Here is a 115,343-nt window from a genome sequence, read left to right as displayed (position 1 = left end):
TAAATTACGGATTTGTGAAGGTGATAATTCATCATTAAAAATCACTAAATTCGCTTGTGCTTCATCATAAAAGTTTTTTATTTCTTCAATTTTACCAGTACCAACATAATGAGATGGCGTAATGCGCTCTAAGTTTTGCGTGATAATGCCAGCAACTTCAACATTTAAAGCTTCAGCTAAATTTTCTAGCTCTTCCATTGAATAATCAAAATGCTCATCATTCCGTAAATTTACGCCAACCAAAATGGCTTTTTCCAATAAAATATCTACTTCTTTAATTCTATCCATCCACAAACCTCCCACCAATACCTTAGTACTACTACGACAAATTTTCTCCATCTTACCATATAATGCACTAATCCGCGTCGTTTAAAAGCTAACTCTTGCTTTTACTAACGTTCATACCTAAAAATGCGCCCTCCTAAGCAAAAGGCGCATTCTCATTCATTTACTACCGTTCTTCTTTTAGTAATACTTCAGTACGATTGAATTCGTCTTCAATATCCTTATTCGGTTTATAAGTTACAATACTGACAACTACCGCAACGATTAAGCACACTAAGAAACCTGGAACAATCTCATATAAGGCATCTGATAAAACGTCAATTTTCCCCCAGATAAAAGCTGTTGCAGCCCCTGTCACCATCCCACTGAGTGCTCCGTAATTCGTTAATTTTCTCCAATATAGTGACAGCAATATTACAGGACCGAACGCCGCACCGAAGCCAGCCCAAGCGAAGCCCACTAAGTTTAAAATAGAACTGTCTGGGTTCCATGCTAAAAACGCTGCGACAATAGCTACAACTAAAACAGCGACACGACCAATAAAGACATAATGCTTATCGTCCGCTGTTTTATTAAACAACGCTTTGTAAATGTCTTCTACAAGCGCTGACGAAGTAACAATTAATTGTGATGAAATGGTACTCATTACTGCGGCTAATATAGCAGCTAGCATGATGCCTGCAATAAATGGATGGAATAATATTTGACCAAGCACAATAAATACTGTCTCAGCGTCCTTTAGCTCACCTGCATTTTGCTCAAAATATGCAACACCTACCAAAGCTGTTGCAAGTGCCCCTAATAGGCTTAACATCATCCAACCAATACCGATACGACGAGCCTGCTTTGTTTCTTTCACTGAGCTAATGGCCATAAAGCGTACGATAATATGTGGTTGTCCAAAATAACCTAGTCCCCATGCAAGTGATGAAATAACGACTGCTGCTGTTGCAGTGGAAGGTAATAAGCTCAAATGTTCAGGATCCACCATTTTAATGGAGTCTATTGTGTCTCCAATTCCACCTGTTAAAAATAATCCGAATAACGGTACAGTAATAAGCGCTAAAAACATAATTAAACCTTGTAAAAAGTCTGTATAACTAACCGCTAAAAATCCTCCAAATAATGTATATGCCACAACAACCCCAGATACAATTAATAAGCCCGTGTGATAGTCATATCCAAAGGAACTATCGAAAAACTTGCCTCCTGCTACCATTCCTGAAGAAACATAAAATGTAAAAAAGATTAAAATAATAATACCTGACGCAATTCTTATTAACTTTGTATTGTCACGTAAACGATTATCTAAATAACTCGGAATGGTAATTGAGTCATTAGAAACTTGTGTATATACACGCAACCTTGGTGCTACCAATAACCAATTCAAATAAGCGCCAATTGTTAAACCAATGGCAATCCAAGCCTCAACAAGTCCATTTAAATAGATTGCACCTGGCAAACCCATTAACAACCAGCCAGACATATCTGCCGCACCTGCGCTCAACGCTGTGACAGCAGGACCGAGCGAACGCCCACCAAGCATGTAATCCGTTAAATTCGATGTTTTAATAAATGCATACCAACCGATCCCTAGCATAGCGACCATATAAATAATAATTGCAAGTAATTGATACATGTTTGCTGACATATTTCTCCCCCTCTTTCCCAGTTAGTCTTCTTTAGTAAAAACCTTATAATAAAAATACCACAAATATGGCTCAATCATAACGTGTGGTTGATTTCCGTTCCGACTGGGCGCTTTCCTGGGGGCGTCCGATGAGCCGCTTCACTCGCGTTGCTCGCTGTAGGGTCTCATCTGTGACGCTGATCCCCAAGGAGTCGCCCAGTCTCCACTCCAATCAACTTATACACAATACATATATCTTAACAAATGTCATCCACAACTTTTGGTGAAGATCAACAAATAGACAATTCAACCTATAATCATTTAGAAAACTATTTCCGAAATGTAAAGTAACATTGTACTGCATAAAATGTGATAAACTAGTGCCATCTATTACACGATAAAGAAGGCGAAATGTATGACATTTGAAGAAATGAAAGCCCAGCTTATGGAGCTAATTTTACAACAGCAGCTCGTAACTGCTACAATCAGTCAACCTCGTATGAAATCAAACGAAGTAAAACGTATCAAACTAAAGCCTCTATTGCTTAAGGATGTTTATCATATACAAATTGAATACCAATTTGAACGTATTTTAAAACACGAAAACATTCTATTAGAAGATTTCCCTGCGAAGCTAGAAGCAATTTTTAACGATTACCGTCAAGCACATATTGATTTTATGGATGCGAAAGTACATGTACAACTGTCAAAAAAGAACAAAGTACTATGGAAATCTGATAAATCCTCGGCTCCAAAGCAAGTAAACTTAGGGCATAATCGCAAGAAAAACTATTTACTAGCTGAGGATAAGCCATACCCATTTTTAATTCGTCTTGGGGTGCAAACAGAGGAAGGAAAAGTAAAAAAACAAAAATACGATAAATTTAAACAAATTAACCGCTTCATCGAATTTATAGATGATGCATTAACATATTTACCAAAGGATCGTCAGGTTCGTATTTTAGATTTCGGCTCAGGCAAATCCTATTTAACATTCGCCCTATACCATTATTTAAAAGTTGAAAAAGGCTTAGATATTCGTGTCACTGGCTTAGATTTAAAGAAAGAAGTCATTGAAGAATGTTCACGAATTGCACAGGATTTAGGCTATGAGCAACTCGAATTTCTAGTAGGAGATATTAATGATTACAATGATGAGTCTGCTGTGGACATGGTAGTGACGCTTCACGCCTGCGATGTTGCTACAGATATGGCATTAGCTCGCGCTGTAAAATGGGGAGCGAGCGTTATTTTAAGTGTTCCTTGTTGCCAGCATGAGCTAAATCGCCAACTTAACACACCAGCACTTGATATCATGCTTCAGCACGGCCTAGTACGGGAACGTTTCGCAGCGCTCGCAACCGACGCAATCCGAGCAGAAATTTTATCACTAGTTGGCTATGAGGCTCAATTGCTGGAATTTATTGATATGGAAAATACACCGAAAAACATTCTAATCCGAGCATATCGTACAGGCAAAAAGCCAAGCGTGGAGCAACGTGCTAACTATGATGCATTTTTAAAAATACTAAATGCCTCACCATTTTTAGCAAATGAGTTACAAGAGTACTTGTAACCTATTCACGGATATTTGTGATCAAAGTGAGCGTATTTGACTCCTTGCTGCTCGTATCTCTAAATTTTGTTCAATCAAATTGAAAGGGCGGTCCAAAAACATCTGGACCGCCCTTTCAATTATAGTTCTTGTCGTAACGCTTGGATTACGTCAATTTTAGTGGCCTTACGTGCTGGGCGATAGCCTGAAATCATCGCTACACCAATACTAATCGCTGATGCAATAATAACAAGCTGCCACGGAATTAATGAAAATGTAATATCACTCTTACTAAAAGCATCTTCACCTGTTGCTGCTTCAAGAATTAAAGGCAATGCAGCATTTGCCACAAAACTAACCACATACGAAATTGCTACAGCTATCAAAGTACCCACAATACCGATGAAGGTGCTTTCCATTAAGAACAATCGTTGAATAAGCTTCGGACTTGCCCCGATTGCCTTTAAAACACCGATTTCACGAGTACGCTCTGTAACTGCCATAGTCATAGTATTGAAAATACCAATTGATGCGATTAATACAGCAATTGTTCCTACAAATATTAAACCGATTTTTAACACTAGGAAAAATACATTCATTTGCTCCAATTCTTCAGTAACCGAGTATACGCTATAACCTTTGTCTTTTAGTTTGTCTAATATCGGCTTAACATTTTCCATACTATCAGCAAAAATATTAAACTCCGAATAAAACATTTCATCCTCTTTAACATCACCCGCTACTAAATTTGCAGCTAACACAGGCTTTTGCTCTACATCCACATAAACTGAGTTATTAATCATCCAATCATTAGAAGGCTTCTCCATCACACCGACAATTGTATATTTCATCTTCTCTGTCTCTTCTACAGTATCCGTATTAGGAACTAAAGACATTTCAATCTCTTTACCAATTAAAGAATCCTTATAACCTTCTTCATTGCCATCATAATACGTGCCTTCCGCTTCAGCTTTTTTATTTTTTTCAACAATAATATTGCGCTCAGCATCATTTAATAATGTTTGAGCAAAATGATAACCTACAATGATTTCGTTCGACTTTGATGGATACTTCCCTTCCGCAAGCTTGCCATTCACTTGTTCAAAATTCTGCATATTAGTAACGTATAAATTAGAGTTTGTATCACGTCCCTCAAAAAATGAGTGTGCGGGTGCATTGACAGTAATCGTTTCGAGCACCGTTTCCACATGCTCTATACCTTTTATTTCATGTATTTCATCTTCAGTAAATTGTTTATCGCCAAACACTTGAATTTTCGTAACTTTTTCATTCGATAGTATTTCATTGCGTAATGAATCTTGAAGCCCAAATCCGACTGATGCAAGGACAATTAAAAATGCACAGCCCATTGTTGCTGCTAACACAGTCATAAAAACGCGTAATTTATTTTTCTTTATATGCTGTGTTACAAAATCTAATTGATCTTTAAATAACATGCTATGCTTCCTCCTTCACAAGCTCACCATCGTACATACGGAAATGTCGATGTGCTATTGTTGCTACTTCCTCGTCGTGAGTAATGATGACAAATGTTAAACCAAGCTCACGGTTTAAACTTTGAATAAGCAACAATATATCTTGCTCTGTTTCTGAATCAAGACTTCCTGTCGGCTCATCCGCCAACAAAATAGGTGGATTTGTAATCAGAGCTCTGGCAATACTAACACGCTGTTGCTGACCACCTGATAATTCATTTGGGTAATGGTCTGCCACCTCCGTTAGACCCACCTTGTCCATTATTCTTTTCACCTTTGCTTTACGCATAGCTTTCTTAGTACCCTGTAATTTTAATGGCAATTCTATATTTTCAAACGCCGTTAAGCCAGGCATCAGTTGAAAGTTTTGAAAGATAAATCCGAACTGTTGCAAGCGAAAAGCTGCACTCTCTGCTTCCGTGAGATTAGCTATTTCCTTTCCGTTTATCTTAATAGACCCTTGTTCAGACTTCATAAATCCAGCTAACGTTTGTAATAAAGTTGATTTTCCAGAGCCACTTTTACCAACAATTGCGACAATCTCCCCTTTTTTCACCTCGAAGTTGACACCTTTTAATACCGGAACCTGTTTTTCCTTGCCTTTTTTTCCTATTAAAAATGTATGTTGTAAGTTCTCGACTTGAATCATTGTCAAATAAACGCCCCTTTCTCATGCTTTCTCCATTGTAGTCAAGAATTCTTAATAAAGTTGAAGGATAAAAATGAAGATATTCTTAAGAAAAAGGGAAAACTATTAGCAAAGGGACACCTTTACATTTCCTTTACAATTCAACTGATATTTTTCCGAAATATTATGTCCAGATAGTATAATTTGTGTATTAAACAGCAAATATAAATCTTTAAAAACACTATTTTAAAGTGTTTATCTGTATTAATAAAAACAAACACAGGGATATTTTCATTATTTTGTGAACAATTTGTATATTACAGGAATGTAAAGTTTTATGTAGATTAGATGAATTTTATGTAGAAAAATTAAAGATTTTGTTATGATAGTAAAGTTTAGAGGCCAATTTATTTATATCCAGGAGGATTCGATTTACATGCTTAACTCAAAAAAACAAGACCCTTTCTTTATAGCTTTGCATAAAATTGCTGAGAATATGAGAGAGGCCGTACATTACGCAAATGATTTTCGTATTAACAGTGTAGCTGACCTAAAAGAGATTAGCATTACTATGAAAAATTACGAAACAGCTGGTGATAAACTTATTCATGAACTGATCGTGATGCTAAACAAATCATTTATGACACCTATCGAACGCGAAGATATTCTCGAATTTGCTATTCGTATGGACGATGTATTAGATGGTACAGAGCATTGCATCGCTCATTTTGAGATGTTTTCCCTAACAGAAGTTGATGAATCAATGCGTACTTTCTTAGGCTATATTTCAAAAAGTGCTGATGAAATTGTTAAAGCAACAGAAGAGTTAAAGAAAAAGAATCTTATTGGCATGCGCCCACACGCAATCCTTATTAAGGACTATGAACGTGAATGTGATGAAGTACAACGTTCGTCTATTAAACAACTATTTTTAAATGAAAAAGATCCAATTCGACTTATTAAATATAAAGATATATATGAGCAACTTGAAGATATCGCTGATCATTGCCAAAACGTTGCAAATACAATGGAAACAATTATCATGCGTAATGCGTAATTAGGAGATGGGCACTTACAATGAACACAATCATTATTCTAACCGTACTGGTCGTTATCTTTGCCCTAACATTTGACTTTATCAATGGCTTCCACGATACAGCAAATGCTATCGCAACTTCAGTTTCCACTAGAGCATTGAAACCTCGTGTAGCTATCTTGCTGGCTGCAACGATGAACTTTATCGGAGCGATTACCTTCGTCGGTGTTGCAAAGGCTCTAACAAAAGACATTGTGGATCCATTCGCTTTAAATGCCTTTCCAGGAGACACGACAGGCTCAGTCGTTATTTTAGCAGCATTAATTTCAGCTATTATTTGGAACTTAGTAACATGGTATTTCGGTATTCCATCAAGTTCTTCTCACACTCTGATTGGATCCATTGCTGGTGCAGCAGTTGCATCTTCCGGCTTCGGAGTTCTAAACTATAGCGGTTTTACTAAAATCATTATGGCACTAGTGCTATCTCCAATCCTTGCGATTTGCGCTGGCTTTATTATGATGACACTATTTAAAATATTGTTTAAAAACTTGAATTTATATCGTACGAATAAAGGTTTCCGTACAATGCAAATTTTCACTGCTGCCATTCAATCTTTTACACATGGTACAAACGATGCACAAAAAGCAATGGGGATTATGACAATGGCATTAATCGCGGCTGGTTTGCATACAGGAGATGAAATTCCTTTATGGGTACGAGCATCAGCAGCAACTGCAATGGGGCTTGGTACCTCTATCGGTGGCTATAAAATTATTAAAACAGTCGGCGGTAAAATCATGAAAATCCGTCCTGTAAATGGGGTTGCAGCCGATTTAGCTTCTGCTTCAGTTATCTTCGGTGCTACATTAATTCACCTGCCGGTATCCACAACACACGTTATTTCTTCCTCTATCATGGGTGTCGGCTCGGCACAACGTGTTCGTGGCGTAAACTGGGGAATGGCACGTAAAATCGTAACTACTTGGATTATTACAATGCCAATTTCAGCCGTTATGGCAGCTGTTATTTACTTTTTGTTATCTTTATTCTTTTAACTTCTTTCCTGAAAGAAGTTAAAGCCTCCGGCGGATGTCACGGAACTACGCCAAGGCACAATTGATTTTGATCGCATACTAAGACTCCTGTTCCTTATCGGACAGGAGTTTTTACATTATCACACGACAAAATGTGACACATCCTTTACACTATTTATAAGGAGGATCGTACACTACTATGAAAACTTTTTCAGCCTTTATTACAGCTCACGCAAAAGCTATCGTGGCAATATGGTTCGTCATTTTTATAGCGATGGCTATGTTTGCCATACAACTTCCAAGCAAGCTTCAAGGAGACGGCTTTTTTGTTGAAGGAGATCATACCTACGTCACAAATGAGCTGGCAGAAACATTTGATTTGCCTTCTGATACAATCTTAGTCGTATTTGATCCGGCCGAGGATAAGAAAATTCAAGATACTTTAAAAAAGTTAGAAAAAGTAAAGGAGATTCATTCAATCCAGTCACCGCTTGATGATCCTTCTTTACAAAAGAATGGTATAGCCTATGCCATGGTTCATATTAAAAATGATGTTGAAAATCTACCTGATGTAGTGAAGGACATCCGTTCTTTAATAGAGGATGATGGAGTGAGCATTACAGGTGGGCCTGTTATTTCAGAGGATATCAATACAGCCAGTCAAAAGGATTTGGCGTCAGCGGAAGCAATTGGCTTACCCATCGCCATCATAGTGCTATTACTAGCTTTTGGTACTGTCGTAGCCTCAATCTTACCGATCATTATTGGTGTTGTCACTGTTGTCACTGCGTTCGGAATTTTAACACTGCTTAGCGGTAATGTGAATTTATCGATTTTTGTGTTAAATATAGTACCAATGCTTGGACTAGCATTAAGCATTGATTTTGCCTTATTGTTTATTAACCGATATCGTGAAGAACGTGCCCATACATCCATTGTACAAGCTATTCAAACGGCTATACAGACAGCTGGTCGTTCTATCATCTTTTCTGCTGTTTGCGTCATGATCGGTTTAGGTGCCATGATTGTCATTGACGTCGAAATATTTCACAATATCGCTTTAGGAGGCACCATTGTTGTATTACTTGCCGTACTTTCTGGCTTAACCTTGCTTCCTGCTACTATGACACTACTAGGGGACCGCCTAAATAAATGGCGATTATTACGTGTAAAGCCTGGTGGTGCAAATCGTTGGCGTGGTTTTGCAGGTTTTGTTATGAAACATCCAGTTACCATCGTTATTGCAGCATTATTATTACTAGGTATTGGTATGATTCCATTGAAGGATATTAAACTTACAATTCCTCAGGTGGATTCATTACCGACAAAATATGAGGCACGTGCAGCTTATGATAAATTAGATGAAACGTTCGGTCTTGGTGATACCTCAACTTTATATTTACTAGCAGAACGTAAGGAAGGCTGGGAAGATAGTGAGGCCCGAGAGCTTATTTATACTATTCAAGAAAAGCTACTCGAAGACCCACTGGTAAATGATGTCTCAACCATTTATACGACTGCGAACATTAAGTCACCCGAGGAACTAACTGCTTCTTTGGAAATTCCACAAGTGGCAGAACAATTAAAACCAATTCAAGATACGTTTTCTAAGGGCAATCAACTCTTTATCCCAATTACATTGGATGCAGCTGGTTCATCAACTACCGCTCAAAAATTCGCTCGAACTTGGAAAGATCAAGATTTAGGTGTCAATTTTGCACTCGGCGGTCCTGCGAAATTCAACCAAGAAATTTTTGATGAAATCTCTAGTAAAATTTTCTTGGCCGTATCCATTATTATCATATCAACGTTCTTTATTTTAATGCTCGCTTTCCGTTCGATTTTAATCCCACTGAAAGCGATTATTATGAATATCATTGGACTTTCATCGGCCTTCGGTATTCTCGTCTATATTTTCCAATACGGACATTTGGGAATTGAAGCTGGTACGATTGTACTCATAATTCCAGTCATTGTATTTTGCCTTGTATTCGGCTTAAGTATGGACTATGAAGTCTTTTTAATATCACGTATTCAAGAGGAATATCAAAAAGATGCGGATAATACACGTGCTACGATTGATGGTCTAACCTCTACAAGTCGTATCATTACGTCAGCAGCGCTTATTATGATTGTCATAACAGGGGCATTCGCTTTCACAGATGTGATGCCAGTGAAGCAAATTGGTGTTGGTATAGCCATTGCAGTTGCCATCGATGCAACTATTATTCGTCTAATGCTCGTACCAAGTCTTATGAAGCTCCTCGGGGATTGGAATTGGTGGCTACCCTTTGTGAAGAAACAGAATAGATAGAGATCAATTATAGCTTGGCATCATTACGTCCGAAGTCGACTGAAAGAAGTAAAAAAATCCGCAACCTTCCGTGAGCTCTCCCTCACTCAAAGGTTGCGGATTTTTCTTATTATCAATTATGCCTCGGCATAATTGCGTCCAGAATCGGCTTTGTGCTTAGGCCTGCATGATGCAGGTCAGTTAGCCATTATCGCATGGATGCGATGATTTTAGGCTAACATCCTATATTGAACTCCCTTCCGATTCCGTGACATCCGCCGGAGGCTTTAGGCCAACACGACGTTGGTCACTCAGGCGTTTTCACAGGATGTGAAGCTCTTAGCCTGAGTTCCTCTATTTCAGCGGATGTTTGGACACCCGCTGAAAAGTGACTTAAAACAGCATTCATCTCACCACCTATAGGGGTGGGAGACTTCTGTAGCTGACGCTACAAAAATCATTTGCTGAAAGAAGTTGAATAAATACGGTCGTACCATTCTTTTGCTGCTTCTACCTCAGGCATCGTTAGCTGATGACCATAATGAAACCACTTCGTCGTTACCTCTGCCCCTGCTGACGTTAAAAGCGCCTGTAAGTCTTCCGATTCCTGTGCAGAACACATTGGATCATTCGTTCCAGCACCAATAAAAACAGGGATTGAAGAAAGTGCAGGCAATTCAATACCACGTCTAGGCACCATCGGATGATGCAGTATTGCGCCTGTTAGAGCATCCTCAAAATGGAATAATAGGCTAGCAGCAATATTTGCGCCATTTGAATAGCCAATAGCAACAACTCGATTACGATCAAAGCTATACTGCTGCGCTGCCTCTAATAGAAAGTCATTTAATTCCTTCGTACGGAAAATTAAATCCTCTAGATCAAAAACACCCTCCGCCAATCGACGGAAAAAGCGTGGCATGCCATTTTCAAGCACATTTCCACGCACACTTAAAATGCTTGCTGTATCATCAATTTCCTTTGCAAGACCAATTAAGCTTTGTTCATTTCCACCTGTACCATGTAACAGTAAAAAAATTGGTTTTGTTTCATCTGTTCCTTTATGAAAAACGTGCTGCATTGACAGTCCACCTCTCGATTATCTTGAATTCGAGATAATTGTAGCCTGCGGCAAAATTAAATTCAAGCTCTTGGACTTATTAATTTCTCGATTTTCACGATTTGGCTGTTCCACATTATTTTTATAAAAGTTTTTAATCGAAAATACTGAAATTAAACATACAGCTATAACAGAAACAATCACTATACCCACTATTTTTTTCCCATTCATTTGTTATGATCCCCCGGGTTACTTATTTCTTTTTACGAAAGCCCTCTTCTAGTAAATATTCTTTCGCAGCATCATGTGTACCAAAGGCTTCCTCTAAATTTTCGCCATGATAAACATTCCAAGAACGTTGCTCAAAAGCTAGCTTTAACTGAACACCTTCACGACTTTGCCATATCTCTTCAATTGGCTCTTGCTCTTCTTCTTCCGATAAATATTGAATGGAATCTTCAATAATTTCACGAAGCTGTTGTTCATTGTAGTCACGAATATTTACAAGGCCTTTATCATTTGCTTCTTCCTCATAGCTCAATAAATCTCCAACAAAGACAAAGCCGTTGCCATTTGGATGTAGCTTTTCTACAACAATGGTCTTTTCATAAAGGCTATCCATCAAGTGATAATTTAAGCGTTTTAATGAAATCTCCTTCTTTGTAAGTTCAGGGAATGACTCAATAATAGTTTGTTTTTGTTCAAATGTTAGCATATAAAAATGCTCCTTTTCTATTCAATCTACCTTACAGTATAACTTATTTTTCCTCTTATTTTGAAGTAAAATAGGACAAGCCTTATAAAAAGCTTGTCCTACATTTTTTCAATTACTCATGACATTTTATTAAACATTTTTTCTTTTACAAACTGAATTACATGCGCAACGTATAGTTCTCGATAAGGGACAAATTGTGCAGTACTAACTGGGCGCACAATTTTCACTCGTTGACCATCAGGGAAATATTCATAGCCTTCAATATTAAGAGTAGCTGTTTCGCCTAAAAAGAAGGCCTCTGCCTCATCAAGCTTTGCTCTAACGACCCCTGATACTTCTTCATATTGTAGTTCAAACGAATCCCAATCATGTTTGAATGGATATGTAAAAACATGACAAAATTCATTGTCGATCATATTTTCCGAAACAATACTACAAGACGTCATGCCCATTTTAACAACCTCGTGAACGTGAATATCAAGTCCTAGCTCTTCCTTCACTTCACGTATTCCTGATTCTACTGTCTCGGCGGCTAACAGATGCCCTGCCGCTGTAATATCAAGTAAACCAGGGTAGTCCTTTTTTTGTGCACTACGGATTTGGAAATAAATATAGTCCTCATTGACAAGCCAACAGTGGAATGTTTCATGCCACAGCCCTTTTTCATGTACTTCTGCTCTTGTTGCTGTCCCAATCTGTTCATGCTGCTCATTAAAAACTTTCACAATTTCCTGTTCCATTTTTTTCGACTCCTATACTGACTTCGTAGCCTTATTCTTAATCGCGTTACGCTGATCATAAATATTGGATACAATCACTTTTAATACGGCATAGAATGGTACAGCAATAAGAATGCCGATGAAGCCTGCAATATTACCCGCCGCTAAAATAATCGTAATAACTGTTAACGGATGTATATCGAGTGTTTTCCCCATAACATTAGGTGTTATAAAGTTACTATCAATTTGCTGTGCCACGAGTGTGACAACCGATACCCATATTACTAGAACGGGATCCTGAATAACTGCTACAACTACTGCTGGCGCAAAGGCAATCCAAGGTCCAATAAATGGAATCATATTCATAAAGAACGCGAATATGACAAGTAGTAACGAATACTCTAGACCCATCATTAAATACCCGACAAACATAATGAGCGCTAGTAAAAAACTAATTTGCAGCTGCCCTTGAATATAGCTACGTAATACACTATCAATTTCACTTAACGTCTTCTTCACCCATTCACGGCGCTCACCACTGAAATATTTATAAATTGATGGTGCAAATTTTTCATGATCCTTCAACATAAAGATAAAGAAGAATGGAATTAAAATAGCTAATAAAGAGGCAGATACAATTGATTGTAAAAACGAAACTAGCCCTTTACTTGCCACAATGGCAATATCTTGTACAGAATTCGCGATACTATCGATCATCTCTTTTAACTGTGGTGGGAAATTTTCCATGTTTCTCACCACGTAGTCAGTTGCATCTTGAATACTTTTACTAATCATTGGTGCATTTTTCACTAGCTTATTTAACTGTTCTGCAATCGGATTACCAACAACCCAACCAAAGCCAACAGCGATTGCTATAAGTCCAATAACTATTGCCAATATACTTGACCATCTCGGCCATCCATGTTTTTCTAAAAACCTTTGAATTGGCTCTGTTACATAGTACAAAACACCACCAAGTAACAAAGGGACAAAAATAGTTTTTAAAATAATGACAAGCGGTGAAAAGATCCAATGAATCTCTACAAAATATTTAATGATTAATAGAACAAGTAAAAACCCTACACCTACTTGAAACCAAACTTTCCTCGTCACTTTCATTCACTTCCTTTTATCACATATAATGAGAATACTACTTATATATTTACCATTTCGCAAGTATCCTATTATTTATTATCAAATAAAATGTGTTTTGAAACAAAAAAATCCGCTACCCTCCCACGGACGTTCCGCAAGCCTCTCTATGCAAAAGCATCTAAAAGGGTTTGCATAACTTGTTTTCCCGTAGAAGTATAGCGAATCTTCACTTCTGTTGCATAACTTAACTGATTATAATTTTGTATCGTCTACTGAATTTAAGTAATCTTCAATATCACCGATTACGGATTCAACACAGCCGTCCTCAAATGGCGAAATTAAGCCTGCTTCTTTTACAAGCTTTGTAAAGGACATAGAGCCCCCTAAACCACATAAATGGATATAATCCTTCCAAGCAGCTTCAAACTCTTCACGTGAACGTTTCCAGAATTGGAATGCACAAATTTGCGCTAACGTGTAATCAATGTAATAGAACGGACTCGCATAAATATGTCCCTGACGTTGCCATATACCACCAGCTTCTAGATAGCTGTTATGATCATAGTCACGGTGCGGTAAATATGTTTCCTCAATCTTTTTCCATGCAGCCTTACGTTCAGCTGGTGTCATATTCGGATTTTCGTAGATAACATGCTGGAACTCATCAACTGCAACACCGTAAGGAAGGAATAATAAGCCGCTACTTAAGTGTGTAAACTTATATTTTTCTGTATCTTCCTTAAAGAATAACTCCATCCATGGCCATGTGAAAAATTCCATACTCATCGAATGAATTTCACAAGATTCATATGTTGGCCATAGGTATTCTGGGATACCGATATTACGACTTGAATAAACTTGGAAAGCATGTCCAGCTTCATGTGTTAACACATCGATATCGCCTGAAGTACCATTAAAGTTCGAGAAGATAAATGGTGAGTGATAGTTTTCGATAAATGTACAATAACCGCCACTCTCTTTTCCTTTCTTCGCCACTAAGTCCATTAAATCATGGTCAATCATGAAGTTGAAGAATTCACCAGTTTCAGGTGATAGCTCTTCATACATTTTTTTACCGTTCGCAACAATCCACTCCGGATCGCCTTTTGGTGTAGCATTTCCTGATAAAAAGTTTAATGCTTCATCATAGAACTTAAAGTCAGAAATACCAATACGTTTTGCCTGACGTTCGTATAATTTAGTTGCAAGTGGTACGATCAAATCACGAACTTGGTCACGGAATTTCTGTACCATTTCTGCGTTATAATCAATGCGATTCATTCGAATATAGCCTAGCTCAACATAGTTTTTATATCCTAATTTAACAGCAATTTCATGACGAACCTTGACAAGTTCATCATACAATCGATCAAATTCCTCTTCATGGCCCGCAAAAAAGCCAAAGCGTGCATCTGTTGCCGCCTTACGCATTGCACGATCAGTAGACTCTGCATATGGTCCAAGTTGTGCAAGTGTTAATGTTTCACCATTAAAATCAATTTGCGCAGAGGCAACTAGTTTATTGTATTCTGAAACAAGCTTATTCTCCTTTTGCATTAAATCAATGACTGTTGGTGAAAAGCCTTTAATTTGATAAGTTGCTAAATCGAATAACTGCTGACCCCATTTTTCTTCTAACTGTTCACGGAATGGAGAAGCGATTAGTGCTTTATAATATTCTGTTGTTACCTCTTCTAGCTCAGGGCCAACCTCGTCGAAATAATCGCGTTCTGCATGATAAAATTCATCATTTGTATCAATTGAAGCACGAATATACACTAAGTTCGCCATTGTAGCATAATCATTACTTAATGCGTTTAACTTTCCGATTATCCCACTTTGTTCGTCCATCGTTTGAGCATTTTTAAATTGCTCAATTAAAGATAATTGTTGCTCTTTCATTACCTCAATATTTGGACGGCTGTATTCATAGTCTTTAAACGTTTCCATTGAAATCCCCTCTTTCTGTCATATACCCCGTTATCTTTCTATTATATGACAAATCTATCATATTAAGAAACAATTTAGTAACCAATTATATATGTTTTTAATAATGCTGCCCTTTCACGTAGTTTTAGCTTTGCTTCCACTGATTTTGGTGTTTTTGCCGCAACGACATCTACATCAAAATCTAAAGTCTCAGCTAAATATTTTGCACGTTTTAAATGAAAATCATTAGAGACAATCGTGATTCGCTTTGTTCCTGTAGGCAATAGTTCTTTAGAAAACAATAAATTCTCATAAGTGGATGTAGATTGGTCTTCCACTAATATTCTGTTCGTATCAATACCATTATCCTGTAAGTACTTAAGCATGACAGAAGCCTCTGTCCGATCTTCATCCGCTCCTTGCCCGCCTGAAACAATCACTTTCACATGAGGATACTTATTTAAATACTTAACAGCCTCCTCTAATCTATTTTTCAAAGAAAGCGATGGAACTCCCCCCGGTTTTACCTTCGCCCCTAGTACAATCACGTATTCAGCTGTGCCGTTTGCAACCGGCTGGACCCCTTGTTTCATCTCCTCGCCGAGCCAAATATAAACAACACCACCCACAGCGAGTAGCAAAATACCAACTCTCAACACCCATTTTTTTCACAATTCTCCCCTCCTTTACCTTTTATTAACGATAAGTGAAGAAAAAGGATGCTTGTACAAGTAATTTTGTACAAACATCCTGATTGATTATCTTAATATAAAGCGCTTAATCGAGTCCTGTAATGCCGTTATTTCATCTGTTAAATCATTGGACGATTCACTAACAATTTGAATGGCATGCTGTTGTTCATCAACGGATGCCGTTACTTCCTCTGAAGCAGCAGCATTTTTCTCACTAATCATCGCAATACTTTCGATAGATTGTATAATGTTATCCTTTGAGCTATTCAAATATTCTACGCCCGCAGTCATGTCCCCAATGACAGCAATAATTTTCTCTACAGCTAATTCGATTTCCTTAAAGGATGATTCTGTTATGGCAACCGAATCATTTTGCTGACGAACAATGACATTTGTTTTCTTCATCTCATCGTTCACTAAATTAGTTTCACTTTCAATCCCCTTTATGGTTGTACGCACTAGCTCAGTTGCTACAGATGTTTGATCCGCAAGCTTACGTACCTCCTCAGCAACAACTGCAAATCCTTTACCATGCTCACCGGCTCTAGCTGCTTCTATTGATGCATTTAATGCAAGTAGATTCGTCTGATTAGAAATTTCAGTAATGGTACCGACAATACCTTCAATTTCCCTAACTTTCACAATTAAGCTATTAAATACAGTCTGAACGTTATTAATCAATTCAGAAGACTCATGTGATTTCTCTTTTAAACCATTTACATTAACGAGACCTTTTTGATTTGATTGCTTCATATGTTGAGATGCATCAAGCATTACTTCATTTTTATCATGCAATATTTCAATCTGCTGAGCAAACTCAATGGCAGTTCTATTTGTATCCTCAGCATCTGAAGCTTGCTTTAATGCACCGCTTGAAACCTCGTTAATTGCTTTTACTATTTCATCTCCATAAGCGTTCGTTTCCTCTGCCACAGATGTTAAATTAGACGATGTCGATTGAATTTCTACAATAGTTTCCTCAACATCTGTAATTAGTGTTTTTAATTGATTTACCATGTCGTTAAAGCCTTCATTTAGCTGACCAATTTCATCTGTGCGTTGTAGATCTTCAATTTCTACAGTCAAATTCCCCTTGGCTACCTCACGTACGCGTTTAGATAATTTTTGAACTGGTAAAGCCAAATGTCTAGAGACCATTATGACAACTACTGTACCCATAATGATAGCTCCTACTAATGTAATACCGATAATGAGTAATAATGAGTTCGCTTCTTTATTAAAGTCCTGCATATATGTACCTGATGCTATGATCCATCCCCAGTGAGGATCTTTTGCAGAATAAATTATTTTATCAGCTATTACATCTTGACCCGGTAACTCAAATTCATATTGTGTATAACCCCCACCAGCAAGTGCCTTTTCGGTTACTTCCCGAATAAAATAGTTGCCGCTACTATCTTGATCTTTCCATAGGTTGTCCCCTTCTCGAGTCGGATGAGTTGTTAATGTCCCTTTATCATCTAAGACGTATATATAACCGTACTCTCCCAAATCTCCAGGATAATTGATTGGTCTCTTTCCTTCACTATCCTTCGGTCCGAGTATCGCCTCCCGCACTCGCTCCTGCGCAACTTCTAAAGGAATATCACCCTTTTCAACACTTTCATTTGCTAACTCGATTAATTGCAGAGTAGTTTCAACACTATTCTGAATAACTTGTTCCCCAATATCCTCCATACCATTTTTAGCCTTACTATAACTAACTAAGCCTATAATCAAGCTTGGTATGATTAATAATGCTAATGAAATAATAATTAATTTCCCCTGTATTGAACGTAAAAATCTCATGCTTTAGCCCCCTTTTCTTCTTCATTCACCAAGACTATTAATCTATATTATGTTATGGTTTGAATTTTTTCACAATGGGTAAATTGCAATGCAAGGACGAATTATTTGCTTTTATAGCCCAATATGCTACTACAAACATTTTTATTGTTAAGAAAAAAACTATCTTTCTACAGGGGTATACCCTATGGAAAAATAGTTTTTGATTTTCATCCTAGTTTAAGATTCAATCCATGATTTCGGAGGTCCTATCCATCACTTTGACGTTTCTATCCACGATTTCAGAGGTCCTATCCATCACTTTGACGTTTCTATCCACGATTTCAGAGGTCCTATCCATCACTTTGACGTTTCTATCCACGAGTGTCCTCTCTAACATGAAGATGATTTCCGTTCCAGGTACTTACTTACGGAATTCACCCCCTCGTTTTGCCGAAGAGTCATATTTTATCTAATATGGTATCTTAATTTCATTGACGTAATAGTTTTTCATAATAAAAAAACCAGTAGCTTTAAACACTACTGGTTTGATTAATTATTTATTATTATTCGCCTAGATCTGCATTATGGTAAACATTTTGTACATCTTCTAAATCTTCTAATGCATCAATTAGTTTTTCAAATTTCGCGATATCGTCACCAGTTAATGTTACTTCTGTTTGCGGCAGCATTGAAAGCTCTGCTACTGTAAATTCTTGAACACCAGCCTCTTTTAATGCTTCTTGTGTAGCAAAGAATTGTTCTGGCTCTGCATAAATAATTACAGTTTCATCTTCTTCTAGAATATCACGAGCATCAAGATCTGCTTCCATTAATATTTCAAGAACTTCATCTGCAGATTTACCTTCTAAACCGATAACTGCTGTTGAATCAAACATGTAGGCAACAGATCCACTGACACCCATATTCCCATTGTTTTTACCAAATGCTGCACGTACATCAGAAGCTGTTCTATTTACATTATTTGTTAAAGCATCAACGATTAACATAGTTCCAGCTGGTCCGAAACCTTCATAGCGTAATTCATCGAAGTTTTCATCGCCGCCACCTTTTGCTTTATCGATTGCTTTTTCAATAATATGTTTAGGAACACTGTATGTTTTTGCTCGCTCAAGAACAACTTTAAGGGCGCGGTTTGACTCAGGATCTGGCTCGCCTGATTTAGCTGCCACATAAATTTCGCGTCCGAATTTTGCATTAATACGGCTTGTACTTTGGTCTTTAGACGCTTTCTTTTCTTTAATATTGTTCCACTTACGACCCATTGTTTCCACTCTCTTTCAACATTTTAGTTTATCAAAATCATAGATGCGCAGATGCACATCTGTAAATGGTAATTAAATACTCATCGTATCTTTACTCTGCAAATAATAACATAAATAATGATTACAAAGCTAGATATGCCAATGTTTAAGGTGATTTTCTTAAGGATTGATTGTCAAAAAAATAGAATTTTCAACATAACGTGTAGTTGATTTCCGTTCCGACCGGGCGCTTTGTAGCTGTCGCTTTGCTTTCGCTACAGATAAAACATTTGCCGCTGACGCTTTGCTTTCGCGCAGATAAAACATTTGTTGCTGCTACCGTTGCACTTTCGCACAGATAAAACATTGTTGCTGCCGCTTCGCTTTCGCACAGACAAAACCTAGTTGCTGACGCTACGTTAGCACTACGCTTTCGCACAAAGCAAAGCTACCTTGGGGCGTCCGATGAGCCGCTTGGGGCAACAGGATATTGGTCACGAAGGCGTTATCACAGGACGTGATGCTCTTAGCCTTCGTTCCTCTATCGCTAATCTCCAAGGAGTCGCCCAGTCTCCACTCCAATCAACTTATTTACATGACAAACGTTTTAACAAATGTCATAGCTAGCTTTCGGTGATGGATCAAAAAATGTGTCATTTATAGTCACTTTACAATTGGTTTTCTATTTTGATTTTTTCTAACAAGGCATGACAACCCTCTAAAACTAAATCATAGGTTTCTTGAAAATTTCCTGTATAGTACGGATCAGGTACGTCTTTTTGATGGTCAGTTAAATCTAAAAAGCGAAAAATCTTTGGTGAATCAGGATTGCCTACCATCGGTCGGATATTACGTATATTACTTTCATCCATGCCAATAATGTAATCAAAATTGTTAAAGTCAGCCTTTTGTAATTGTCGGCCCTGCATCCCTTCCGTTGAGATGTCATATTCTTTTAACTTATCTTGTGTTCCTCTGTGAGGAGGTTCTCCTATATGCCAAGAGCTTGTCGCAGCCGAATCTACTTCAATTCTATGACTCAAATGCCCCTTCTCTACCAAATCACGCATGACCGCTTCAGCCATTGGTGAGCGACAAATATTTCCCAAACATACAAAAAGTACTCGAATCATTTTTTGCTCCTCCTATAACAAGACACTCAAAATCAACTTGATTCTGAGTGTCTTCTAAGTTGTCCCACATTTCACTGGCATGAATGATGTTTCAAGTTATTTCTTTTCCGCTGTAACTCGCTTCTCTAATTCTTCAGTTAATGCTGCTAATTCATGCTCAAGGCGATGTGTAAATTCCTCGCGCCCTTCTTTACCTTTGCCTGTTACATAAAATGGCTCGCCATAAATTAGATAGCCTTTACCACGCTTAAAAAGATCACCAGCATTACGCGCACCAATATAAGCGGCTGGGACAATTTGCGCTTTTGCCAGCTGTGCTATTGTAATTGCACCTTGTTTTAAATCCGTACCTTCAGCATTTCGCGTACCAGATGGGAAAATCCCAACAATTTTACCCTCTTTCAATAACTGTGAAGGAATTTTAATAACGCTTGGTCCTGGATTGTCACGGTCAACCGGAAATGCATTTAAACGCTCTATAAGCCAGCCAAGACCCTTTATATCAAACAATTGCTTTTTAGCCATAAAGTGAATTTCCCGAGGGTATACTGCAACACCAAGATTTAAAATATCAACATAACCCGTATGTGTACATGCAATAATAAACCCACCTTCCTTCGGTAAGTTTTGCTCATCATATACACGCGCTTTTGAGCCCGATAATTTTAAAATCACTTTTACAACATTCGCTATAAATTTATACACTGTGTCATTCCTACCTTATTCAATAGTTACTCCCATTGTAATCGAAAATGCCCATGTACTGCAATTGCATGTGAAATAAATCAATTATGCCTCGGCATAATTGTGTCCGGATTCGGCTTTATGCTTAGGCCTGCAGATGTTTTTTGCGCGAAAGCGAAGCGGCAGCGGCAGATGTTTTTTGTGCGAAAGCGTAGTGCTAACGTAGCGACAGCAACACGATGTTGGTCGCTCAGGCGTTTTCACAGGATGTGAAGGTCTTAGCCTGAGTTCCTCTATTTCAGTAGGTGTTTAGGCACCTGCTGAAAAAAGTTAAACTCTTCCCACTAATACATCCACATCAATCGTAATTTCTTCTAAATGGATATTGGCTTCCTCTTTTTTATGCCAGCCCATTGGTGTCATTTCAAGCAATGCCGGTACAAGCTCTGTAGCAAGCGGTACCGTATAAGTAATACGCTCCACACTAACATCGGCAAAGCTGTCTTTAAAACGAGCAACTATTTGTTCATTCGAATACGACTCTTTGGTAGAATCCGCATACAATTGCGCTCGAAGCTCATGTAAGTACCCGCTTTGAGGCACAACCTTAACAACACAACCATTCTGAGTTAATAGACGTTTAAATTCTTCGTAATTGGCAGGAGATAGAATATTTAATATGGCATCGAAGCTTGATCTTGCAAATGGACTTTTCGCTAAATCACCAACACACCAAATTTGCTCTGGATAATGTCGAGCTGCAGCAAGTATGCCTTCTTTTGCTATATCAATACCAATGCCAATCCCTTGTTTCTTCGCCATAATCCGTGCTAAATGTGAACCTTCACCACACCCTGTATCAAGCACGGTTTCTGCATTAGCAATTAGCTCTCCAATTTTATCTTCTACTAAATCATAGATCCCACTATCAATCACCGCTTTTCGAGATTCAAAGAGTTCTTTACTGTACTTAGAAATAGCACCATGTGTCAGCATATTGACATAGCCCTGCTTGGCAATATCAAATGAATGATTTGAGGAACATACTAGTCTCCCCTGTTCAAAAACACCAATTGACTCCTGACATATCGGACAAGCGAAAAGCGTTATATTTTCATCCATTAAGGCTGCCCCTGCAGCTCTTTTTGAAAGTGCCCCCATTAATTTACCTCCTTCTGTTCTGTAGGTGAAACAAGTGCGAAACGCTCCCACTTACGACTTCTCCATCTAAAGTATACAATAATCGCTCGCATCCATTCATCTGCCGAAATCGCGAGCCAAATACCTACTAAGCCCCAATCTAAAACAAAAACGAACAAGTAACCGAGTGGAAGGCTCATACAAACCATCGATAAAAAGCCAATTTTCACTGGAAATCTCGCATCCCCTGAGGCACGCAAAGAGTTAATAACCACAATATTCATCGTACGGCCTGTCTCAAGCAGAATACTTAATGCTAGCACAGATGCTCCGATGGCTATTACCTCTGGATTATCAGTAAAAACGTGCATAAGCTGTTTCCGGAATATTGTCACAACTGCAACCATAATGATCGTAAAGATAAAAGCTGCACGCACACTTAACCAGATCTGATGATAAGCTTCATCCTTTTTACCAGCACCAACATAACGTCCAATAATAATAGCTGTTCCTGTACCGATTGCAATCGCAAACAAATACGTAAACATCGAAATATTCATGGCGTATTGTCTTGCTGCAAGCGTCTCTGGGCCTAAGTACGTTGCATAATATAGGAAGACAATCTGACAAAACTGATAAAGAACTTGTTCAAATGCAGACGGCAAACCTATATTTAATATTTTTCGAACATATTCCTTTGAATACTCGAAATAATAATCTAGCTTCAACCTAACTTCCATAACTTGATACAACAGCCAGAAAAACACAAGAACTGCTAATCCACGACTTATAACTGAGGAAATAGCTGCACCTTTTACACCTAGCTCCGGTAATCCTAAGTTACCAAAGATTAAACCGTAATTTAATACAACATGCAGCACATTCATACCTAGTGATACATACATCGTTTGCTTAGTCCTACCATGTACACGGATAATCGCTGCTAACGCATTTATAATTGCCTGTAAAAAAATAAAACTTCCGATAATCACTAAATAGCTTTGTGCGTATTGAAGCACTTCCCCCTGCAAGTTCATCATCGTCATTAAATGACTTGAAAAGAAGAAAAATAAAATACTCATCATTAGTCCAACAATCAAATTCATCGTTACTGCTAAAGCGGATATCTTCGCAGCTTCCAAAAAACGCCTTGAGCCTAAATATTGCGACACAACAATAGAAGCACCATTCCCAACTACTTCAAGTATTAAAATGGCAATATGAATATATTGATTGGCAGCACCAACCCCTGATACAGCATTATCTGATAGAGCACTGAGCATAAAAGTATCGGCTAGTCCCATCAACATAAATAAAAATACTTCTAAAAATATCGGCCACGTTAAATGAAACAAACTTAACTTGTTAGTCTCTTTTCTCACACTTTCTCTTATTGGATCTGCCAATACGTTTCACTTCTCCTGTACGCGTCATAAAATAATAGTATCTTATCATAGATTATTAGGCTGTAAAGAGTTTTAGTATTAATTATCAAAAAGATTAACACTTCACAAAAAATCCCTTTCACGACCGTGTGAAAGGGTTTCCTATCAAGTTAAGCAATGCGCCTGTAATTGCTCACGCTTTTCTTTTGTTAGACCAAATTCTTGTTCTAAAAATGCTGTCTTTGAGCCAAATCGGTTATCCATTGCATCAAATGCCGCCTGTAAATAATCCTCACGGGCAGACATTAATGCATAAAATTGCTGTAATTCTCGATCATTGTAATCCTGCTGAATTGCCTGAGCCATCTGTTCTACCAAGGACCGTAAATGTATATTTGTATCTAAATAGTCCTCCATGATTGTTTCCTCAGGTACATCTAAAGCGAGCAAAATAAGTGCACCACCGATACCTGTTCGATCCTTTCCTACCGCACAATGATGTACAAGCCCTAAATTTTCAGGGTTTTGAATCGTTACCATTAACTCCTTAAACGAAGCATTATTAAAAGGCATTTGTGCATAAAATTCTCGGAACATCTCTGGATTTACAACCTTATAAAAATCTTTTTTTCCAGCGTTTGTAGGCATCTCAAAAGCATGATTGCCCTTTGCTGGAATTTGAATATATTTAGCTTGCGGGAAAATCGGATTAGGATTATTTTGTGCCTCATGGTTGTCGCGATAATCAAAAATTGTTTTCACACCTAGCGTTCCAAATAGCTCCTTATCTGCTTTCGTCATTTTGCCAAGCGCCGCTGAACGATAAAACAAGCCATTCTTTACAGAACGCCCATCTCTCGTCTTATATCCACCCATATCACGAAAATTATGAACAGCCTCAAACGGAATAATCTTCATATCAAACTGTTTCATTCACTGCACCTCCCTCTGTTAATAAACATTCTTATTTATATTCTATATAACAATTCGCTATAATACCAATTTTCGCACTAGGAAATGTCATCAGCTAATCTCAAGCTGAGTGATGTAAGGCTATATCCGAGCACTTCTTCATCGAAGCGGAGCACTTTACCTCCCCAACCGAGCAACTATCATTAGATTCACCCAACATCAAAAAAGCTGCCCTTGATAAAGGACAGCTCTAAAATACTTTTCAATATAGATTATTTAAATAACTCAGGATATGCTGCTTTTGCTACCAGCTCAACAGCTTCACCAATACGTGGACCTGGACGGTTTGAAATATCAGTATCTATATAATAAACCGCTTTGTTTTGAATGGCTGTGATTGAATTCCATCCATCACGTGCAAGAATTTCTCCCACTGAGTTTTCTACATATCCTACTGTTGTTAAAATGACTTCTGGATTTTTCGCAATGACATCTTCCTCAGATACCTTTGCCCAGCTTTGAACGTCAGCAAATACATTTTTCACATTTGCAGCATTTAAAATCTCTTGTTGGAATGTACCAGAACCAGCTGTATAGATGTCTGGCTTTGGACCAATTTCTAAGTAAATATTTTTTGGTTCTTTTACATCTTTGACTTTTGCCTGGACTTCCGCAATTTTAGCTTTAATATCTTCATTTAACTTTTCGCCTTTATCTTCAATTCCCATGACAGATGCAATTTGTTGGATATCCCCGTAAACATCATCAAATGAAGCAGCCGATTGGATGGCAAAAACTTTAATTCCTGCATCTTCAAGAGTTTTTAGCGCATTTAAGTTTTCATCATCACCACCAGTTGTATAGGAAATAACAACATCTGGCTTTAACGCTAAAATACGCTCACTATTGAAAGTTGTAGCAGTAGAGACGCGCTCAATTTTTTGCGCTTCTTCTGGATACGTATCATACTCTGTTGCACCAACGATTTTATCGCCAACGCCTAGAGCAAATAAAATTTCTGTATTACTTGGTTGTAATGAAACAATAGTTTTAGGTACTGCATCAAACGCTACTTCTACACCACGATCATCCGTAACTTTATAGCTTGTGCTCTCAGTTTGTTGCTCGTCCTTAGAAACAGTGTCTTTGTTAGCATTCTCTTTTGTGCCGCAGCCTACTAATACGAGTGCTAACATTAATACAGAAAGCCATTGTAGATTAAACAATTTCTTCATTTCATTGATTCTCCTTTTTCTTTTTCATTGGGTATGACTTACTAATAAACGGTATTTCAGCAATACCAGCGCGCTGATTCATATAGACAGCCATAACAAAAAATATATTGGCTAGTAATCCTAAAAAATCAAATAGAATAGCTGGTACTTCCCGTTCCTCAGAAACTTTGTGTAAAATACGGAATGATTTTTTCGCCTCACTACGACATACATGTAATGCAGCAGCAGCCTCTGTTCCTTGCGGTAATACAAAATTCTGAATCTCATCTTTCACATGACTAACATAAAAATCATAACGATCACTAAGCCACGCTAAATCATCTTCAGTTACTGCTAATTTCCCTCGGACGGAGCCATTTACATGGTAAGCCATTGGCAAAAAAGTTAATAAATCATCTGCCACTACCCTTACTGTCTCTTTATTTACTGCTACTAAAGCGACACCCATATGTGTTGTAAGACTATCTGTTCGAATTTCAAAATCTACTGTTGATGCCTTTTCACGCATAAATGGATAGCAAGAATAACGTGCATCTTTTTTCAAATCTAGTCCCCGCTTTCCTTCGTGAAAAATTCTTACTAAAAGTGAGTATACATAAAAAAACGTCGACCCTACTCCTAAGGGACGACGAAAATAGCATAAATAGTGTCGCATAGACACGACAAAGCCTATGTATTTGCCGCATATCCTCCTAGCTTCCGAAGAGTATCTATACGTTCAAATAAAGGTTGGTCTCCTGGCTTGTACATCCAATCATGTCATGAGTCATAAAAACCTTCCCATCCGATATTTCGACAGTGGTATATCTTTTATGATTCCTGTACTTACAGTTGCGGAAACAGCTTCGGTCTTTCACCGAATTCCCAATTATGCTTGTTAACACCTTTATTTTGCAAGAATAATTCACTTGTAAAGCAGTTTAACACATATTGATAGGAAAAAATAGCTTTGAAATGCACGGAAAACACATGAATACGAACAATAGTAAACCTATTTCTACATAGCTATACAAAATGATTCTCTAATCTAAATTCAAGAGATTTAAAGTTATGGCTCTTCAACTTGACTGCACATTCTGCGGGGGAACGCTCTCTGCAAACGTATCCTCCCTCCACACTAGGTGCTTTCATCAGCATACATCTTTAATCAAGAACAGATTCTAGTATTGATTCAAAGTTTTATAAAATTTTTTCAATAGCTTGCTCAACATCTAGCTGTGAATCTGTCGGTTCAAAGCGGGCAACTGTCTTACCATTTATATCTATTAAAAATTTCGTAAAGTTCCAGCGAATATTACGACCGTCTAAAAAACTAGGCGCAATTTGAATAATTGCTTCCGCTAACATTTTTTCCTGCATACTTGCCTTGCCAAATTCGCGATAATCTATCTCGTGCTTTAAATAATTGAATAATGGGTGTGTCGCATCTCCATTTACCTGCACCAGTTCAAAAATTGGGAATGTTACACCATAGTTGATTTTACAAAGGTGTGTAGTTTGTTCGCCATCCTCAGGATTTTGATTATCGAATTGATCACAAGGAAAACCTAAAACGACAAAATTATCCTTCCCATATTTATCATACATTTTTTGCAAGTCTTCAAATTGATATGTAAAACGGCACTTGTTTGCTGTATTAACGATTAACAGCGTTTTTCCTCGATAAGTTTCCATTGATAATATCTCACCGTTTGGCTTCTTGACTAAATAATTATAAATGCTCATTGTTTAACTCCTTTTATTTTTTCCTATTTGTCAGGTGTGGTGATGGGCCTTAAAAATAGGCATACGTTAGCACAAAAAATCCTATGATCGGTCAATAATAAACCTATATTTTCCTACTCAGCACGCCTGATATATTATAAACTATTTCTCTATTAGCGAAAGAATTTTCACAAAACAAATAGCCATTCCACGTCTTTAATGGATGGCTTTCATATATTTCTTTTTGTATTTAACATCTTTTTCTTCCGCAATTAAACGCTCCGCAATTTTTAGTAGCTTCGGGTCTTTCGTTTCATCAAATAGCTTTTTAAAAGATACAATAATATCATAGCGCATTAATGCCGGTTGTTTTTCGTCTAAGCATGTTTGAAATCTTTTTGCCAAATATGAAACGACTAAATCTCTTTGTACTTTCCCCGCTAAACCTATTTTCCAAATTGCCTGCAAAGTATGTCTCGCCGTTTCTGTTTTTTCATCATAGGTCACTGCCCAAATCTTTAAGAAATCCTCTAATACTCTCTCTTCTGGATCACTTTTTGCTGCCAATGCGCATAAAATTTGTGCCGCGCTTGCACGAACATGCCCATTTTTGTATGTAAGAGCCTGAACAAGTTGTTCCCAAACTGCATATGTCCAATCAACTGGTTCCTGCATTATTTTCATCAATTCTTCGTAAGATTCATATTGAATATCGCTGTCACGTTCTGTTAAATTACTAAAAAGTTGCATAATCTTTTTTTCCATGATTCATCCCTACCTTTATTGTTTCAGACCGTAATAATATTTTTATGTTTTATGGTACACTAAACTTACTTTGCGCAAAGAAGGTGAGTTTATGAATAAAATTAATTCTAGGAAACTGATTTTTAGAATGATTATGATTATTACTTTAATTGTAGCTGCATATTTTATTATCCCAGTTTCCGTTCCCGTTATATTAGCTGGTGTTACTGCATTTTTTTTAGAGCCAATTGTTATGTTCTTTAAACGGAGATGGAAAATGTCTCGAAAAATTGCAGTTGCGTTTATTTATATAGTGAGCGTTATTTTCATTACCATTATTTGCTATTTTACTATTACACAACTTATGTCGCAAATAATTTCAATTTCAAAGCAAGCTCCCTATTATATTTCAAAACTATCAGAAATGTGGCTTAGTATGCAAGAAAACATTTCTAAATACACAGAAGACTTCCCTCCTGAAGTAAGTGCCTCGCTTCAAAATACAACAATGGATTTCATAAAGAAAATCGAAGAATCTTTTTTAAACTTTTTTAATTATACTAAAGTTACAGCCTTCTTTGCTGAAATCCCAAGCCTATTTATCAGTCTTCTCGTTTATACGATTGCTCTATTTTTATTTATGCTAGATTTACCCAAGTTAAAACAGATCACCTATAAATATTTAAAGCCTAGCACTGCAAATAAATTGAAAATCGTCGCGAATCGTTTAAAGGATGCTATTTTCGGCTATATGAAGGCACATTTACTCGTTAGCTTTATTATTGGGGGCGTCACACTTATTGGGCTATTACTAATCCAACCAAAATACGCAATAACGATGACAATTATTATATGGCTAATTGATATTATTCCTTTCCTCGGTTCTATTATTATTTTGGCACCATGGGGGCTTTATCACCTGTTAGTAGGAAATATATCTATAGCTGTAAAATTATTCATCCTAGCTGCTATTTTACTCATTATTCGTCGAGTAGTCGAGCCTAAATTAATGGGTCACCATATCGGTTTATCAACTTTACCTACATTAATTGCCATGTTTATTGGTCTTCAGTTATTTGGTGTGATCGGTTTACTCGCAGGACCTTTTGTCATTATTTTCTTTATTGCATTAAAAGAAACAGGTATTATCAAGCTGAATTTTAAAATATAGCATTTTATATAAACATCAATTCAATTATCCCCCAAACAAAAAAAGTCATCTTTGTATTTTTCTTTACAAAGATGACTTTTTTGTCATTTCAAACGTCTATATAATGTAAGGCTTATTGAACACGACCGAAGCCTACTAAATATTGGTTCCACCAGTCAAGTGACTCAACGACAACACCCTTATTTTGAGCGTCAATCATCGTGTTGTTACCTAAGTAAATACCAACATGCGCTACACCTGAACCATAGCTGAAGAATACTAAGTCACCTACACGGGCTTCACTTGCTGAAATACGTTGTGTTGCTGAATATTGTTGTGATGCTGTACGCGGTAAAGATACACCTGCTTGCTTGTAAGACCATTGTACAAGACCTGAGCAGTCAAATCCTGTCGATGGGTTATTGCCGCCCCAAACATAGCTAGTGCCTAGGAATTGCTTCGCAGTGGAAATAGCATCACCTGAAGATGCAGTCCCTGCGCCAGACCCAACAACGACTTTTTGTGAATTACCTTTTTTACCATCGCTATTATTGTTTTCATTGTTACTATTGCTATTATCGTTACCATTGCCGTTTGTTGCTTGTACAACTGGAGTAACTGCTTGAAGTGCACGTAAACGAGCTGCTTCTTCCTCTGCTTTTTTACGTTCTTCTTCTAAACGTTCTTCTTCTTGTTTCGTTGCAATTTCTGCCTTTAATGCAAGAGATTTCGCTTCGTTTTCAGCTTTTTTTACTTCCATTTCGCTTTCCTTTTGTTGAAGCTCTTGGAATTGCTTTTGAAGCTCTTTTTGTTTTTCATCTAATGTTGCTTTTTGTGTCTCTAAGTTAGCCTTATCTGCTTCTTGTTGATCTACTAATTCTTGGTCAGCATCCATTAATGTTTTTACCGCTACGACACGGTCCATTAAATCTGCAAAGCTTTTTGATTCAAGAACAACGTTTAAGTAAACACCCACAGTGTCATCTTGCGCTTGATACGCAGCCATACGCTCACTTAAAATTTTTGAACGTTGCTCAATACGCTTTTTAGTTTCTGTAATATCTGCATCAACGTCTTTAATATCTGTTTGTACTTTGTTAAATACTTTTACTTTTTCATCGATCTCTTTTTGTAAATTTGTTAATTCTTCTTGTAGCTTTTTAACTTCTGTATCTATTTTAGCTTTCTTATCAATCATTTGTTGAGATGTTTCTTCTGCGTGCACTTCTGTCGGTTGAACTGTGTTAAATAATAAGCCACCAGCTAGCGCTAATGCTAGCACCATCGACTTACGCCATTTATTGCGCTTACCCACGTTACTTCTTTCCCTTCATTAGTCAATTTCGCTCTTGGAGTTTTAATGTAATCAATTGAACGATTTATTTTGTCATTTCTTATATTTATATTAGCCTTTTAAAGTTTAGCATTATCAGCACAACTTTTATACTATTTCACACCTATTTAATCGTTTAGTAAAACTCGAAATATATTTGTAACATTCGTGTAAAATATAAAATATTCTACAAAATACCGTTTCTTTCTACAAAATATCACTTTCAGCTACTTTCCTATTAGATTCACTCACTAATTTGTAATGTTTTTGTAATATTTCTCGACAACGTTTTGAACATAAAAAAGGTAAGGGAACATCTCCCCTACCTATTGCTTCATAGAACGTAACGCTTGAATAGAAAGCCGAACTAACAGAATAGCACACAAAAATAAACCTATATATGCAGCTGTATTTAAGTAAACGGCGTATGAATCATGAATAAATTGTGAGATTGCTAAAAGTGCTACAGAAATAATGCCAAAGGTAATACCAACGAGAAGCAAGACCAAACGGGAAAACAGATTTGTAATAAAACGAGCATTATGCTCATCCGAAAAAACATCGTGATGTAAAATAATTTTTCCGCTCTCTACTCGTTGAATAAGCTGATCAACTCGTCTTGGCATTTTACGTAATGTCGGAATAAGCATTGATAGTTCTTCTTGCAAGCGTTCCTTTGTTGCCATCGGTTCTTTAAATGGCTTTAGGAGAGATGCCCGCATATACGTAGATGAAAAATCTTTCGCTTCCATAAAAATATCAAAACGCGAATCAATTACCCGTAACGTCCCATCTAATGTTACTAATGATCGTAGCGCTAAACCTACTGCGGGATAGAAAGCAAGACCGAAATCACGGACAACCGTAAATAACGCATGTATTAATTCTTCTGTTGGAATTCGATCCACGTAAGAAATTTTCAACAAAATTTGATCAATGGCTTGCTCCATCTTAGCACGCTCTGCATGATCAGCATTTTCAACCAATAGTGTTAGGCCATCATATAAAATATTTGAATCATTTAGCTGAATCCCCATTAAAAATAGCTTTAAGCCCTCTTGTTGTGTAGCCCCCAAACGACCAACAGCCCCAAAATCAAGGAGGATTGGTGTACCATCCTTCTCATCAATATGAATATTTCCCGGATGTGGATCTGCATGAAATATACCCGAAAAAAGCATCTGCTCAAAGAAGGAATATAAAACAGTACGCGCAAACTGCCTACGATCAATTTCTAAACTATTAAATACAGCCGCACCATCTGCAACACTTTTCCCCCGTACGTATTCCATGACAATAATATTTTCATTACAATATGCTGTATAGATTTTAGGAATACGCACCTTATAATCGCTTTTAGCAAGGGCATTAGTCACTTGCAATGTATTCCGAACCTCAATATCTAAATGAATTTCCTCGCGTAATCCATCTGCAAATCCTCTAGCAAGTTCTCGAAAGCCCAGCGATTCAGCCCATGTAGACTTGCTTGTTAGCCAATTAGAAAATTCCTCCAAAATCTCAAGGTCGTCTCGCATGATCCCCTTTATTTCTGGTCGCAGTAGCTTCACCACGACTTCATCATAATTCTTTAATCGCGCCTTATGTACTTGTCCAATAGACGCTGCCGCAATAGGCTCCATTTGAAAACTTGCAAATATCTCATTCACCGGCTTAGGAAGAGAACCTTCTAAAATTTGAGTTACCTGCTCTGACGGTAAAGGCTTCACACGATGCTGCAGCCTCTCCAATTCGTCAATAAAGATGGGTGAAAACAGTTCCTTACGTGTAGAAAGCACCTGACCAAATTTAATAAATATCCCACCGCATTGCTCCAAAGTAGCCCTTAAAGCAATCGCAAGCTCTTTTTCATTTTCTCGTTGTCTTGCGTATTTAATCGTTTGCACAACACCATTTGTCACAGCTATTTTTAACACCTGTCGTAAGCGCTTTTGTTGTCGCCAGTAGCTACGAAGGCGCAACAATAAATTTCTTTGGTCATTACGACGTTCTCCAGCTGTAATACCACTTGGGTCAAAAAGCTCAAAAACAAGGTAGAGCAGCATAGAAATTAGCAGCATGCTACCAAGCCAAATAAGTGTACTGACCTCTGTCACCGTTTGCATCACTGTTTCAGATAAAAAATCTGTATGGCGCAAATAAGAATACCAGTAGACAAAGGACGTCAGCGTCACACTAATAACTACAGAAAGAACCCTACGAACAAAATTGATATTTGAGCCAATTAATCGACCACTTACAAAATAAATAATCCCTGATACGGCAATGATTTGGATTAAAAATTTCAAAAAAATCAACAGCGTCACCTCCGATGCTACTTCCTAATACTGCTAGTATAACAAATTACGATCTGTACTTCTTTTAATATAAAACGAATCCATTTTGAAAAAAGATCTCTCAAAATGGATTCTGTATTTTAAATATCTGTTTTTACAAAAGATTAATCACTCTTGTTACTTACTGTGTCATTCATCAGTTTGCGGCTTTATAATTGCATCTTTTTTCGGCATTAAATCACCATCTATATCTTCAAAAAATAGAGGCAGTCCTTCTGCTAAGACAGGGTGAATAACTTTAGTCGGATCTTGTCTTTGATGATGGATATGTAAATGAGGTTCTGAGGATGAACCACTATTCCCAACACGTCCAATAACATCCCCTGGCTCTACAGTATCTCCCACTTCAACGGTGACGCTATCTTTTTTCAAATGATTAAGTAAAAGATAAGTGCCTGTTTCTTTTATCTTTATGTACACATAATTTCCTTCTATCGACGTAAAATCTTCTGTCCCTGGTGTAATGTCAGCTTCATCATTTGAAACAGCAACAACAATTCCAGAAACTGGCGCATTAATTTCTTTATTCCATATTCCGTAATCCTCATTGCTATCACTGTTAATGTTATAAGGCTCCATTACTAAATCATAGGCCCATCTCTCTGATGCCCATACTGCATGTGGTAAATTATCTTTAACATGATTACCGCCCCACCCAACAACAGTTTCTTCAGTTAAAGGCCAACCTACAGTTATAGATGGTTGAGTACGTTCAATAGTGTTCGGATAAGCACAAAGAATAATATTCATAGTCATTAAAATTGGAAAGATGAATATGATGTTTATCACTATATTCATAAACAACTTAACACTTCTTTGCTTTTTAACAATTAATATGATTAACATGACAAAATTAATCATCAATCCTATAGCTCCTACTACTGGTAAAATCAATTTAAGTATTGTCCATGAATATACACCGAATATATCACCAATAAAAAATGCACTGATCCATAATAATAAAATAAGCGCTATTAACACACCATTTGTATAACCATACTTCCGCAACAGTTTTTTTAAAATAAACTCGTTCCTCCCTATGTCAAAAATCCACAATCATCATTACTGAATATAGCAATTTAAGGATAAAGTGCCCATACGACCTGAGATGTAAATTTAGAAGGCTATAATAAAAAAATACCTTTAAACAAAAATTGTCTAAAGGTAAAAGGCATTGAACGTTTTATAATTTTCTCGAATTTGTTACGTAATTTATCTCATCGTTTACTAAATAGCTTGTAAGAAATTCTGTCAATTCACAGCATCCTTTAGTTTGTTGAAAGGACCTTCTCCCAATCTATTGTGCCATTTTTAACTTGTTCCCGTTTTTCTTTATTCATAATATCATTTGGACGTCCACCGTTTGGCCAATCTTTATCATGATTAGCCCATTCAGGTCGATCCTGCGATAAAATATAGGCTGCTAAATCAGCGGCATCTTGATCTGTCAAAGTTCCAGCTGCTCCGATTGGCATATTGGTTTTAATGTAGCCAGCCATTTTTGACATACGTGCCATACCCGCTCCATCATTAAATGAATTTTCACCCCATAATGCCGGACCTGTATTAGCACCAGTACCAGAACCATCAACTGCGTGGCAAGTAATACAAGACTGGGCATATAACTCTTCACCGTTCGTTACGTCCGGTATAGGAACGTTTTTCATAGTACTTGTACCTGCCCATTCACGCTCCGCTCCAATTGGTACACCTTCTGAAATATAGGTGAAGTATGAGACCATAGCTTCTAACTCTTCGCTGTTCATGTCAAATTTTTTACCGTTCATACTACGAACCATACAACCATTAATACGCTCTTCAATCGTTACAACATCTCCTGATCGTGCAATATATTGCGGATAATTCGCTGTAACCCCAACTAATGACGCAGCTTGCTCATCAATGCCTGCTCCTGCATGACAGCTTGTGCAAGACAATTGATTCCCAACATATTCATCTGCAGCAACATGTGTATTATTGACAAGCTCATAGCCATTTAATATCGTTTCTTTCATAGGTCCATCTGGTACTTCTTCAATACTCGGCGGTGCATAGACAGCTGACTGAGCAGCTGCTGTTGTTGGTATTTTTGTCTGTTCTGCGGCTTCTTTGCTTTCTCCGTTAGCATCACCTAAAATTTTATCACTAATGACTGCCCCGACAAAAAGTGTACCTGCTAATAATACTGTCCCCGCTACTCCTGCTACTATAGGTTTCATCTACAATACCCCCCTTTGTATAATCACCTATATTTTAGCAAAACAGCATATTTTTCGATGTGATTTTCCTCACACCTCGCGCAAATAGAACCATTCAGATGATAAAAATGGATAAATTTTGTAGTAATTATTGTTATATAACACAATAAACACAACTTAATACCTGTTGCAGTATGTATAATTTCCTCCAAAAATGCCGAGCACAGCATTGTACCCGGCATTTTAGAATTCCTTTATAATTTACATTCACCATCAGCACAAGTAGCTTCACCGCCGCCTACCATCTTTAATACCGGCCGAATACCCGCTATCTCTGCCGCTTGATGCAAAGTTCGTACGAAAACCTCATTCGGCTCCGCCCCTTTAATTCCGTAACGATTTTCAAAAACAAAGAACGGTACACTTTGTACACCTAGCTGTCGGGCATCATATCGATCCTTATCTAAATCTTCACTGAAGTCCTTTGATGAAAGAACACTCTTCGCTATTTCAACATCTAAGTCTAAATCTTTTATGACTGTTAATAAAAATGTATCCTCATTTAATTCTTTTCCTTCTGTAAAATAGCCACTCATAAGCGCTTCTGTATAAGCTCCCTCTTTGTCAAACCGCTTTGTCCACTTTGCCAATCGATGAGCTTTTTCAGTATGCGCTGTTTTCATATTTTGAAATTCGTAATGTAATCCAACCTCTTCAGCACGCTTTGCTATACCCTCAGTTAGTTCCTTTACTTCTTCTAAAGTTGAATCATATTTTACAGCCATACTCTCATATAAAGTTGGCGCATTTTGCTTAGGCGTATCTAAACCAATTTGATATGCTTTGTATTCAATTTCTACTTGCCCTGTATAACCTGCTATGTCAATAGCACGTTCTAATTCTCGTTTGCCAATGTAGCAAAACGGACATGTAAAATCCGAGAAAACCTCAATTTTCATCTACTACAACCCCCTACAATATATCCATCCAAATTTTAATGGCCGTTGCTAAAATAAGCACCGCTAAACTGCCTTGTAAAACTTTTGTATTTAATTTTTTCCCTGCTTTTGCACCTAATGGGGCTGCTATTAAGCTAGCTACAATCATAATCAATGCAGGATAGTAATCAACTTGACCCGTCATCAATTTTCCAATTGTCCCACCTATTGAGGATATAAAGGTAATAGCAAGGCTTGTAGCGATTGTCATACGTGTTGGTATCCCTAATATCACTAGCATTATAGGTACTAACAAGAAGCCACCAGCTGCCCCAACAATCCCCGACCCAATACCAACAATAAACGCTAATATGGCTGCTATTGGCTTATTGAACGTTACTTCATCCAACGGCTTGTCGTCAATTTGCTTCTTAGGAATAAACATCATCACCGCGGCAATCAATGCCAACACACCATAAACGACGTTAACCCCCGCTTCTGATAAAAATTTGGAGCCATAACTACCAACGAAGCTTCCTACTAATATGGCACTACCCATATAAATAATCAGTGATTTATTTAAATAGCCACCTTTTCTATATGCCCATACCCCAGCAATAGAAGCAAAAAATACTTCTACTGCACTAATACCTGATACCTCATGTGCCGAAAATGCGGCAAAACCAAATAAAGGCGGGATATATAATAACATTGGATATTTTATAATCGCCCCGCCAATCCCTAGCATTCCCGATACATATGAACTCACAAAGCCAATCAAAAATAGTGTAACGACCCATGCTAAATCCATCTTTTTTCCTTCTTTCTAGCCACTCATCCCTACCAATATCAAATGAAAGGAGGGTTGTTCTAAACTTCAAACCGAAGAGACAACCCTCACTAGCCTCAAGCTTTTTGAATAAAGAATGTAATGACACCAGCTTCTTCACATTTATCTAAAATTGCATGACCGCCGGCTTTTGCCCAAGCAGGGATATCCGCCAAAGATCCCTTATCCGTTACTTGAACCTCTAAAATTTCACCTGCGGCCAATGTATCGATAGCTTTTTTTGTTTTCACTATAGGCATTGGACAAGATAAGCCCTTTGCATCTAATTGTAAGTTTGATTTCATATTTTTCTCCTTTGGAACAGCAAAGGTTGTAAACCATTTTGCCGGTTCTAATTGTTTTCACACGACTTTACAAAAATAGGATATAACATACTATCGAACTGCACAGCGATTCGGACCAATTTCCATCTCTGTTTGCTCATCTTGCGCTGGGGTCAGCTTCCCCATATTTACTTGGCGAATTTCTTGATAGGCATTTGGCTGCGGAGGCAAATGATCTGTCACAATGCTACGGAAATTAACTGCATCTTCAATATTTAAACCGTGATTTTCTGCAAATAATTGCCCAAGACGTTTTGCAACAGTCCCATCCCCATTTAATTCATCAATAATCATAAAATGAGCTGGTAAAACAATCAGTTCATCCGATAATTCTCTATATCGCTTGTAAAGTGTTTCGCGCAAATCACCCACCCAATCTTCAGCAAGACCCGCTAAATCAGGGCGTCCAATTGAATCAATAAATAAAATATCTCCGGTTAATAAATACTTGTTGTCCACAACGAATGACGTTGAACCAATTGTATGACCAGGTGAATAAATCGCTCCTACATCAATTTGGGATGCGCCAATTTGGACAGTTGTTCCATTAATTAAAGGTGCATAGTCAAACACAACCTCTTCCGCATCTTTTGGCGGTAAATAATACGTTGCACCCGTTGCAGCTGCGATATGGCGTCCACCAGATATATGATCCGCATGCAAATGTGTATCAAATACATATTTAATTTTTACGTTTTTATCATCTGCAAAGCTTATAAATGCGTCTGTAAAACGCACAGCATCGATAATAGCCGCTTCGCCACCAGAGATGACCATATAAGAAAGACAGCCCTTCCCTAAACGAACAAATTGATAAAGCTCACCACCACCTGTTAAATCCCCCACTTTAATCGGTTCTAAATATTCACTCCACGTTTTCATTCCACCTGCTAAATAAGCAACTGTACGTCCTGCTTCTGATAGCATCTCAGCTACCATCATCGATGATCCTTCTTTCGCACAAACAACTAACACATCTTTATCCGCTGGAATCTTCGGTAAAATATCCTCGACACCATCTAAAAGCTCAAAATACGGAATATTAAGATACTCAAATTTACGCCCATCAATTTTCCAATCTTCGAATGCATCTGCATTTCGAACATCTATAATAAATAACTCTTCATTGTTAATTACTTTTTCCGCCACTTGGGCTGCACTCCATTTTAGAACCGACACTTCGCTTACCCCCTACAGTATTATTCTGTTGATTTTTTTAGCGGGTGTTTGGATACCCGCTAAAAGAAGTTAAATTAGAATGTTAATGATGGTGCTGCATCTTTAGCAAACTCTAAGAATGTCACTGCTCCCCCAACTTCGATACCATCAATAAAATCATCTGTCGTTAAACCCATTACATCTATCGTCATTTGACACGCAATAAATTTCACGCCTAATTCCTGTGCCATTTCCACTAATTGCGGAATTGCTGGTACATTGGCTTTCGCAAAGCCCTCTGCATAATGCTCCGCTCCCGCAGGCATCGGCAATGCATACATCCCTTGTTTATGAATTAAATTTAACCCTTCGAAAGTAAAGAAGATAGCTACTTCTTTCTCAGTAGCCGCCGCTGCCGTTGCGATATTGAACACCTTATACGCATCGAAAAGACCACCGTTACTTGCAATTATCGCCACTTTATTTGACATAATAAAATTCCTCCTACATGTTTTTTATTAAAATGCCCTTCCAGGATGTCATACCTGGCAGAACGTTATATACCTTCGCAAAGCCATGTGCCGAGAGCCTTTGTGCAGCTAAATCACTGCGCTTCCCAGTTCGACAAATAATATAAATCTCTCGCTCTTTATCTAGCTCAGAAAGGCGTGCCTCCAGCTCCCCCATCGGTATAGACTTTGCTCCCTCAATATGACCAAAAGCAAACTCTACCTCCTCACGCACATCAAGAATTAACCCTCCTCTTTTCGTGACTTGCTCTAAATCAATTGTGTGTTCAAACGTTTTTTCATCCAACATGTCATTTGAACATTTACGAATGTAATGCTTAAGCACATTTTCATCTTCCAATGTCCCAATATAATGGTGACCCACAGTTTCAGCCCATGCGGCAAGATCCGCCTTTGAACCTTTATCTGTTGCTAACACCTCTAGAATTTGACCATCCACTAACTCAGCCATCGCCTTCTTTGTTTTAACAATCGGCATCGGACAAGAAAAACCTTTAGCATCCAGCTGAAAATCTACCTTAATACTCATAACTTCGCCCCTTCATACCTACACGGGTATTGTTTTTGCTAAAAAAATATAGCAAACGCTACAGATTCCCTTACTTTACTTCACCTTCCCAAGCGAGCATACCACCTACCATATTAGATACATCAAAACCTTGGCTTTCTAAAAATCGAGTAGCATTACCACTACGACCACCAGATCGACAGACTATAACATATGGTTCATTTTTATTCAGCTCATGCATCCGAAATTCAAGTAAGCCTAGTGGAATATGAATGATACCCGGAATATGTTCTGACTCCACTTCGTCTAATTCACGTACGTCAATTAAATTTAATGCCTGACCTTGCTCTATATCTTGTTGTACTTCCTTTGCTGAAATCTCTTTCATACTATTCTCCTCCTAATATGCACTCATGCCACCACGGACATTTGTTACACGCTCAAAACCTTGTTTTTTCAATCGCTTACATGCCTGACTACTACGCATGCCACTTTGGCAGATAACAATGATCTCTTTATCCTTTGGTAATTTGTCAAAGCTAGAACCGAGCGGAATATTTTTGAATTGCGGGATATTTCGCCCCTTATATTCAGTTGGTGTACGTACATCGATAAAAACTTTATCCTTGTCATTCAGTATATTTTTCAATTGTGCCGCTGAAATTGTCTTTACCCCTTTCGTTGGCTTCATTCGCCACACGAAGAACGCTATTACAACAGCAAGTATCAACCATGTTTCCAAGTAGTATCGCCTCCTCCCCTATACTATTTAGGGTATATAAAATTTATCTACTTTTCACGACTAGATCCATTGCTTCCCGGATGACTTCATTCATTTTTTCAGCATCCCCTTCAGCTGTCGTTACACAATCCAATAAATTTTCACTAACAATAACTCCGATAGTCCGATCAACCGCAGAACGCACGGCAGATAGCTGTGTAATCACATCTTTACAGTTTTTTTCTTCTTCCATCATGCGTAAGACACCACGCAGTTGACCTTCTATACGCTTCACTCGATTAGCTGTTTTTGTACCGTAAGCCATACCGTTCACGCCCCCTTTCAAAACGATTGATTGCACTCGCTTACGAGATTTATAATATACCCCAATAGGTATATTGTCAACGTGAAAGCTTCGACTTTTTGAAGCGCACGATCTGAAGAGTTCTTGTTCTATCCGTCGCTCAACATCCCCAACAAAAAAAATCCCTGCCATGAGCCGTTACTCATAACAGGGAAATCCATCATTATTATTTTGCTAGTTGCATTGCCGGACCAAAGAATTCATAATGAATTTTTTCGTCTTTCACGCCAATTTCATGTAACTTTTTAATAACTGCTTCCATAAAACCAACAGGTCCACAAACGTAAACATCTGTATTATTGGCTACTTTTTCAGCTAATAATTCTGTTGTGATCAGTTTATCTTCATCTGAATATAACGCTGTATAAGTTGCATTTGGCAGTGCATTTACTTTCCCTTGAATATCATCACTAAATGCCACTACTTTTTCATTGCGTGCACATTGGATAAAGTTCACTTCATTAGCCGCATCATCTTTCAATGATTGCAACATACTGTTTAATGGTGTTACACCGATACCGCCGCTAACAAATGTAATTGGAGCAGCAGTTTCTTCTAAAACAAATAGCCCTGCTGGAGCACTTACATCTACTAAATCTCCAACTTGTAATACGTCGTGAATAAAGTTTGATACTTTACCATTTGGTGTATGATCGCTTTCACGCTTCACTGAAATGCGATAGCCCTCTTTTGCACTCGCTTGTGAAAGCGTATATTGACGATTCATTAAATATTCTTCGCCTGGTACTTTCACACGGATACTGATATATTGACCAGGCTCATAAGTTGGTAGAGGGGAACCATCTTCATTTTCAAAGTAAATAGATGTGACAAGATCACTTTCTACTACTTTTTTCGCCACTTTCAACGGTTTAAATAAGCGCCATCCGCCATTACCCTCAGCTTTTTGATAGAGCTCTTCTTCTACTTGAATGAAGATATCCGCAATGACACCATATGCTTCAGCCCAAGCATTAATAATGTCATCTGTTGCCGCATCACCTAGCACTTCTTTAATCGCTTTTAGTAAGTTTTCTCCTACTATTGGATAGTGCTCAGGTAAGATACCTAGACTACGGTGTTTATGGGCAATTAACATAACCGCTGGTAAAATAGCTTCTAAATTTTCAATATGAACTGCAGCAGCATAAACTGTGTTTGCTAACGCTGTTTGCTGACGACCTTGTTCTTGGTTTGTATGGTTAAAAATATTTAATAATTCTGGATGAGCTTGAAACATATTTTTGTAAAACGTCTTCGTAATCTCCACTCCGTGAACTTCTAATACAGGAACTGTCGCTTTAATAATTTGTACTGTTTCTTGTTTTAACATATCGCATACCATCCTTTCGTGATTACAATATAACGCTATCAATCCTTTAAAGCAATATATAAAATACATCTTTAACAAAATGGACATAATTAATGTATTTTAAATACATCTTTAAAAAAGTATTGAATTTATTATACTTCAATGTAAAAATGCTATAATTATTTTGAACTATAGAAAGTAGGGTGTTCTTATGCGCTTAACTTTATACACAGATTATTCTCTTCGAACACTCATATATTTGGGTGCGAAGGATGAAGGCCAATTATCAACGATCCAAGAAATTTCGGATGCTTATAATATATCGAAAAACCACTTAATGAAGGTGACACACCAACTTGGGTTATTAGGCTATATTGAAACGATTCGTGGGCGCGGTGGCGGTATACGTCTAGCAATTGATCCAACAACTATCACAATTGGTGAAATAGTACGTCATACAGAAGAGGATTTTCATCTTGTCGAATGCTTTGATAAAGAAAATAATTTATGTAAAATTGCTCCAGAATGTCAGCTGAAGGGCGTATTATACGAAGCACTACAGGCCTATTTAGCCGTCCTGGATCGCTATACACTTGATGATTTTTTACATTCGAAAGAAAAGTTGATGGCACTGTTGCTTGGCGAATAAAAATACCCGCACAACTCAAAGTTGGACGGGTATTTCTTTATGTCTATATTACTTTACAATGCCTTTGAAAAGAAAATCATATCTAGTGCACGAATTCCATTTTCATAGATTGGCTCTGGGTAATTACTGAAAAAATCTTTTTCAATTGCTTCCATACGAAAACCAGCTTTTTGATAGAAGGCAATATTATCAATACTAGAATTTGCAGTTCCAACTTTTATCGTTTTATATCCCTGAGATCGACAAACTGTTGTTATTTGTCGCAGTGCTTCCTTCCCAAGCCCTTTACCTTGATACTTCGGTACAATCGCAATATTTTTTAACTCAACTGTCGTATCAGACTGTTCAAGAAGTAACGCTACACCCGCTAACTGCTCGCCACATTTAATCTCATATAATTCACCATCATTTAAATATTCTCGAACAGCGACTTCACTTTCATCAGCTAATAATAATTGTGGTAAATAGTCTCCTCTTTCGCTTTCAACTTTCTCTATACTTGTGCGATATCGGACAAAATCTTTACGTTCAAAAACATTTAAAACACATGGCTGCTTTTCTTTAACCTCTAACCATGAATGCTCCTCAGGAAAATCATTTTCTACTCCTAATCGAATAAAAGGCAACTTCTCCTGTGCCTTTTGCGAGCGAATATTGACCATTCTAGCGCCTGCAAAAACACGCTCTAGCCCTAACTCAAAAAATGCTATATCTAAAATGGCCATTTTTGATTGAAGATTGTAGCCTTTTCCCCAAAATTCATAGCCAAGCCATGAACCAATATGACAGCTCTTTTTATTGTGATCAATAAACATTAACGCCGTCACACCAATAAGTTGTCCTTCTTCATCTAAAACAACACGAGGGACTGTCTTGCCATCCTCTTCGTCCACACATTCACGTTTAATAAAGTTAATCGTATCTTCAACTTTGCCAACAGGTAACCCTAGTGCATCTCGAACCTGTGGCATGGAAGACAACGCATGCATTGCTTCAGCATATTTTATATCGTGTCTTACTAAAGTTACTGTCATATTCTATTCTCCTTTTACCATAATTTTGCCTTATTGCATCGGATTTTTTGTATCATCCTCTACCGGCATATGAAGTTATTATTCAGTTCAATTATACGTTAGCTGCCAGGACACACCGAAGCGATCCTGCACCCAGGCAAATTGCTTAGAAAATCCATAATTATCAAGTGGCATTAACGCCTGTCCACCTTCTAAAATTTGAGCAACCAGACTGCCGATTTCCTTCGCAGACTCACATTCCACATAAATAGATGTTGACGGCGTAAATGTAAAGTTATGCTTTATCGCACTATCATTGACCATAATTTTCAAACCTTTTAAATGAAGAACAGCCATCGCAACCTGTTGTGAGTTTTCCATATAAGTTAAGCTTTCTACCTGTAAATCGGAAAACCACTGTTGATACTGCTGAATAGCTTCATCAGCTTGTCCCTGAAACATTAAAAATGTAGTGGCACTTTTCATTTATTAATCTCTCCCTCGTATTTTGAAATCCATTGTGCTGGTGTCATTTTTGAAACAAGCTCTCCGATTAATTCATACGGAATAGTTTTAGTGCTTGTAAAACGAATACAGCTTTTCCCCATATTGAGCTTTGTCGGTACTCGTTTCATATATTCCCCTTGGAACCAGGAGAGCAACGCTGGATCTGAATAAATGCCCATATGATATACTGCAATATGGCGTTTTTGTGCAGCTAGGCTTATAAAGGGGAGAGATGTATTTGGCGTGCAATGATAACCTTTCGGATACGTTGATAAAGGGACAACGTAGCTAATCATGTCATAATTCATACTTTCTTCAAAACCTTCTGGTAAGTTACTTTCGACCACATCCACAAGCTTGGCAAACCCCTCGCGCCATTTTTCATCCACTTGTTCAATATATGTGTTTTTCATATTCTGCCCTCTCTTCAACATAGTATTAGCGCTACCTGATCCTAAAGATCCATTCGTCATTTACGCCTTACCCTCGGCTTTTGCCTTACGATACAATTCCTTTGTTTTGTAGCCTAATCTTATAATTTCACGCATTTCTCCCAAGCGTGCTACCTGCGTTTCTTCCTTTTTCGCACTATAAATATAACGAGCCCAGTCCTTTTGATAGCCTGGTGTTAATCCATCGTAAAATACTAAATCATCTGGATGTTCTGCAAGTGAATTACGCAATGGAGGAATCATGCTTTCATAGTCACTTACGCACTGACTACTGGCTGTTTTTTTCTTACCTCGCCCCTTGCCATCTTTCTTGATGCTCAATATAGAGAACGTCTCATCTAACGACATAAGACTTGCAAATTTATAATCACTGCCTACAATATATTTTTCATCGTCCACTTGAATAGCCGGGAAAATCTCATCCCGATGGATAAACTGTTCATATTTCTTATTTCCCTTTTTCGGATAAACAAAAAATAAATATCCCTGTTCTGTGAGCGTGTTTAACTTTAATGCGTTTTGTAAATACGTTACCATTTCGTCAATATTAAACACAAAAGCAATAATACGATCATATGGCATTTCCCCTGATTGAGAAATCCCCTCTAGTATCAAATCCTGTGGCTGATGATGAATTGCAATGGATAATCCATCCTTAAGTTTAAATTTCTTTTGCATAGCTTTGGCCCTCTTCTAATTTTCCTCTTGGTTTTGATAGTATAGCTGATTTAGTGAAATTTTCGTACCAAAAAACGCTCGAACATTTTCTCGAGCGTTTGAGATTTACTTTATTTTTATAGTGGCCACTATCCCTTTAATAATCGGAATAGCTGTTCCAATCAGCACTATCGGTAGGAACCACCACCCTAGAGACTCTGCCTCTCCTAGAGAAATATGCACCATTTGGAATGATAAAGCTGCAAATAAAATTAGGCAGAAGTTTTTTACTTCGTTTAATATTTTTCGGCTATTCAAATAAAATGCCTCTACATTTCTTTCGTTTAAGCGTGCTGGGTAATTATGCATATGCGGGGCTTTTTCGAGTAAACCCAGGAAAATCCATAGAAAAATCCCGATAAACGGAAGTATGAATAATTCCATTTTTGAGCCCCAACGATCAACTTCTCCTGCACCATTAAAATGACCTGGAATCTCTTCGGGTAAATTGCCCCACATGACAAAAATATAAAAAATGGATAGCACAAATAACCCGCCACCAATACAGTCCCATATCTTTTCATATTTTGTTTTTGGTAATTTCAAAATAGGTCTATACATCTTCCCACACCCTCGCTTACTTCTTTATTCATTCTACGTTGCTATCGCTCATCAAGTTTCAAATTTACGAAAATTGTCATAATTAAGAATGTTACATCAGTAATTATCCGCTTCCTCTAACAGTAAAACAGCCATTTATTCTGCTTTTTTTATCATTCTAGCTACAACTTACTTCCTTTTTTGGTTCTATCGATTAATGTAAAAATACTCATAATACTTTGTAAAATTCATATAATCTGATATAAATGGTATATATACATATTTCACTTTTTTGTAACATTTCTACTAAATTACTGAGAAAGGGAACTACAACTATGCGATTTACAATCTATAAGAAATTAATACTCGCTTTTTTTATTGTTATTTTAGTGTTAGTCGGCACAATCGGATTAAATATCAAACAACTTAATTCCGTAAACGAGACGTATCGTGTGTTACTCGAAGAACAAACAACTAAATCTCTTAGTATTCAAGAGCTACAAGTGATTGCTAAACAAGAAATTGTAAGCATGAGAGGTTATCTATTACTTGGGGATAAACACAATCTTCAAAGTAATACAGAGTCACGTGAAGAATTTAAAAAGAAATATGATGAATTAATGGCATCGTTCGATTCTAAAAAATCTATTGAATTATTAGAGGCTATCAATAAAAGTGAGCAGGATGTCCAACGGTTCGCAGATCGCATGTTTTCATTAAGGGCTGCCGGAGAAACAGAGAAATACGAAAAACTGGATAGCACACAAGGCCGCCTGATTATTAAACAATTCGACGAACGCGTAGAAAACCTTGCCGACTATCAGGAGGAGTATATAGAAGGGAAAATCGCTGCTACATCAAAAGAGATAGAAGCTATTAAATTCCAAATGATTATTCTTGGCGTGTTTGCTGTTGTCCTTAGTCTGATCATTGCTATTGTCATAGGAAGATTTATTTCCCGCCCTATTAAAGGTATGGCAAAGACCGCTAAAAAGATTGCTGAGGGCGATTTATCAGCTGAACAAATTCACATAAAAAATCGAGATGAAGTGGGCGATTTAGCGCTTGCCTTTAATCAAATGGCGCTAAATTTAAAGGATCTTATTACAAATGTACGTCATAACACCGTGCAGGTAAGTGGCTCTGCTGCTGAGTTAACCGCAAGTGCCGAGCAAACAATCCAAGCAACAGAACAAATTACTTCCTCCATACAAGAAGTTGCAAGTGGCTCCGAAGCTCAAGGCAAAAATGCTACTGAGAGCTCAGAGGCTATGAGAAATATGACAAAAGGCATTCAACAATTAGCTACAACCACAGCTGCCGTTTCTGAACTGGCTATAGAAACAAATACAGAAGCTAACAAAGGGAATGAATCACTACACCGTGTAATTGCACAGATGGACACAATTAATTCAGCAGTTTTAGAATCTGCTAGCGTTGTGAAAAATTTAGGAAATCATTCCGTTGAAATCGGAAATATTATTGGCCTCATTACGGATATCGCGGAGCAAACAAATTTACTAGCACTGAATGCTGCAATTGAAGCGGCTCGCGCAGGGGAGCACGGTCGTGGCTTTGCTGTAGTTGCCGAAGAAGTAAAGAAATTAGCGGATCAATCCAAGCAATCTGCTGAACAAATTGCCGGTCTGATTTCAGAAATACAACGAGAGACAAATCGTGCAGTTACCGTAATGGATAATGGAACACAAGAGGTTCAAATAGGTATGCAAGTTGTAAACGTAGCTGAAGAAGGCTTTTCAAAAATCGTTGACCTGATCGCACAAGTATCCAATCAAATCCAAGAGGCAACGACAGTTTCTGAAGAAATGTCATCAAGTGCTGAGCAAATTTATGCATCCTTCGATGAAATTGCAATCATTGCACAAACGTCTTCTTCAAATCTACAAAATGTAGCTTCTGCTTCTGAAGAACAACTAGCAACTATTGAAGAAGTTGCCGCTTCTGCTGCTACATTATCAAACATGGCCGAAGAATTACAAACACAGGTTTCACGTTTTAAGGTGGAGTAAAAATGATAAGAGTAGGTGCAACTCCCCTTCAGCAATGATTAACATTAACGGCCTTAACTTAGATTTATTAACGAAATAATAGCATGAATTTCAAAACAGTTAAAATCAATTTTTTCAGGTATTCAAGCATAATTTGATAATTCAAATGAACCCTAAGAAACTTGATTAATCTATCTTTTTTTCTCTAAAAAGGGAGAGGTATTAAATATGATACCTCTCCCTTCTATTTTAACGTGACGCTTCATGTTAAAAACCGAGTACTCGGTATATAAACACTGCAAAATATGCGGGTGTTAAATCTTCCATTGGTCTAAAATTGCCATTCTCATCGCCTAAAGCAATGTTATGGTCCTCTAGAGTTGCAATATATCAACTCGCCCAGTGCGATGGATCGCCCTCCTTGAACGTACCACGTACCATTGCCCCCTGGCGTTAAATCAAATGTAAGCACCAACAACTCTTTGGACGGTATATCACTCTTCCTCCTTGGGTCCACCCGGAAGGAAGCCTACTTATTCTCCGTACTTACCAGCATAAAAACCTAAGACTTAAAATACTCATTATTATTGTGACAACTGAACATCTAAACATTCTCCTTCGACACTCAAGTAATGATGAGCATACAGGATTGGATGTTTATCGTGAATAAAATATAAGGATTAGCTAAAATCAAAATCTAACTTTAGGAGATGCATAATAATGAGATATAAAGCAGTAGAAAATTGCCCTACTCAATCACCTCATAATTGCTCTAATCAACCACAGCATCATTGCTCTAATCACCCACAGCATGGTTTTCATGTGCCCCAAGAATGTTTTGTTGACACCCATACAACTGCTGGTAATATTACTTTGCTCGTTGGTGATCCAGAACGAACTATATTTGAAGATCATACATGTAATCACAATAAAACGCTTTTAGAATTGGCTTCTTTAGGTACAGGGCCAGATGGTCAGTCTATTCCACCCATTCAAATAACAATTCGAACAAGAGGATGCGATCGACCTATTAGGGATGTCATACTTCCCGAAGGTACAAAGGTATTTCAAGTAGAAGATTTTGAAAGCCTAGTTGTGCAAAATATTGGTACTGAAGGACCAGCCTCATTTGCATTTAGCATAGATAAAACATTCTGTATTTGTTGTGTAGATGATAATAAAACGTTTTATTCTTATGACCAGAGATTGAATTCGGGTAGTAATCATAATCAAAAAGGCAAATGCTTTATTGCGAAACACAACTTTAATGTTAATTTTTTTGGTAGTAGTACTCAGACCATTTTTGAAGATTTTACTTGTAACCACAATAAAACATTATTAAGTTTTTTGGTGAATCAACCCGTTTCTGTAACAATTAGGAAAAGAGGATGCCATATCCCACTTATCCTTAAACTTGATCCCGGAGTGCGTAGCGTTCAAGTGGAAGATTTACAAAGTGTGAGTGTATCACGTACTGGTGATCTTCTTGGTGATCCTTCACCTGCACTAATTTTAAGAGGACAAAAAACGTTCTGCATTTGTTGCAGTGGTGAAGATAATGACCAGAAATATGACCTTTGTTGTGGTAAATGCAATTTTTGTGATAGTAAGGAAAAATGTGTTTGCTCTTGTAATTGTTCAAAATGTCGCCAAAAAAAATGCTGTTGTCCGAAGACTAACTTCATACCGGCACCTGGCCATCTGGATCTCCTGGAATACAATTAATTACTGAGAAAGTTACTAAATCTTTTTTCAGTAAACTTATAAGCAACTATTTCATAAAAAAACTCCCAAATTGTATTAACAAATACGGTTTGGGAGGAATTTTGAATATAGTATATTCAATTATTTATTAAAACTTTGCTTGCCTCAATTTCTCGGCACCTTCCGCTTCAATAAGATCCTTAAGATCCGTTAACACTACTTCAAATTCAGTATGTTTTCCTAGCAAAAATGTCATTTCATACTCGATCGGTAACCATATTTCACTGGTAGGTTCGTTGTGCTGAATTTGTACTTCAAGTGTATCTAAAGCATTTGCCACTTTAACCTCATATGTATCTTTTATGCTCAAATCAGCATGGCCAATAACTGCTCGGGTAGTACTAAAATATAATCAGGTAAAGCCTCTTATTTGTACTTTTCACTCAACGCATCTAGCATGTCAATTACTGCCGTCTCGTCACTTGATACTTGTAAGGACGCAAGCTCACGCACTTTATGCTCACCTACACAAACACTTTCTTTGGCCTTTACAAACATAGATGCATCATTCGCATCATTACCAAACGCGATAAAATCACCTTCAGCTATACCTAATTTCGTTAAACCATTCCATTTATCTATGCCATTTGGGCTCATATCTACAATATTTTCGGATGTATGTTCATACAACGAGATTGGTAGTTTTTTTAGTGCTACTAATATTTCATTCAGATGCTCTCCCGGAAATAATACAATTTTCACTATATCCTTAAGGTCCTGTAACGCTACTTTTTTTGCAAGCTTTAGTGGATCTAAATTTTGATAAATTGGATGTGCCTCACTACCTGTATACGCATAATCCCAATCACCGTCTACTAAATACGGCAGCTGAAATGCTGAAACAATGTTTTGAATCTCTTCTACTATTTCTGCCTCAAATGCTGTTACCTCAAGTGTTTTTCCATTTCGTGCTACAAATGCGCCATTTCCCCCTACCATTGAAAATTTTCGCATTGTTTCCGGTAATACAGGTAATAAATCACGAATTGGGCGAGCTGATGCAAAGATAATTTCATGCCCATTCTCTATACAAGCTTTTAGAGCATTAGTAATTCCCTTACTTAATGGTTGACCCTTAAAGCAAATCGTACCGTCTAAATCAAATACAAATTTCATAGTCTTCTCCACTTTCTAAACATATAATTATGCCTTTTATTATCGCATAGAAAATGCTATTCATGATAAAAATTGGTTCATTATTTATCTGCGCGAAAGCAAAGCGACAGCTATAAAGCGCCCAGTTGGAACGGAAATCAACCACACGTTATATTAACAAATTTCACTTTATTTCAAATGACTGTGCCCTTGAAACTAATTATCAAGCTTGTATAAGACAGAAAAGAAATAATTTTTAGAATATTATTGACAAAGGGACAATATCAAAGTATCATTGCTTTCAACAACACATTGTAGGCCAAGATTGGAAATAGTAGAAATGGTAAGTGTACTTCTAGAGAGTCGGTGGTTGGTGGAAACCGATAGGCACACATTTTGAACTCGTCCATGAGCTACTCCCTGAACCTTGAGTAAGGGATGTCGGTTTCCTCCGTTAACGGGATAGACAGTAATGGCTGTCGATAAGGGGACTTTCTCTGTAAAGAGAAGGTCAATTAGAGTGGTACCGCGAGCATAAACTCGTCTCTATATTTTTATAGAGACGGGTTTTTTTATTTACCCTGAATCGGATGTTTATTGGCCTAGGTGTAGATTTTGTCTCTCGCAATGCAAATTGTGCAAAGCAGAGACAGCATTCATATAATGACAACTACTACAAAAGGAGTGTTTGAAAATGGGAAGAAAAATTTGGGTGTTTGATACAACTTTACGTGATGGCGAGCAAGTGCCAGGTGCAAAACTGAATTTATACGAAAAGGTAGAGATAGCACAGCAACTCAAAAAATTAGGCGTCGATATTATCGAAGCCGGTTTCCCTGCTTCATCACAAGGTGATTTTGATGCAGTCAAAGCTGTAGCACAAAGAGTTGGTAATACAAGCGACATAATGATTACTGCTTTAGCACGTGCTGTAAAGGCAGATATTGATGCTGTTTATAACGCTGTAAAATACGCTGAAAACCCTATGATTCATATGGTACTTGGTACTTCTGATATTCATGTTGAGAAAAAATTTAGCAAGTCCAAAGATCAAATTCTACAAATTGGCGTGGATGCTGTAAAGTATGCAAAAACGCTTCTACCACAAGTCCAATATTCAACAGAAGACGCATCTCGTTCAGATTTCGAGTATCTTTGGAAAACGATTGAAGCCGTTATGAAGGCTGGTGCAACAATGATTAATGTACCTGACACAGTCGGCTTTGCAGAGCCAGAAGAATTTGGGGCTATGATTTATAAACTAAATGATCGCATGAAAAATTTAAACGATAGCGTTTTACTAAGTGTACATTGTCACAATGATCTTGGTATGGCAACTGCTAACACGCTTGCTGCAATTAAAAATGGCGCTGACAAAGTAGAATGTACAATTAACGGCATTGGCGAACGTGCAGGTAATGCGGCCTTAGAAGAAGTTGTAATGGCGCTGAAAACACGTAGCTCTGTGTACAATGCTGAGACACGTATCAACACAAGAGAGATTATGAATACATCACGTCTTGTTTCTAGCTTTATGGGTCTAGACGTGCAAGTAAACAAAGCCATTACTGGAGATAATGCTTTTGCCCATTCATCTGGTATCCATCAGGACGGTCTTCTTAAATCACGTGATGCTTATGAAATTGTTCATCCAGAAGATGTAGGTCTTGACGATATGGAGCTAGTTCTTACAGCTCGATCGGGGCGTCACGCAGTGAAAAATGCCCTTGAAAAACTTGGCTTCTCAAACCTGTCGACGGATGAATTTGAAGGAATCTTCGAAGGCTTCCTGAAGCTTGCGGATGCGAAGAAAGAAGTTTACGATCACGATTTATACGTTATTGTGGAAAGCTACTATGAAAAACATGACGCAAACAATGCGAATGCCACTCATTATAGTGATCAGTTCTTTAATTTCGATGATTTACAAGTCGTCAGCAACGCGAGCTTCCCTTCAGCTAGTGTAAAAGTTCGCAAAGGTGACGAGGTATATAAAGCAAGTGCAGTTGGCTCAGGTCCAATTGATGCCCTTTATTCAGCTATCGCAGAAATTACAAACATTGATGTAAAACTTGTGGAATATAATATCAATAGCGTTTCTCGTGGTAAAGAAGCGCTTGGTAAAGTAAAAATTACAATCGAGCACGAAGGCGAAAAGTATATCGCAAAAGCTGCAGATACAGATATTTTAAAAGCCAGTGCGCTAGCTTATATTAATGCCATCAATAGCATTGTGGTCGCTAAATTAACGCCCGTTATGAACTAAATGGATCAATTATGCCTCGGCATAATTGCGTCCGCTGAAAAGTGACTTAAAATCGCATTTATCTCACCACCTATAGAGGTGGAAGAATTTGTACCTGTCGCTACGCTTTCGGTGCAAAAGACATTTGCTGAAAGAAGTTAAAAGCAGTATGACAATATTGAGTCATACTGCTTTCGTATTTTCCCTATCGACTGCCTTCCACTAACTTTTGATATTCCTCTTCAATCAATTCAACATTAAGACGTTCAAACAGTGGTGTCACTTCACTAATGCTTTCTGGCAATTCGACTTGCTCACGCCACTTCACTTCATCTATGCCTAACATTTTTCTCACTTTCTCAGCTGAAAACGGTAAGAATGGATGGAGTAGCTGACCTAGATTAGCAATTATATAAACACATGTTGCAAGTGTCTGATTCCCAGCTTCCACATTGTCTTTCACCTGTAGCCATGGCTGTTGCTCGTCAAAATAGCGATTAGCTGCACGAATATATTCAAAAATAGCCTCTAAAGATTGTTTAAAATGACCCGCTTCAATATGAGCCCCAACATCATGAAACAGCTGAGTCGTATGCTTTTGAATAGTACCATCTACCTCTGCATGAGGAACTTTACTATCGAATGATTTCTCTAAAAACTTCAATGTACGATTAACAAAATTACCATAAGCGCCAAGTAACTCACCGTTATGACTATAAATAAATTCTCGCCAAGAAAAATCAGTATCACGGTTTTCAGGTGCGTTCATGGTTAAAAAATAACGAATAGAATCTGCATCATAACGACTTAAAATATACGGCACCCATACCGCCCAGTTTTGGCTTGTCGATAATTTTCGTTTTTCTAATGTTAAATATTCATTGGATACAATATGTGAAGGTAAAGCCTTTGCTCCAATTCCCATTAGAATGGCCGGCCAAATAACTGTATGGAAAGGGATATTATCCTTCCCATGCACATAATACGAAATCGTTTCTTCATTCCATAAATCTTCAATAGCCATTTGATGTTGCTTTGCCCATTCGATACTTGCTGTGAAGTAACCTGCTACCGCTTCAATCCACACATATATTTTTTTGCCTTCAAAGCCTGGTACTGGTACATCTATTCCATTTGGCAAATCCCTCGTTACAGCGCGGTCTGGAACCCCTTCTGCTAAGTAACGCTCCGTTAAACCTATAGCATTGTTGCGCCAGCGTTTCTCAGTCTTTGCCTCTGCTAAATAAGATTCTAGCCTCCCTTGAAACTGACTAAATGCAAAATAAAAATGCTCTGTCTCCTTGATTATTGGCTCATTCCCACAAATTTTGCAGCGTTTATCAATTAAATCGAGTGGATCTAAAATTGTAGCGCAATGATCACATTGGTCACCTCGTGCCTTTGCACCGCAATTTGGACATACCCCCTCTACAAATCGGTCCGGCAAAAACTGTTTATCCGTTTCACAATAGGCTTGTTCTATTTTCTTTTTATATAAAAAATTGTTTGCTAGTAGTTGTAAAAAAATTGTCTGAACAGATTCATGATGGTGCTTAGCGTCTGTTCTCGTATACAAATCATACGTAAATCCTAAATCATTGAAGCATTGCGTAAACTCCTCATGATAATGATTAGCAATAGCCTCCGTTGTCGTGTTTTCCTGTGCAGCCCGAATCGAAATCGGGGTACCATTACAGTCACTACCTGAAACATATAAAACCTTCTCGCCCTTTTGTCGGTAATATCTAGCCAAAATATCACCTGGTAATAATGCGGCAACATGCCCTAAATGCAATGAACCATTTGCATATGGCCATGCCCCTCCAATAACAATCGTCATCCTAACTTGCTCCCCTCGAAAAAATTATAAAAAAGTGTAAGGTGTGTTGATTAACCATTTTTATCTAATCAACATACCTAAAAAAGTGTATAAAAAAACGCCCTAATCAAAATTGATTAGGACGAGTATACCCGTGTTACCACCTATATTTACAAATAGCTCACACTATTTGCCTCCATCAGTGCGTCTCATTTTATTTAATCAATTATGCCTCGGCATAATTGCGTCCGGAATCGGCTTTGTGCTTAGGCCTGCACGATGCAGGTCAGTTAGCCGTTATCGCATGGATGCGATGATCTTAGGCTAACATCCCCTAAGAACTCCTTTCCGATTCCGTGACATCCGCCGGAGGCTTGAACTTCTTCCAGCGGGTGTTTAGACACCTGCTGGAAGAAGTGAGAGATACTGCCGCTGTTGTAACGAGTGCCCATCTCGTCGTAATCTACTCGCAAACTTGCTTTCGGTACGAAGCTCAAAGGTCATTTTCAAAAGGGGTCATTTACCTCATTTCCACCAACAGAGGCTCTCTATTTAACGCTTACCCAATTTACTTTTCCTTATCATCGCTTTTACTATAGATTGGCATCATTTTACTATTTTTCCTTATGAATTGCAATGAATGTCGATAAATGACTGAAAACTTTCGATAAACCATTCATAGTTCTCGATAAAATAGAAAATGTAGTCGATAAAATTTTATCCTAGCTTTAAATAGAGTAACTCATTTAAATTATTAATGACGATGTCTGCTTTTTGTAATTCCGTTTCTTGTGCGAAATCGAAACGTACTCCAACTGAGAGTAACTGATTGTCAATAGCTGCCTGAATATCAGAAGAACGGTCTCCAACAACCGATCCTTGTTGAATAGCATTTTCCTCGATGACCTTTTTCACTAAATCAGATTTATGACCACTCGAAATAGACTGAATGCTATATGTACCTTCGATAAAACGCTGTAATTGATAAGTTTCTACTATTGCTTGTAAATACTCAGTTTGTCCATTACTTGCTATGAATAAATGATAGTTTTCTGCCAAAGCCTCAAGTGTTTGCTCTGCATTTGGATACAATGCGCCCTGGCCATTACGTATTTGTTCAATAAGCTTAATATGGAATAATGCATTGCTCTCCTCACGTGTCTCGAGCGTATGCATAGGACATAACGTTTCCCAAACAACAAGTAATGGTACACCCATAATTTCTCGGTACTTCTCTATCGGTGTATCTCCCTGCCACAAGCCCTTTGCACGCAATACATCGAACGTTGCTGATAGTGCAGGCTCTAATATTAGATTTGTTTGAAATAAAGTGCCATCCATATCAAAAATAATCGCTTTTTTCATAAAAACACCCCTTCTATAGTATCGACGTATTTATTAGAAGGAGTGTTTCAAGTATTAGGCATCAAAAAATTCCATATGTGTTTTTTCCTTCTTATAGTAATCCAATCGATCCTGTAAAGTCCCTGTATGGAATTCGAATTTATGACCGTCTGGATCTGTGAAATAAATCGATTTTTTATCTCTTACATCTCTTTGTCTACCTTCCAGAATATTGACATTATGTTGGATTAGCTTTTCATACATTTTGTCAAAATCATCCTCATGGATAGAAAATGCGATATGAGTATAGGATTGATGTATTTCATTGCGTGGAATATCCTTTTCTACATTAAGAGCAAGCCACAGCCCATTTACATCAAAATAGGCTGTACTTCTCCCCTTCACCAATAACTTTGCGTCAAAAAATTTTTCATAGAATGCAATGGATTCCTCTAGATTAGACACAGAAAATAATAAGTGATTAATGTTCTGGATTGTCATGCGTATGCTCCTAACTTTGAAATCGCTGATAGAAGTGTGATTATCGCTGATAACTCGCTCACTCTTATCTCAGGATATATTTATTTTGATTTTTTACCTTTCTTTAAGCCTTTCGAGATTTGCTTCCATTTGCGTTGCTCAGTTAGTCTTGCTTGTGCATTTGTTTTTCGTTCGATAAAGGCAAGCTCTTTCTGTAGCTTAAAATAGCTTTGGAGACGTGATTGTTCTAGCACTCCATCTGTAATTGCTTGCTGTACCGCACAATGTGGCTCCTTTTGATGTGTGCAATCCCGATAATGACAGGCTGCCGAAAGTTCCTCGATATCCTTAAAGCTAGAGGATAAACTATCACCCTGATCCCATAATTGTAGCTCTCGCATTCCAGGTGTATCGATTAAACAGCCCCCACTCGGCAATACAACTAACTCACGATGTGTTGTTGTGTGGCGTCCCTTTGCATCATCATTACGAATACCTGCAACCTTCATAAAGTCCTCACCACTAAGAGCATTTGTCAATGTGGATTTCCCTGCACCAGAAGAGCCAAGCAATGCACCTGTCACACCTTCTGTAAATAGCGCGCGAATATCTGCTAAGCCTTCACCCGACAAAGCGCTAGTGACAAAAATATCCACACCGAACGCTACAGATTCAACCTCACGCATCATACTAGAAATATCTTCACATAGATCGGCCTTCGTCAATACAACAACCGGTTTTGCACCAGAATCCCAAGCAGCTACTAAATAGCGTTCTAAACGACGAATATTAAAGTCTGCATTTAAGCTCATAACGAGAAGCACGATATCAACATTTGACGCTACAATTTGCTCTTGTATTTCCTGTCCCGCGACCTTGCGGGAAAAGACTGATTTTCGTGTAAACAATTTATGAATAATCGCCTTTTCCTCACCAGGCATTTTCTCAACTAGCACCCAATCTCCAACTGCTGGGAAATCCTCGCGCGCTAATGATGTATACGCGTAATGTCCAGCAATCGTCGCTAGCCACTCTCCTTCCTCAGCCAGTACACGATAGGAATGCTTATGCTCTAAAGTTACCCTTGCCGGCACACAATTCGCTAACTTAGCCTCCTGTTTAAATCCAGTCATTTGCTCTTCAAAATATGTTAAAAATCCTAAAGTTGTTAAATTCAATTTGTTTTCCTCCTAAATGTGCAAATCATTTGTTATCAATTGATAAAAAACATAAAAAAACCTTGTCTCTGCGCAATTCGGCAGTTACAAGGTTCACAGGCACATTTAAGAGAATATACAAATCACCACCATTGTGATTTAAATACACTGCGTGGTCAATTTATATATTTTAGGCGTGTGAAATTGAACAAACCGAATTGCAGTTCGTTAAAAACGGATCTATTCATCATGTCACATCACCTACTTCCGATATTAGTTATCTCCAATATAACAAAATCTTCTGAAATTGTCAATGTAAGGTTCATCACCAAAACGTTGGTTGATTTCCGTTCCGACTGGGCGCTTTCCTGGGGGCGTCCGATGAGCCGCTTCACTCGCGTTGCTCGCTCCAGGGTCTCATCTGTGACGCTGATCCCCAAGGAGTCGCCCAGCCTCCACTCCAATCAACTTATTTACATAGTATATGTTTTAACAAATGTCATCCACAACTTTTGGTAATGAGCCCTATGAAATCTAACAAGCATTAATCTCCCACCTATCTGCATAGAATGAACAAGACCACTATTTGCAAAGGAGATGTTGAATTGTCAAAAATTATTTCTATCAGTACATACAAACCACCATACACATTACAACAAACAAACGCGGAAGAGCTAACGAAGGAGCTGTTCCATGCAAAAATCCCTAAATTAGAGCGTTACTTAAAAGTTTTTGAGAATGGTGGTATTGAAACACGTCATTTTTGTGTGCCGCCAGAATGGCATCGTACGGATCATTCCTTTGAGGAACGTAACAATTTATATATTGAGCTAGCTACACAATATAGTGTTGAGGTCATTCAAGCCTGTTTACAAAATGAAGCATTTTTAGAAACACCGATTTCTCCTAAAGATATTGATGCCATTATTTTCGTGAGTAGCACCGGCATTTCAACTCCAAGTATTGATGCACGAGTAATGAATAAACTTCCTTTTTCAGACAGACTTAAACGTATTCCACTCTGGGGACTTGGTTGCGCTGGTGGTGCGGCCGGCATTAGTAGAGCCTATGATTTTTGTCGTGCCCATCCAGAAGCAAAAGTTTTAGTCGTTTGTGTCGAGCTTTGTAGTCTAACCTTTCAGCCCAATGATTTTTCAAAAAGTAATTTAATCGGTGCCTCTCTTTTTGCAGATGGAGCCGCATGCATACTTGTCTGTGGAGATGAGGCGGAAATTACAGTAAAAAAATCAGTACCTGCTATTATCGGGACTGGATCTAAATGGATGCCTGATTCCGAAAATGTGATGGGGTGGAATATTAAAAATAATGGTCTACATGTCGTTTTTCAGAAAAGTATTCCTGGCATAATCACCAAATGGTTCGGGCCATTCATTGAACAATTTTTATTGGAACATGAGCTATACAGTGAACAGCTTAACCATTTCATTGCACATCCTGGCGGTAAAAAAGTGTTAAAGGCTTATGAGGATACTCTGTACCTAGCTTCCAAAAAAACTGATATTTCTCGGGAAATATTGAAATTTCACGGAAATATGTCATCTCCTACGGTGCTATATGTATTGGAGCAATTTATGTTAAATGAAGGACAAGTGGAAGATACTGGCCTGCTCGTCGCTCTCGGCCCTGGCTTCTGTGCTGAAGCTATATTACTTAAATGGAGGGAGTAGCATGATTTTCTACATTATTTTGTTTCTCGTCATTCTACAAAGATTGACAGAAGTCTCAATTGCAAAACGCAATGAAAAATGGATGCTTTCACAAGGTGCCTATGAAGTGGGTGCCTCTCATTATCCATATATGGTTACGATGCACATTAGTTTTTTCCTCTTTTTAATTGTTGAAGTAATTACTAATAACACTGGTTTATCGCCCTTATTTCCGTTATTGTTCTTTTTGTTTGTAATCGTGCAAGCATTGCGTATTTGGTGTATTCGATCACTAGGAACTTTTTGGAACACCAAAATATTGATTCTACCTAACGCAGAGGTGGTAAAGAAAGGGCCTTATACATTTATGCGCCACCCAAATTACGCCGTTGTTTGTTTGGAAATTCTTCTTCTACCTTTAATGTTTCAAGCATATTTTACGGCATTTTGCTTTACACTTTTAAATATGACAATATTATCAGTACGCATTCCAATTGAGGAAAAAGCTTTGCGTGATGCTACGAACTATAATCATGTATTTCAAAAGAAGATTTCGGAATCCTAGCCGAAATCTTCTTTGTTTTTTTCGTTAATGCCATTCCCAATTGAATGGATCTTGTAAACTCTCCCACGGTTTCTTAAACTCATCTTCCGTTAATAAACATCTGTCCAATTCTTTTATAATCGATTCTTTCTCTAGATTAATCCCAATGAGCACAAGCTGGGTCATCCGATCTCCGAATTTTTCATCCCAATCTTCTAGTACCTCAGGGCTCTGCAAGAAAACATCTTGCTGCTGTTCCTTTGGCAAAGCGGCTACCCAATAAGAAACGGGTTCTATTTTTGCCGATGAGCCTGCCTGTGATAGTAATAATGCAACATCTTGATGTTTCGCACTCCAAATAATACCCTTTGCTCTAACAATCGATTCTGGCATATGATCACACCATTCTACAAAACGCATTGGATGAAATGGTCTACTACGCTTATAGGTGAAAGAAGAAATACCGTACTCCTCTGTTTCTGGTGTATGATTTTCATGACCTAGCTCTAATTCCTTTAACCAACCAGCAGATTCTGATACCCTTTCAAAGTCAAAGCGCCCAGTATTTAAAACTTCAGTTGGCTCTATGACACCATTAACTGTACGAATGAGCCTGGCTTCAGGTTGTAAAACGCGCAAAATACGCTCTAATCTTTCAAGCTCGTCCACTGATACTAAATCACATTTGTTTAATATAAGGACATCACAAAACTCAATTTGGTCGATGAGTAAGTCAGCAACATCCCGCTCATCTAATTCACCGACTGCCTCCTTACGCTCTAAAAGACTTTCACCTGATTGGAAATCGTGCCAAAAACGATTCGCATCGACAACAGTCACCCTCGTATCAAGCTGGCAAAACTTTGTTAAATCAATACCAAGCTCCTCGTCTAAATAGCTAAACGTTTGGGCAACGGGTATTGGCTCACTAATCCCTGTCGATTCAATTAAAATGTAATCAATAGTACCAAGCTTGGCAAGACGCTCCACCTCCTGCAATAAATCTTCACGCAACGTGCAGCAAATACAACCATTCGATAACTCCACAAATTTTTCCTCTGTTCGTGAAATGCCACTTCCATTCGCGATTAGCTCTGCATCAATATTAATGTCACTCATATCATTGACGATTACAGCCACACGCATATCCTTTTCATTTTGTAGAACATGATTCATCATCGTTGTTTTACCAGAACCTAAATAACCACTTAAAACTGTAACAGGAATTTTCTTTACCATTTTTACTACTCCTTAAATCGTAATCATTACTATTTATAGTTTGTAACTAAAACACATATTCCTACATAATGCAACATCCGCCGGAGGCTTTAACTTCTTTCAGCGGGTGTTTGAACACCCGCTGAAGAAGTTAAAATTTTGTGAAATTACCTTATTGACATATTTCATTAAAAATAATAATGTATAAAACGTAATGATTACTATTTAAAAAGGAGGCTTTTTATGCGTGTACAAGTAACTCTAGCCTGTACCGAAACAGGTGATAAAAACTACATCACAACGAAAAACAAACGAAATAATCCTGAGAGACTGGAACTTAAAAAATATTCCCCACGTTTGAAAAGAGTTACACTGCACCGAGAAACGAAATAATTCCCTAATCACATAAAAATAGCTGTTTCAAAAGTGACTTCACTTACTTTTGAAACAGCTTATTTAAAATGGGATGATCCCCTTTCAACAACCTACTTTATACGGTTTTATTAGTGTTTATTTCTATAGCTAGCTCTTTTAATTTCTGCTCCATTTCATCAAGAAAACGTAATTTATGATCCAGCTGCCCTTCAAAGTCTACAGATTGAGCCAATACTCTATTTACCTGAGCATCCAATTGTGTAAGAACTTCCGGATGAATCATCGTTTTTCCATTCAAAGAAGAGATTTGGTTTTTTTCATTTGCTAATTGTTGCGATAATTTTTCTATCTCACTGCTTTTTTCCTCTATTTCTTTAGTTAAATACTTATTGAGATTATCTGAATTGGCTTGTTCTAAGCGCGATCTCTCCATTGCTTCAACTATTGCCTCCATTTGTTCGCTTATTTCTTTTGTAAAATCACTCACCTTGTTTTCAAGGCCAGCAATGTCCGCCTTATAATTAACATCTGTATTCACTGAAAGTAATTCAACCTTAGTGTCTTTTAATAGTTTATTTTCTGCACGCAGCTCTTCTATTTCTTTTAATAATGTCTCTATCGAAGAAATTTGTTTTTTTTTGTGAATTTCTCTTATTTGAATATCATCATTGTTGGCCTGTGTTTCTTTTTCATAGTCTCTCTTCAGCTTTAAAAGCTCCATCGAAAGCTCCTTCTTTTGATTGGTTAATTGGACGTTTTCTCGCTCTAGTCTTAGTACCAATGAATAATAATCACTATCTCTGAGCCTGTTAACTTCATTTTTATATTTCGCTAATTCAGCTCTTAAAAAAAGGATCAGCTGTTGTAGCTGCACAGGATCATTATTTTTGACAATATCATTATCCATACTTGCACCTCCTATCACGAAAACTTTTTAAGCAAATCAATCACTTCTTCAAATTGCTCCTTACTCTCCTCTAACATTTCATCAAGCTGCTTCATAATCTTCAATTCTAGTTCTTCGTTGTAAATTTCTTCATGACCAACTTCTTCAGATTTTCTCTTTTCTCCTGATAGTAAATAGGCAATTAGTAGATTCAATGTGCCTTTTTCAAGATAGGCAAAGCTATTATTTTCTTCATGATTATAGTCAGGGAGATTCGTGAGTTGTTTCTTTATAAGTTGATGGATAACATTATCTATTTTTTCATGCTTACTCATTTTCATCCTCCTGTGTATGACTAATTCCATTGAGATTAATAGGATTTAAGACAACGACACCATCTTTTAGCTGATCACAATATGTAAAACCCATGATACTTCCTGAATAAGAAAAATTATGACCCCATTTGATTTGAAAGTTAGGGAATGATAGTGTTTCGTTTGGCTCTAACGTTGTTTTTCCAATAGGTCTAAGCCAGAATTCCTCCTTGCTTGATTGATCATTGATTCGCTCCCAGCTACTATTTCCTTTTAATTTTGGTGCGAAATGTTCATAGACATACCTTCCAGAGAAAGAGAATGGAGAGTCTTCAGGCAGTTTTATACATAGATACGGATTTGTTATAGGCTGATTACCTATATTGCGAATATGATAAGAGCCCAAGCATAAGCTCTCCTCATCAGGATTATAAGAAATATTGAACGAGGATGTGAAATAACTAATGATGTTAACACTATCAGAAATAATAAGCTCCTCAACCGTTTTTTTTATTTCATGAACATAAAAATCCGTTTGTTTTTTTAGTTCATTTATCTTTTCTTCCACACGATCGATACGAGTAGTCATAATTAGTACCCCCTTGCCAATAGTATTAAATTAATCAACTCACTGTCTGAAATCCTTTCATAAAAAAAAGAGAGGATTATCCTCTCTTTACAATATGATTTTCTTCTATGTGTTAGTACCATTACTAGCCAAAATGTGGTGGAAATACAGCAGGGCATTGCGCTGGGCGAACTACACCCGGACACGCAAACGGTAATTCTGCTCTTGGCTCGCAGAAAGTTGCTAAGAATTCCACTGTAACTGGGAATGTAGATTGAATACTTTGGCAAACTGATATAGTAACATTTAAATCAGTAAATGTAATTTGGTTTGCGCTAGGTCCTGCTGTAGGATTTCCCATTGAACACACGAAACAATCTAAATCTGTGAATAAAATTTCTACATCTGTCCCTTTCGGCGCGCATAATGTAACTTGTTCACAACGCGAAACGTGAATAGGATCGCTTGTAAACCTAGTATGATCTGGTAAAGTAACGACTAACGTAAGAGTAAAGTTTTTTTGAATAGTAAGATTTTGGAGACATACCGTTGCACCATCAATGGTGAATTGACGATTTTCACGGTTCAAAATCTTAACAGGATGAATTGCTCTTGGAACTACATGGCATGTAACTACTGCATGGGCTAAGTTAGTCTGGTGTGTTACTCCGTTAAAAGTAAGTGGTCCAGTATGGGAAAACTCAAACGACGCTTCCTTTACAATCCAGTCAAATACCTTATCGACATTTATACAAATTGGTTCCCGCACTTGGGATGGCATACTATCTTGCATCCTTTTGGCACCTCCATAATTTTTTTACCTTTCGTTTGTATCTTATGTTTTCTGACTAAAAGTGCATGGGCTAAAAAGTAATGCGTTCTGATTTTTATTAATCAATTATGCCTCGGCATAATTGTAGCTGTCGCTACAGAAAACTTTGCCGCTGTCGCGCAGATAATTTGCCACAGGACGTGGCGCTCTAGACTGAGTTCCTCTATTTCAGCAGGTGTCTTTTGTGCCTACATCTCCTCTTCTTAAGGAGAAACTAAAATGTTTGAAAGGACCAGTATATTTGTAACAGAAAGTAAATATTTTTAATAAAATATTAGTGGACTGAAAGGGGTGAATTGCAATGGAAGATTCAAAATTGTACTCCACGCAAGACATTGAAAATTTGAAGCAAAGGATTGAAACCTATAGGGAAACGTTGACCTCATTAAAAATGGGGACTTCAATAGAAGATTACCTATTTATGAAAAAGGAATTTGATGCGATTAAAACACAAATCGCACATTTAGAAGGGCTAACGGAAACATTAGACGATAAGCAAAATTCACAAATTAGGGACTATGAGGGGCAGATAAGACTTCTTTCGACGCAAATCGAGTCTCTGAATCAAACCATCGAGGAAATGAATCAAGAAATATTAACGGTTTTAAATAAATTAGTGATTGAAGACCCTAAAGCTCCAACCACTACACCTAATACTGAAAACACTTCTACTTTTATGGCTAACGATGAACAAAGTCATCCAAGAATCAAAGAATCAGCAAATCAATCGGCTGTTACATCGGTACCACCATCTTATAAATTGCTACAAAGTTTGGCGGGGAAAGCAATAAGTATACAATCAAATCCCAACAATAGAATACCTTCTTCTCGCCAGGATAATTTGGAAGACGGAACCCAAAAACGCCATTTTAATCAACAATACTTTCAATCAGAAAATACACATCCAAGCCAAATTTATAATGGCTTATTTAGAAATACCACTACCGAATCCACCGTCCATTTTAAAAACGCTACCAATGCACAGGAAATTCCAATTAGTGTGTATGAATCTAATACATTACCGCATGCCGAAATCCATAATTCCACTGACAATGGCCTTAATGCGAGAGATTTAGTTAATTACGACGAACTCGAAAAAATTAATAACACTATCACTATAGATGAAATGAGCTCTGTAATAACAAATGAACCTGTCATTCCTGATGCTTCAGAAGTAATTAATGAACCTGCCTTCCCCGAAGCTTCTAAAGTGGTTAATGAGCCTGCCATTCCTGTACCTTCAAAAGCGGTTAATGAGCCTGCCATTCCTGCAGCTTCTGAAGTGGTTTATGAACCTGCCATTCCTGTACCTTCTGAAGTGGTTAATGAACAGGCCATTTCTGTAGCTTCTGAAGTGGTTAATGAACAGGCCATTCCCAAAGCTTCTGAAGTAGTTAATGAACAGGCCATTCCCAAAGCTTCTGAAGTAGTTAATGAACAGGCCATTCCCAAAGCTTCTGAAGTAGTTAATGAACAGGCCATTCCCAAAGCTTCTGAAGTAGTTAATGAACAGGCCATTCCCAAAGCTTCTGAAGTAGTTAATGAACAGGCCATTCCCAAAGCTTCTGAAGTAGTTAATGAACAGGCCATTCCTGAAGCTTCTGAAGTAGTTAAGCAAGACGACACAAATACATCCCCCACTTTAAAAAGTGACAAATTTGATTTCTTTGGAGCTACGATAGAGGAAGATGAAGCCATTATACAAAATGAAGAGGTCAACAAACAACCAGAGCTAAAGGAAGAAGCAACAGAAGAAGCGCATAAGAAAGAAAAGAGCTCTTTGTTTTTCAATTTCTTTCGAAAATGGAGTTAGTTTAAAATTGTGGTGTACAGAGTTTTACAAAACTAGTGAAGTATACGATGAATACGTCCAATAAGTATGAAAATACATATTGGACTGTTTTTATGTTCAATTGAAAAAATAAGTCCCATTAGTTAGTACCCGCAAAATGGAAAAGCCTCTCTAAAGAAGCTTCAAAAATTTCCACATGTTTTTAGATAACTGCCCCCACCCCCTAATCTTTGCTGAATAGAATAATGGAGAAAGGGGGTGTAAAAATGTGTAAAAAAGTTTCCATGAATCATGGTGGGTTTGGATGTGATGGTGGGTTTGCATGTGATGAATGCTCGAATCGGAATGCGTGCCATAATCTTGGACCATTCTTGGCTGTTGATGCTGCATGTATTACTCCACATCCACAGCCACGTCCTCATGTCAGCTCAATGATCCCATTCGCTTCTGGCGGACCAATTGCTTTAGCGAATATAGGTAGTGGCTTATTCACTGCAGTAAGCATTATCGGATTCGGTAGTAACTTCCCCAATGTTGCTATATCCGGAAATGATATCAATTTATTAAATCAAGCGTTTACCGAGGCCTTTGTGGTTCCTCGTGCAGGTAATGTTACGTCTATCGCTGCAAGCTTTAAAGTAACAGCAGCTATTGCAGCTCCGGGTCTGCCAGGATCAACAGTAGTCCATGCTCAAATTTATCGTTCACCTGCGGGAAGTTCAGTCTTCAGCCCTACAAATGTGGCTGTTAATTTGAATCCACCATTGGTAGGAGTAATAAATGTAGGTACAGTAGTGCATAATACATCTGATAGCTTTGCACCACTACCGGTAGTAGCTGGTGATAAATTATTAATGGTGTTCTCCATTACTTCAACAGTAACAGGAACAATAACTGATTTAGCCACTACAGTTACAGGTACTGCAAGCGCTGGTATTACTATTGATTAAGAGTGGTAAATCCTTTTAAAAAAACAACATGAAGTGTATTAAATTTAAGCCCTTTTCACATTGTAAAAGGGCTCTTGTTTCTTAAAATTGCGACTGGTGAAGCTTAACTTGATCGATGGTAACCCTCTATGATGTGCAATCATAAGCTGGTGATATCAGATCCCAGTTATTCACTTTTCAATATTTACAAAATAGACGACTTTCTTGATTTGAACAAGAAGTCGTCTATTTTTGTCTGTAGTGAATGCACTTAGTTATTTACAGTTTATCATTTCTCCAAAGCATTCTGAATATGAGCAAGATGATGCTTCCCGTGCCAAGCATATAAGGCTAAGGCTTTCTCAAGAGTCATTAACCCTGAATCAGGATGATGAAACGCTCGTTGTAATTGCTCTTCTGATAAGCTTTTCAGCAAATAAACCCAGCGTTCATGTAAACCCTCAATTATTTTATATGATGTTGAGACAGGCATTTCAGAATCGGGTTGCTTTGCCCATTCTTCCTCATCGTAAGGCTTAATTGTTGGAGTACTTTCTGTCAAAGCTAACTTAAAACGGATAAAGCTATTCATATGACTATCTGCAATATGATGGACAAGCTGCGTAACCGTCCAGCCATTTTCTCGGTAGGATTTTGTTAATGCTGGTTCACTTGCTCCTTTAATTGCCTCTCCTAGTTGTTTCGGTAATAGACGAATATCCTCCATCCATTCCTTTACTTGCTGCTCTGTAACGACTTCAGGAAATTGAAATTGTCCAATTGGATATCGTAAGTCGGTCATGTAGCTCTCCTCCATTTCTATTTTCTTACTTTTTATATTACCAATTTTATATTTTTGTCGCCATTCGCATTAATTCTTCTAAGCAAAACCCTCATTTTGTAAGAATTATACTTACAAAATGAGGGCCGTTGTGTAAAATATTCACTCTCTATTCATTTATATCGTAAATTAACGTATTACCAGACAGAACGAAACCGCATTATCAAATGATAATACGGTTATCAAAATTAATTTTTATTCACAAAACGGATTGCTCTACTCATAACCGTCGGAACAATTGAAGCATGATTTTCCTCCAACGCTTCATAAAAAGCAATATCCATAATTTTCTCTAAATCGCTGGCAATCTGTTGTGCATCATCTACCATAAAGGTTTCCAGTTCCCCAACACCGATAAATAATTTTTCATAAGCAAACGGGCGCTCTTTTATAAATGTTGAAGCATACTTTAATAGTTCATGCTCATTCCACCAAATAGAAGGGCTAATCGCAATATAACGTTGGAAGCTTGCTTGATGATGGAATAATTGCCAAAGTACAAAGTAACCCGCTAATGAATGTCCGAACAGCGCTTGTTGCTGTACATTTACAGAGAGTTGCGCCTGAATACTTGGCTTTAATTCCTCCTCTAAAAATCTACTAAAGTTCTCCGCTCCTCCATGTTTCTCATGGCCCTTCCCTTTAAATCTTGCGGGATACGTATACGTCTCAGCTTGTCCTGTAAAATCATAAAATCGTCGTTCGTGCATATCAGCTCCATGCCCAATGCCAACTACAATAGCTGGTAAAATACCTGTTTTAGGTGCATTACGACTTTGCAGGCGGACTGCTTCCTTCACAAGGTGAAAATATGATGAACCGTCCAGTACATATAAAACTGGAAAACCACCTTCTGGTACGTCTCCATTCGGTACATAAATGTTTACCGTATACGTATAATCCGTAAAATTCGATGTTAATTGCTGCGTTGTATAATCAGATGCTGCTGCAATTTTGTCTATCATCATTTGTCGGCCTCCTTCAAAACATCATAGCCATAGCATACGGGTGTTTTCGTAACAGGATCTTCCATAATACGTGCATTAATATTGAATACCTCTCGCATTACATCCGCACATAAAATTTCCTGTGGTGTTCCCGTTTTCATCACAACTCCCTGTCGCATCGCAATTAAATGATCGGAATATCGTGCCGCGTGATTAATGTCGTGCAATACCATAACAATCGTACAACTATGCTGCGCGTTCAGGTTTTTCACAATTTCTAGTACCTCTAACTGATGCGCCATATCTAAATAAGTTGTCGGTTCGTCTAATAACAAAATATTTGTTTCTTGCGCTAAGGCCATTGCAAGCCATACACGCTGGCGCTGACCCCCAGAAAGCTGTGCAAGCTCGCGATTGCGATAGTCATTTGTATTTGTAACAGTTAAGGCCCACTCAATCATTTCCTCGTCCTTCTTTGTTAAGCGATTCACATTATTTCGATGCGGATAACGACCATAAGCAATAAGTTCCTCAACCTTTAGCTGACCTGGCGCAATAGGCGTCTGAGATAAGATCGCTAGCTTTTTCGCAATTTCCTTTGTCGATAAATTTTGCATGTTTTGGTCCTGCAAATAAACCGTGCCCTGCTGCTTCTTTAATATCCGACCAATTGTTTTTAATAATGTTGATTTACCACATCCATTAGGTCCTATGATGGTCGTAATCTTCCCATCCTCTATCGTTAAATTTAAGCCTTCAAACACACGAACCTGCTCATAGCCAGAAGATAAATTTTCCATTCTAAATGCCGTTTGCACACCTATTTCCTCCTATGCCTTTGATTTCACTAGTAAATATAAGAAGTACGGAATCCCAATAATCGAGACAACGATTCCAACCGCCAGCTCAGACGGTGCAAATACTGTTTTTCCTATAAAATCAGCTATAATAAGCAATCCTGCGCCAATCAATGCACTTACTGGCATGACATAACGATGTTGTATACCGACAAGCTGTTTTGCAATATGTGGTGCCATCAATCCAATAAACCCGATACTACCTGATACTGATACACACGCACTGACTAAGCCAACGCTTGCCAATAACAGCTTCTTTTTCTCTTTTTCTACCGCTATCCCTAAACTTGTAATACTATCCTCTTCCAGTTGAAAATAATCGAGCAAATACGCTTTCCGATGGACATAAAAGCCCAATAGTATAAGCCAAGGTAGCATAGTCACAACAAAAATCCAGTTTGCATTATAAATAGAGCCTGCCATCCAAACTGCGGCAGATTCAAAATCTTGAGCACTCATTTTTAATGATAAAAACAGTGACAGTGCCCCAAAACCACTGTTTATAGCAATCCCGGTTAAAATAAGTCGCTGCATATCTAAATGACCATTTTTCTGGGCAAATGAAAAAATAAGTAGCGCAGCCAAAGCACCGCCTACAAACCCGAACATGGGCATCATTAAAATCGATAACCAGCTACTTATATCTGCAGATGTGAGACGTAATTGAAAGAAAAACATGAATATAACCACTGCTGCCCCAGCACCCGCATTAATCCCTAAAATACCTGGATCAGCTAAGCCATTTCGTGTTATGCCCTGTAGCACCACCCCTGCCATCCCTAGGCCAACACCAACAAGCGCTGCAATGACAATACGTGGTAAACGGAATTCAAAAATGACAAGATCAAATTTTGGATTTGGTTCAATACGTAGCAATGTTTTGACAACATCCATCACCGACATATCAAAGACCCCATTTGTCATATGGAGATAGCTGGCACCCAAAATAAATAAAATGAGTATTGAAACAGTCATAACGAATACACTCGAGGTTTTTTTACGCACCTTTTTCACCTCCGTGTTTACGAACTAAATATAAGAAGAACGGAACACCAACTAATGCCGTTAATACGCCAATTGGAGTTTCATATGGGTAATTAACAAAACGACTAAGCACATCACAAAGTGCTAAGAAGAACGCACCGATGACAGCTGCACATGGAATGATAAAGCGGTAATCTACTCCAACAAGAAAACGCGTAATATGAGGAATGACTAACCCTACAAAGGCTATCTTTCCTACAAGTGCAACTGCCGTACCTGTTAAACAGACAACAGCAAGCATGCTTATGATTCTCACCGCTTTTGTTTTTTGGCCAAGTCCAATTGCGATATCTTCGCCTAATGACGTGATCGTAATAGCTTTAGCTGAAACGAATGCAAGGATTAAACCAATCAATCCAAATGGAATCGATAGCATGAGCATATCCACATCCACCATATGTACCTTTGTGTTATACCAAGCACTTACTGTTTGTGATACTTGGAAATACATCGCAATGGCTGTGGCTATACTGCTTAAAAATGTACCAATGACTGTCCCAATAATGGCAAGTCGTACTGGTGATAAACCATTTCGAATTAAAGAGCCAAAACCAAATACAATTCCTGCCCCTAATGCAGAACCGAGCATAGAGAGTAGGATCATTTGGTAATTTGGAAGCCCTGGGAAAAATACGATCGCTAACGTAATCACAAATGCAGAACCATCATTAACGCCCATTAATGAAGGAGACGCTAGATAATTTCGTGTTATGCCCTGCATAACAGCGCCGGCTACTGCTAAAAATGCTCCCACTAATAAAACTGAGGCGATTCTGGGAATTCGTCCTGTTCGCACAATTTGGTGGTCCACATTTGAAGGGTCGAATGCAGAAATCGCCTGCCACACCGTTATTGCGCTAATGTCTTTTGTACCGTACATAACGGAGACTAATGCCACAATCGCAATGAGGAATGGAGAAGCTGCTAATATTGAAAATGCCGCAATGTTTGTTTTTTTCAACTTCCACACCTTTTTCTTTATCAATTTCTCTCTCAATCTTATAAAAGGCTGGTAATAGCCTGGTGATGCCACCAAATCTACTACCAGCCTATCTATGCCGAGGCATAATTGATACTATTTAAGTAATTTTTCAGCTGCGACATCTAAGAATTTTACCTTAGACCATGCAGTACCACCTTGCGCTAAAGGATCAATCGCATTGACGAAAATTTGATTATTTTGTGATGCCTTCAAGCTTGCAAAAATCGGATTCTTTTGTAGCTCTTCCAGCGCTTTCGGTGCATCGGCATTTTCTGATTCCTCGAACTGAAGGAAAATAGTATCAGGATTTACCTCTGCTAATGTTTCAAGAGATAGTTCAGCCTGAGCCTTTGTAGTTTTTAATATTTCTGGTATTGGAGCCCCTAAATCTTCATATAGCACAGGATTTAAGTAAACTCCTGCAGGATAAATATACATTACGCCACCGCGTACTCGAATAACTAGAATCTCCTTGTCCGCTAGTTGCTCTTTAGATTTGGCTTGCGCATCAACAACCTTCGCATCATAATCTGCAATGATTTTTTTAGCATCATCTTCTTTACCTGAAAGCTGTGCAAGTAATGTTAAGTTCTCTTTCCAATTTGTAGAGACATGTGAATACGGAATCATCGTTTGAATTTTATTTAGCTTTTCAGCAGTTTCCTCAGGGAACTTTGAAGTACCTAAAATAACATCTGGATCAAGACTTAGAATGGCCTCTGCATTCGGCTCCATTTTATTTCCTATAAGCTCAGCACCCTCTAATTCTGAAGCAAGATATGATGGAATTTTGCCACCAACTTCTAGTACACCGGCAGGCTTAATACCAAGCATCGCCGCATCTTCCATAGATTCTAAGCTTGCCGTTACAATGTTTTTCACATCTGCAGGAACTTCATATTTCTCTCCCAAATAGGTAATCGTTTGTGTTTTCGCTTGATCTGCTTGCGTTTCTGTTGCACTTGTTTCTGCCGCATTATTTGTGGATGTAGTAGACTCTTCTGCCTTATCCGTTCCACACGCAGCCAAGGATAGCGCTAATAGAGCAGGTGCACACATTTTAAAATATTTATTCATAATTATTCTCTCCTAACAAATCGCTATCTACCGATAATGATAATCGTTTTCAATTATAAGTCAATAGGAATTAGCGATTCAATTGATATTCATTATCATTTACGGATACTATCCTAACAAAGCGAAAAACAATTGTGAATGGATAATTTCATGAACAACATGGACTTTTGCCGATTTTCAACTTCTTTCAACAGATATTTTTGTACCGAAAGCGTAGCGGCAGGTACAGAAGTCTCCTACCTCTATAGGTTGTGAGATGAATGCGGGTCTAAGTTACATCTTGTTGGCCCAAAACCTCTGGCAGATGTCACAAAAAAAGCTGCTTCTTTTTCAAGAAACAACTTGTTTATACGTATTTTGCTTCCTCAAGCATTTTTTTTCGATACGCTGTCGGGGACACTCCCGTACACTTTTTAAATACCCGACTAAAATAAAAACAATCTGCATAGCCTACACATTCTGCTATTTCCGCTACAGTAGCATCGTCATATTGCAGTAAATCCTTCGCCCGTCGTAAGCGATACTCCGTTAAGTAGGCGCTAGGGTTCATACCCGTATGCTGTTCAAACAAATAGGCAAACCTACGACGCTCCACGCCAAATTCCTCAGCAATTTTTGAAACAGAAAGTTGTGTAGCATAGTTCTCATGTATGTATTGTAAAGCTTGCTCCATCTGGTCGCTTGCCGTATCAAGAACCTTCACTTTTGCCGACACAAGAATAGCTTCCAAAAGATTCATAAACAGAGTCTTTGCTTTGAATATGGACATATTACCTGGCAGTGAATGGCTTTCTATTATTTGCTGTACATAGTCAATAATTTTAGTATGATAGCCCGTATGAATTAAAAAGTGCTGAGCTGCTAATGGATATAAAGATACTTCTTTCTGAGGAATATTATAATGAACAACTGCATACTCCCATACTTTATCGCCAGAAACTTTAATTTCAATTGGCATTTGTGGTCCTGCGTGTACGACCATACCTGGCTCCATTACATAAGGGATACCATTAAAACTAAATATGGCACTACCAGCAAGTGGCACAACTAACCCGCACTTCCCAGGAGCTGTTGTGCGTCCTGTATCTACTTGACCTGGCTCCATTTTATTTGTAAAAACATCCGTAAAACTTACAGACGCATGTGCATAGTAATCAATTAAATGCTTGATATCCACTTTATAGCTCCTACATTCTTTAAAACTTTTTGGATTTGTGAAAAGTGATGCAAATCATGATCTACTAAACTAGCAAAATACCCGTAAAGCGTTAATTCAGATGTACCTATTTTAAAAGACTTTTGCCATTGCTGATCATCTATTGGATGAAGTGCGTTCATTAGCTGATGTCTCTGATTTATAAAATTGGCTATCGTTTCTTCTTTACTTTGTACACAGCTGTTATAGGATGCGCTTGCATTCATTTCTTCTACAGCTGGCCCTTTTGGTAGACTTTCTTTTATAAAAAGAAATGGAAGACGTTGTTTTAATACGAATTCATCCCATGGCGTAAGATGGCCAATAATTTCTGCAACCGTCCATTTTCCAACTTCAATAGGTGTACGCCATTGTTCTTCCGTAACATTTGCTAAACTCTCCACAAATGCTATAGATCTTTCATAATGCGAGAGGATCTCATTTTTATCGTGACACAAATTCTTCAGCTCCTTCAAGTCTTGTTAGTAGACAATTTGTAGTTTCGGCCAAATTGATTTCCACTGCTTGCTTTGAATCCTCTTCTCATAAACCTCATGCATTTGAGAGCCTTTTTGAAAATATGGTGTAGGTGCGACAATCCCAGAAGTTAAGTGCTGAATCCCATGAGGTGCAGCGATCTCAAGTTTTCCATTAGCAAGCCTCACACCTATAGCTGTCGATGTTTCTGGAAAATGCGCAATGCCATCAATAGATGATTGATAAGGTTCACTGTTATTTACTACATGCATTCTTGCTTGATTTTTCACAGACCAAGGCTCATTCGGTAAATACTTCGTCAATTCTTGTTCATACTGCTTCTCATATTTTTCTAAAGAGTTTACTTTATCAAAATATATCACATCAATATCGGCTAATGGTGTTCTGTATTCTTTATTATGTAGAAAATCCCACACCTTAGACCGAATAAATCCAGCACATATCCATGAATCAGGTAATTGTAGCTTTTCTACAGTCAATCAATTATGCCTTGGCATAATTGCGTCCGGAATCGGCTTTGTGCTTGCACAAAGAACTCCTTTCCGATTTCGTGACATCCGCCGGAGGCTTTAACTTTTTTCAGCAGGTGTACTCCTGCTGAAAAAAGTTAAAATACCCATCATCCAGTCATCTGCTGCAATTAAGCTTTTTAGCTCTTCTTTTGTTTTTATCAGTTTCATTCACCTCTGAATTTGTCATACCAATGTTTGCGCTGTTTCCTTATGAATGATTCTTAACCCATGTTCTTATTTTTTTGGCAACATTCTTAGGTGCTTCACGAAAAATATCATGACCTGCATCAGCGATTGGTTCAATATCCAAGCTCTTAATTCTAGTTTGCAAAAATTGAATACTCTTCTTTCTAATAGCTTCTAATTCGCTTGGTTTTGTTGCGTTGATTAAGAGAGTCGGGCAATGCACCTGTTCTACTATATCTTTGACTGGTTCCGTATAAATACCTTTTATGATGGATTGCCCTGTAAAAGTAGAAATCGTTAGTCTAATTTCCCCATCCTGCTCCTTAACTTGAGCCCTTGATGCTTCTTCAAGCTCTTCCGACCATCGTGAAAGCTCTTCTTTTTCCGATTCAAAAAATACGTCCCAAGATGGGAATCTTACTTCATCACAAAATTTCTCCATTTCTTGTAATTCGTTTTCTAACGTCATACCTAAATCTTGCGGTGACAAATAACCTCCATCTAACAAGATAATCCCCTTTATTCGTTTAGAGTATTTAGCAGCATAATTCAATGCTAAATCGGCTCCAAAAGAATGGCCAATTAAAAAATGCGATTTACGACCTAACTGCTGATTTATTATTTTTTCTATACCTACAATCAAATTGGAAGGAAAGTAAGCATTCTCTTCTTCCAAAGCTTTTGCATAACCATGTCCAGGTAAATCAAAGGATACAATATGATACTCGGGTAAGTGTTTTGCTAGTTCCCCAAAAGCCAAGCCCGTACTCCCTAGCCCATGTAAAAAGATTAATATTGGATTTTGTGAGTCGCCCCATTGATATATGTTTTGTTTCATTGCTATTATCCCCTTCGTTTAATAGTTACTTCCATTAATTACAATAATAACTATTTTTAGTTCTATTTCAAAGGGGCTGAGCGGATAAAAATAAGCATGACAAATTAGGAGAGATTGGAGCTTTAAGGGGACTGTATTTCGAGTAGTATTTATAGCAGAAGAGAAAAAATTTGCTGTACAATATACAGATTATATTTATAAATCTTATTTATACAAAACGAAAAATAATATATTAGAATTATAATTTATTTACCAGTACCCTTTAACTAATAACGTTAAAGGAGACGCATATGAAAAAATCTTTTATTTTGATTGTGTCCTTTGCCATTGTAATTGGACTTTTTTATACGAAGCTTTCAATGACGCTCGTTAGTATCGGAATTATTGCCGCTTTTATCGGTACCCTTGCTGGGGGTGGTGGGCTTATTACGATCCCTGCTATGATGCTTGTTGGCATACCTATTCAAACAAGCATTGCTACGAATAAGTTTTCATCAGGCATTGCAGCGTTGTCGAGCATCTTTTATCTTCTCTACCATCAGGAGCTTCGTCTAACATCTATTATAAAATACGTTGCAGTAGCTATTGCTGGAGGTATTTGTGGAGCACTTCTAACTGTATCTATGTCAGAGAAGACCATGAATATTATTGCATGTATTTTACTTATCTTCGCCCTATTTATAACGTTGAAAAATAGAGAATGGACTGTTAGCTCAGAAGAAAATGACACGAAACACAACAATAGATTTTGGCAGCCATTTTTAATTGCAGCTTATGATGGTGGCTTTGGACCTGGCTCTTCAACCTTCAGCATACTACATTATTTACGCTACCATTACCCCTACATAAAGGCAGTACAGCTCACACGTGTGCTTATATTCGGGAGCTGTTCTGGAGCATTTTTAGTATTTTACCAAACCGGCTTTATTCAATGGAAATATGCGATTGCGATGGCAGTAGGGTCTATTATCGGCTCTCAACTCGGACTTTTAGTTCTACCGAAAATTCCGATAAAAGCAGCTAAAATACTACTAATAGTTATTATTTCATTACTACTTATTCAAGTAGCCATAAAAATAATTTAACTACTCAAATGCTCATGAATTAACTTCCATTCCTTGTTTAAGACAGTAAAAATATTCGTTGCTCTGCCGCTACCAGATACAAATTTCCCGTTATGATAGCCTTCATAATGGTATGTATAAATACAGGTAGCAGATTTTTCATCAACCGTAAGCCATTGAACATCGGTAGCAGAATAAATTTCTTCCTTTATCAAATCCCAAGCATTATTAAAATAAGCGCCTACTTCTTCTATAGTCACGCATGTTTTATCCGAAAACCAATACACAGCTTGAGGATGCAAAATTTCCTTTACGTTATTAAAATCATGGGAATTTGTCGCTGTAATATAACGCTCTAAAGCTTGCTGATATGACATGATAATTCCTCCTTTTTTAACTAATATTAGACGAAACTCTACTACTTAGAAATATAAAAAAATCTTGCTGTTTATCGGATTATTTTAGGGTATAAACATTAAGGTAGAAGGCGTGACAAAAATATTTCAAGCAGTCTATGATGAATATAAGAAATAAAGTTATAAGGAGGATAATCATGCTCGCCACTATTCAGAAACAAGAAAATAGCTTTATCGTAAAATTTGATCGTCCACTGTCACATTCAGTTGATGCTGTTTGGGCAGTATTAACGGAGAATGGCAAGCTGAAAAAATGGATGAATAATTTAGAAATCATTGATCTTCGAAAAAACGGTAAAATCCATTTTAATATGAATGATGGAACAGATGCTTATATGGAAATAACGATTACAGACTATGTTGAGAAGGAAGTGCTCGAATTTGAATGGGGTAAAGATACAGTCAGATTTGAACTCTCCCACACTAGTAGTGGTTCCATATTAGTATTACTTGAACCGATTGGTAAGCTAACTGAGCATACACCAAAAGATTTAGCTGGCTGGCATATATGCTTAGACCTGCTTTCAGACTTATTAAATGGAACTGTACATGAAGAATTTCCAATGGAAGAATGGCAAAAATGGTTTGCAGAATATAAGCAACTTGTGGATGACGTAGAAAAGATTTAAGCCATCAAAAATAAAACTCCTAGGGTGTAAAGTGCCCTAGGAGTTTTTATGTTAAAAAACAAAATGGTCAAGGAAATCTTTGTGAATGTTGCGGCGATTTAAATGAGGTTGCTTTCGTTCCATGCTACTCGCTTTCAGACAGATAATAACATTGTCGCTGCCGCTACGTTTGCACTTCGCTTTCGCATTTTATCACTATAAATTAAAGTGACATGCGAGAAGATACACACCATGTGAAGTGGTTGATTGGAGTGGAGACTGGGCGACTCCTTGGGGATCAGCGATAGAGGAACGAAGGCTAAGAGCATCACGTCCTGTGATAACGCCTTCGTGACCAACATCCTGTTGCCCCGAGACCCTGGAGCGTAGCGAAGCGGCTCATCGGACGCCCCCAGGAAGCTTAGCTCTGTGCGAAAGCGTAGTGCTAACGTAGCGGCAGCAACAAAGCGCCCAGTCGGAACGGAAATCAACCCCTCGTTTTGCCGAAGAGTCGTACTTTATTAATATGGCACCTTACAATATTATTTAATGATAAAAAGCTGTAGCCATTTCAAGTGCTTTTAGCGGCTCCTTGATTGAATCAAGCGTATAGACAAGCTTGTCGTCCTGCCACACGATTAAATTTCCTGATTCATTTACATCTAAATGTGCAGATCCGTGTTGCTTTGGAATAGGAAGCATATGCGATTCTAAAAATTGTACTGCCTGCTTAGCAAGCTTTACACCAGCTTCCGAATTGTCTGTTCTTGTTTGAGTCGCTATTGCCCATCTTCCCTCATTCCAACCAGTCCATAAAGAGCCAGCACCTGCATCCTGATAGCCTTTAATATTGGAACCAAGATCAACTTCTTGACCGCCACTTTGACTAAAATTCTCAAAAGAAATTTGCTTACTTGCTTCGTCGGCACTTTCATATTGCTTCACTAAGAGACGAGCAATAACGGTCGCCCTATCTGGTTGTTTTAGTTTAATATCGTTGATTGGCAAATACTCTTTGCTTTCAAAAAATACTATTTCAACTTCGTTAGCTTCCGCCTTCGTTGTTGCCGTTAAAAATGTACCTTCTGTGATTGGTAGCCCTTTGGGTAAAGTTATAGGTAATTCCGTTTTAAGCTGGTCCTTAACATTTTTTAGTGCCTCAGCCTGTGTAATCGATGCTACTGTGTTTTCCTTATTCGGCTTAGAAGATTCCTGTTGATTTTCCTGCGATTGCTGCTCTTCTTGCGGCTTGTTTGGTACGTTAGGTTTTTCTTCTTTATCAGAGCATGCAGTGATTATACTGAAACTTAAAAGCATGAATGTAAAAACTACTTTTTTCATGGCGTTTGCCCCCCTTTATTAAGAGTGATCAAGTTGACCTCAGAAGTGATCTGATATGCCCCGAAAGTGATCAGGTTCATCTCAGAACAAATCGTGTAAGGTCACTTCTTTCTTCCCTACCTAAAAACTATTGTAGTTACTTAAGTTCATTAATTTGCTTCGTCAGTTCGTTAAACTTTTGATCAAGCATAGCGTAATCCTTATCCTTTGCCGTAAGAAAACTAAGCTTGCCAAGTATTTCTTGTCTTTCATTTTCAAGTTTTAAACGAAGAGCGGCTTTATCATCGGCTTGAGAAGGAGCACTATTTCTCCATTTTTTCTCAATACGTTTATTTTGAACTTCCCACACATTATCAGTTACCTTCTCAAGAAAATATCTATCATGTGAGACAACAAGTAATGTTCCCTTATATTGCGCAAGTGTTTTCTCTAACTGCTCCCGAGAAGGTAAATCAAGGTGATTCGTCGGTTCATCTAAAATAAGCACATTTTTATCCTCTAAAATATATGCCATTAATTTACACTTTACACGCTCTCCCATACTCATTTTGCCTATTGGAGCAGTCCAATGTGCTGGTGTAAAACCTAAATGCTTCATTAAATTTCGAACTTTCCCTTGCTCCTCAAAGGTTTCTTTATAAAAGTATTGCCCCGGTGTCTGATCCAGTGGTAAATCAAATACTTCCTGTGTTAAATAGCCGATGTTTGCAGCAGGAGATAGCCAAACTTCCCCTTCAGCCTCTACCTGCCCTAAGAGTATCTTTAATAATGTTGTTTTGCCACTACCATTTGTCCCAATAATGGCAATTTTCTCACCAAATTTTGCAATCAAATTTACATTCTTCAATAAAACTCGTTGCTCAAAGCACTTCGTTAAACTCTTTGTCTCTAAAAAACGCTTGCCCACTCGTTGATTTGTGTCTAAAGAAAAACGAATCTCTTCCTCAGGTTCTACAGCTTCAATTTTAACCTTCGCAAGCTCCTTCTCTAATCGTTTTTTCTTAGATTTAACTTGCGAGTCCATACGCTTTGCTTTTACACGATAAAATTCCTTAAAGCCCTCCTGCTTTGTAGACTGCGCATGTGCCTTCTGTGACCAGGATGTTAACTCCTTCATCTGTGCCTCTATACGTTCAATATTTTTTTGCTGTTTATCATAGGCACGTTGTTGTGTTAGTCTTTGGTGTTCTCTAGCGGCCATATAACTACTATAATTGCCACTATGCTCCATGAGCTTCCCTTCTTCTAGCGACCAAATTTTAGTCGCAATCTCGTCTAAAAAATAGCGATCATGAGAGACAACAATGATGGTACCATCATAATTTTTTACTTGCTCAATTAACAGTGCAGTACTTCGCTCGTCTAAATGATTCGTTGGCTCATCTAGTAAAAGTAATTGAGCATTTTGTGCAAAACCATCAGCAAGACGCATTTTTAGCTTCTCTCCACCACTTAATGCTGAAAATAACACATCTGGAACCTGCCATTTAGCAAGCAAATCAGCCTCGTTTGCAGTTACCTCCAGCGTATCAAAATGCGCACTCTCCTGTTCTACATAAGCAACTTTAGCAGACTGCAACCAACGTAACTGCCCCGAAGTCGGCACTATCGAGCCTGCAATCAACTGCAATAATGTGGATTTACCCGCCCCATTTCTACCAATAATGCCGATGACCTCGCCCATCTTCGCCGTTGCTGTTATATGCTCAAAAATCTTTGTATCCTGTATTTCATAACGTACATCTTGTAATTTTAAAAGTTCCTTCATAACATCCATCCTTTTCCGTTCGAAGGGACAAAAAAATCCCTCCAAGTATTTTGGAAGGATTAGTCTTAAAAATATCATACACAAAAAAAGCTTATGAACAAAGCTTTGTTTGTGTTCCATTACTAAGTAAGCCACTTCTCCTATCTGCCTCTAAAAAAAGAGGTTCAGATGGAAAATGAAGCACTTGTAAGTATCGTACAACCTCGTATCGACAAAGCTTCGTCGATACGAGATGCGCGTTTTGGAAAATGGGCAGACTAATCCTATTTTTGATTGAAATATAAAATTCCATACGCAAAAAATAAGATTAGTTAATCATTGGCCACCCATCGTCCCTTCATCAGTAATTACAATAATTGTAACATCATTGTCTCTAAAACAACAACGGTAAAGTTGTAAAATAATTCTTCACAAGTAACATCATACTAATCAGGGAATTCTTATTGGTTCATAGTGTCCTACTCTTCATTACCATCTCGAGCAATCATACGAGCGAATCTCTCTTCTTGCAATGGTTTGGAAGCGCCAACCCCTTCTGCTACTCCATCGGAACCCAGCAATAGACTCTCTCCCTACAGCAGTTAGGAAGAACCAAAAGCTTGATCCATTAAACATCCATATATACGTATTTCTAAATAAGCATGATTGAATACCACTTGTACCTATTCCCCACGGTGGAGTCGATGGCACAAAACTAGGTGGTGGTCCAAGAGGCATTTGACCTGCTGGTGGTGGGCCAAAATTAGGCGGTCCAAATGATGGTGGGCCAAATCCAGGTGGGCCAAATGATGGTGGTGGGCCAAATCCTGGCGGTCCAAATGATGGTTCGAAATTAGGTTCATTCCCGCTTGGAGGTCTGAAATCCTCTCCATATGGATTGTTAAACATTAAAAACTCCTCCTTTTACATATTTCAATATATGTAAAAAGGCAAATAACCGTTGAGCAATTGCCTATCTTTAGGGAGCTTTGTAGACTACACTCAACCAATTATTCCATTGGCTAATATTGTATAATGGGAGAGTATTTCCAAGAAAAGGAGCACTTATGCGTAAATTACTTTTCACCATTACTACTATAATTGTGTTACTAAGCATTTGGTTACTAATTTCTTCGAAGCAAGCCACTGAATCTACAACAAGGATCCAAGCGAAGCTAGCTAACGTAAAGGAGTACAAATATTATTTAGATCAAGGAAACGATAAGATTGGCAAGGAAATGGCTAACTTGGATTTGGTCATTGTGGAGCCAATCGAAATGCAGCAGAAGTATATCGACCTTGCTCAAAAAAATGGAGCACTAATATACGGCTATATAAACGCTATGGAAGCAGACAAATGGAATTCAGCGCTTTATAGTCAATTAAATGAAGCAGATTTTTATAAAGATGCGCATGGAGAAAAGATGTATTTCGCTGAGTGGGATTCGTATTTAATGGATATGACCTCTCAACATTATCAAAAGCTTTTACTAGAAGAAATTCAGAAGCAAATTGTTCAAAAAGGGTTAGATGGTGTGTTTTTAGACACTGTGGGCAACATTAATTCTTATTTACCTGAAAAAGAGCAGGAAGCACAAAATGAAGCAATGTTATCCTTCATCCAAAAAATAAAACAGCAATATAACGGCTTGTCTGTTGCGCAAAATTGGGGCTTTCAAACATTAGCTGATTACACAGCGCCATATATCGACTTTATAATGTGGGAAAACTTCTCGTATGATGTAGTTGGAGAAGATGACTGGGCATTGGAGAAGATGAAGCAATTAGTTCACATACGAGATAAATTCGGTACTCAGGTGATGGCGATTGGATTTGAGGATGAAGAAAAAAGTCGTGCTTTAGCAGAGAAATATCAATTTAAATTTTTCTATAGCCCCGCTGGATCTCACTACAATACTTGGCAGTAATGTCTTTAATAGCACTATAATACCCTCTGTAACACTCATCAGAGGGTATTTTTTAGTAGTGAAATTATATAGATAAATAAGATTGCATCACTCGCCAATCCTCAAGCTTTTCCTCAAAAGATTTAATATTTTTACCTGGTATCGGACTAGTTGAGGGCATTTTTTGATAGGCCTGACCAACTAAAACCTCAAAGCCAATATGTTTTTTAAAAACTTCGAATGCCTTTCCACCATTAAAAAGCACCAACTCAATATTTGGATACTGTTCAAAAAGCGTTTTAAAATCATTCGGTTTTTCATTACGAATAGCTGCATCTAAGCTTCCTTTACGCTCGCACGATTCTATCGTATCCCAAAGGCCAATATGATTGCTCTTTAACAATTTTAATCTTCGTTCATAGTCATCTGGTATATTTACCTCTAATATTTCTCCTAAAATCGGCCAAAAGTGATTGCGTGGATTGCCATAATACTGCTGTTTCTCTAATGATTGCTTTCCAGGCATTGAACCGACAATTAGCACCTTTGTTGACGAATCAATAACTGGTCGCAAGACATTTTTTAGTTCATTTGACACTACAATCACTCCTTCCCTTTATTGTAGCGGAAAATCAGAGCCGACAAGTATTTCCTTCGAACTTTTTACATGAAGTTTTTTTGAAGAATGATTTTTTATATAGGTCCTTACGATTTCATAACCAATACAGTACCCTATCCATTTAGGAAGCTTTCCACCATATAAAAATTCAATATGATTGTCTAATCCTTGAATATTAATTTGAGGTAAAAAACGCTTCTTCCATATCTTCAACATTTTATCCAAAGAGTAGTAACTCAACCAAGGGGCTAACCATTTATCTCCGTAAATTTCTTCAACTGCACATTCTGCTAAGCCTTCTAAAATTAAAGAATCCAACAAGGATACTTCGTCTAGCGTCTTATTTAAATATTGTAAACGACAAACATGATTGTACTCATGTGCAAATAACGCTTTAAGTTCCTCTTTTTCAAGCTCTCCTATAAATAAAAACAAAGCATTTGGATAGGCGACACCATTTTTATTTGTCATTGTTTGTTCCTGTGTTATCGGAAAAATATAGATTGGTATATTTGGACCGCTCCATCTCTTTTTTAAATAAATAAATTCCTTTTGGACAACTTCCCACACATTTTGTTCCTTTAACTTTTTTATATCAATTTTTTCATGTGGCTGAAAAAGACCCTGTTGCTGTAGTTCAAATTGTAGTTCTTCCGGATATCCACCATGAAAGATTTCAACTAAACGACTACAAAGAATGTAACACTGTATTTCATTAAAATTCCGACTGTGATTTTGCCTTTGAGTCTCTATTAATTCATTAAGCCACTCATCGGTAGGTATTACTGACATCCCCTCACCTCCTGCTATAGCTTATGTCTCAAATAGACAATCGGCTAGTGAGGAATGTATGGAACAGCATATATTAACTTGTAAGGAAGTCGAAAGGAGGGATATTTTATGAATCCAGCTGATACTTACAATCTTTGCTGTAAATATCATGGTAAACGTGTAAGAATTACAGATGCATCTGGCAGAGTACATGTTGGAGAGATAACGATGGTAGATAGAAAACATGTGTGGATTCTACCTGATAGACGATATGGAGGATATGGTTTAGGTTTTTTTGGTCGTCGGAATTTTAGAAGACCAGGTTTTGGCGTTGGGATTGTACTCGGAACTATTATCGGAATTGCACTCGCACCTCTATTATTTTTCTAAAATGAGATGTCCAATGATCAATATCCGCTGCGATATGGCAGACTCATTTTTTTATTTGAGGGAAAAATAAGCCATTTCAATGTTGAGATGGCTTATTTCCCCTTATTGTACTTGCTCTTGTTGTTGTTTGCTTTCAATCAACTCGGATATTGTGACAAATGTATAACCTTGTTTTTTAAGTTCTGGTACTATTTCTTCCAGTGCCTTAATGGTTTGCGTGCGATCGCCGCCTCCATCATGGAATAAAACAACATCTCCAGGCTTCGATCCCTTCAATACCTTTTGTGTAATTTTTTTCACACCTGGTTGTTTCCAATCTTGAGTATCCTGATGCCAAGACCACATAACTACTTTGTATCCATCCTTTACTGCAGCATTAATCATTTGATCGTTATAATTACCACCTACAGGACGGAATAAAACTGGGGAAAATCCAGTAATACTATTAATGATTCCTTTTGTCTGACGCAGTTCCTTCTGCAATTCAGCTACGGAAACATTAAACGGATGTGAATACGTATGATTGGCCAACTCATGACCTTCAGAATAAGACCTTAAAACAAGCTCCGGATATTTTTCTGCATTTTTTCCAATAATAAAAAAGGTAGCTTTTGCATCATACTTTGCCAGTACATCTAAAATAGCTGCCGTATACTTAGGATCGGGTCCATCGTCAAAGGTTAGGGCAATTATTTTGTCTTCTGTGTTAATGTCCCACACAACTTCGCCTGTCTCCTCATAATAAGGTCGACCTTTATCCGCATAGATGGTCAGCTCTGTAAAAAATACCGATATGATTAAAAAACAAAGGGTTAAACGAAATACATATTTACGTGTCATAGCATCACCTCCCAAGTTCAAATTCACATAACTCCGTCAACTTACTATTTACGATTTACAGTGAAATATACGTGAAGGATTGGCGGTTTTCATTACCTTGTATCACCGATAAATTGCTGTTAAATTTTGAACGAATTGTGAAAACACCCACAAACCACTTTATTTTTTTACAAATTGATGTAAAATAAAAAACACAAACTGATATATAACAACAACGAGTTTAATTAATTTTTCCTCCGGTTGTTATAGTACAAAAAAACAACAAAGGGGATTTCATTATGTGGATTATTACAGTTTTTGAACAAAATACTTATCGTATGTTCGAGTACGACACTAAAAACGAGGCAACGATTGCATTAAAAACATTCAATCATACAGCAATGCTTTCTTATACGAAATAAATAAAAAGAATCAACTCATTCTTACAAAAGGGAAATCGAGTTGATTCTTTTAGTTTTTTACGAACAACTTATCTTATTTTAGGTGGCAGAATTATTCTTATAATAATTTTTTTACGGAAAATGTCGAACACCTTTTTACCTATTGCCATATGTATATAGAGAAAAGGAGTGATATTAATGGTGACAATTGAGCCTATTATGATTAAGGGTCATTTTTTCACTGCAGTGATTGTTCAATTACCTAAAACAACACTACTAACAATTTCAAATGAAACAGGCTACATCATGTGTGGGGCTTTAGATATCGGTTTATTAAATGATCGCTTAGCTGACCGTAAAATTATTGCAGGTCGTGCAGTGGGTGTGAAAACAATCGATGAACTACTGACAGCCCCATTAGAATCCGTGACGTATGAAGCGCAGCAGCTCGGTATTACAGAAGGAATGCCTGGTGTAGAGGCATTACTAAAAATGATATAACCGAAAGTTTTTATGTATAAACAAAGCGTCAGTTCAATTTCGACTAGACGCTTTTTTTGTTGATGTATTATGTACAGTTTGAATAAGCTAGACACTCTTTCCCTATACTTTAGGCAAAGGAGTGTTCGTTTTGGATAAAGATAAACATTGGAAAATACATGTAATCTTATTATTAATAGTCGTTATTATTTTTGTCTGGTCTGTCATAAAACCAGCTACCTATTTGGATTGGTTCGCAGAAGTTAGCCCTGCTGTGGTTGCTATTATTATTGTAGTCGCTATTTACAACAAATTCCGCTTCACAACTTTCTCTTATGTGATCATCGCCCTTTTATCCATCTTAACATTTATTGGCGGGCACTATACTTATGCAGAGGTCCCGCTTTTTAATTGGATAAAAGAAGAATTTCACTTACAGCGGAATAATTACGACCGTTTTGGACATTTCCTAAAAGGTTTGATGGCCATTGTCATTAGAGAAATATTAATACGAAAAACACCACTAACGAAAGGCGCTTGGTTAACAGGTATTACAATAAGTATAATGCTGGCAATTGCTGCTCTCTACGAAATCATTGAGTGGCTCAGTACAAAAGTTTCAAAAGGCGGCAAGGGTGCTAAAGATTTTTTAGGGATGCAAGGAGATCGCTGGGATGCTCAGTGGGACATGTTTTTAGCCCTCATTGGAACCATTTTAACTTTACTGTTATTTACAAAATTCCATGATAAATTATTGAAAAGGAAGGCAAAGTAAATCAATCTCGCCTTGGCGTATACAAAAAATATCTCTGAATGATGATAAACAATTTTCCTCTGCCGCAAGCATAGCATTACTAATATGAACCATTCGAAAGGTGGTATTCTATGTACTATGCAAATGTAAGTCAGCACTCGCCCCATCCATCTCGTGTGATTGACGTCACTGGAAACGGAAAAGTAATGGCTACTCCAAGTTATGTTCAACTTCAAATTGAAGTCCAGACAAGAGGAAAAAATGTACAAGAAGCACAGCAGGAAAATGCAGTCATTATGAATCGTGTTATCCAAGCTCTTTTAGATCTCCATATCCCAAGGGAAAATATTCAAACAGCTGTCTATACGATTTCACCACTTTATGATTATGAGGACGGCAAACAGATTTTTAAAGGCTATGAAGTCACAAATGGTATTACCGTTAAAGTAACAGATATGAATCAGATTGGTGTAATTATTGATACAGCTGTGGAAAATGGTGCAAATCGAATCTCCTCTATCCAATTCAATATTGACAATGCCGATGCCTATTATCAACAAGCTCTTAGTTTAGCCCTTCATAATGCGCAAATGAAGGCTAAAACGATTGCCGAGACAATGCATTTGCCTTTACAACCACAGCCTATCGAAATTGTTGAGGAACTAGAACGCGCCCCAGTTCTGTATAGATCAATGGCGATGGCCGATTCCAATATTTCTACGCCTATTGAACAAGGTCAAATAGCCGTTAATGCGACTGTTCGAGTGAAATTTCAGTATTGAATTATTTCATTACAAGAGCCTTCTGACTATTGAATAGCAGAAGGCTTTTGTAGTTATTTAGCTAGTAGTTACTTACAAATGTATTTTTTTCTAAACACACTACTTCATCAGACGTTTTAAAAATAATATCAAATGGCTGACTATACGAATGCATAAACAATTCATATTGAATCCGACGTTCTTCATGGGACTGCTTTAAATAATTGATATCGGTTCCTCTTTCAAGTACATCACGACCCGACCTTCTTATTAATTCCGTCTCACTATCTGTATAAAAATAAATTTTCAAATCAAATAATTTGGGATTAATAAATGCTACACTCATTCCCTCTACAATCGTTACTTTAGTTTTTGAAGAAATTAACGCACTTTTCATATAATGCGTATCTATTGTCAATAAATCTAGACCTTCTCGAACCATCTGAATATCTCTTTCTAAAGAAGGCAAATGATGAGCTGCTGGATGACAAGCCGTCATTTTAAAACAATGGTTTTCATTTTGATATGTATAGGCGATAATTGTTTGCTTACGTATATCTGAACTAACAATATACGGATCTGTATTCATATAATTCACTTCATTTTGATTTAGACAATTAACAAGTTTATTGGCAAACGTTGTTTTTCCTGCTGCTCCATGCCCTGAGATACCAATAATAATCCTTTTATCATTTAATTTTATCCAATTCAGTATTTCTTGTAGTATCTTCTCCATCTTCCTTCTCCTTTTACCAACAATCACAAAATAGGTGGTATGAAATTCGATTCATACCACCTCATTAATTCGCAATTTTTTATAAGCTCCTGCTGCCGCCCTACCGAACGCAGGAAAACGTAGCTACAGAAGCGATCTTCTTCCTATATCGGGAGGGGATTTTAAGCAAAACAAACTTTTATCATTTCCATACACGTTCTATTGTTATTTCATTATGCTTAGTGCTAAATTGAAAAATATCTGGATTACTTAAATTTCCCCAAACTTGAAAATCGACCTCATTATTATAATACTTTAATAGTAAAGCAATTATATTTCCATGACTAACAATAATGGAATGCTCGGCATCACTTTGAAAAGTTTCCTCAACTACGTGAACGATCCGTTTCATTGCTTCGCTACTTGACTCTCCACCTTCAAACTTTAACTCCATATTGGTAAAAGTTTCTTGAAGTTTTTCATACCAATCGGGTAAATCTCTAGTGCTTAAAATGCGTTCTGAAAGCCGTTCATCGATTTCAATATTTATATTTTTCCTATTACTTAGCGGTTCTATAGTTTGAATTGCACGTGAAAAGGGACTGGCAATGATTCGATCAATTTTTATGTCAGCGAAAAAATCAGCTAAATCTTCTGCTTGATGCAAGCCATCTTCTGTTAAAGAAGCAGCCGACGATTGTCCTTGAGCTTCGCAATGTCTAATTACATAAATATGCTTAACCATATAAACCCCCTAGAGTATTGGCTACTTCTGAAATCAGTTCTCGTCTTAACATCTCTCATTGACCTCATAGATTTTTAGATTTTAATTTACAATTATTATACCTTCTTTACTAATTAGTTCCAATTTATTTAACGCGTCACCAATCTTACCTTTCTTTAATTGCTCCGTATGTTCTTCTTTCTGATAACCTTCTAAATCAACGCTTATGTCGGATGATTCACTATTCGCCATAAGCTCTAATGATTTGGGTGTCTCTTTGTAGGATATTGTAATATCTCCCGAAGCAGTCTCTACAAATAATGCTTTTCCTTCGATGATTTCTTTCATAAAAACTTCACCGCTAGTCGAAGTAATTTTCGTTTTCGGACTGTTGATTCTAGTCATATAGCAATCACCATTTGTAGAGGCAATCGTTAATTCATTCACGGTACTATCCACCATTTTCAATTCTCCATCCTTCGATGTAATCTCACCTTTATCAGCAGATAGTCCCTTAATGATTTTAGAGCCAGAATCCGTTGAAATCGACAGTTCTTCTGTTTCAATGTTGTTCATTTTAACATCACCATAGCTGTTTTTTATTGCAATCTTATTCACAGCATTTTTAGGAACAGCAATGTGAATAGTACCCTTTTTTCCAAAGCTAAAGTTATTCATAACCCCTCCTTCAGTGTCTTGTTGATATACTACAACTTTATTTCCGTCTTTCTTAATTTCAACAGGGTTGTTTTCCTGCTTTTCTTGTAGCTTACCTTCAATTTCAATTGTTATTTTTTCAGAATCTGTATTTTCTAATGCTATATCCCAAGACTCACCGTTTATTTCAAGTTCTTCAATTTGCTGAACATCAAAGGACTGTTCTTCGTTAATACCCTTTTCACCATTTGTTTTAAGGGTGAATATAATTCCTCCTATTGCAATAACAAATATCAAAGCTATGATCGCTTTTTTCACTTTACATCCTCATTTCTCATATCAATTACGCCTCGGTACAAACAATATTTGCTGAAAAAATTTACGTTAAATCTACTTTGTCGACTTTATAATAAGAGAGATAACCAATAATAAGCCCTAATAGACACATGCTGATTGGGACACCGACAAATTGGAATAAGCTAGCGGATGAATCCCCATTTGAAACTGTTGCATTAATAACAAATCCAATTAAGACCGCTGATGTAATTGTCGAAGCTGTTGATTTTCTTCGCATACCAAAGTACAAAGGAATTAAGCTTACCCCGGCCATCATAAAAGCATTAACAAAAGTAGACGGAATTGTAGCTACCATCTCCTGAATCTCTACAGGCGTATCAAACAGGTTCATCATTGGATTTAAGAAATAAACAGCAATATTAATCATAAAAGTTGCAACAATAATACTAAAGAAACAAAATCCGAAAACTAGCGACAGCTTAGCAAGAATTATTTTTTTCCTTTTTAATGGATACGTAAATAATAATTGGACCGTTTTATTTTTGTATTCGTCAATGACTAAACGCGATAAAATCACACTCGAAAAAATAATAAAAACAATTCGAATTAAAATATTTGTTAAAGACATAAAATCTGTATAATCCCGAAACACCTGTTCATCTCCGGAACCTAAGGCCATAAGCACAACCGCCGCCAAAATTCCAACAATACAACTGATTAATCCTTTAAAATAGCCAGCTATACAATTCTTTTTCCATTCAAGCCTTAATAGTTTAAGCAATTCGATTCCCTCCATTAATAAGATTTAAGAAATACTCTTCTAAATGCTGTTGCTGTTTTTCAATTCCATTGACAACAATGTCATTTAAAATAAGCTCTTTATTAATTTGAGATTGAGAAATATCATGTTCAAAAATTCGAATACAATGCTGATTCACAATTTCATATTTCCGAATTCCTAACTTGTTCTCTAGCACACGAATCGCTTTTTTCAAATCGTCTATTTTGATTTCCAGGTACTCCATGTTTTCTTTTCGAATATCCTCCATTTTTACTTCCTTTAATAATTTTCCATGGTGAAGGATGCCAATAGTATCTGCTATTGATTCAACTTCTGACACGATATGACTTGATATTAAAATAGTGATTCCATGCTCTTCTTTTAACAGCATTAAAAGCTCGCGTATATCTTTAATACCTATAGGATCAAGACCATTTATCGGCTCATCCAGAATTAAAATCTCTGGTTTCGTAACAATTGCCCGTGCGATGCCTAATCTTTGCTTCATCCCTAGCGAAAATTCATGTATTTTTTTATGTTCCACTCCATCCAGACCTACAATAGCTAGTGCCTCTTGTATAGCCCCTTTTTCATAAACACCAACATACTCACAGTGAAGCTCTAAATTCTCCTTTGCTGTTAGCCTTTCATAAAATTCCGGATACTCAATAATGCTGCCTATTTTGTTTAAATATTGATAGGAGGACGTTGTGATTAGATTATTAAAAATTTTTATTTCACCTGAAGTTGGTTTTACTAAATTTAATATCATCTTCATAATCGTCGTTTTCCCCGCTCCATTCGGACCTAAAAACCCATAAATCTCTCCCTTCTTAACATTCATATTGACATTCGAGACAGTTTCGACTCCTTTAAAGCTCTTACTTAATTGCTGTATTTGAATAACAGTTTCCATGTTGTTTACTCCTTACCATTTTGAATTCGTTACATTTATCTTAATAAGTGAAAGTAAAAACAAAGTAAACTCGATGGAAAATGACAGTAATTTTTGCAAGAGAGTAAGGATATAACAATCAGAAGCTGTTATGATGAAATTGAAATGAGGGATAAAAATGGAATCTACAGAAAAAATCTTAATCGTAGATGATGAGATTGGTATATTAATATTATTAGAAATTACACTTCGAAAAGAAAACTTTACAAATATTGATACTGCATCGACGGGCAAAGACACATTACAGCTTGTCAAAACCAATATATACGATATTATTTTGCTCGATATCATGTTGCCAGATATAAGTGGCTTTGAGCTCTGTACGGAAATACGGAAACATACAAATACACCGATCATTTTTGTCAGTGCTCGCTCTACAGATTTTGATAAATTAACAGGACTAGGAATCGGTGGAGATGATTATATTACAAAACCTTTCAATCCTTTAGAGGTCATTGCTCGGATAAAGGTCATCCTTCGACGTCAAAAAATGTATGAGAATTCACAGCAACAGCAAAGTGTGAAGTTCGATTTCGGTTATTTTGCTCTTAATCCTGAATCTGCAACATTAATCGTTAATAATCAGATCGTCGAATGTACAGCTAAGGAGTTAGAGCTACTGCAGTTCTTTTGTAAAAATCCTAACCGTATTTTCACTACTACACAGCTCTATGAATTTGTTTGGGGAAATGACGTTTATGGTGAGGAGAAAACCGTTACGATCCATATTTCGAAGCTAAGGAAAAAGCTTCGAGATGATACGCGTAACCCTAAAATCATTGTAAACTTACGTGGAATCGGTTATAAATTTATTCCACCAAAAGAGGATTCACGATGCGAATAAGTACGCGATTTATGTTTCACCTCGCATTGGGGATAATTTTGTGGATATTTGCATCAGGTATTTGTATTTTGATTAGTGTAGAAGGAATCCTTCCACTTATCAATAAATCTGTAAATGAAGATTCTGAGAATATGATTGTACTATGGACTTTCGGGTTCAGCACTATAGCTTGTATCGGAGCATTTGGATGGTATTTTGGGGGTCCTCTTGGATTTATCATGACATGGATTCATCAGCTTTCACAAGAAAATTACGAAAAGCCGGAGGGATTCTCTAAAATCTATACTCGAAAAGGAAAGCTTCGTATGCGCTATCTTTTATATCAAGAGGTACTTCAACATTTACAAAGCTTATCTTTCAAATTACAAGCAGCGGAGATAGAACGAGAAAAAGTAGAGCAAGCTAAACAAGAATGGATTGCCGGTATTTCGCACGATTTAAAAACACCATTAACTTATGTTACAGGCTACTCTACTCTGTTATTAAACGAGCAATACGAATGGTCTCAAGGGGAAGCCCAATCCTTTATTCAAGAGATTGCAGATAAAGGCAAGCATATGGAGGAACTTATTCAAGATTTAAGTCTCGTTATTCAGTTAAATAGTGCGAATGGCTACTTACCTTTGCATAAAGAAAATCTGGATATAGTTGAATTTACTAAACGAATTGTTGCCAATATGAGCAATAATCCACAAGCTAATGACTATAGGCTTCATTTTGAGACGGATATTTCAATACTTAACGTTGAATTTGATGCTAAATTCATGCAACGGATATTGCAAAACATTCTTATGAATTCAATTATCCACAATCCACACAACACAGATATCTATACACAGATTTTTAATAGGTCAGAGCATGTAGAAATTCACATTGTGGATAACGGTGTGGGGATATCCAGGCACATGTTAGATAATATTTTTCAGCAGTATTATCGCGGAACTACGACAGATGCTTCTTCTGAAGGTACTGGACTGGGCATGGCGATCGTTTATAAGCTTGTTCAAGCTCATAATGGTACTATTTCTATTGAAAGTGAGATTTCAAAAGGAACTACATTTAAAATTACATTCCCTAAAAATAGAAGATCCACCTCTTAGAATTTTCAGAGGTGGGTTTGTTTAGTTCACACTAAAGATCCAGCTTCCTTGCCATTTGCCTAGTCGCTTTTGATAGTCTGTTTATTAGATAACAAAAGTGCACAAAGAACAATAAATATCCCTGTTATATGTTGCAATGATAATGATTCGTTTAAAATAAAATAACCCAACAGTACACCTACTACAGGAACAATGTAATTACTAAAGGAAGCAAATAATGCACCCTCTTTTTGAATTAAAAGATTATATAGCATGTATACAATCCCTGCGTGAAAAATTCCTAAAATAACAATCGAAGCTGTTTGTAGGCCATTTATATCCAAAAGTAATGGCCTTTCAAAGATAAAGGCTAATGGTAACAATATGATAGTAGCAATCCATAATACATTTCGCATATGAACAACTGGCGAACCATCATCTAATTTTTCCATTAAAATTAATGATAGTGCAAAGCTAATTGCAGCCAATAGCAGGAGCACATTCCCTAACAATGTTCCTGAGCCGTTCATTGCTTGTGTCGGCCATGATAGAATGATCAATCCTAAAAAACCCAATAAAATGCCGACAAATTGAAACTGACTTACGTTCTTTTTAAAGAAAATAACGTAAAGGACTAAAGTGATGATTGGTACCGTCGCTATAAGCATAGATGCAATACTGCTCGATACATACTTTTGACCTTGGGCAATAAGGATAAAGGGTAACACTACTTCAAAAAAAGCAATTCCAACATACAATTTAATGTCGGTCGAGCTATTTTCCCTTTTTAAAAATAGGCTAATAAAGGTTAAACATAGAGCACCGATAATGGCTTTTAGCAAGGATAGAGTAACTGCTCCAACCTCACTCGTTACTAACGCTACGAAAAAAAATTGAGAACCCCAAATACAGCTTATTAAAAGTAAAAGAATATATTTTCTCATTGTGCTCCCCTCTTATGTCCAAAATAGTTAGTTCCAATCACGCCTATAATAATGACTATTCCACCAATCAAATGGTAGACATGAAATGTTTCCTGTAAGAAAATGACGCCCGCAAGTATTGTAATAAGCGTGGCAAAATTACTAAAAACACTCATTTTAGAAGCTTCCAATATCGATAAAGTATAATTTGATAAGTAGGAAGTAATAAGGGAAGATAGAATACCTAAATATAAAATAGCTATAACAAAATCGACATGCTCAAAAGGTTTGAAAAATTGAAGAAGCGTACCATTTATTAAGTGATTTCCAATTGCTAGTCCATTAAAAATGACAAAACCGCATAATGTCATCACATATGTTAATGTCACTAATGAATATTGTTTTGTAAGCTTTCTTGCTAAAACGTTATATAGAGATGCCGCGCATGCTGAAAGTAATATAAACCCACTCCCGATTAAATTTTCTGAGCTAGCATTTCCATTGTTCATAAAAAGCATATAGATAACGCCAAATACTGATAAACTAATGAATGTAAGCTGTTCACGTGTAGCTTTTTCCTTTAAAATCACACTTGCAAGTACTAACGTAAAAATAGGAATTGCCGCTTGAATAATTCCAGCCTCTGTAGAGGAAATTCTTGCGAGTCCAAGCACTTGAAAAGTGAAAAAAGCTATTGGATATAACAGTGCCAAAGGTAGAATTCGTGCTACATCCTGTTTATTAATTTTCAACTTATTCTGTGTAAAGACTATTAAAATAACGATACCAATTAGTGCGATAGTAAATCGATGTGCAAGTGTATCTATTGGGCTTGCTACTGTCAATGTAACTTTAACAAACATAAATGAAAGCCCAATAACGAAAGCATAAATAATCGCTGCCACATATGCCTTTCTTTTTGCTGCCATATGATGTACTCCTTCTCTTCATTCCGGCCGGTAAAGATATCGTAATAAAAATTAAAGACTCGCACGATACAAAAAACACACATCTGTACCGATACAGATGTGTAGGAGGATGTATATGCTTAAGTATGAATTAATTTATTCTAAACTAATGAACCAAATACAAACGGGTGCCCTACAGGCTGGTGCAAAGCTTCCCTCTATCCGTACTTTATCTCAAGAATTTTTTTGTAGTAAAAGCACCATTTTGAAGGCCTTAGAAAAGCTAGTAGGTCAGCATCTTATATATGCCTTACCCAAAAGTGGTTACTATGTTGTGGACAATCAACTTCCGTATAAGCCACAAGTGTACAATTGTATAGATTTTGCAACATCATCACCCAGTTGGCATTCGTTCCCATATAAGGATTTCCAGCATTGTATCAATAAAGCCATTGATACATATCAAGCAGACTTATTTCGATATGGTACACCAAAAGGTTTGCCTTCACTAATTATAGAAGTAAAAAAATTGTTAGAAACGTATCAAATATTCACAAAGGAAGATAATATCTTTATCACTTCTGGTGTCCAGCAATCTCTCTCATTGTTAAGTGTTATGCCCTTTCCTAATAATCGGACAACCATTCTAGTAGAACAGCCTAGCTACCATCTATATATGGATTATTTAAAAACATATAAAATACCAGTAATGGGCATCAAGAGAACTTTAGATGGCATAGATTTAGAAGAATTAGAGATTATGTTTAAAAAGCATGACATTAAGTTTTTTTATACAATGCCACGACTGCATAATCCTCTAGGTACTGCCTTTAGTAAAAAAGAGAAGGATGATATTCGTAAGCTCGCCTATAAGTACAATGTTTATATCGTTGAAGATGATTATTTAGCAGATTTCGATCTAAACAAAAAAAACGATCCACTATTTACAGATGATGCTGAAGAGCAGGTTATATATTTAAAAAGCTTCTCTAAAATTATGTTTCCTGGCTTGCGCATTGGGATTGCTATTTTACCAAATACACTCATCGATATTTTTCAGAAGCATAAAAATACAACTGATATCGATAGTTCTATGATTTCACAGGCTGCGCTAGAGCTATATTTAAAAAGCGGTATGTTTGAGCGTTACCAAAAGAAAGTTAGCGAAGCATATACAATACGTGCCAAAATACTTCAGCAATCCATCAAAACTTATTTGCCCCAATATAAAGCTTCTACAGAAATTTGTATGCACAGTCATATCGTATTGCCTAGGGAAGTCAATACCAATATGCTCATACAGCATTTGGCACAGCAGGACATTTATTTAGATACAATTGATCGTAATTATTTAGATGGATTCTATCGTGAACGAATTTTAAAGCTAAATGTTTCGAATGTTGATGACAAAAAAATCGAGCTAGGTATAAAGAAAATTGCTCACTCCCTCAGCAGTCCTAACAACTACTTTTAATGGATCCGGATTCATTAAAAATCATTCATGAAAATAATTCACAAGACATATATTTAGACATTATAACTCGGTTCAATAAGGAGGGTTCCATGCAATCTGAAAAATTGCGACTAAGAAAGATTCAACATCTAGCCTATGAAATTACGGATGAAATGAACGGAGGGAAAGAACTTACTCAGTTAGACACATTGATTCCTGTTATTGATAATTTATCGCGTGCAATTGGTGATCTAACAGATTCATTTGGAAAGTATTCTTTAGACAATGTAGAGGAAAGAGTAAAAAATGCTCATTCATTATTGTTTAACAAGGACAGCGTAAATATGTACTAATCGAACGTTGGAAAAAGGGTAATCATAAAAATGATTACCCTTCCTACAATTAATGCGTATCAGGTTCAAATGTTTTGCAGTCGGTTTCTTCACTATTAGATGCCTGCTGTCCCTTTTGACTTACAACATAAATTTTTTCTGCAGTACATTTGTTTCCAGAATCCCAAAATGTACAGTTATTGACTTCACAAAGAATTTCTTGTGCCATCGTTTTCACACCTCCTCTTTTGTTATCATTAACAAAATCGAGGTGTTCAATACTTATTAATAGTAGGTTAATCCGCAAATCGGTTCTATTGTAATTTACGAAAGAACACCAATTCTGGCTATTTTCTAGTATCAAAGCCGCGAAGACCTAACCCCTTAACCATTTGTGGACACTTTTTCCTTACGCTCTTTTAATGAATACTTGTAGAAGAAAAATAAAAGTCAACTACCATTTACAGGTTATTGGACTTACGGTCAACATTATTTAACTTTTCAGATATTTCTTTCAACAACATATTACTTTCACGTTGAAGTTTAATCAAAGTCATCGCAAACCATATAACAAAAATGATAGGTAGAATAGTAAAAGTTATAGGTATTATTGAAAAGAACCCGCTCATATGTCCTGTTCCTCCTGTACTTTTCTAGTTATGTTAGTACCATATCATTAGCTATAAAAGTTGCAAAATCACTTTTTTCTGTGAATTCCACAATTTTTGATAAAAATTATATTTATCTTCAAAAAGCTTCATTCTAATTATGCTATGATTACTTTATCCACAAGTGATGACATTTGGGTTCATATACAAAAATACTATTACCTATTTGGAGGTAATAGCATTTTTATGTTGCATGATGACGTTGTTATTCAATAACTTCTGTTGGAGTTGCCTCTTGAACAAGAATAATGCCATCATAAGCTTCTTGAGGTGTCATTTTAATTGTATAAAGCATCTGTGTGAACTTGTACCAAAAGCTAAAGTCATCACCGATATTCCCCATTCTCTGCTTCTTAGCAAGAATTTCTGCTAACTCGTCAGATTCACTCGCTTTTTCAAAATCTACATAGAAAATATTTTCCTTAACTTCGCTGAAAGCATCGATTAATGCATTATGATGCTTAACTGTATAAGTTTTTCTTTCACCAGATCCATTTTGTGCCTGAAACGTATTGTTAACAAAGTCAGTTCCAATGGCAAAGTACGCATCTTTATACTCTTCGTCTAAGTATTGACCCATAGATGTGTATCCTGCCATATTTGCAGAAGTTTTCTCTATATGTCCATTATGAGCAGACATTAATACTTTATCATGACCTTGAGCCGCTTCAAAATCGACAATCCATTGTAAGTTGTTAGCTAAATATTTATCACGAAGATTCATATAATCACTGTCATTTAAAAATAATTGCGTGCGTTGTTTCATGATTTGTGCATATTGGGCAGCAAATAAATAGGCTTCTTTCGATGATTGCTTTATATAAGCTTCTTTATTTGTTTGCAAATCCTTTATAATTGCATCAATATTTCTGTCTAGTTCTTTTAGTTGATCATTCTTTAAATCGCGCATTGTCTTATTTGAAACGTGTTGTAACTGGGCTGCATATTCCTTTGCTTTGTCCTGATCAACTGCTTCATAATAATCCAATAACCCTTTTTTACTAAAATCATAGCGTTGCATATCGTTACCGTAAAAATAAATTTTATCTTTCTCATCGGCAGTCATGTTATAATCATGCATCCATTGAACAAAATCAATCATTTGCTCCGTTTTATAGATACCATAATCCAAAGCTTTTACCGCTTCCTCAGCTGTGCCAGTACCATTTAAAATAAACTGATTGATTTGCTGAGCGCCACCAAAATCGCCTTCTAATACAAAAACACGGACATTTTCATTTTTTATTAAAGCCTGAAATACATCCTTCTTTAATGTTTGGAATTCAACATTTCCGTGTGTCGCTTCTCCGAAACCAATTACTTTCACATCATTCGGAATATCTATATCTTCAACTGCAGATGTATACTTTGGAGCATCATTAACGGCTTCTCCCTTTCCACACCCCGCTAAAGATAATAAAAGAAATAATGCTGAAATTAATAAAAAGCTCCTTTTAACAAATACCATTTTAAAAAATCTCCCTTACTCTATTAAATTCCTGTACTCGCCCAATTGGTGAAGGCTGATAAACAGTGGAGAAGAAGAAGACCCCCACCGTTTAAAATCCACTTTATACAGCTTTTCGTTGGAAGTATAAATATCCACCAAGGAAAAACAGTAAGAACCCTCCGCCTACAACTGTTAATAATTGATCCCAAGGCACAAAGAATACCTCACCTGTATCGCCACCAACATTCATCATCAAGAAGGGCTGACCCCATGGATAGTAAGGTCCAAAACGTTCGGAATTGACTGCTAAGATAGAAGGTAAAGTAAAAATGACGTTTACTGCAAATGGAGCAGCAAAGCTTTTAAACATAACGGACGTCCACAGCTGCAACGCGACTAATGGCCATGTTGCTACCCATCCTCCAACAATACTTTTCCATACAATCTCCATTGGGAAAGGATCTGTGTAGCCTTTTATCAAACCTACTGCATATATAGAGCATAAATATAGTATCTGCATCGCCAACACAAGCAGCATAATTAATACATACTTTGCAACAAATACTTTCCCTCTTGTAACAGGTAATGCTAAAAGTTGTTTCCAGCCACCAGATTGATGTTCATATCTACAAATAACACTCGCAAATACGCCTGAAATTAAAGGCAGGAATAATAATGCATATGTTAAATTCATGGAAATTAAAGAGACGTACCATTCATTAATTTCAGAACCTATTAAACCATTCATAGTGTTTGATGCTAATCCTATAAAAAGTCCGATTATAGGTCCTGCCAAAATTAATGGCACCATTTTAGATTTTCGCAATTTAAACCATTCAGCGCTCAGTATAGATCCCATTACTTTACATCCCTTCTAGCAAAATCGATCGTTCCGATAATATACAGTACAATACCAATGCCTATTCCAAGCATGACATTAATAATCGGCTCATCCCATTGATTCATTAACGATGGCCATTTCCAAATCATCCAATCAGGTAAAAAATATGATGAGTAGGCAAAAATCACGCCAAAAATACCTACTGTTATTGGTATCCCCTGATTATGACAAACGCTTGCAATCCAAAGCTGAAGTGCTAATATTGGTAGCGCTGCAAAATATGGATAATAACTAAATTTAGCAAGTTCCCCAAATGGTATGCTATCACCTAAATCTAAAAACACGCCATAAGCCATCGTAACTAACATTAACAACGTGGAAGACAAAAACAATAAAATGGCTAGCACTGTGAATTTCGATAAATACACCGTTAATTTTGAAACAGGTAATGCAATTAATTGCTTCCAAGCATTTGTTTCGTTTTCAATGCTCGCCATAAATGAAGTTAAAATAGCAATCCCTAAAACAATAGCAAGTGGTGTAAATGAATGAACATTTAATAAATAGTAGCCCCAATCGTCCTCACTTTGTTGTAGCAAATAGTCCTTCCTTATGCCGTAATTCACCATTTGCAGTGCAACAACACCTATGGGTCCTAAAGCTGTTAAAAACCATAATCCTTTGCGTTTAATTTTCAAAAAGTCAGAAGTTAACAGTTTTCCTATCATAGCGCTGACTCTCCTGATGTCATTTGAAGGAAAATCTCTTCTAATGATCGTTTCTCTTCCTCTACTCGGTAAACCGAAATGCCTTCTTGTACGAGGATTTGTACAATATGTGCTACTTTTTCATCTGAGCATTCATCGAATAAAATCAGGTCATCCTTATGTTCTGCCTTAATGCCATTTGCTACTAGTGAACGCCAGCCCTTTTCACCATTGCTCACCTTAATTAATACCTTTGGCTGAGCAAATCTACGCATTGCTTCAATTGAATCTTGGAAAATCATTTTTCCCTTCGTAACGATCCCCACTTGTGTAGCCATTTGATCGATTTCTGATAGTAAATGACTTGAAATAATAACCGTCATCCCATATTCTGAAGGCAATCGTTTAATCAAATTACGGATTTCGATAATACCTGATGGATCAAGACCATTCGTTGGTTCATCTAAAATAAGTAATTCAGGATTGTGTAGCAAGGACGCTGCAATACCTAAACGTTGCTTCATCCCAAGTGAAAAGCCCTTTACTTTTTTATTGGCAACATCCTTCAAACGAACAATTTCTAATACTTCATCGATGCGTGATTTCGGTACACCCAAAATTTTTCTTAACGCTTCTAAATTTTCATAGGCCGTTAAATGTGGATAATAGGAAGGGTTCTCTACCAATGAACCGACCTTTGCTAAAATATTTATTCGTTCCTTCGTTAAATCTTTTTGGAAGATTTTAATTGTCCCAGAAGATGGCTTCATCAGCCCAAGAAGCATACGAATAGTCGTCGTTTTTCCCGCTCCATTCGGTCCTAAAAATCCATATATTTCTCCTTTACGTATTTTTAAATTTATATTTGATACAGCTTGCTCTTTACCAAAGCTTTTTGATAAATTTTCTGTTTGTACGATATATTCCATTGTCCTCACCTCTGTCATTATCATAGTCAATGAAGGTTAAAAGCAGGTAAGGGTCAAGTTTAAATTTTGTTTAAAAAAGACACTTTATCATAACGTGGGTTGATTTCCGTTCTGGCTGGGCGCTTTGCCGCTGACGCTTCGCTTTCGCGCAGAGCAGAGCTTCCTGGGGGCGTCCGATGAGCCGCTAATCCCCAAGGAGTCTGCATGGATTAGGAATCCAAAAAACAGCATGCCATAAGCTTTGCTGGCATACTGTTTGGACAATTACTGAAATGAAGCATGCCGTAACATGCTTCACGAATTATTCTATTTATAATGTTTAATTTTAATCTTTGTGCCGGATTCGCTTGACTCAATATCCCAGTCTAAATCCATGCCCTTTACCATGATATCAACGATAGATAAGCCGATGCCCGCACCTTTAGCATTGGATTCATTTTTCATACCGTTTCCGTGATCTTTAATGATAAATGCATCATAGTGCTCCGTCGATTCGGTTTCCACGCCAATATATTTCCCGCTATTTGCATGGCGTAATACATTTTGAAATAAATTATCAAAAATACGTCCAAGCCAAATCGGATCAACTTGCCATTCATTTTTCTCAAATGGATGTAGCTCAATATCGATTTCAAAGCCTTCTTTTTCGAATACCGGATACCATGTTGTCATTTGCTCACGTACAAATCGTATAACGTTGATTTCTTTTTGTTCAAATTTATATTTACTAGCCATTAGTAAAGTATAGGACATTAAATTTTCTATTAAAGCATCGATATTTACAATCGATATTTCCATTGCTTTAATAGCCTGTTGCCCCTCTTCTGATAGTTCCTCTTTGCTGAGAGAATAAGATTGCGCTCTAATTTTCGTTAAAGGGGTACGTAGGTCATGTGATAGATTAGCAATCAGCTCTCTTCGTAGCTGTTCTTCCCGCTGCTCACGATTTTTACTCTCCCTAAGCTCACATACCATTCGGTTAAAGCTTTGTTCTAGCTGACCAATCTCATCCATCTTCTGGACCTTCGTTTCAATAGGTAAGCCGTCTACATCGCGAACTTCCATCGCTTCTTGTAAATATAATAGTCGTTTCCGAATACCTCTGAAAAACAAGAACGAGACTACAATAAAAAACAAAATAAAGAAAATTATACCGATCAATACAATGGCACTATATTGTTCATAAACATTCATAATTGGTGGCTTAAATAATGCTTTTGGAATTTCAAAAACAATAAAACCATTAGATTCATCATCACCTAAAAAGGAAATGACTGTAAATGGATCACCGCCATAACGCTGTTTAATAAATTTTGTAGTATACGCTGGTGTCCATTTGGATGGAAGCTGTTCTTCCACGTTAACTGTTGTCAGCAATGTTCCATCCTCGCTTACCCAAAACATAGAAGCTTCTGGGTATTGCTTTTGCCAATTTTTAAAATGCTGAGTAATTGCTTCATCTGTAAAGTTTTTGATACTTTTAGCTTCTGTATGCCATTTCTCCTCTATTTCACTTTCAAGGAGAACCTCATCCGAAGGTCCACTTCTTGTAATACCTAGCACAGAAATAGGGATGACGAGAAAAGCTATTTGAACAATCGAAATGGCTAGTAAAATGATGAGCATATACTTAGCTAATAATGATCGTAGAAAGAAAAATGATCGGAAAAATTTCATTGCTTCACCCTGTATCCAATACCACGGATCGTTTCAATAATTGTCGGCTTCGCTGGATCTATTTCTATTTTTTCTCTTAAGTATCGAATATGCACCATTAATGTTTTATCGCCTTCTATGTAACTTTCACCCCAGACACCTTCATAAAGCTGTTCCTTTGTTAGGATTTGATTTAAATGGCGAATAAAATATTGAAATAAATAGAACTGCTTGCCTGTTAATTGAACCTCTTCATCTGTCTGCGTATTCATGATTCGCATTTCTTTCGTAAAAATTTTAAGATGCTGAAGATCCAGTACATCGTCGTTCTTTTGATATCTTCTTAACAATACTTCCACACGCGCTACTAGTTCATCAGGATGGAATGGCTTCGTTAAATAGTCATCAGCGAAGTTAAGCCCCTCTATTTTATCCTCCACAGCCGTACGTGCTGACAACATCAAAATAGGGATTTCTTTATTTTCTCGCTTAATTCTTTTACCAATTGAAAAGCCATCTAATCCAGGCAGCATCACATCCAATATCGCGATATCCTTAAAAGCTATGTGTTGGTCGACCTCTTCACCAGATTCAAGCCATGTCACCTCATAGCCTCTTTCCGTTAAATCCTTCATCACCCATTGGCCAATCTCTTTTTCGTCTTCTATGTACAATATGCGAAACAATGTTCATCCTCCTAATCTATGTATTCATATAGCCTTAAAAATAACGTTATACTAAAAAACCATATTTTGCATTATATAATTTCAAATAGGCTCTTCACCATAACGTGTAGTTAATTTCCGTTCCGGCTGGGCGCTTTCCTCGGGGCAACAGGATGTTGGTCACGAAGGCGTTATCACAGGACGTGATGGTTTTAGCCTTCTTTCCTCTATCGCTGATCCCCAAGGAGTCACCCAGCCTCCACTCCAATCAACTTATATACAAGGCATATTTAACAAATGTCATCCACAACTTTTGGTGAAGAGCCTTCAACTATTTATTCTATTTGAAATTTATGTAACAGCTCTTCCCACTATCTCTCCCATCTCCATTGCCAAAAAGATTGCGTTTTTTACTCATGTGCCCTTTCGGATTGAATAATAAACTTGTCGTATTGATGGACTGAAAGGAGCAAAAAGATGAATACATTAGTTTCTGCAAAAAACGTGACAAAAATTTATAACAAAAATCAAGTGCCTGGACTCAATAAAGTATCTTTTGACATTCAATCTGGTGAATTTGTTGGAATTATGGGGGCATCTGGATCAGGAAAAACAACTTTATTAAATATTCTATCAACAATTGATACGCCTACAGATGGTGAAATTTTAATTGATGGTGTTGATATAAAAACACTCAATGATAACCAATCTGCTGATTTTAGAAAGGATCATTTAGGCTTTATTTTTCAGGAGTATTTTTTACTTGATAGCTTATCCGTAAAGGAAAATATTGCAGTACCCCTTACTTTACTGCACAAATCTCCAGAAGAAATAGATTCAACGATCAACTATTTAGCAAAGCGTTTTGGGATATTCGAACAATTATCAAAGTACCCTAGTCAGCTTTCTGGCGGGCAAAAGCAAAGAGTTGCCGCAGCCAGAGCAATTGCGAAACAGCCAAGTATTTTATTTGCTGATGAACCAACAGGCGCACTAGATTCACACTCTGCAACTGAGTTACTTCAAAAGTTAAGAGAAGTAAATGAGGAACTCCATACTACTATTTTAATGGTAACTCATGATGCTTATGCAGCAAGTTTTTCAAGTAGAATTCTGCTATTTAAAGATGGAAATATCATAAAGGAATTAAAAAGAAACCATCAAACTAGAAAACAATTCTTTGAAGAAATATTAAAGGAAATCTCTAAATAAAGACTAAAGGGTGAAAGGAATGCATCATGGTGGGATTATTAACAATTGCAAAAAAGAATTTGAAGAATAATTTTTCCTTCTATTCATTCTATTTCGTTTCTGTAGCCTTTGTACTGACGGTATTCTTCTCCTTTATTTCATTTTCCATGAACAGTATTGTTTTGGAGAAAATTTCGTCAGATGGCAGAGTAGAAACAATGTCAAAAGTAGTAGCGATGTTTGTTATGGCATTTGTATTATTCTATATGTCTTATTCTAATACCTTCTTTATGAAAAAAAGAACGAAAGAACTTGGGATTTATTCGCTCTTAGGGTATCGGAAGTCGACTATGGTAAAACTATTAACGCTCGAAAATATTTTAATTTGTTTCGCTGCTTTAATTGTTGGAATCAATCTTGGTGCTGTTGCTCATAAAGGAATTGTTGGAGCGATCGTCAAATTATTAAAATTACAAATTGAAACTTCCGAAATTCCATTTATTAATATAAACGCTGTTGTATTTACATTTATTTTTATATTCGCTATTTTAGCTGTCTTATTATTATCAAACTGGATAATCCTTCGGAAAAGTTCGTTACTGATGTTAGTACGATTGGATAAGAAGGAAGAAAAACAAATAAAAATTAATACAGCCTTGTCGTTCATTGGGCTACTTTTTATTTTGTTCGGTTATTTTTTAGCTCTTGATATTACAAGAGGAACTCAATCGTTGTGGAAAACAATAGGTTTTTCACCTATTGCACTTGTAACAATGGTAAGTGTTGTTCTAGGTACTATTTTCTTTATTCATTCTTTTTTACCATTCGCTATTCTAAAGTTAAAAAAGAAGAAAAGCTGGTTTTATAACGAATCCAATATTATTATCATTCCAAACTTTATTTTTAAAATCCGTTCGATGGCAAAGACTTTAATTTTATTAACTTTATTAGTATCAGGAACTTTAGCTTTATTAGGCTCTACTGTCCTGACTCTTTACCATCCAGTTGTTGCCACAGAACGTATTATTCCGTCAGCTATAGAATTCCCGGTGGAGGACAAACAACTGGCTGCTGAGGCAATCAAAATTGCAGAGGGTACTGCTGGCAAAGAAAATGCGAAACACAAAGAAACAACTATTATCTATATAACATCGCCTTCTCATAATTTACCGCAAGAATACAGTATTAAGGAAGAGCCAGGATTTGATCTCATCTCCGAATCAGATTATAAGAAACTAATACGTAATCAAGGAAAAAATGTAGAATTCGAAAATTTAAATGACAATGAAAGTATTTTAGTTAAATATCGACCTGACAAAAAGAAGCTAGATAAAGGGAATATTTATACCTTAAACTTAACACCTACAAATAGTGTAGATATAAAAGTCAAAGACACGACATTACTTAACCCAATAGGATTTGCCAATAGTGTCGGAACGCTAATTATCTCAGACAAACTTTACAAGGAAGTAAAATCCTTCGGGCTACCAGAAAAGACGATGATCAGCATTAATGGGACGAATATGAGGGAAAGTAAAGAAGTTTACGAAAACTTAGCTCCGCTATTTAAAAATAACAACTATTTTTCAAGTAGCTACCAAAAAGTAGACTTCCTTATCCAACAAAATAGTTCAACATTCTTACTTATTAGCTTCGTTACAATTATCTTTTTTATTGCAACAGGTAGCATTCTATATTTCCAAAATCTATCAAATACTATGTCAAAAAAAGATGAATTTGCTATTCTACAAAGAATGGGCTATAACAAGAAAAAAGTAAAAAAAATAATTAGTAAAGAAGTTTTTGCAATCTTTAGCATCCCCTATGCATTAGGGTTAGCACACAGTATTTTTGCAGTAATCACATACAAAACCGCTTTAATGGACGACTTATTAGGAAAAAACAGCGCCTTTATATTACCTATTCTATTCGCAGTCATAGTTTTCACTCTTGTATATATCATTTATTATTTGTTAACGAAACGAGCATGTAATAAAATTATTTTTGATAGTAAATAGTAAAAAATTACAGATAGAGCTGATGTACATGCATCAGCTTTATCTGTATGTAATCTAGTAAAGGTATGTGAACGGATGAAAAAGTACTATGAACACAAACAACTTTTTATTTTATTACATCAACTTTTTTTAATTATTTTTTTATGCTATGAGTTTTTGCAGGAAAGTATTATAGGAACAACAAAATTACTACCATTAGTACTTATAACGATTATGGTTTTCTACGGAGCATATATCCATTTTATAAATATTAAAGAAAATACAACACTATCGCAATTTTCTAATTTGTTATTCCTTACAGCATGGCAATTTTTACTTACCCTTAATGGAAACCCCTTTTTTTATACACTAAGCATAGTACTTAGTGTAGTCATTCTATATATGACCGTACAATTTTTGCTCTTGTTCTTTTTCCAAGATTCCATCTATATTTATAAAAAGGAAAAAGATTCGGTTTTAAAAATGATATGCCTATTAACACTCGTTTCAAAATTGATTAATGATACACTTTTTGCCTTTCTATTTTCATTTCAAATAATTGTAAGTTTCACTTGCATGGTCTTTCTATTTTTGAAGCATCGAAAACGAATTATATTTGTCTTAAAAAATGAAAAAAAGCATTTACTTCAATCTGTTACGATTCTTATAGTTCCCCTTTTTGGATATGCTGTGTTGTTTGCAAATAGCCCTGAACACTTAAATAATTTAGGATGGTATACAGTCATTTTTTTACCTTTATTTAGTATCCACGCAATTGCTTTTAAAAATCATAAATTTATGAGGAAATATTTTCTTTTAAAAGAATATAAAATGGGGCTAATATTGTTATGTTTTCTTGTTTTCATTAGTTCACTTGGCATGTTGTTTCAATTCAATATGATTACCTATTTTATTATCCTACATACAATTTTTTGGTTTGTGTTGCTTTATTTCACCTTGTTATTTCATGACATTAAAACTAAATTGCTATATTTTGATACAGAACAACCAAAAACATTCCCTGAAAGTTCTTACGTACAGCATCTTGTACAAATAGTTAAAGAAGAGAAGTTAAAAATTTCTTTTTCAAATTATTTACATGATGAAATATTACAGGATATATTAGCCGTTAAAAATATGATGAATAAATCTAATAAACAAGAGGTTCGTGAAATAATCGTGAATACGCTGGATGATTTAAACTTGTCTATACGTGAACAGATGCAGGAATATCACCCGACCATATTAAAAACGCTCACATTAAAAGAAAATTATAGTAATTTAATTAATATGATTCAGCAGAAATTTGGAAATAAAAATATAGACATCACATTTAACTGCAATGATGATTTCTTTTTAGTTGAACCTTATCATTTAGTTATATATCGAATAGTAAAAGAACTAGTAACAAATGCGTTCAAACATTCTAAATGTACTAATCTGGTAGTAAAACTTGCACTGAATAATGACGAAATAGAGCTTATAGTAAAGGATAATGGGATTGGTCAAGTAGATCATGAAAATTATGAACCTAATGACCATAGAGGTTGGGCTTCTATCAAAGAGCAGTTATTTTTATTGAATGGCAACATGTTAATTTCAAAATGCTCTCCTTCTGGCTTATGTATTACTATTGTTATTCCCATGAAAGGAGATGAATCCTATCAATATTTTATTAATAGATGATCACGCTCTGTTTGCTAAAAGTCTTGAGATTGTCTTAGCAGATTCCCCTGAAATAGAACAATTTCATTCATTACAAAATATTGAAAATGTCATTTCAGTTATCAATGAATTTAAACCTACAATTACGTTAATAGATATAAATTTAAGTAACATCAGTAGTGAGGACGGACTAGGATTAGCAAAGAACATTTTAGCTAATAAATGTTCTACAAAAATAGTCATATTAACAGGGTATGATTTGCCTGTTTATCGGTATGAAGCTCAAAAAATTGGCGTCAGCGGGTTTATTAATAAAAACATTATGCCAGATAAGTTACTACAAACTTTAGTAGAAATTAATGAGGGTACCTACTATTTTCCGTTACCCGCGGATTATATCGAAGAATTGACCGACAGTGAAAAACAAATATTACAATTGCTATGCGATGGATATAAGCGTAAAGAAATTGCATCTATGTTATTTGCAAGTGAACGTACAATTTCAAACCATATTCAGCATATATTTAATAAGCTAGATGTGTCCTCCTCGCTAGAGGCAGTGACAAAAGGAATAAAATTAGGCTATATTCAGCCAAATTATTAACAAATGTAAAAACAGAGCATGACAATCACAATGATGAAGACATGCTCTGAAATGTCACATATATGGTTTTACGTAATAATCAACATATCATTATCATCAAACTGCCACATGTCTCCGTAGGCCACTTCCCAATAATAGCCGTTTGGATCTTGGAAATAGCCACTATAGCCTCCCCAGAATACTGTTTCGGGTTCCTTCACGATTGTTGCTCCTGCTTCTTTAGCCAAATCAAATACTTGATCAACTTCTTCTTTAGACTTTCCGTTATAAGCAAGTGTCATTCCGTTAAAGCCGTTGCCGATCGCTGGTGGATTTGCTTCGTTAATATCTTTTGCTAAACGGTCAATCGGAAACAAGGAAATTTTTGTTCCTCCATTATTAAAGAAAATAACATCAGGATTTGTTTCTTCCCCATAAACAATCACTTCAAATCCTAGACCTTCTCGATAAAATCTAAGTGACTCGACCATATCTTTTACACCCAATGTGATTAAATTTAAACGGTTCATCTCACTATCTCCTTTATAAAAGTCTCAATTACTTATTCTCTTTTTAGCATTGAATTCCCTTTTCGCCTTTGTAAACCACTCATTTTGCTACAGACTAAATACTTTATTAAAGCTGAACCATGTGGACAAAGAAAAATTTCTAACGATGAACCTTTGATATCTCACAAAAGTAACCTCCACGTTTCTATGAAACCAAAAAGTGCGTACTTTTTTTTGCATTGGCATGAAAGCATAATAAGAAAGCAACAAAGCACAAACGAAAATTGGAGGACAGAAAAATGATTAATCATTTACAAGATAGAATTACATTAAATAACGGCTTACAAATGCCTAGTATGGGTCTAGGCGTATTCCAAGTACCGAATGATGTAACAGCAGCAATGGTAAAAAATGCAATTGAGGTTGGTTACCGTAGTATTGATACTGCAGCTATTTATGGCAATGAAGCAGGTGTCGGTGAAGGAATTAGACAAGCATTAGCATCTACAGGTCTAAAACGTGAGGATTTATTTATTACGTCTAAAGTCTGGAACGATGGCTTGAGCTATGAAGAGACAATTGCAGCATACGAAGACAGCTTAGAAAAATTAGGGCTAGATTATTTAGACCTATATCTCATTCATTGGCCAGGTAAAAATAAATTTGCAGAAGCTTGGAGAGCACTCGAAGATTTATACGAGCAAGGGAAAATTAAAGCTATTGGGGTATGTAACTTCCAAGTTTCACACTTACAGGATCTTCTTAAAATAGCTCGGATCAAACCAGTTATTAACCAAGTGGAACTTCATCCACGATTACAACAAACTGAAGTACGTTCATTCTGCGAAGAGCACAATATCCAAGTGGAAGCTTGGGCACCATTAATGCAAGGTGGACTTCTTGATAATGAAACTATTTCAAAAATAGCTGAAAAATACGGGAAATCAAATCCTCAAGTTATCTTGCGCTGGGATATTCAAAATGGTATCGTCACAATTCCAAAATCTGTGCGCAAAGAACGTATGATTCAAAACGCTGATATTTTTGATTTCACACTAACTGATGAAGAGATGGCAATCATTAACGCCATGAATCTAGATCAACGTGTTGGACCAAACCCAGATGAGTTTGATTTTGTCATGTAAACGATAGCTATGTAAACGTGAAAGAGACTGTCTTATTTTCTTCTCTTAGACAGTCTCTTTCCAATCTATTTAAGATGTATGCTTAATCGCGATATCTTCATCACGTTGCATTAACAGTACATCTTCACCTTTATCTTGTAGCATTTCAATATGTTTTTCACCCCAAGTGCAAAGCATGTTCAGCACGGGGTCCATCTCTTGACCATAAGGTGTTAGCGAATATTCAACTTTTGGCGGTACCTGATTGAAAACCTTGCGATTAATTAACCCAGACTGCTCTAATTCACGTAATTGGCTCGTTAGCATTTTTTGCGAAATGCCTGGAATCAATCGGCGAAATTCATTCGTACGAATCTTACCATGGTGGTTAAGATGACAAAGAATAATAGGTTTCCATTTGCCCCCTATGACTTCAAGAGTGGCTTCAACACCAATATTATAAACTTTTTTCATTGTAAACCCCCTGTAATATTCAAAAGTAACTAAAAGTACCCTATATAACTTTTAGGTGTATATGAATATTACTATATACTATAAAAAAAATCAAAGGAGATATTATTAGAATGAAAGATACAAAAGTGCCGAATGCCAAACTAACATTACTCGCACTTGCAATCAGTGCATTTGGTATCGGCTCTACAGAATTTATAAGTGTCGGACTGCTTCCATTAATTACAAAAGATTTTGATATAACTTTAAGTACTGCGGGTTTAACCGTATCCATATATGCACTAGGTGTAACTATTGGTGCACCACTTTTAACAGCATTAACATCGCGCCTTAGTCGCAAAAATGTGTTACTGCTCGTTATGGTGCTGTTTATTATCGGTAACTTACTTGCAGCCTTAGCACCCTCATTCTCATTACTACTAACTGGGCGTGTTATTGCAGCATTGGCACATGGTGTGTTTATGTCCATTGCCTCTGTTATAGCTGCAGATGTTGTGGCACCTAATAAACGAGCAAGTGCAATAGCTTTTATGTTTACAGGACTAACATTAGCAACTGTGACTGGTGTACCACTAGGAACTTTTATTGGACAAGTAACCGATTGGCGAATGTCGTTTATTTTCATAGTTATCATAGGTATTATTGGATTAATTAGTAATGCCCTGCTTGTACCTAGTCAATTATCTAAAGGGAATCCAATATCTTTTCGAGATATCGGGAAAGTATTAGGGAATATAAGAATGCTCTTAATTCTCTTTATTACTGCAATTGGATATGGTGGCGCATTCGTTGTATACACCTATGTTTCTCCTATTTTAGAGCAGTATATGGGCTACTCACCAAAGGCAATTGTCGTGATCTTGGTTATATATGGTATTTGTGTTGCCATCGGTAATACATTAGGTGGTCGTTTTGCGAATAATAACCCTTTACGTTCTATCTTTATTATCTTTATAGGCTTAGCATTAGCACTACTCGGCATCAACTTCTTTTTAGAATCATCAATCGTTGGATTAATAATGGTCTTTATGATGGGGCTATTTATGTTTATGAATGTACCGGGATTACAGCTTTATGCCGTTCAGCTTTCAGAAAAATATATACCATCAGCTATTTCAATGGCTTCAGCATTAAATATTTCAGCCTTTAACATTGGTATTTTTCTAGGATCGTACATTGGAGGAATCATTGTTCGCCACCAATCATTAGCTCATACTCCTATATACGGATTCGGTATGGTGATGATTGCCGCGGTTACTACGTTCCTATGGTTAATCTTTGATAGAAAGAAGCAATAGATCCCTTACTTTGTATGTATTAGAATAAAAATGATGAAAGGAAGCCTTAACAATAGCCAGGGCTTCCTTTTGTTATTCACCATATTTAAGGAACGTAGCATCAAAGTACGCCTTAAAATTTGGATATAGATAGTCTAATGACGCTTGAATATCGGCATTATCATCAAATAAAATTTCATGATCAATTTCATATATTGCACAAGTCTCTTCATCTGCATTGTCATTTAAATCAATGCAAATTATTTTTCCATACTCTTCATCCCATGAAAACGGAAGATATCCTAAACTACATAACGATGGATTATACATATCTCTAACGTTATTTAAAGGTTCATCAACACTTTGTTCCGGTATGACATCAAAATAATGGTGATACGTTGAAATAAAGGCTTTATACCATTCAGGAAATGGAAGTCCGAACTCTTTTTCTAAAGCTTGAATATCATCTTCCGTTACTACAGAAGGGACCATCTTCCATCTTGACCATTCTTCATCAATATCTGCTAATTTCATCTCAACAGGAACATCTGGACGCATCCATCTGCAAAATCCATCTTCTGAAACCTGATTATAGTGCTCGTAGTAAACTTCAAAACCTTTTTTTATATACTCACGAATATTCATCTTTAAACCCCTTTTTATCTCAGAGTAAAATCTTTTCTCCCTACTCCCCTACAGTACTAGGTTTTTCACATCAGTCACTAACACCGAAAACATTTTTATACATAAGATAAGGTATCAACTATAGGATAGGAGGAATTTAGTTGTATTACAATCCTTATCCGTATTTTGTCTACCCTAACTATTATCCAACATGGGCAATGGCCACTCAACAACCTTCAAGATATCTAGCAATGCCGACGAACCCAGCAAACAGCAATCCATTCCCACCCGTCAATATAAATAAATTGAAGACTTCTGCGAAACGGATTAAGGTTATTATGCAGCAAGCACAATTACTGACGGATAAAATTGATGAATCCGAGCAATTTGCCCATGATCTTATGAACGCAGCACAACTGTCAAATAAAACAGAAGTTGAAAAATTAATTGCGTCAACAGGTATTACCATCAAATTCGAAACTAACTATACACCAGATGGAATCCGTATACTATTTACTGACAGTGACTGTTGTAAGCTAACCGTAAATTTGACTTGGTGAAATCCACTAAAGAGTGGGGACTATGTGTTGTCTATTTAAATTACTATAAATGACACTTTGAAGGTTCTGGAAATTTTTTAACTATGTATCCCTATTGGACTTGTAAACTATAAATAAATATGCTAAAGTATTCGTAATCTATTTCTGAAAATTCTTATATTTTTTCTTATCAAGAGAGACGGAGGGATTGGCCCTATGATGTCTCAGCAACCAGCCTATAGGTATGGTGCTAATTCCAATTGGCGAAATCAGCCTTGAAGATGAGAAGACTTACTTAGTTGCTTTGCACAAGGGTCCTCTTTCTACAAGGAGGGCTCTTTTTTATTTTCGCTAGTAAACAAAGTCTAAGCATCCAAAAATAATTACAAGAAAGCAGGAAAATATTATGACAAACGACCTTTTACAAGCACTTCAACTATTGAAATCGAAAGAATGGATAGATTTAACACATACATTTGGTCCTAATTCACCTCATTTCTTTATGTTTGATGATGCAAAATTTGAAACATTATTTTCCCATGAGGATGGTTTCTTTGCGCAACAATTCTCTTTCCCTGGGCAATATGGAACACATATCGATCCACCTATCCATTTTGTGCGAGATACACGCTTTTTAGACGAATTGGCGTTAAAAGAACTAGTCCTACCACTGATCGTTATTGATCAATCTAAGGCAGCCGAATTGAATAACGACTACGCATTAAGTATCCAAGATATTCTTGACTTTGAGGCTGAATACGGGGAAATTGAAGCAGGTACCTTTGTTGCGCTTCGTACTGATTGGAGTAAACGTTGGCCAGATAAAGAGGCTTTCAGCAACAAAGATGCAGATGGTAATAATCATATTCCTGGCTGGGGATTAGAAGCATTACAATTTTTATTCAACGAACG

At 36.9% G+C, this 115,343-nt stretch carries 121 protein-coding genes, 2 riboswitches and 2 other annotated features (2 of these 125 running past the window's edge); of the genes, 34 read left to right on the top strand and 87 right to left on the bottom strand.

The window, feature by feature from the left end; translation table 11 throughout:
* Together hflX and putP are read right to left on the bottom strand one after the other, a co-directional pair.
* On the bottom strand, window positions 1-288 hold the 5' end (the start) of the coding sequence (hflX, locus tag ACB089_RS01295) for a GTPase HflX (protein WP_374964908.1). 999 nt of this gene lie to the left of the window's left edge; the window shows 288 of its 1,287 coding nt (coding positions 1-288); it begins with the start codon at window positions 286-288; the stop codon falls past the left edge of the window.
* A gap of 163 nt (window positions 289-451) precedes the next feature.
* Complete coding sequence (gene putP / locus ACB089_RS01290) at window positions 452-1,936, bottom strand: sodium/proline symporter PutP (RefSeq protein ID WP_374964906.1); 1,485 nt, start codon at window positions 1,934-1,936, stop codon at window positions 452-454.
* A gap of 394 nt (window positions 1,937-2,330) precedes the next feature.
* Between putP and ACB089_RS01285 the strand changes: the two genes are divergently transcribed.
* Window positions 2,331-3,491 carry an SAM-dependent methyltransferase gene (locus ACB089_RS01285; RefSeq protein ID WP_374964904.1) on the top strand — a complete coding sequence of 387 codons (1,161 nt, stop codon included), beginning with the start codon at window positions 2,331-2,333 and terminating at the stop codon, window positions 3,489-3,491.
* 119 nt (window positions 3,492-3,610) lie between these two features.
* On the opposite strand, the gene ACB089_RS01280 is transcribed toward ACB089_RS01285, so the two are convergent.
* Together ACB089_RS01280 and ACB089_RS01275 are read right to left on the bottom strand one after the other, a co-directional pair.
* Window positions 3,611-4,927 (bottom strand): ABC transporter permease, encoded by a 1,317-nt coding sequence (locus tag ACB089_RS01280; RefSeq protein ID WP_374964903.1) that lies wholly within the window; start codon window positions 4,925-4,927, stop codon window positions 3,611-3,613.
* A gap of 1 nt (window position 4,928) precedes the next feature.
* Entirely contained in the window at window positions 4,929-5,615 is a 687-nt protein-coding gene (locus ACB089_RS01275) for an ABC transporter ATP-binding protein (protein WP_374967635.1), read from the bottom strand.
* 415 nt (window positions 5,616-6,030) lie between these two features.
* Between ACB089_RS01275 and ACB089_RS01270 the strand changes: the two genes are divergently transcribed.
* The 3 genes from ACB089_RS01270 (at window position 6,031) to ACB089_RS01260 (ending at window position 9,981) form a co-directional block, all read left to right on the top strand.
* Window positions 6,031-6,651, top strand: coding sequence for a DUF47 domain-containing protein (locus ACB089_RS01270; RefSeq protein WP_079562474.1), 621 nt, complete (start codon window positions 6,031-6,033; stop codon window positions 6,649-6,651).
* Window positions 6,652-6,671: 20 nt separating this feature from the next.
* A complete protein-coding gene (locus ACB089_RS01265) occupies window positions 6,672-7,688 on the top strand; it encodes an anion permease (RefSeq protein WP_374964902.1) in 1,017 nt (338 codons plus the stop codon).
* Window positions 7,689-7,866: 178 nt separating this feature from the next.
* Window positions 7,867-9,981: an MMPL family transporter gene (locus ACB089_RS01260; RefSeq protein ID WP_374964900.1), complete on the top strand. Its 2,115-nt coding sequence runs from the start codon at window positions 7,867-7,869 to the stop codon at window positions 9,979-9,981.
* Window positions 9,982-10,417: 436 nt separating this feature from the next.
* Here ACB089_RS01260 and ACB089_RS01255 read toward each other — a convergent pair whose 3' ends face one another.
* The 18 genes from ACB089_RS01255 to ACB089_RS01170 all read right to left on the bottom strand — a co-directional run bounded on the left by ACB089_RS01255 (window position 10,418) and on the right by ACB089_RS01170 (window position 28,178).
* A complete protein-coding gene (locus tag ACB089_RS01255) occupies window positions 10,418-11,041 on the bottom strand; it encodes an alpha/beta hydrolase (protein WP_374964899.1) in 624 nt (207 codons plus the stop codon).
* A gap of 232 nt (window positions 11,042-11,273) precedes the next feature.
* Complete coding sequence (locus ACB089_RS01250) at window positions 11,274-11,735, bottom strand: hypothetical protein (protein ID WP_374964897.1); 462 nt, start codon at window positions 11,733-11,735, stop codon at window positions 11,274-11,276.
* 116 nt (window positions 11,736-11,851) lie between these two features.
* A complete protein-coding gene (locus ACB089_RS01245) occupies window positions 11,852-12,475 on the bottom strand; it encodes an NUDIX domain-containing protein (RefSeq protein ID WP_374964895.1) in 624 nt (207 codons plus the stop codon).
* Between the two features lie 12 nt (window positions 12,476-12,487).
* Window positions 12,488-13,573: an AI-2E family transporter gene (locus ACB089_RS01240; protein WP_374964894.1), complete on the bottom strand. Its 1,086-nt coding sequence runs from the start codon at window positions 13,571-13,573 to the stop codon at window positions 12,488-12,490.
* Window positions 13,574-13,801: 228 nt separating this feature from the next.
* A complete protein-coding gene (locus ACB089_RS01235; RefSeq protein WP_374964892.1) occupies window positions 13,802-15,499 on the bottom strand; it encodes a M3 family oligoendopeptidase in 1,698 nt (565 codons plus the stop codon).
* A gap of 74 nt (window positions 15,500-15,573) precedes the next feature.
* Window positions 15,574-16,071 carry a YdcF family protein gene (locus ACB089_RS01230; RefSeq protein ID WP_374967634.1) on the bottom strand — a complete coding sequence of 166 codons (498 nt, stop codon included), beginning with the start codon at window positions 16,069-16,071 and terminating at the stop codon, window positions 15,574-15,576.
* A gap of 165 nt (window positions 16,072-16,236) precedes the next feature.
* Entirely contained in the window at window positions 16,237-17,979 is a 1,743-nt protein-coding gene (locus ACB089_RS01225) for a methyl-accepting chemotaxis protein (RefSeq protein ID WP_374964891.1), read from the bottom strand.
* Window positions 17,980-18,521: 542 nt separating this feature from the next.
* Complete coding sequence (locus ACB089_RS01220) at window positions 18,522-19,241, bottom strand: YebC/PmpR family DNA-binding transcriptional regulator (RefSeq protein WP_374964889.1); 720 nt, start codon at window positions 19,239-19,241, stop codon at window positions 18,522-18,524.
* Between the two features lie 190 nt (window positions 19,242-19,431).
* Window positions 19,432-19,659, bottom strand: coding sequence for a hypothetical protein (locus tag ACB089_RS01215; RefSeq protein ID WP_374964887.1), 228 nt, complete (start codon window positions 19,657-19,659; stop codon window positions 19,432-19,434).
* A 229-nt stretch (window positions 19,660-19,888) separates the two neighbouring features.
* The gene (locus tag ACB089_RS01210) at window positions 19,889-20,353 is read right to left on the bottom strand and encodes a low molecular weight protein-tyrosine-phosphatase (RefSeq protein ID WP_374964885.1); all 465 of its coding nucleotides are present in this window, start codon (window positions 20,351-20,353) and stop codon (window positions 19,889-19,891) included.
* Window positions 20,354-20,449: 96 nt separating this feature from the next.
* Complete coding sequence (locus ACB089_RS01205; RefSeq protein ID WP_374964883.1) at window positions 20,450-21,058, bottom strand: lysophospholipid acyltransferase family protein; 609 nt, start codon at window positions 21,056-21,058, stop codon at window positions 20,450-20,452.
* A 309-nt stretch (window positions 21,059-21,367) separates the two neighbouring features.
* Window positions 21,368-22,198, bottom strand: a complete 831-nt coding sequence (locus ACB089_RS01200; RefSeq protein WP_374964881.1) for a putative RNA methyltransferase — start codon at window positions 22,196-22,198, stop codon at window positions 21,368-21,370.
* Window positions 22,198-23,583 (bottom strand): MATE family efflux transporter, encoded by a 1,386-nt coding sequence (locus ACB089_RS01195; protein ID WP_374964879.1) that lies wholly within the window; start codon window positions 23,581-23,583, stop codon window positions 22,198-22,200. The genes ACB089_RS01200 and ACB089_RS01195 overlap by 1 nt, the downstream gene beginning before the upstream one ends.
* 144 nt (window positions 23,584-23,727) lie before the next feature.
* Window positions 23,728-24,495, bottom strand: coding sequence for a tyrosine-protein phosphatase (locus ACB089_RS01190; RefSeq protein WP_374964878.1), 768 nt, complete (start codon window positions 24,493-24,495; stop codon window positions 23,728-23,730).
* A gap of 251 nt (window positions 24,496-24,746) precedes the next feature.
* Window positions 24,747-25,709: an ABC transporter substrate-binding protein gene (locus ACB089_RS01185; protein WP_374964876.1), complete on the bottom strand. Its 963-nt coding sequence runs from the start codon at window positions 25,707-25,709 to the stop codon at window positions 24,747-24,749.
* A gap of 1 nt (window position 25,710) precedes the next feature.
* Window positions 25,711-26,253, bottom strand: a complete 543-nt coding sequence (locus ACB089_RS01180; RefSeq protein WP_374964874.1) for a hypothetical protein — start codon at window positions 26,251-26,253, stop codon at window positions 25,711-25,713.
* A gap of 165 nt (window positions 26,254-26,418) precedes the next feature.
* A riboswitch (cobalamin riboswitch) is annotated at window positions 26,419-26,612 on the bottom strand.
* Window positions 26,613-26,888: 276 nt separating this feature from the next.
* Window positions 26,889-27,434, bottom strand: coding sequence for a glutathione peroxidase (locus tag ACB089_RS01175; RefSeq protein WP_374964872.1), 546 nt, complete (start codon window positions 27,432-27,434; stop codon window positions 26,889-26,891).
* A gap of 195 nt (window positions 27,435-27,629) precedes the next feature.
* Window positions 27,630-28,178, bottom strand: a complete 549-nt coding sequence (locus ACB089_RS01170) for a hypothetical protein (protein WP_374964871.1) — start codon at window positions 28,176-28,178, stop codon at window positions 27,630-27,632.
* A gap of 91 nt (window positions 28,179-28,269) precedes the next feature.
* On the opposite strand from ACB089_RS01170, the gene ytvI reads away from it, so the two are divergent.
* Window positions 28,270-29,328 carry a sporulation integral membrane protein YtvI gene (ytvI, locus tag ACB089_RS01165; protein WP_374964870.1) on the top strand — a complete coding sequence of 353 codons (1,059 nt, stop codon included), beginning with the start codon at window positions 28,270-28,272 and terminating at the stop codon, window positions 29,326-29,328.
* Between the two features lie 112 nt (window positions 29,329-29,440).
* Here ytvI and ACB089_RS01160 read toward each other — a convergent pair whose 3' ends face one another.
* The 14 genes from ACB089_RS01160 to hmpA all read right to left on the bottom strand — a co-directional run bounded on the left by ACB089_RS01160 (window position 29,441) and on the right by hmpA (window position 41,917).
* On the bottom strand, window positions 29,441-30,622 hold the full coding sequence (locus tag ACB089_RS01160) for an NlpC/P60 family protein (protein WP_374964868.1): 1,182 nt from the start codon (window positions 30,620-30,622) through the stop codon (window positions 29,441-29,443).
* Between the two features lie 344 nt (window positions 30,623-30,966).
* Window positions 30,967-32,955: an ABC1 kinase family protein gene (locus ACB089_RS01155; protein WP_374964866.1), complete on the bottom strand. Its 1,989-nt coding sequence runs from the start codon at window positions 32,953-32,955 to the stop codon at window positions 30,967-30,969.
* A 168-nt stretch (window positions 32,956-33,123) separates the two neighbouring features.
* Complete coding sequence (locus ACB089_RS01150) at window positions 33,124-33,855, bottom strand: M23 family metallopeptidase (protein ID WP_374967633.1); 732 nt, start codon at window positions 33,853-33,855, stop codon at window positions 33,124-33,126.
* Between the two features lie 407 nt (window positions 33,856-34,262).
* Window positions 34,263-35,213, bottom strand: a complete 951-nt coding sequence (locus tag ACB089_RS01145) for a c-type cytochrome (protein ID WP_374964865.1) — start codon at window positions 35,211-35,213, stop codon at window positions 34,263-34,265.
* A 233-nt stretch (window positions 35,214-35,446) separates the two neighbouring features.
* Window positions 35,447-36,151: a DsbA family protein gene (locus tag ACB089_RS01140; protein ID WP_374964863.1), complete on the bottom strand. Its 705-nt coding sequence runs from the start codon at window positions 36,149-36,151 to the stop codon at window positions 35,447-35,449.
* Window positions 36,152-36,164: 13 nt separating this feature from the next.
* Complete coding sequence (locus tag ACB089_RS01135) at window positions 36,165-36,941, bottom strand: sulfite exporter TauE/SafE family protein (protein ID WP_374964861.1); 777 nt, start codon at window positions 36,939-36,941, stop codon at window positions 36,165-36,167.
* Between the two features lie 95 nt (window positions 36,942-37,036).
* Window positions 37,037-37,264 carry a sulfurtransferase TusA family protein gene (locus ACB089_RS01130; protein ID WP_374964860.1) on the bottom strand — a complete coding sequence of 76 codons (228 nt, stop codon included), beginning with the start codon at window positions 37,262-37,264 and terminating at the stop codon, window positions 37,037-37,039.
* A 90-nt stretch (window positions 37,265-37,354) separates the two neighbouring features.
* A complete protein-coding gene (locus tag ACB089_RS01125; RefSeq protein WP_374964858.1) occupies window positions 37,355-38,482 on the bottom strand; it encodes an MBL fold metallo-hydrolase in 1,128 nt (375 codons plus the stop codon).
* Between the two features lie 74 nt (window positions 38,483-38,556).
* On the bottom strand, window positions 38,557-38,952 hold the full coding sequence (locus tag ACB089_RS01120; protein ID WP_374964856.1) for a DsrE/DsrF/DrsH-like family protein: 396 nt from the start codon (window positions 38,950-38,952) through the stop codon (window positions 38,557-38,559).
* Window positions 38,953-38,965: 13 nt separating this feature from the next.
* Window positions 38,966-39,520 carry a sulfurtransferase TusA family protein gene (locus ACB089_RS01115; protein ID WP_374964855.1) on the bottom strand — a complete coding sequence of 185 codons (555 nt, stop codon included), beginning with the start codon at window positions 39,518-39,520 and terminating at the stop codon, window positions 38,966-38,968.
* A gap of 70 nt (window positions 39,521-39,590) precedes the next feature.
* Entirely contained in the window at window positions 39,591-39,887 is a 297-nt protein-coding gene (locus ACB089_RS01110; RefSeq protein WP_374964853.1) for a rhodanese-like domain-containing protein, read from the bottom strand.
* Window positions 39,888-39,899: 12 nt separating this feature from the next.
* Entirely contained in the window at window positions 39,900-40,241 is a 342-nt protein-coding gene (locus tag ACB089_RS01105) for a rhodanese-like domain-containing protein (RefSeq protein ID WP_374964851.1), read from the bottom strand.
* 43 nt (window positions 40,242-40,284) lie between these two features.
* Complete coding sequence (locus tag ACB089_RS01100) at window positions 40,285-40,545, bottom strand: metal-sensitive transcriptional regulator (RefSeq protein WP_374964849.1); 261 nt, start codon at window positions 40,543-40,545, stop codon at window positions 40,285-40,287.
* Between the two features lie 205 nt (window positions 40,546-40,750).
* Complete coding sequence (gene hmpA, locus ACB089_RS01095) at window positions 40,751-41,917, bottom strand: NO-inducible flavohemoprotein (RefSeq protein ID WP_374964848.1); 1,167 nt, start codon at window positions 41,915-41,917, stop codon at window positions 40,751-40,753.
* 190 nt (window positions 41,918-42,107) lie between these two features.
* On the opposite strand from hmpA, the gene ACB089_RS01090 reads away from it, so the two are divergent.
* Entirely contained in the window at window positions 42,108-42,545 is a 438-nt protein-coding gene (locus ACB089_RS01090; protein WP_068984961.1) for an Rrf2 family transcriptional regulator, read from the top strand.
* Window positions 42,546-42,598: 53 nt separating this feature from the next.
* On the opposite strand, the gene ACB089_RS01085 is transcribed toward ACB089_RS01090, so the two are convergent.
* From ACB089_RS01085 to ACB089_RS01065, 5 genes are all read right to left on the bottom strand, one after another.
* Complete coding sequence (locus ACB089_RS01085; RefSeq protein ID WP_374964846.1) at window positions 42,599-43,579, bottom strand: GNAT family N-acetyltransferase; 981 nt, start codon at window positions 43,577-43,579, stop codon at window positions 42,599-42,601.
* Window positions 43,580-43,666: 87 nt separating this feature from the next.
* A complete protein-coding gene (locus tag ACB089_RS01080; RefSeq protein ID WP_374964844.1) occupies window positions 43,667-44,044 on the bottom strand; it encodes a VOC family protein in 378 nt (125 codons plus the stop codon).
* Entirely contained in the window at window positions 44,041-44,478 is a 438-nt protein-coding gene (locus ACB089_RS01075) for a DUF1801 domain-containing protein (RefSeq protein ID WP_374964842.1), read from the bottom strand. Before ACB089_RS01075 ends, ACB089_RS01080 begins: the two co-directional genes overlap by 4 nt.
* A 60-nt stretch (window positions 44,479-44,538) precedes the next feature.
* Window positions 44,539-45,195, bottom strand: coding sequence for a YdeI/OmpD-associated family protein (locus ACB089_RS01070; RefSeq protein WP_374964840.1), 657 nt, complete (start codon window positions 45,193-45,195; stop codon window positions 44,539-44,541).
* A 105-nt stretch (window positions 45,196-45,300) separates the two neighbouring features.
* Complete coding sequence (locus ACB089_RS01065; protein ID WP_374964839.1) at window positions 45,301-45,795, bottom strand: DUF1648 domain-containing protein; 495 nt, start codon at window positions 45,793-45,795, stop codon at window positions 45,301-45,303.
* 314 nt (window positions 45,796-46,109) lie between these two features.
* Here ACB089_RS01065 and ACB089_RS01060 point away from each other — a divergent pair, with 314 nt between their 5' ends.
* Window positions 46,110-47,804, top strand: coding sequence for a methyl-accepting chemotaxis protein (locus tag ACB089_RS01060; RefSeq protein WP_374964837.1), 1,695 nt, complete (start codon window positions 46,110-46,112; stop codon window positions 47,802-47,804).
* Window positions 47,805-48,503: 699 nt separating this feature from the next.
* Window positions 48,504-49,508, top strand: a complete 1,005-nt coding sequence (locus ACB089_RS01055) for a hypothetical protein (protein ID WP_374964835.1) — start codon at window positions 48,504-48,506, stop codon at window positions 49,506-49,508.
* Window positions 49,509-49,635: 127 nt separating this feature from the next.
* Here the strand turns inward: ACB089_RS01055 and ACB089_RS01050 are convergent, their stop codons facing one another.
* Complete coding sequence (locus ACB089_RS01050; protein ID WP_374964833.1) at window positions 49,636-49,827, bottom strand: hypothetical protein; 192 nt, start codon at window positions 49,825-49,827, stop codon at window positions 49,636-49,638.
* Between the two features lie 86 nt (window positions 49,828-49,913).
* Window positions 49,914-50,663, bottom strand: coding sequence for an HAD-IIB family hydrolase (locus tag ACB089_RS01045; RefSeq protein ID WP_374964832.1), 750 nt, complete (start codon window positions 50,661-50,663; stop codon window positions 49,914-49,916).
* Window positions 50,664-50,954: 291 nt separating this feature from the next.
* Window positions 50,955-51,193, top strand: a binding site (T-box leader).
* Window positions 51,194-51,336: 143 nt separating this feature from the next.
* Here ACB089_RS01045 and ACB089_RS01040 point away from each other — a divergent pair.
* A complete protein-coding gene (locus tag ACB089_RS01040; RefSeq protein ID WP_368637519.1) occupies window positions 51,337-52,908 on the top strand; it encodes a 2-isopropylmalate synthase in 1,572 nt (523 codons plus the stop codon).
* Window positions 52,909-53,092: 184 nt separating this feature from the next.
* On the opposite strand, the gene metG is transcribed toward ACB089_RS01040, so the two are convergent.
* The 4 genes from metG to rsgA all read right to left on the bottom strand — a co-directional run bounded on the left by metG (window position 53,093) and on the right by rsgA (window position 57,708).
* Complete coding sequence (metG, locus tag ACB089_RS01035) at window positions 53,093-54,727, bottom strand: methionine--tRNA ligase (protein WP_374964830.1); 1,635 nt, start codon at window positions 54,725-54,727, stop codon at window positions 53,093-53,095.
* 114 nt (window positions 54,728-54,841) lie between these two features.
* Window positions 54,842-55,300 (bottom strand) — a binding site (T-box leader).
* A 123-nt stretch (window positions 55,301-55,423) separates the two neighbouring features.
* Window positions 55,424-56,071, bottom strand: a complete 648-nt coding sequence (locus tag ACB089_RS01030; protein WP_374964829.1) for an HAD hydrolase-like protein — start codon at window positions 56,069-56,071, stop codon at window positions 55,424-55,426.
* Between the two features lie 54 nt (window positions 56,072-56,125).
* Window positions 56,126-56,551, bottom strand: coding sequence for a FosM family fosfomycin resistance protein (gene fosM / locus ACB089_RS01025; RefSeq protein ID WP_374964827.1), 426 nt, complete (start codon window positions 56,549-56,551; stop codon window positions 56,126-56,128).
* Between the two features lie 80 nt (window positions 56,552-56,631).
* Complete coding sequence (rsgA, locus tag ACB089_RS01020; protein WP_374964826.1) at window positions 56,632-57,708, bottom strand: ribosome small subunit-dependent GTPase A; 1,077 nt, start codon at window positions 57,706-57,708, stop codon at window positions 56,632-56,634.
* Window positions 57,709-58,292: 584 nt separating this feature from the next.
* On the opposite strand from rsgA, the gene ACB089_RS01015 reads away from it, so the two are divergent.
* The gene (locus ACB089_RS01015) at window positions 58,293-59,375 is read left to right on the top strand and encodes a type III polyketide synthase (RefSeq protein ID WP_374964824.1); all 1,083 of its coding nucleotides are present in this window, start codon (window positions 58,293-58,295) and stop codon (window positions 59,373-59,375) included.
* A gap of 1 nt (window position 59,376) precedes the next feature.
* Window positions 59,377-59,919, top strand: a complete 543-nt coding sequence (locus tag ACB089_RS01010; protein WP_368637513.1) for an isoprenylcysteine carboxyl methyltransferase family protein — start codon at window positions 59,377-59,379, stop codon at window positions 59,917-59,919.
* 24 nt (window positions 59,920-59,943) lie between these two features.
* Here the strand turns inward: ACB089_RS01010 and ACB089_RS01005 are convergent, their stop codons facing one another.
* On the bottom strand, window positions 59,944-61,137 hold the full coding sequence (locus tag ACB089_RS01005) for a GTP-binding protein (protein WP_374964822.1): 1,194 nt from the start codon (window positions 61,135-61,137) through the stop codon (window positions 59,944-59,946).
* Window positions 61,138-61,359: 222 nt separating this feature from the next.
* Between ACB089_RS01005 and rpmG the strand changes: the two genes are divergently transcribed.
* Window positions 61,360-61,509, top strand: a complete 150-nt coding sequence (gene rpmG, locus ACB089_RS01000; RefSeq protein ID WP_004231780.1) for a 50S ribosomal protein L33 — start codon at window positions 61,360-61,362, stop codon at window positions 61,507-61,509.
* Window positions 61,510-61,606: 97 nt separating this feature from the next.
* Here the strand turns inward: rpmG and ACB089_RS00995 are convergent, their stop codons facing one another.
* The 4 genes from ACB089_RS00995 to ACB089_RS00980 all read right to left on the bottom strand — a co-directional run bounded on the left by ACB089_RS00995 (window position 61,607) and on the right by ACB089_RS00980 (window position 64,052).
* Window positions 61,607-62,398: a hypothetical protein gene (locus tag ACB089_RS00995; RefSeq protein ID WP_374964820.1), complete on the bottom strand. Its 792-nt coding sequence runs from the start codon at window positions 62,396-62,398 to the stop codon at window positions 61,607-61,609.
* A gap of 14 nt (window positions 62,399-62,412) precedes the next feature.
* Window positions 62,413-62,712 (bottom strand): hypothetical protein, encoded by a 300-nt coding sequence (locus ACB089_RS00990; RefSeq protein ID WP_374964819.1) that lies wholly within the window; start codon window positions 62,710-62,712, stop codon window positions 62,413-62,415.
* Window positions 62,705-63,280 (bottom strand): hypothetical protein, encoded by a 576-nt coding sequence (locus ACB089_RS00985; protein WP_374964817.1) that lies wholly within the window; start codon window positions 63,278-63,280, stop codon window positions 62,705-62,707. The genes ACB089_RS00990 and ACB089_RS00985 overlap by 8 nt, the downstream gene beginning before the upstream one ends.
* 124 nt (window positions 63,281-63,404) lie before the next feature.
* Entirely contained in the window at window positions 63,405-64,052 is a 648-nt protein-coding gene (locus ACB089_RS00980; protein WP_374964815.1) for a hypothetical protein, read from the bottom strand.
* A gap of 340 nt (window positions 64,053-64,392) precedes the next feature.
* Here ACB089_RS00980 and ACB089_RS00975 point away from each other — a divergent pair, with 340 nt between their 5' ends.
* Window positions 64,393-65,904 (top strand): hypothetical protein, encoded by a 1,512-nt coding sequence (locus ACB089_RS00975; RefSeq protein ID WP_374964814.1) that lies wholly within the window; start codon window positions 64,393-64,395, stop codon window positions 65,902-65,904.
* Window positions 65,905-66,149: 245 nt separating this feature from the next.
* Entirely contained in the window at window positions 66,150-66,833 is a 684-nt protein-coding gene (locus ACB089_RS00970; RefSeq protein WP_374964812.1) for an exosporium glycoprotein BclB-related protein, read from the top strand.
* Window positions 66,834-67,101: 268 nt separating this feature from the next.
* Here ACB089_RS00970 and ACB089_RS00965 read toward each other — a convergent pair whose 3' ends face one another.
* From ACB089_RS00965 to ACB089_RS00920, 10 genes are all read right to left on the bottom strand, one after another.
* A complete protein-coding gene (locus ACB089_RS00965) occupies window positions 67,102-67,614 on the bottom strand; it encodes a YfiT family bacillithiol transferase (protein ID WP_374964811.1) in 513 nt (170 codons plus the stop codon).
* A 227-nt stretch (window positions 67,615-67,841) separates the two neighbouring features.
* A complete protein-coding gene (locus ACB089_RS00960) occupies window positions 67,842-68,621 on the bottom strand; it encodes an alpha/beta hydrolase (protein WP_374964809.1) in 780 nt (259 codons plus the stop codon).
* Window positions 68,618-69,400, bottom strand: a complete 783-nt coding sequence (locus ACB089_RS00955) for an ABC transporter ATP-binding protein (RefSeq protein ID WP_374967632.1) — start codon at window positions 69,398-69,400, stop codon at window positions 68,618-68,620. The genes ACB089_RS00960 and ACB089_RS00955 overlap by 4 nt, the downstream gene beginning before the upstream one ends.
* A 30-nt stretch (window positions 69,401-69,430) precedes the next feature.
* Window positions 69,431-70,462 carry a FecCD family ABC transporter permease gene (locus tag ACB089_RS00950; protein WP_374964807.1) on the bottom strand — a complete coding sequence of 344 codons (1,032 nt, stop codon included), beginning with the start codon at window positions 70,460-70,462 and terminating at the stop codon, window positions 69,431-69,433.
* Window positions 70,455-71,462: a FecCD family ABC transporter permease gene (locus ACB089_RS00945; protein ID WP_374964806.1), complete on the bottom strand. Its 1,008-nt coding sequence runs from the start codon at window positions 71,460-71,462 to the stop codon at window positions 70,455-70,457. The genes ACB089_RS00950 and ACB089_RS00945 overlap by 8 nt, the downstream gene beginning before the upstream one ends.
* Before the next feature lie 114 nt (window positions 71,463-71,576).
* Window positions 71,577-72,560 carry an ABC transporter substrate-binding protein gene (locus ACB089_RS00940; RefSeq protein ID WP_374964805.1) on the bottom strand — a complete coding sequence of 328 codons (984 nt, stop codon included), beginning with the start codon at window positions 72,558-72,560 and terminating at the stop codon, window positions 71,577-71,579.
* Between the two features lie 346 nt (window positions 72,561-72,906).
* Entirely contained in the window at window positions 72,907-73,737 is an 831-nt protein-coding gene (locus ACB089_RS00935; RefSeq protein ID WP_374964803.1) for a helix-turn-helix domain-containing protein, read from the bottom strand.
* On the bottom strand, window positions 73,719-74,213 hold the full coding sequence (locus ACB089_RS00930; RefSeq protein WP_374964802.1) for a DinB family protein: 495 nt from the start codon (window positions 74,211-74,213) through the stop codon (window positions 73,719-73,721). The genes ACB089_RS00935 and ACB089_RS00930 overlap by 19 nt, the downstream gene beginning before the upstream one ends.
* Window positions 74,214-74,237: 24 nt before the next feature.
* Window positions 74,238-74,732, bottom strand: a complete 495-nt coding sequence (locus ACB089_RS00925) for a nucleotidyltransferase family protein (protein WP_374964801.1) — start codon at window positions 74,730-74,732, stop codon at window positions 74,238-74,240.
* Window positions 74,733-74,973: 241 nt separating this feature from the next.
* Complete coding sequence (locus ACB089_RS00920) at window positions 74,974-75,789, bottom strand: alpha/beta fold hydrolase (RefSeq protein ID WP_374964799.1); 816 nt, start codon at window positions 75,787-75,789, stop codon at window positions 74,974-74,976.
* Window positions 75,790-76,079: 290 nt separating this feature from the next.
* Between ACB089_RS00920 and ACB089_RS00915 the strand changes: the two genes are divergently transcribed.
* Window positions 76,080-76,874 carry a sulfite exporter TauE/SafE family protein gene (locus ACB089_RS00915; protein ID WP_374964798.1) on the top strand — a complete coding sequence of 265 codons (795 nt, stop codon included), beginning with the start codon at window positions 76,080-76,082 and terminating at the stop codon, window positions 76,872-76,874.
* On the opposite strand, the gene ACB089_RS00910 is transcribed toward ACB089_RS00915, so the two are convergent.
* A complete protein-coding gene (locus ACB089_RS00910; RefSeq protein WP_374964796.1) occupies window positions 76,871-77,230 on the bottom strand; it encodes a YybH family protein in 360 nt (119 codons plus the stop codon). The genes ACB089_RS00915 and ACB089_RS00910 overlap by 4 nt on opposite strands.
* A 176-nt stretch (window positions 77,231-77,406) precedes the next feature.
* Between ACB089_RS00910 and ACB089_RS00905 the strand changes: the two genes are divergently transcribed.
* The gene (locus tag ACB089_RS00905; RefSeq protein ID WP_374964794.1) at window positions 77,407-77,898 is read left to right on the top strand and encodes an SRPBCC family protein; all 492 of its coding nucleotides are present in this window, start codon (window positions 77,407-77,409) and stop codon (window positions 77,896-77,898) included.
* 525 nt (window positions 77,899-78,423) lie between these two features.
* Here ACB089_RS00905 and ACB089_RS00900 read toward each other — a convergent pair.
* The 3 genes from ACB089_RS00900 to ACB089_RS00890 all read right to left on the bottom strand — a co-directional run bounded on the left by ACB089_RS00900 (window position 78,424) and on the right by ACB089_RS00890 (window position 81,874).
* A complete protein-coding gene (locus ACB089_RS00900) occupies window positions 78,424-79,218 on the bottom strand; it encodes a hypothetical protein (RefSeq protein WP_374964792.1) in 795 nt (264 codons plus the stop codon).
* Window positions 79,219-79,354: 136 nt separating this feature from the next.
* Window positions 79,355-80,986: a ribosomal protection-like ABC-F family protein gene (abc-f, locus tag ACB089_RS00895; protein ID WP_374964791.1), complete on the bottom strand. Its 1,632-nt coding sequence runs from the start codon at window positions 80,984-80,986 to the stop codon at window positions 79,355-79,357.
* A 468-nt stretch (window positions 80,987-81,454) separates the two neighbouring features.
* Entirely contained in the window at window positions 81,455-81,874 is a 420-nt protein-coding gene (locus ACB089_RS00890) for a hypothetical protein (RefSeq protein ID WP_374964789.1), read from the bottom strand.
* A 158-nt stretch (window positions 81,875-82,032) separates the two neighbouring features.
* Here ACB089_RS00890 and ACB089_RS00885 point away from each other — a divergent pair, with 158 nt between their 5' ends.
* Entirely contained in the window at window positions 82,033-82,893 is an 861-nt protein-coding gene (locus ACB089_RS00885; protein WP_374964788.1) for an endo alpha-1,4 polygalactosaminidase, read from the top strand.
* 64 nt (window positions 82,894-82,957) lie between these two features.
* Here the strand turns inward: ACB089_RS00885 and ACB089_RS00880 are convergent, their stop codons facing one another.
* Both ACB089_RS00880 and ACB089_RS00875 read right to left on the bottom strand, forming a co-directional pair.
* Window positions 82,958-83,470, bottom strand: coding sequence for a DNA-deoxyinosine glycosylase (locus ACB089_RS00880; protein WP_374964786.1), 513 nt, complete (start codon window positions 83,468-83,470; stop codon window positions 82,958-82,960).
* Between the two features lie 18 nt (window positions 83,471-83,488).
* The gene (locus tag ACB089_RS00875) at window positions 83,489-84,283 is read right to left on the bottom strand and encodes a DUF2268 domain-containing protein (protein WP_374964784.1); all 795 of its coding nucleotides are present in this window, start codon (window positions 84,281-84,283) and stop codon (window positions 83,489-83,491) included.
* Window positions 84,284-84,391: 108 nt separating this feature from the next.
* Between ACB089_RS00875 and ACB089_RS00870 the strand changes: the two genes are divergently transcribed.
* A complete protein-coding gene (locus ACB089_RS00870) occupies window positions 84,392-84,652 on the top strand; it encodes a hypothetical protein (RefSeq protein ID WP_374964782.1) in 261 nt (86 codons plus the stop codon).
* Window positions 84,653-84,754: 102 nt separating this feature from the next.
* Here the strand turns inward: ACB089_RS00870 and ACB089_RS00865 are convergent, their stop codons facing one another.
* Window positions 84,755-85,492, bottom strand: coding sequence for a polysaccharide deacetylase family protein (locus ACB089_RS00865; RefSeq protein WP_374964781.1), 738 nt, complete (start codon window positions 85,490-85,492; stop codon window positions 84,755-84,757).
* Window positions 85,493-85,770: 278 nt separating this feature from the next.
* Between ACB089_RS00865 and ACB089_RS00860 the strand changes: the two genes are divergently transcribed.
* From ACB089_RS00860 to ACB089_RS00845, 4 genes are all read left to right on the top strand, one after another.
* Window positions 85,771-85,893, top strand: a complete 123-nt coding sequence (locus ACB089_RS00860) for a hypothetical protein (RefSeq protein ID WP_374964779.1) — start codon at window positions 85,771-85,773, stop codon at window positions 85,891-85,893.
* Window positions 85,894-86,070: 177 nt separating this feature from the next.
* Window positions 86,071-86,373: a YunC family protein gene (locus ACB089_RS00855; RefSeq protein WP_068985005.1), complete on the top strand. Its 303-nt coding sequence runs from the start codon at window positions 86,071-86,073 to the stop codon at window positions 86,371-86,373.
* A gap of 130 nt (window positions 86,374-86,503) precedes the next feature.
* Window positions 86,504-87,127, top strand: coding sequence for a DUF2238 domain-containing protein (locus ACB089_RS00850; RefSeq protein ID WP_374964777.1), 624 nt, complete (start codon window positions 86,504-86,506; stop codon window positions 87,125-87,127).
* 110 nt (window positions 87,128-87,237) lie between these two features.
* Window positions 87,238-87,888, top strand: a complete 651-nt coding sequence (locus ACB089_RS00845) for an SIMPL domain-containing protein (RefSeq protein WP_368638366.1) — start codon at window positions 87,238-87,240, stop codon at window positions 87,886-87,888.
* A 61-nt stretch (window positions 87,889-87,949) separates the two neighbouring features.
* On the opposite strand, the gene ACB089_RS00840 is transcribed toward ACB089_RS00845, so the two are convergent.
* From ACB089_RS00840 to ACB089_RS00820, 5 genes are all read right to left on the bottom strand, one after another.
* On the bottom strand, window positions 87,950-88,603 hold the full coding sequence (locus tag ACB089_RS00840) for a uridine kinase (RefSeq protein ID WP_374964776.1): 654 nt from the start codon (window positions 88,601-88,603) through the stop codon (window positions 87,950-87,952).
* A 181-nt stretch (window positions 88,604-88,784) separates the two neighbouring features.
* A complete protein-coding gene (locus ACB089_RS00835; protein ID WP_374964774.1) occupies window positions 88,785-89,327 on the bottom strand; it encodes a histidine phosphatase family protein in 543 nt (180 codons plus the stop codon).
* An 81-nt stretch (window positions 89,328-89,408) separates the two neighbouring features.
* Window positions 89,409-90,281 (bottom strand): DUF4097 family beta strand repeat-containing protein, encoded by an 873-nt coding sequence (locus tag ACB089_RS00830; RefSeq protein WP_374964773.1) that lies wholly within the window; start codon window positions 90,279-90,281, stop codon window positions 89,409-89,411.
* Window positions 90,282-90,342: 61 nt separating this feature from the next.
* On the bottom strand, window positions 90,343-91,041 hold the full coding sequence (locus tag ACB089_RS00825) for an ABC transporter permease (protein ID WP_374964771.1): 699 nt from the start codon (window positions 91,039-91,041) through the stop codon (window positions 90,343-90,345).
* Window positions 91,034-91,957: an ABC transporter ATP-binding protein gene (locus tag ACB089_RS00820; RefSeq protein ID WP_374964770.1), complete on the bottom strand. Its 924-nt coding sequence runs from the start codon at window positions 91,955-91,957 to the stop codon at window positions 91,034-91,036. The genes ACB089_RS00825 and ACB089_RS00820 overlap by 8 nt, the downstream gene beginning before the upstream one ends.
* Window positions 91,958-92,114: 157 nt before the next feature.
* On the opposite strand from ACB089_RS00820, the gene ACB089_RS00815 reads away from it, so the two are divergent.
* Window positions 92,115-92,840 carry a response regulator transcription factor gene (locus ACB089_RS00815; protein WP_374964768.1) on the top strand — a complete coding sequence of 242 codons (726 nt, stop codon included), beginning with the start codon at window positions 92,115-92,117 and terminating at the stop codon, window positions 92,838-92,840.
* Complete coding sequence (locus tag ACB089_RS00810) at window positions 92,831-93,940, top strand: sensor histidine kinase (protein ID WP_374964766.1); 1,110 nt, start codon at window positions 92,831-92,833, stop codon at window positions 93,938-93,940. The genes ACB089_RS00815 and ACB089_RS00810 overlap by 10 nt, the downstream gene beginning before the upstream one ends.
* Before the next feature lie 59 nt (window positions 93,941-93,999).
* On the opposite strand, the gene ACB089_RS00805 is transcribed toward ACB089_RS00810, so the two are convergent.
* Together ACB089_RS00805 and ACB089_RS00800 are read right to left on the bottom strand one after the other, a co-directional pair.
* On the bottom strand, window positions 94,000-94,863 hold the full coding sequence (locus ACB089_RS00805; RefSeq protein WP_374964765.1) for a DMT family transporter: 864 nt from the start codon (window positions 94,861-94,863) through the stop codon (window positions 94,000-94,002).
* Window positions 94,860-95,771 (bottom strand): DMT family transporter, encoded by a 912-nt coding sequence (locus ACB089_RS00800; RefSeq protein WP_374964764.1) that lies wholly within the window; start codon window positions 95,769-95,771, stop codon window positions 94,860-94,862. The genes ACB089_RS00805 and ACB089_RS00800 overlap by 4 nt, the downstream gene beginning before the upstream one ends.
* 115 nt (window positions 95,772-95,886) lie before the next feature.
* On the opposite strand from ACB089_RS00800, the gene ACB089_RS00795 reads away from it, so the two are divergent.
* Window positions 95,887-97,224, top strand: a complete 1,338-nt coding sequence (locus ACB089_RS00795) for a PLP-dependent aminotransferase family protein (protein ID WP_374964762.1) — start codon at window positions 95,887-95,889, stop codon at window positions 97,222-97,224.
* Window positions 97,225-97,313: 89 nt separating this feature from the next.
* Window positions 97,314-97,556 carry a group-specific protein gene (locus tag ACB089_RS00790; RefSeq protein ID WP_374964761.1) on the top strand — a complete coding sequence of 81 codons (243 nt, stop codon included), beginning with the start codon at window positions 97,314-97,316 and terminating at the stop codon, window positions 97,554-97,556.
* A gap of 49 nt (window positions 97,557-97,605) precedes the next feature.
* Here the strand turns inward: ACB089_RS00790 and ACB089_RS00785 are convergent, their stop codons facing one another.
* From ACB089_RS00785 to ACB089_RS00750, 8 genes are all read right to left on the bottom strand, one after another.
* Window positions 97,606-97,764 carry a DUF1540 domain-containing protein gene (locus ACB089_RS00785; RefSeq protein ID WP_068985017.1) on the bottom strand — a complete coding sequence of 53 codons (159 nt, stop codon included), beginning with the start codon at window positions 97,762-97,764 and terminating at the stop codon, window positions 97,606-97,608.
* A 644-nt stretch (window positions 97,765-98,408) separates the two neighbouring features.
* The gene (locus ACB089_RS00780) at window positions 98,409-99,671 is read right to left on the bottom strand and encodes an erythromycin esterase family protein (RefSeq protein WP_374964759.1); all 1,263 of its coding nucleotides are present in this window, start codon (window positions 99,669-99,671) and stop codon (window positions 98,409-98,411) included.
* 103 nt (window positions 99,672-99,774) lie between these two features.
* Window positions 99,775-100,512, bottom strand: a complete 738-nt coding sequence (locus tag ACB089_RS00775; protein WP_374964757.1) for an ABC transporter permease — start codon at window positions 100,510-100,512, stop codon at window positions 99,775-99,777.
* A complete protein-coding gene (locus ACB089_RS00770; protein WP_368638352.1) occupies window positions 100,512-101,222 on the bottom strand; it encodes an ABC transporter permease in 711 nt (236 codons plus the stop codon). The genes ACB089_RS00775 and ACB089_RS00770 overlap by 1 nt, the downstream gene beginning before the upstream one ends.
* Window positions 101,219-102,130 (bottom strand): ABC transporter ATP-binding protein, encoded by a 912-nt coding sequence (locus ACB089_RS00765; RefSeq protein ID WP_374964756.1) that lies wholly within the window; start codon window positions 102,128-102,130, stop codon window positions 101,219-101,221. Before ACB089_RS00765 ends, ACB089_RS00770 begins: the two co-directional genes overlap by 4 nt.
* 59 nt (window positions 102,131-102,189) lie before the next feature.
* Complete coding sequence (locus ACB089_RS00760) at window positions 102,190-102,336, bottom strand: hypothetical protein (RefSeq protein WP_374964754.1); 147 nt, start codon at window positions 102,334-102,336, stop codon at window positions 102,190-102,192.
* A 100-nt stretch (window positions 102,337-102,436) separates the two neighbouring features.
* Entirely contained in the window at window positions 102,437-103,807 is a 1,371-nt protein-coding gene (locus ACB089_RS00755; protein WP_374964753.1) for a histidine kinase dimerization/phospho-acceptor domain-containing protein, read from the bottom strand.
* Window positions 103,804-104,472 (bottom strand): response regulator transcription factor, encoded by a 669-nt coding sequence (locus ACB089_RS00750; RefSeq protein WP_374964751.1) that lies wholly within the window; start codon window positions 104,470-104,472, stop codon window positions 103,804-103,806. Before ACB089_RS00750 ends, ACB089_RS00755 begins: the two co-directional genes overlap by 4 nt.
* Before the next feature lie 456 nt (window positions 104,473-104,928).
* Between ACB089_RS00750 and ACB089_RS00745 the strand changes: the two genes are divergently transcribed.
* The 4 genes from ACB089_RS00745 (at window position 104,929) to ACB089_RS00730 (ending at window position 109,908) form a co-directional block, all read left to right on the top strand.
* On the top strand, window positions 104,929-105,663 hold the full coding sequence (locus tag ACB089_RS00745; protein ID WP_374964749.1) for an ABC transporter ATP-binding protein: 735 nt from the start codon (window positions 104,929-104,931) through the stop codon (window positions 105,661-105,663).
* Between the two features lie 29 nt (window positions 105,664-105,692).
* Window positions 105,693-107,660 carry an FtsX-like permease family protein gene (locus ACB089_RS00740; RefSeq protein ID WP_374967631.1) on the top strand — a complete coding sequence of 656 codons (1,968 nt, stop codon included), beginning with the start codon at window positions 105,693-105,695 and terminating at the stop codon, window positions 107,658-107,660.
* A 75-nt stretch (window positions 107,661-107,735) separates the two neighbouring features.
* Entirely contained in the window at window positions 107,736-109,325 is a 1,590-nt protein-coding gene (locus tag ACB089_RS00735) for an ATP-binding protein (protein WP_374964748.1), read from the top strand.
* Window positions 109,294-109,908 carry a response regulator transcription factor gene (locus ACB089_RS00730; protein WP_374964746.1) on the top strand — a complete coding sequence of 205 codons (615 nt, stop codon included), beginning with the start codon at window positions 109,294-109,296 and terminating at the stop codon, window positions 109,906-109,908. Before ACB089_RS00735 ends, ACB089_RS00730 begins: the two co-directional genes overlap by 32 nt.
* A gap of 68 nt (window positions 109,909-109,976) precedes the next feature.
* Here the strand turns inward: ACB089_RS00730 and ACB089_RS00725 are convergent, their stop codons facing one another.
* Window positions 109,977-110,417: a VOC family protein gene (locus tag ACB089_RS00725; protein WP_068985027.1), complete on the bottom strand. Its 441-nt coding sequence runs from the start codon at window positions 110,415-110,417 to the stop codon at window positions 109,977-109,979.
* Window positions 110,418-110,695: 278 nt separating this feature from the next.
* Here ACB089_RS00725 and ACB089_RS00720 point away from each other — a divergent pair, with 278 nt between their 5' ends.
* Window positions 110,696-111,541 carry an aldo/keto reductase gene (locus ACB089_RS00720; protein WP_374964744.1) on the top strand — a complete coding sequence of 282 codons (846 nt, stop codon included), beginning with the start codon at window positions 110,696-110,698 and terminating at the stop codon, window positions 111,539-111,541.
* A 69-nt stretch (window positions 111,542-111,610) separates the two neighbouring features.
* Here ACB089_RS00720 and ACB089_RS00715 read toward each other — a convergent pair whose 3' ends face one another.
* On the bottom strand, window positions 111,611-111,994 hold the full coding sequence (locus ACB089_RS00715; RefSeq protein WP_374964742.1) for a winged helix-turn-helix transcriptional regulator: 384 nt from the start codon (window positions 111,992-111,994) through the stop codon (window positions 111,611-111,613).
* Between the two features lie 110 nt (window positions 111,995-112,104).
* Between ACB089_RS00715 and ACB089_RS00710 the strand changes: the two genes are divergently transcribed.
* Window positions 112,105-113,289, top strand: a complete 1,185-nt coding sequence (locus ACB089_RS00710) for an MFS transporter (protein WP_374964741.1) — start codon at window positions 112,105-112,107, stop codon at window positions 113,287-113,289.
* Between the two features lie 72 nt (window positions 113,290-113,361).
* Here ACB089_RS00710 and ACB089_RS00705 read toward each other — a convergent pair whose 3' ends face one another.
* Window positions 113,362-113,913 carry an SMI1/KNR4 family protein gene (locus ACB089_RS00705; protein ID WP_374964740.1) on the bottom strand — a complete coding sequence of 184 codons (552 nt, stop codon included), beginning with the start codon at window positions 113,911-113,913 and terminating at the stop codon, window positions 113,362-113,364.
* A 140-nt stretch (window positions 113,914-114,053) separates the two neighbouring features.
* Between ACB089_RS00705 and ACB089_RS00700 the strand changes: the two genes are divergently transcribed.
* Together ACB089_RS00700 and ACB089_RS00695 are read left to right on the top strand one after the other, a co-directional pair.
* Window positions 114,054-114,452 carry a hypothetical protein gene (locus ACB089_RS00700; RefSeq protein ID WP_374964738.1) on the top strand — a complete coding sequence of 133 codons (399 nt, stop codon included), beginning with the start codon at window positions 114,054-114,056 and terminating at the stop codon, window positions 114,450-114,452.
* A gap of 163 nt (window positions 114,453-114,615) precedes the next feature.
* Window positions 114,616-114,719: riboswitch (SAM riboswitch) on the top strand.
* Between the two features lie 118 nt (window positions 114,720-114,837).
* Window positions 114,838-115,343 carry the 5' portion of a cyclase family protein gene (locus ACB089_RS00695; RefSeq protein WP_374964736.1) on the top strand. The gene runs 232 nt beyond the window's last position, so the window shows 506 of its 738 coding nt (coding positions 1-506); it begins with the start codon at window positions 114,838-114,840; the stop codon falls past the right edge of the window.

The organism is Lysinibacillus sp. RS10, from assembly GCF_041956855.1.
GTDB classification, from domain to species: Bacteria; Bacillota; Bacilli; order Bacillales_A; family Planococcaceae; genus Lysinibacillus; species Lysinibacillus xylanilyticus_A.
This window is presented reverse-complemented; position numbering and strand designations above follow the sequence as displayed.

Coding starts and splice junctions, on each gene's coding strand:
- ACB089_RS01255 (WP_374964899.1), bottom strand. CDS start 11,041: ATGCAGCACGTTTTTCATAAAGGAACAGATGAAACAAAACCAATTTTT.
- ACB089_RS00790 (WP_374964761.1), top strand. CDS start 97,314: ATGCAATCTGAAAAATTGCGACTAAGAAAGATTCAACATCTAGCCTAT.
- ACB089_RS00785 (WP_068985017.1), bottom strand. CDS start 97,764: ATGGCACAAGAAATTCTTTGTGAAGTCAATAACTGTACATTTTGGGAT.
- ACB089_RS00780 (WP_374964759.1), bottom strand. CDS start 99,671: ATGGTATTTGTTAAAAGGAGCTTTTTATTAATTTCAGCATTATTTCTT.
- ACB089_RS00870 (WP_374964782.1), top strand. CDS start 84,392: ATGAATCCAGCTGATACTTACAATCTTTGCTGTAAATATCATGGTAAA.
- ACB089_RS00800 (WP_374964764.1), bottom strand. CDS start 95,771: ATGGCAGCAAAAAGAAAGGCATATGTGGCAGCGATTATTTATGCTTTC.
- ACB089_RS00940 (WP_374964805.1), bottom strand. CDS start 72,560: ATGAATAAATATTTTAAAATGTGTGCACCTGCTCTATTAGCGCTATCC.
- ACB089_RS01220 (WP_374964889.1), bottom strand. CDS start 19,241: ATGGGTCGTAAGTGGAACAATATTAAAGAAAAGAAAGCGTCTAAAGAC.
- ACB089_RS01250 (WP_374964897.1), bottom strand. CDS start 11,735: ATGCTAACATTTGAACAAAAACAAACTATTATTGAGTCATTCCCTGAA.
- ACB089_RS00775 (WP_374964757.1), bottom strand. CDS start 100,512: ATGGGATCTATACTGAGCGCTGAATGGTTTAAATTGCGAAAATCTAAA.
- ACB089_RS00810 (WP_374964766.1), top strand. CDS start 92,831: ATGCGAATAAGTACGCGATTTATGTTTCACCTCGCATTGGGGATAATT.
- ACB089_RS00980 (WP_374964815.1), bottom strand. CDS start 64,052: ATGCAAGATAGTATGCCATCCCAAGTGCGGGAACCAATTTGTATAAAT.
- ACB089_RS01115 (WP_374964855.1), bottom strand. CDS start 39,520: ATGAGTATTAAGGTAGATTTTCAGCTGGATGCTAAAGGTTTTTCTTGT.
- ACB089_RS00755 (WP_374964753.1), bottom strand. CDS start 103,807: ATGAAATTTTTCCGATCATTTTTCTTTCTACGATCATTATTAGCTAAG.
- ACB089_RS00990 (WP_374964819.1), bottom strand. CDS start 62,712: ATGAGTAAGCATGAAAAAATAGATAATGTTATCCATCAACTTATAAAG.
- ACB089_RS01235 (WP_374964892.1), bottom strand. CDS start 15,499: ATGGAAACGTTTAAAGACTATGAATACAGCCGTCCAAATATTGAGGTA.
- ACB089_RS00985 (WP_374964817.1), bottom strand. CDS start 63,280: ATGACTACTCGTATCGATCGTGTGGAAGAAAAGATAAATGAACTAAAA.
- ACB089_RS00725 (WP_068985027.1), bottom strand. CDS start 110,417: ATGAACCGTTTAAATTTAATCACATTGGGTGTAAAAGATATGGTCGAG.
- ACB089_RS01270 (WP_079562474.1), top strand. CDS start 6,031: ATGCTTAACTCAAAAAAACAAGACCCTTTCTTTATAGCTTTGCATAAA.
- ACB089_RS00760 (WP_374964754.1), bottom strand. CDS start 102,336: ATGCAGACTCCTTGGGGATTAGCGGCTCATCGGACGCCCCCAGGAAGC.
- rpmG (WP_004231780.1), top strand. CDS start 61,360: ATGCGTGTACAAGTAACTCTAGCCTGTACCGAAACAGGTGATAAAAAC.
- ACB089_RS00805 (WP_374964765.1), bottom strand. CDS start 94,863: ATGAGAAAATATATTCTTTTACTTTTAATAAGCTGTATTTGGGGTTCT.
- ACB089_RS00915 (WP_374964798.1), top strand. CDS start 76,080: ATGAAAAAATCTTTTATTTTGATTGTGTCCTTTGCCATTGTAATTGGA.
- ytvI (WP_374964870.1), top strand. CDS start 28,270: ATGAATAAAATTAATTCTAGGAAACTGATTTTTAGAATGATTATGATT.
- ACB089_RS00975 (WP_374964814.1), top strand. CDS start 64,393: ATGGAAGATTCAAAATTGTACTCCACGCAAGACATTGAAAATTTGAAG.
- ACB089_RS01135 (WP_374964861.1), bottom strand. CDS start 36,941: ATGGATTTAGCATGGGTCGTTACACTATTTTTGATTGGCTTTGTGAGT.
- ACB089_RS01230 (WP_374967634.1), bottom strand. CDS start 16,071: ATGAAACAAGGGGTCCAGCCGGTTGCAAACGGCACAGCTGAATACGTG.
- metG (WP_374964830.1), bottom strand. CDS start 54,727: ATGACGATTGTTATTGGAGGGGCATGGCCATATGCAAATGGTTCATTG.
- ACB089_RS00770 (WP_368638352.1), bottom strand. CDS start 101,222: ATGATAGGAAAACTGTTAACTTCTGACTTTTTGAAAATTAAACGCAAA.
- ACB089_RS01285 (WP_374964904.1), top strand. CDS start 2,331: ATGACATTTGAAGAAATGAAAGCCCAGCTTATGGAGCTAATTTTACAA.
- ACB089_RS00715 (WP_374964742.1), bottom strand. CDS start 111,994: ATGAAAAAAGTTTATAATATTGGTGTTGAAGCCACTCTTGAAGTCATA.
- ACB089_RS00900 (WP_374964792.1), bottom strand. CDS start 79,218: ATGAAAAAAGTAGTTTTTACATTCATGCTTTTAAGTTTCAGTATAATC.
- ACB089_RS00705 (WP_374964740.1), bottom strand. CDS start 113,913: ATGAATATTCGTGAGTATATAAAAAAAGGTTTTGAAGTTTACTACGAG.
- ACB089_RS01240 (WP_374964894.1), bottom strand. CDS start 13,573: ATGAAAGTGACGAGGAAAGTTTGGTTTCAAGTAGGTGTAGGGTTTTTA.
- hmpA (WP_374964848.1), bottom strand. CDS start 41,917: ATGTTAAAACAAGAAACAGTACAAATTATTAAAGCGACAGTTCCTGTA.
- ACB089_RS01060 (WP_374964837.1), top strand. CDS start 46,110: ATGCGATTTACAATCTATAAGAAATTAATACTCGCTTTTTTTATTGTT.
- ACB089_RS01265 (WP_374964902.1), top strand. CDS start 6,672: ATGAACACAATCATTATTCTAACCGTACTGGTCGTTATCTTTGCCCTA.
- ACB089_RS01130 (WP_374964860.1), bottom strand. CDS start 37,264: ATGAAATCAAACTTACAATTAGATGCAAAGGGCTTATCTTGTCCAATG.
- ACB089_RS00855 (WP_068985005.1), top strand. CDS start 86,071: ATGGTGACAATTGAGCCTATTATGATTAAGGGTCATTTTTTCACTGCA.
- ACB089_RS00875 (WP_374964784.1), bottom strand. CDS start 84,283: ATGTCAGTAATACCTACCGATGAGTGGCTTAATGAATTAATAGAGACT.
- ACB089_RS01085 (WP_374964846.1), bottom strand. CDS start 43,579: ATGACAGTAACTTTAGTAAGACACGATATAAAATATGCTGAAGCAATG.
- ACB089_RS01210 (WP_374964885.1), bottom strand. CDS start 20,353: ATGATTCGAGTACTTTTTGTATGTTTGGGAAATATTTGTCGCTCACCA.
- ACB089_RS00865 (WP_374964781.1), bottom strand. CDS start 85,492: ATGACACGTAAATATGTATTTCGTTTAACCCTTTGTTTTTTAATCATA.
- ACB089_RS01225 (WP_374964891.1), bottom strand. CDS start 17,979: ATGAGATTTTTACGTTCAATACAGGGGAAATTAATTATTATTTCATTA.
- ACB089_RS01260 (WP_374964900.1), top strand. CDS start 7,867: ATGAAAACTTTTTCAGCCTTTATTACAGCTCACGCAAAAGCTATCGTG.
- ACB089_RS01040 (WP_368637519.1), top strand. CDS start 51,337: ATGGGAAGAAAAATTTGGGTGTTTGATACAACTTTACGTGATGGCGAG.
- ACB089_RS00840 (WP_374964776.1), bottom strand. CDS start 88,603: ATGGAGAAGATACTACAAGAAATACTGAATTGGATAAAATTAAATGAT.
- ACB089_RS00885 (WP_374964788.1), top strand. CDS start 82,033: ATGCGTAAATTACTTTTCACCATTACTACTATAATTGTGTTACTAAGC.
- ACB089_RS01070 (WP_374964840.1), bottom strand. CDS start 45,195: ATGCAAAAGAAATTTAAACTTAAGGATGGATTATCCATTGCAATTCAT.
- ACB089_RS00955 (WP_374967632.1), bottom strand. CDS start 69,400: ATGGAAAATTTATCTTCTGGCTATGAGCAGGTTCGTGTGTTTGAAGGC.
- ACB089_RS00970 (WP_374964812.1), top strand. CDS start 66,150: ATGTGTAAAAAAGTTTCCATGAATCATGGTGGGTTTGGATGTGATGGT.
- ACB089_RS00815 (WP_374964768.1), top strand. CDS start 92,115: ATGGAATCTACAGAAAAAATCTTAATCGTAGATGATGAGATTGGTATA.
- ACB089_RS00735 (WP_374964748.1), top strand. CDS start 107,736: ATGAAAAAGTACTATGAACACAAACAACTTTTTATTTTATTACATCAA.
- ACB089_RS00745 (WP_374964749.1), top strand. CDS start 104,929: ATGAATACATTAGTTTCTGCAAAAAACGTGACAAAAATTTATAACAAA.
- ACB089_RS00710 (WP_374964741.1), top strand. CDS start 112,105: ATGAAAGATACAAAAGTGCCGAATGCCAAACTAACATTACTCGCACTT.
- ACB089_RS00860 (WP_374964779.1), top strand. CDS start 85,771: ATGTGGATTATTACAGTTTTTGAACAAAATACTTATCGTATGTTCGAG.
- ACB089_RS01120 (WP_374964856.1), bottom strand. CDS start 38,952: ATGTCAAATAAAGTGGCGATAATTGCAAGTAACGGTGGTCTTTTCGAT.
- ACB089_RS00835 (WP_374964774.1), bottom strand. CDS start 89,327: ATGGTTAAGCATATTTATGTAATTAGACATTGCGAAGCTCAAGGACAA.
- ACB089_RS01190 (WP_374964878.1), bottom strand. CDS start 24,495: ATGAAACAGTTTGATATGAAGATTATTCCGTTTGAGGCTGTTCATAAT.
- ACB089_RS01275 (WP_374967635.1), bottom strand. CDS start 5,615: ATGATTCAAGTCGAGAACTTACAACATACATTTTTAATAGGAAAAAAA.
- ACB089_RS01090 (WP_068984961.1), top strand. CDS start 42,108: ATGCGCTTAACTTTATACACAGATTATTCTCTTCGAACACTCATATAT.
- ACB089_RS01145 (WP_374964865.1), bottom strand. CDS start 35,213: ATGAAACCTATAGTAGCAGGAGTAGCGGGGACAGTATTATTAGCAGGT.
- ACB089_RS01010 (WP_368637513.1), top strand. CDS start 59,377: ATGATTTTCTACATTATTTTGTTTCTCGTCATTCTACAAAGATTGACA.
- ACB089_RS01045 (WP_374964832.1), bottom strand. CDS start 50,663: ATGAAATTTGTATTTGATTTAGACGGTACGATTTGCTTTAAGGGTCAA.
- ACB089_RS01075 (WP_374964842.1), bottom strand. CDS start 44,478: ATGAAAAACACATATATTGAACAAGTGGATGAAAAATGGCGCGAGGGG.
- ACB089_RS00765 (WP_374964756.1), bottom strand. CDS start 102,130: ATGGAATATATCGTACAAACAGAAAATTTATCAAAAAGCTTTGGTAAA.
- ACB089_RS01065 (WP_374964839.1), bottom strand. CDS start 45,795: ATGTATAGACCTATTTTGAAATTACCAAAAACAAAATATGAAAAGATA.
- putP (WP_374964906.1), bottom strand. CDS start 1,936: ATGTCAGCAAACATGTATCAATTACTTGCAATTATTATTTATATGGTC.
- ACB089_RS01100 (WP_374964849.1), bottom strand. CDS start 40,545: ATGGCTTACGGTACAAAAACAGCTAATCGAGTGAAGCGTATAGAAGGT.
- ACB089_RS00845 (WP_368638366.1), top strand. CDS start 87,238: ATGTACTATGCAAATGTAAGTCAGCACTCGCCCCATCCATCTCGTGTG.
- ACB089_RS01170 (WP_374964871.1), bottom strand. CDS start 28,178: ATGGAAAAAAAGATTATGCAACTTTTTAGTAATTTAACAGAACGTGAC.
- ACB089_RS00910 (WP_374964796.1), bottom strand. CDS start 77,230: ATGTCATATCAGCAAGCTTTAGAGCGTTATATTACAGCGACAAATTCC.
- ACB089_RS00890 (WP_374964789.1), bottom strand. CDS start 81,874: ATGTTTAACAATCCATATGGAGAGGATTTCAGACCTCCAAGCGGGAAT.
- ACB089_RS00960 (WP_374964809.1), bottom strand. CDS start 68,621: ATGATGATAGACAAAATTGCAGCAGCATCTGATTATACAACGCAGCAA.
- ACB089_RS01140 (WP_374964863.1), bottom strand. CDS start 36,151: ATGAAAATTGAGGTTTTCTCGGATTTTACATGTCCGTTTTGCTACATT.
- ACB089_RS01055 (WP_374964835.1), top strand. CDS start 48,504: ATGAGATATAAAGCAGTAGAAAATTGCCCTACTCAATCACCTCATAAT.
- ACB089_RS00920 (WP_374964799.1), bottom strand. CDS start 75,789: ATGAAACAAAACATATATCAATGGGGCGACTCACAAAATCCAATATTA.
- ACB089_RS01200 (WP_374964881.1), bottom strand. CDS start 22,198: ATGGGGGCACTTTCAAAAAGAGCTGCAGGGGCAGCCTTAATGGATGAA.
- ACB089_RS00720 (WP_374964744.1), top strand. CDS start 110,696: ATGATTAATCATTTACAAGATAGAATTACATTAAATAACGGCTTACAA.
- ACB089_RS01005 (WP_374964822.1), bottom strand. CDS start 61,137: ATGGTAAAGAAAATTCCTGTTACAGTTTTAAGTGGTTATTTAGGTTCT.
- ACB089_RS01185 (WP_374964876.1), bottom strand. CDS start 25,709: ATGAAGAAATTGTTTAATCTACAATGGCTTTCTGTATTAATGTTAGCA.
- ACB089_RS01175 (WP_374964872.1), bottom strand. CDS start 27,434: ATGAGCATTTATAATTATTTAGTCAAGAAGCCAAACGGTGAGATATTA.
- ACB089_RS00905 (WP_374964794.1), top strand. CDS start 77,407: ATGCTCGCCACTATTCAGAAACAAGAAAATAGCTTTATCGTAAAATTT.
- ACB089_RS01030 (WP_374964829.1), bottom strand. CDS start 56,071: ATGAAAAAAGCGATTATTTTTGATATGGATGGCACTTTATTTCAAACA.
- ACB089_RS00730 (WP_374964746.1), top strand. CDS start 109,294: ATGAATCCTATCAATATTTTATTAATAGATGATCACGCTCTGTTTGCT.
- ACB089_RS00995 (WP_374964820.1), bottom strand. CDS start 62,398: ATGGATAATGATATTGTCAAAAATAATGATCCTGTGCAGCTACAACAG.
- abc-f (WP_374964791.1), bottom strand. CDS start 80,986: ATGAAGGAACTTTTAAAATTACAAGATGTACGTTATGAAATACAGGAT.
- ACB089_RS01080 (WP_374964844.1), bottom strand. CDS start 44,044: ATGAAAAGTGCCACTACATTTTTAATGTTTCAGGGACAAGCTGATGAA.
- ACB089_RS01110 (WP_374964853.1), bottom strand. CDS start 39,887: ATGAAAGAGATTTCAGCAAAGGAAGTACAACAAGATATAGAGCAAGGT.
- fosM (WP_374964827.1), bottom strand. CDS start 56,551: ATGACAATCCAGAACATTAATCACTTATTATTTTCTGTGTCTAATCTA.
- ACB089_RS01280 (WP_374964903.1), bottom strand. CDS start 4,927: ATGTTATTTAAAGATCAATTAGATTTTGTAACACAGCATATAAAGAAA.
- ACB089_RS00795 (WP_374964762.1), top strand. CDS start 95,887: ATGCTTAAGTATGAATTAATTTATTCTAAACTAATGAACCAAATACAA.
- ACB089_RS00820 (WP_374964770.1), bottom strand. CDS start 91,957: ATGGAAACTGTTATTCAAATACAGCAATTAAGTAAGAGCTTTAAAGGA.
- ACB089_RS01245 (WP_374964895.1), bottom strand. CDS start 12,475: ATGGAACAGGAAATTGTGAAAGTTTTTAATGAGCAGCATGAACAGATT.
- ACB089_RS01150 (WP_374967633.1), bottom strand. CDS start 33,855: ATGATTAATTTTGTCATGTTAATCATATTAATTGTTAAAAAGCAAAGA.
- ACB089_RS00965 (WP_374964811.1), bottom strand. CDS start 67,614: ATGACCGACTTACGATATCCAATTGGACAATTTCAATTTCCTGAAGTC.